The organism is Pseudomonas sp. C5pp, assembly GCF_000814065.1.
Taxonomy (GTDB): domain Bacteria; phylum Pseudomonadota; class Gammaproteobacteria; order Pseudomonadales; family Pseudomonadaceae; genus Aquipseudomonas; species Aquipseudomonas asiatica.
This window is the reverse complement of the sequence record NZ_JWLN01000015.1, coordinates 1-115,343: the sequence shown is the minus strand read 5'-3', so window position 1 is coordinate 115,343 and position 115,343 is coordinate 1. Positions and strand designations below refer to the sequence as shown.

Genomic DNA, 115,343 nt, shown 5'->3' with positions numbered 1-115,343 from the left:
CCAGGGTGCGTTCGAAGGTCTTGCCGCCCTTGCTGACCTGTTCGCTGAGGTCGCCCTTCATCAGGCCGAGCCAGTTGCGGTAGACGTTGACCTTGTCGTCGGCATCCACGGCGGCTACCGAGTCTTCGCAGTCGATGATGGTGGTGAGCGCGGCCTCCAGCAGGATGTCCTTGACCCCGGCCGGGTCCTGCCGGCCGATGGCGTTGGCTGGGTCGACCTGGATTTCGAAATGCAACTGGTGATGCTGCAACAGGATCGCTGTTGGCGTGTTCGGCTCACCTTGGTAGCCACGCAGTTGCGCGGGGTGCCTGAGGCCGACCTGGCGGCCATCGGCCAGGGTTACCTGCAGCGTGCCCCGGCTGATCGCGTAGGCCTTGGCGTCGTTGTGCGACGCACCGTCGAGAGGGGCCGCGGTGTCGAGGAACTGCCGGCCATAGGCGATCACCTTGGCGCCGCGTTGCGGGTTGTAGCCCTGGCCACGCTCGGCGCCCTCGGTTTCGGCGATGGCATCGGTGCCGTAAAGGGCATCGTACAGCGAGCCCCAGCGGGCGTTGGCGGCGTTGAGGGCGTAGCGGGCGTTGCTCAGTGGCACCACCAGTTGCGGGCCGGCCTGCACGGCGATCTCGCGGTCAACGTTGCGGGTGCTGACCTGCACGCTTGCCGGGGGCTCTACAAGGTAGCCGATGCCTTGCAGGAAATGCTGGTAGGCGGCCATGTCACGGATCGGGCCGGGGTGCTGGCGGTGCCAGTTGTCGAGTTCTGTCTGCAGGCGCTCGCGTTCGGCGAGCAGGGCGCGGTTTTGTGGTGCGAGGTCGTGGATCAAGGTGCTGAAGCCTTGCCAGAAGGTGCGGGCTTCGATGCCGGTGCCGGGGAGGACCTCATCTTCGATGAAGCGCTGCAGGGTGGGGGCGATCTGGAGTGGATGGTTTGGCATTGTCTGTTCGCTCGATGTTCAGTCTTCTGGGTAAATGTTGCTTTTGCCGGCCCTTTCGCGGGTGAACCCGCTCCCACAGGGCTTTCACAAGGCCTGAGGCCTGTGCAGCACCTGTGGGAGCGGGTTTACCCGCGAAGAGGCCGGCACAGGATTCAGAGGGCAGCCGCCCCGGCCTTGGCCACCTGGGCATCCTGCTCGGCCTTGACCCCGGACACGCCGATCGCCCCCACCACCTGGCCATCCACCCGCAGCGGTACGCCACCTTCCAGGCTGGTCAGCAGCGGCGCGGTAACGAAAGCGGTACGGCCACCATTGACCATTTCCTCGTAATCCCGCGTCTCCTTGCGCCCCAGCGCGGCAGTGCGGGCCTTTTCCATCGCGATGTAGGCGCTGGCCGGCGCGCAGCCGTCCAGGCGCTCCAGGGCCAGTGGGTGGCCGCCGTCGTCGACCACGGCAATGGTCACGTTCCATTGTTGTGCCTGGGCTTCCTGGCGGGCGGCGGTCAGCACTTTGGCGACTTCCGCCTGGCCGATAACGAACTTGCTATGCATGGTGGTTCTCCGGGTTCAAGGCTGCTTCGACGATTTCGATCCAGTGCCGCACCGGTGTGCGCCCGGCCCCGTCGAGGTGGGCCTGGCAGCCGATGTTGGCGGTGGCGATGACTTGCGGTTTGCCGCTTTCCAGGGCGTTGAGGCGGTTGTCGCGCAGTTGTAGCGACAGCTCGGGTTGGGTCAGCGAATAGGTGCCGGCCGAGCCGCAGCACAGGTGGCCGTCCGGTACCGGGGTCAAGGTGAAGCCAAGGCGTGTCAGCAATGCCTCCACCGCACCCCCCAGCTTCAGCGCGTGCTGCAGGGTGCATGGGCAATGGAAGGCCAGGCGCTGTTCGACGCACACGCCCAGTTGCTCGACCGGCTCCTCGCGCAGCACCTCCACCAGGTCGCGGGACAGGGCGCTGACCCGTGCGGCCTTGGCGGCGTAGCGCGGGTCCTTTTCCAGCAGGTGGCCGTAATCGCGCACGAACGCGCCGCAGCCGCTGGCGGTTTGCACGATGGCCTCGGCGCCGGCTTCGATGGCAGGCCACCAGGCATCGATATTGCGCCGCGCCCGTTGCAGGCCTTGTTCCTGGGCATTGAGGTGATAGTCCACCGCGCCACAGCAGCCGGCCTGCCGGATTGGCACCACGCTGATGCCCAGGCGGTCCAGCAGGCGTGCGGCGGCTGCGTTGGTGTTGGGCGACAGGGCCGGTTGCACGCAGCCTTCCAGCATCAGCACCCGCCGCGCATGGCGCGGTGCGGGGCGTTGGCCGGGGGCGGTGACCCGCGCCGGCAGCTTGCGCTTGAGCGTGGCCGGTAGCAGTGGGCGCAGGGCCTGGCCACTGCGGGTCAGGGCCTTGAACAGCGCCGGGCGTGGCACCACTGCACGCAGGCCCTGGCGCAGCAGGCGCTGGCCGAGCGGGCGTGGCACCTGCTGTTCGACCACGGCGCGGCCAATGTCCAGCAGGTCGTGGTACTTCACCCCGGAAGGGCAGGTGGTTTCACAGTTGCGGCAGGTCAGGCAGCGATCCAGGTGCAATTGGGTGCTGGCGGTGATCGGCGCGCCTTCGAGCATCTGCTTGATCAGGTAGATGCGCCCGCGTGGGCCGTCCAGTTCATCGCCCAGCAGCTGGTAAGTGGGGCACGTGGCGGTACAGAAGCCACAGTGCACGCAGGAGCGCAGGATGCTTTCGGCCTCGTCGGCGCGGGCCAGGCGTCGGGCGGTTTCGCTCAGGTTGGTTTGCATGGTCTGGCCTCACAGGTCCGGGTACAGGCGGCCAGGGTTGAACACACCCTGGGGGTCGAGTTGCTGCTTGAGCGCTCGGTGGTAGCGCATCAGCGCGGCGGGCAGCGGTGGGCTGCTGGCAGCGCCAGGGACATGGCAGGTGGCGTGGCCACCGACCTTGGCGACCTGCTCGCGGATGCGCTGCGCCGGTGCCGTGGACTTGAGCCAGCGCTGCGCGCCACCCCAGTCGATCAGCTGCTGGCCGGGCAAATCCAGCTCGCCGGTGGTGTTGGGCACGGACAAGCGCCACAGCGGCTCGGGGCCAGTAAAGAACGCCAGGCGCTGCTCGCGCAGGTCGCTCCAGAAGCTGCTGTCCAGTGCCTCGCCGCCCAGGCGCTGGCGTGCTGACTGCACCGAGCCTTCGCCGCCTTCCAGGCGCAGGTACAGCGCGTCACCGTCATGGCAGGCCGCACTGATCGGCAGCGGCTGCTGGCCCCATTCGGCCAGCTCCGCCAGCGCCTGGTGGCGGCCCATCGGCAGGCGCAGGCTGAGGCACTGGCGCGGGCGGGGCAGCACTTTCAGCGACACCTCGGTCAGCAGCCCGAGGCAGCCGAAGCTGCCCGCCATCAGCCGCGACACGTCGTAGCCGGCAACGTTCTTCATCACTTCGCCACCAAAGCGCAACAGCTTGCCGTGGCCGGTGATTACCCGCGTGCCCAGCACATAGTCGCGCACCGAACCAGCCCACGGCCGCCTGGGGCCCGACAGCCCGGCCGCGACCATGCCACCCAGGGTGGCGTCGGGGCCCAGGTGCGGTGGTTCGCAGGGCAGCATCTGGCCAGCCTCGTGCAGCGCTGCCTCGACCTCGCGCAGCGGCGTGCCGGCGCGGGCAGTCAGCACCAGCTCGGTCGGGTCGTAGCTGACGATGCCGCGGTGGCTGCGGGTGTCCAGCACCTCGCCGGCCACCGGGCAGCCGAGCATGGCCTTGCTGTTGCCACCCTGGATACGCAGCGGCGTGGCCTGGTTCAGCGCCTGGTTGACCTGCTCCAGCAGGGCCTGGCTGATGTCGCGGTCCATGCTCATCAGAAACGCTCCAGATCGGGAAAGGGCAGTTGCCCATGGTGCACGTGCATGGCGCCGAACTCGGCGCAGCGGTGCAGGGTGGGGATGTTCTTGCCGGGGTTGAGCAGGCCTTGCGGGTCGAAGGCAGCCTTGATCGCATGGAACAGGGTGATTTCGTCGCTGTTGAACTGTGCGCACATCTGGTTGATCTTCTCGCGCCCCACGCCGTGTTCGCCGGTGATGCTGCCGCCTACGGCCACGCACAGCTCGAGGATCTTGCCGCCGATGGCTTCGGCACGTTCCAGCTCGCCTGGCAGGTTGGCATCGAACAGGATCAGCGGGTGCATGTTGCCGTCGCCGGCATGGAACACGTTGGCCACGCGCAGGCCGTATTCGGCGGACAGGTCGCTGATGCCCTTGAGCACCCGTGGCAGTTCGCGGCGCGGGATGGTGCCGTCCATGCAGTAGTAGTCCGGGGAGATGCGCCCCACCGCCGGGAAGGCGTTCTTGCGCCCGGCCCAGAAGCGCACGCGCTCGGCCTCGTCGCAGGCCAGCCGCACATCACGCGCACCGGCCTGGGCCAGCACGGCGGCCACCCGTTCGCAGTCATCGTGCACATCGGCTTCGACGCCATCCAGTTCGCACAGCAGGATGGCCGCAGCGTCAACCGGGTAGCCGGCGTGGATGAAGTCCTCCGCTGCGCGGATCGCCAGGTTGTCCATCATCTCCAGGCCGCCGGGGATGATCCCGGCAGCGATGATCTCGGCCACTGCCCGGCCGGCGTCCTCGACGCTGTCGAAGCTGGCCAGCAGCACTCGCGCCACCTGGGGCTTGGGCAGCAGCTTGACGGTAACTTCGGTGACGATGCCGAGCATGCCTTCAGAGCCGGTGAACAGTGCCAGCAGGTCGAAACCGGGGCTGTCCAGGGCATCGCTGCCGAGGGTCAGGCGTTCGCCCTCGACCGTGAGGATTTCCACCTTGAGCAGGTTGTGCACGGTCAGGCCGTACTTCAGGCAGTGCACGCCACCGGCGTTCTCCGCGACATTGCCGCCGATGGAGCAGGCTATCTGCGAGGATGGGTCCGGCGCGTAGTACAGGCCGTGGGGCGCGGCAGCCTGGGAGATGGCCAGGTTGCGCACGCCGGGCTGCACACGGGCGAAGCGGCCTTGCGGGTTGACCTCGAGAATGCGGTTGAAACGCGCCATCACCAGCAGGATGCCTTTTGCCAGCGGCAGGGCGCCGCCCGACAGGCCGGTACCGGCGCCGCGTGCCACCACCGGCACACCACGCTGGTGGCAGAGCCTGAGCAGGGCCTGCACCTGCTCCAGGCGCTCGGGCAGCACCACCAGCAGCGGCACCGTGCGATAGGCCGAGAGGCCGTCGCATTCATAGGGCTTGAGGTCTTCCTCGCGGTGCAGGATCTCGAGGTCCGGCAGGGCAGCGCGCAGCGCTTGCAGCAGCGCCGCCCGGTCCACGTCAGGCAGCGCGCCATCGACGCGTTCGTCGTAAAGGATATTCATCGGCTCACTCGGCAACGGTTTTTGTTGTTGTTGGCAAAGCGCTCACCCTTGCAGCCTGCGCGTGGTAGCTGTCGGGGTCGAGTACAGGGTGAGCTGGTCCTACCAGTTTTTGCGGCGGGTACTGGTTATTGACGGCTTTGCCCGGCTAAATTGAGGCAAGTGGTCGAAGTGGTCATACCAGCAGGAGGGGCGCAGTGGGTAGTGAAGCCAAGGCCAAGGTCGCCGACCAGGTGGCCGAACGGGTCGAGCGGTTGATCGTCGACGGCGTGCTCAAGGTGGGCCAGGCCCTGCCGTCGGAGCGGCGCCTGGTGGACAAGCTGGGCTGCTCGCGCTCGGCGCTGCGTGAGGGCCTGCGCATCCTGCGCGGGCGCGGCATCATCGACACCGAGCAGGGGCGCGGCTCGTTCGTCGCCGACCTGACGGGCCATGCGGGTGCCACGCCGTTGATGCACCTGTTCGGCTCGCAGCCGCGTACGCTGTTCGACCTGCTGGAAGTGCGGGCGTTGCTGGAAGCCGAATCGGCGCGCCTGGCGGCACTGCGCGCCACCGAGGTCGACCGTTTGCTGATCCGCCGGCGCTATGAAGAGATGCTGGCTGCGCACGAAGCCCCCGAAGCGATCGATGCCCGTGAACATGCCCGCCGCGACCATGCCTTTCACCGGGCGATCAGCGAGGCTTCGCACAACCCGGTGCTGGTGCATACCTTGCAATCGCTCAGTGACCTGACCTTGAGCACGGTGTTCGCCTCGGTCAACAACCTGTATTGCCGGCCGGCGCAGAAGCGCCAGATCGACCGCCAGCATGCGCGGTTGTATCACGCGGTGATGGAGCAGTTGCCCGAGCAGGCGCAGCGCGCGGCGCGCGAGCATATCAACGGGATCCGCGACAGTTTGCGGGAGATCGAGCAGGAAGAGCAGCGGCTGGTAAGGGCTACCATGCGCATGGATGGCTGGGGTTGAGGTGTTGCCTGTGCCGGCCCTTTCGCGGGTAAACCCGCTCCTACAGGGGGCTGCACTGGGTTTCAAGTCGGTGCGATGCCTGTAGGAGCGGGTTTACCCGCGAAGAGGCCTGTGCAGGATTAGCTCCGTCAATGATCGGCTATGCGGTCATCCTGCGAGAGGAGGGCCCGGGCCAGCTCTTCATCATTGGCCTGCAGGCCTGGGTTGTCCTTGCGGGCCTGTTCCAGCGCCGACTCCACATAGGCGCCACGGATTGCACCACCGCTGGCGACGTAGGCCGAAAGCTCGTCACGCGCCGGGATGATCCGTTTGTCGTCCTTGAAGGTCGAGTAAAGCGAAGCGGAAACACCGGCCGAGGTTGCGACGTCGCCTGCGTCGACGTCAGCCAGGGCAGCACCGGCAGGCAGCAGGAGCAGCAGCGCAGGGGCGAGGAGTAGGTGGCGCATGGTGTGTTCTCCAGTAGCGTGAAGCCCAAGTAATTGAACCACTCAGTGATTAAGAAAGCGCAGGTGGGGAGGTAGTTCCCTTCGTATCGGAAACAGGCATTGACCCTGTCGAGCCAGGCGTGATCTGCTCGGGCTGCTGGCCCAATCATTCAATGGATGAAGGTTCTCCCCATGCCCGATTACAAGCTGCATTGCTTCGCCGAATCCGGTAACGCCTACAAGGCCGCCCTGATGCTTGAACTCACAGGCCAGGACTGGCAGCCGGTGTTCGTCGATTTCTTCAATGGCCAGACTCGCGAACAAGCCTGGCGCGACGACGTGAACGAACAGGGCGAGGTGCCGGTGCTGGAACACGCCGGCAAATCCTTTACCCAGTCTGCGCTGATCCTCGACTACCTCGCGGAGAAAACCGGGCAGTTCGGCCCCAGCGACGAAGACGAAAAGCGCGAGATCTGGCGCTGGATGCTGTTCGATAACCATAAGTTCACCAGTTACTACGCGGCGCTGCGTTTTCTTTTCTGCCTGAAGAAAACCGGTGAAACGGATGTGACCCGGTTCCTGCGCGAACGTGCCATGGCGGCCTACCGTATCGTCGACGCGCACCTGGCGAAGACACTGTTCATGGTCGGTGGCCGGCTGACGATCGCTGACCTGTCGCTGGCCGGGTATGTGTTCATGCCGGAGGACACTGGCATTGCGTTGGCGCAGTTCACCCACATCGAGGCATGGAAAGCGCGAATCCAGGCGTTGCCAGGGTGGAAGCACCCGTATGAACTGATGCCCCGCGCGGCATCCTGAGCAATCCGGCTCGCCAGGCCATGGTGCAGTGGGCCTTTGGCGAGCCAGCCATTCTGATGGCCGGTCGGTGACAAGCGCAGCGGCGTGGCTACGCTCAAAAATCAAGAAACATCCCGAAATATTTGGCCGGCAGGCCCTGAAGGATCTCGTTCAACCGCTGCAGATGGAAGGCCGCGCTGGTTAGCAAGTCGCCCCATGGGGGGCCGGAAATCACAGGGTGCGTCGTGCAACCCGGTGCTACTCCAAGCGGAGGCATCATGATGCTCAGGAAATGCTTGTTGGCTTTGGCTATCGGTACAGTGTTGTCGGCTTCGGCCGTGTTGGTGCCGGACTCCATTGACGGTACCTCCAGCGCGTATGCGAAGGATGGTGGTGGTGGTGGTGGTGGTGGTGGTGGTGGTGGTGGCGGCGGTGGCGGTCACGGTGGTGGTGGCGGAGGCAGCGGCGGTGGTGGTGGCCATGGCGGCGGAGGTGGTGGTAGCGGTGGCGGTGGTGGCCATGGCGGCGGAGGTGGTGGTAGCGGTGGCGGCGGTGGTCATGGCGGTGGAGGAGGTGGTAGCGGCGGTGGTGGCTCGGGTGGTGGCCACGGCGGCAGTGGCAGCGGGCATAGTGGCGATGGTGGTGGGCATGATGGCAGCGGGCGCAATGGTGCAGATGATGGTGCCGACCACGAGGCCAACCACGAAGCCAATCATGAGGCGAATCACGATGTGGGCGAGACCCACGGTGTAGGGCATGGCGCCGACGATGGGGCTGACCATGACGTTGGGGATGATCGCGGAGGCGATCGGAGCTAGCAATTTGGGTGTCTGTGTCGGCCTCTTCGCGGGCACGCCCGCTCCCACAGGTATCGCGCCGCTTTCAAGGTTGGCGCAGCACCTGTGGGAGCGGGCGTGCCCGCGAAGAGGCCCGAACAGGCCATAGAGCGGCTTCCAGCGATCTCAAGCATGCGGCACGCTGCGAGGCGCTACCCCACCTGCATACTGCGGCTTCAGATGTCCCTGCTCATCCAGCAGATAGGCATCCATCACCTCCCGCACAACCGGCCCTGCCACCCGCCCGCCGGCTTCGCCGTTCTCGATCATAACCGCCACCACCACACTCGGGTGATCAGCCGGGGCAAAGCCTACGAACAGGGCGTTGTCGCGGTGCCGCTCCAGGGTTTTGTTGCGGTTGTAGCGTTCGCCCTGCTTGATCGCTACCACCTGCGCGGTGCCGCTCTTGCCGGCAATCCGGTACTGCGCACCGGCTGCGGCAGCGCGGGCGATGCCGCGCGGGTCGTGCATGACCATCTGCATGCCCTGGCTGACCTGGTCCCAGGCATGCCTGTCGTGCAGCACGATATTGGGCATCGGGTTGGGATCTACCGGCGCATCGCCTCCTACGGTCATGGCCAGGTGCGGGCGGTGCCACACGCCCTTGCTCGCCAGCAGGCTGGTGGCCTGGGCCAGCTGCAGCGGGGTGACCTGCATGTAGCCCTGGCCGATGCCCAGGATCAGCGTCTCGCCCGGGAACCAGGCCTGGCGCCGGGTGGCGCGCTTCCACTCGGCCGACGGCATCAGCCCGGACGCTTCCTCGAACATGTCCAGCGACACCTTCTGGCCCAGGCCGAACTCGGCCATGTAGTCGTGCAGGCGGTCGATGCCCAGCTTGTGGGCCAGGTCGTAGAAGTAGGTGTCGTTGGACCGCATGATGGCGGTGTACATATCCACCCAGCCATCGCCACTGCGGTTCCAGTTGCGGTACTTGTGGTCGTAGTTGGGCAGCTCGTAGTAGCCCGGGTCGAACACCCGGCTGCCCGGGGTGATCACGCCGCTGTCGAGGCCGGCGATGGCCACTTCCGGCTTCACCGTCGAACCGGGGGCATACAAGCCGCGCAGCACGCGGTTGAACAGCGGGCGGTCGATGGAATCGCGCAGGGCGGCGTACTGCTTGAAGCTGATGCCCTTGACGAACAGGTTGGGGTCGAAGCTGGGGTTGCTGACCATCGCCAGCACCTCGCCATTGGCCGGGTCGAGCACAACCACCGAGCCGCGGCGGTCGCCCAGGGCCTTTTCCGCGGCCAGTTGCAGGTGGGCGTCCAGGGTCAGGACGATGTCCTGGCCCGGGGTCGGGGCCTTGTGGTTGAGCACACGCATCACCCGGCCCTGGGCGTTGGTCTCGACCTCCTCGTAGCCCACGTGGCCATGCAGCTGGCTTTCGTAGAAGTGCTCGATGCCGGTCTTGCCGACCGACTGGGTGCCCCGGTATTCGGTGCTGTCGAGGGTCTTGGCCTCTTTCTCGTTGATGCGCCCCACATAGCCCACCGAGTGGGCGAAATGCTCGGCCAGCGGGTACTCGCGGATGAACTGTGGTTCCACTTCCAGGCCTGGCAGGCGGAACTGGTTCACCGCCACCAGGGCGATCTGCTCCTCGCTCAGGCCGACCATCAGGGTCACTGGCTCGAATGGCTTGCGGCCACGGCGCAGGTCCTTGTCGAACTGCTTGCGGTCGTCATCGGTCAGGCTCAGCACCTGGGCCAGGGTATCGAGCACCTTGGCCGTGTCGCCGCCGGCCCGCTCGCGGGTCATGGTCAGGTCGAAGCTGGGCTTGTTGTCGGCCAGCACCACGCCGTTGCGGTCGTAGATCAGCCCGCGCTCGGGGGCGATGGGTAGCACGTGCACGCGGTTGTTTTCCGATACGGCGGTCTGCTGGTCGTGTTGTAGCACCTGCAGCACATAGAGCCGGCCCACCAGGACGGCGACCAGGCTGAAGACCAGGGCGGCGCAGGCCAGAAGCCGGCGGTTGACCAGGTGCTTTTCCTTTTCGTGGTCCTTGAGGGGTATGGGTTGCGGCATCGGTGTTCTGTCTGCTGGTGGTGTGGCTGGGTGAGATTTGAGCGCTGTGGGCACGCGCCTGTGGGAGCGGGCGTGCCCGCGAATGGGCCGCGCAGCGGCCCCGGGGGGCGGTGATGCTACGCAAGGTAGTCAGCCCCCTCAAGGTGAAGGCCTGCGGTTGCAGAAGCGAAGAGGGCTGCCACGCCCGCAATCAGGGCGCTCGCCAGCAAAATGAAGATTTGTTCATGGCGGCAGTGCGTTGGTGGGGGTGGCTGAAAGCCAGGCGTGATTGAACGGAGGTATTGGTCAAGCGCTAGAAAGCTTGTGCGTGCCTCTGCGGGAGAAACTGTCGGGCGCAATGTGGGAGATTGCCCAGCCCTTTTGGGCTGCGCTGTCGCGCAGAGAACAAATATCGCTCTTTGTAGGAGCAGCCTTGTGCTGCGAAGAGGCCGGTACTGACAAAGCCTATCCATTGTCTGTACCGGCCTCTTCGCAGCACAAGGCTGCTCCTACAGAACCTCGCTGAACCAATGAGTCATGTGTTGTTCTACGAGAGCGGGCGATCCCGCGAACACGGGCACAGCCCGTGCCATTATTTTGCAGCATCGAGTGATAAACCTCTATTCGTTCGTTTTCAAACCTTGAGGCGGTACTTGCTGTGAAATCGTTATGCTTCCACTTTCTTGGCGTAATGGTGGGCGCTGAAAAAGCGCAAAAAATAGTTCGTTTATGTACTCTTCTTTGTCATCTACGTCGTCTAAAGGTATTTCGTGCGGTATTAGATCTCGCCAGTAATTTTCGTAGCTCCGCGTAAAGATTACGTGCTCAAGGCAGTCTGAAATATTTTCTGCTGCAATTGGTCCGAATGTTTTCAATAGTGCGCTCATTAGGCGGAAGAGTCTGTATCTATCTTTCCTGTTGTTTATTTCGAATTTGCTAATCTCTTCGTCTGTCATCGAGATTAGCGGGTAATATAAGTGGTGAATATAATTTATGTTTGCAATTTTCATTGGAATTTTTAGGTGAGTGTTAGTGGTCGGTTATTTTTACGAGCTATGACGGCTATTGAGAGCTCTTCACGATTGCTGTCGCCCGTGAGGTAGTCTTAAATTAATATTTAGTATGGCGCTGTTGCTTCAGTGGAGTTCGCCTGGGCGACACCAGGTTTTATTGCATTCTGCTGATAAATATTTCTTTGAAAGCGTGCCGATTCTGTCAGTTTTGGTTTTTGATACAAGTTTAATCGAAGGGCGTCAAACCTCTTTTTTATTATTGCTGGAAAGAGTTTGGCTTGCTTTAGTCTGCGGACTTCTTTTCTGTCTCCATGATTGCGGGCGAAAAGTATCATGGATTCTAATGCGATGAAGATTATATTTTCTATTGCTATGGCATCGTGGCTAGATGCAGCGGCATCAATTCCAGCTTGCGTAATGGGGCTATTGGGAACGTTTTCTGCTCTAAAGGCTACATGGATTGGGAATTGAGTGGATTGGTTGTTGTAGGCTGAAACTGGAGAGCACACTAAATCACTGCTTGAAAGCAGGTCTATATAGCTTAGCCCGCCATTGATGTAAAAGCTGCAGTTATCGGAAGCTTTTTGCAAGTTGACTATTAAGTAAGCGTCGCCATGTCTCATGAAAAAGGTTTTGTCTTTCCCGCAAAGGCCAAACTTGGCGGCAACTCGCTGAAAGATTTTTTTTGTAGATTCTTTCTTCATGACTTGTTTATGACCTCTCGGATGGTTCGCACGCCAGTTTCGGAGTCCAATACGTCCAGAATTCCCTCAGTGCTTGAATGGCTCCTTGAACACCTTCGGTATCGACCTATGCAGCCATCATCCGTACTGCGCTCCAGCAGCGCTGGAGAAGGACCGGCATGTCGCTCCTTAGTTGGTGTCTTAGCTATTTTTAAATTTATTCTGATTAACCAAAACTATATCAACATGTTTTTTGTGCGAGAAGTTAGAGGATAGATTTTGAAGATGTATATGCTCAGCATCGTTTTCCTCCATTTCGTAAGCTGCGGTTATCAAAAATACACCCAAGGTACGAATCATGGCTGGTGTTGTAAGTAATGAAATCTCATCGAGCCTCAAAGTTTCATCGCTACCGACTTCGGTGCCCCATGCCCTCATGTTGTTGAGCTTGATCATAGATTGAATCCTTTTTCTCCAAGAATATCTGTTGCAGTTCCTGTAAGTGCTGTCAGGTTTTTACATGACTTGTGGATTTGAAAACCGCATAAGAAGTGCTGATGCTCGCGGGTGTGCGCTTTCTCTCTCCTTGCCACCGCGCTGGTCGCCATGGCTTTTCATCAGTCGGTCGATGGTGTCGTTTGCTTAAAATATTCAACATGGTTTTTAAAGAACAATATATGTCGGTACGGTTGTCGCTGGATAACTAATTAGTATTACTCGGTCGCATCGCCCTTGTTTTATGTTGCCCCCTGGTTTTCTTGCTCATCTACCCATTTATTTATATCGTTAGTTGCGTGATCTAAATCGGAGATCTTAATAATCAAGCATGGTTCTTTGGCTCCATCTCTTTTATTGTGAGTTATGGAGTAACTTTTGACGGCTTCATGGATTACTACTCTCAGAATATTCTGAGTGCTTGTGTTGCGGACAGAAAATATCGGGTTGGCCTCCATTAGTCGTGTCCCGTCAACGCATGTAGTGTTGTAGTAAGGTGTGCGGTATTTGGCTGGGTTGATTTTTTGGAGTAAAGGTGTTCATTGAGCGCTGAAGTGGAAAATGACTCCAGTTTTTGGTATGTGTCTGGGTTGCTAAGGTAATCTTTAAGCATAATTTCTCCGTGAAGGTACGGTCTAAAATTATTTCAATGTCTGCGCGCTCATGGTTATGGCGTAGTATTTCGTGATGAGAGCAATGAGTTGCAACTTGTGGTTGCTGTTAATTTCTAAGGTTGTTTAGCCCACTTGTCTAGGGAGGCTATAAGTTCCGGGAGGTTTGATATCCCGCCGAATACTATGGTCTCGAATCCATGTTCGGTATTTTTGTACGCTGTAGAAATCTCGCTTTCGTCCTCGTCTATGATGATGCGAATTATCTTTTTGCGTTTTGCATTTCTGGCTGAGAATATTGGGTTTGCATCGCCAAAAGGCTGTCCGTTGTTGTATGTGGTTCTGTAAAAAGGTGCGGTGTACTCTTCCTGGTTCTTGCGGGTGCTAATGATTTTCATAAATGCATCAATAAATAACTGCTCGAGCGCCATGTAGGTTTTCGGGTTGGTCAAGTAGTCGTCATGCATTAGTGGTTACTCCTCAAATGCACTTCCAGTAATGATCTCAATATCAACGCGCTCGCCTTTGGTGTCCTTTACCTTGAGCGATCTGCTCACTTGCGTACTGATTCCGCCGCATTTGCAAGTGTCGTTTATATAGCGTTCGGTCCTTTTCAAACGCTTTGGTCCGGTTATTTAAATCTCAAGCGCTCAGTCTTCCTCTTAGTTTGGATGGCATTTTTCTTTCCGTCTGCGACGTTTATGGTTGGTCTTGGTTACAAACGGCCGAATCCTCTAGCCTTGCGCCCTGCGCTTGTATACGTCCTTTGGTTTGCTAATTCGTATGGGTCTAGCTACTGTATGGGCTGTAAGCGTATGTAGATAAGTATTGACTGTACGCGTATCCTAACGAATCCCTCCCGCCAGCGGATCATGGTGCCGATCTCAGGCGTAACTCAGTCCGTCTAATCATGCTTTGTTTCAGGTGCCCTGCAGAAGATCAGATCACCATGATCGTTTTCAGCTATCATCCAGCTTAATTGTTTGTCAACTATGTAGTATTCGAAGTATCTGCAATTATCAAGTATTGAAGGTATATTTTTAAGTGGCAGGCTAAAGAGGAGCTTTTCTTTGTTGTCTTCGTCCGCTATCAGCCATACATCTTCCAGTGGGTTTGGGGGTAATTCGCATAAGTGAAGATGTCCGGTGTTGTCATCAAAATTTTGTATGTTGGGCTTTGATCGCAATGATGTCCACCAAGCGCGTGGGTTGCCTTTTATAAAGGTGGATTGAATTTTTGATAAGATTTCTTTTTTATGCGTGGGCTCTACGCGTAAAAGCTGTTGCTTGTCGAGTGCTTGAGAAATTTCTTCAACGAATGTTAAAAAATTCGAGTGCATTTTAACCTCACTTTTCATCGGGGCGATTCAGGCGCTCCAGATTTGAGTAGGTGGCAGACAAAGGTCCCGGACTCGAAAAATAGTGAGTGGCGTGGCTTTGCCTTCCAGATTCCGGCACTCGTCGTAGTGTTGTATGTCCCATGCCGGGCCGACTTGCCGGGTAAGTGAACTCTCGATTAATTTACGTTAGAACACACTGGGTGTTTAATCCGGGGATTACTATCTCGACTAGGTTTGTAGTCGAGGCTTCATGGTGCAAAAAACTATCGGACAAGCTTGCTATTATTTGAGTTGCTTCATCCCTGCTGCATAGCTTCGCAACCAAGCAAAAAAATGGGAAGGCTGTATAGCCTTCTAGTACTTCATGTGAGAATTCTTGGATTGCGTCTTCTACTCCATCGAATAGTTTCGGATCCTGCAATTTTGCAAGCCAGGCGCTTGTGTTGTTGCTAAATGAGTCCTCTATCAGCGAGCCAATGTTCTGATGGGAGGAAAATATGTTTTCAGAATGAAATTTTTGTACAGCATCGCAAAGAGTTATGCTGGGTTGTAGGACGTCAAGTGTGAGTAATCGATCAATGTGACTGTCGAAAGTTAAGCTAATTATTTTACGCTCTGCTGTGTTGTGGTCAAATAAGTCCCAAAGATATGAAATGTAGACTATTCCCGTGTTCGGCAAACCCTGCTTTCTAAGCGAAGTAAGTAAGCTGGATTTGGAGTTGGCTATTCTGGCGTTACTCATATCCCTCTCATAATAGCCAGCTTTGCTTTTGAGTATCTTGGATGCCTCATTCTGTGCGCACTTACAGATTATTTGTAAGACTGATTTGTTGGCTAAAGGGAAAATGCAGGTCGCAAAGCACTCTAGACTTAAGAATAGCAAAAATTTATCTATCATCTTGTTATCGTCCATCTGGCTTTTGGGGGATTGGTGCGGACGAAGCCTGCAGAACAGTCATGCTTATTTTTGCGTAACCTTTGCACTTTCCACGGTGGTAAGAATCTATATCACGATTGAGTCCGCGCTTCAGGTCCGTTGCCGCATCAATATGACCTTTATACATACCTTTTCCTTCTGCTGGCCCTGAATTGGCTGGAATGTCATAAGCGTCATCGTATAGGTTATATTCATCTTGCCTTAAGTGAGCGATTCGCTCAAGAAGCCCTCGCCCTCCATCGCTACTTTTTTGACCGATTGCTTTTCTATTGATTTTATCTAATAGCGCCTTGCACTCCGGACCGGTGAGGCATACGCATTTGCTTTTTTTCAAACCAAGGCGGTCAATCCAGCTTATTGGATTTGGTGCGTAGGTATATATATTTAGGCACCCGTTCAGTCCTATTGGATCTTTACCAATGAACCGTCCAACAGCTGGGTCATAGTATCGGTAACGGTTATAATGCAGCCCCGTCTCCACATCCCAATACTGCCCCTGAAAGCGTAGCGGATTACGAATCTCCGCCCACTTCGCCCCGTCACTCCGCTGCTCCTCCGCCAAACCCCAGGCCTTGTACCTCCCGCTCCAGGCAATCCCCCCATCCTCGCCGGTCAACTCCATCGGCGTCCCTAGCTGGTCGCACTGGTACCAAGCCATCGCATCAAACGCTTTCGGCATCGGCTTATGCAGCCACACCGGATCCTTGTCGATGTCATACGGGAACACATACACCGGCTGGCGCAACAACTCGACAACATGGTTGGACACTGCCTGCGCCACCGGCACAAAGGTCCCGGGCTCGAACACATAGTGAGTGGTGTGGCCTTTGCCTTCCCGGTCCCGGCACTCGAATGCCAGCGTGTCGCCTTCCCACACATACCAGGTGTACCCACAACCCAACTCTTCATCCCGCTGCCGCCGGGCATTCTGGTTCCACACCGGGCCGGCCTGCGGTCGGTCGCGGTACTTGGCGCGTGAGTGCTTGTACAACCGCCGCCCGAGCGCGTCGTAGGCAAAGGTGACAATCAGTCGGTCATCCTCGTACCGCCGCAGGCGGTTGTAGAGGTCCCAGTCAAAGTGGCCTTTCTTGCTGCCCGTGGTGCGCTCCGCCAGGTTGCCGCGTTCGTCATAGCGGTATTGCGTGCCGCAGTAGCTGCGCAGTACGTTGTCGTTGATCCGCCGGGGTGAGTGTGGGTTGGGGCCGGGCGGGGCTTGTGGGTCGAGCAGGTTGCTCGCCGGGTCGAAGGCGAAGAGCTCTTTCTTGTCGAAATCGCCCGCTTCCAGCAGGCGGCCGACCGGGTCGTAACGGTAATAGGTGTCACCACGGTTCAGGTCATCCACGCGGGTTAGCTGGCCGCTGAGGTCGTACTCGTAGTCGCGCACCGCGATGCGCCGGGTGGCGCCGCGTCGGGCCAGGGTCTGCTGCTGCAACTGGCCATTCGGGGTCCAGGTCTGGCGTTGAACCAGGCCGTTGCCTTGCTCGCGGCCAATTTCCCGATGCAGGTCGTCGCGCTGGTAGCTGAGCAGTTCGTGCTCGTCGAGCTTGAGGCTGAGCAAGTGGCCGCTGCCATAGGTGAGCCAACTGACCCGGTGGCCATCAGGGCGGGTGGTCGCGATGCGCAGGTTGAGGGCGTCGTACTCATGCTTGAAGACAGCGACCTTCGCTTCCTTCATGTACTTGAAGTGCTGGTGCTCGCGGGTGTTGTTGCCCGCCAGGTCGTAGAACCACTGCAGCTTGCAGGCCTCGTTCTCGGCAAGTAGCAGGTTGCCGTTGCCGTCGTAGGCGAAGGTTTCGCTTTCCCACTCCTTGCCACCGCGCTGGCCTGCATGGCTTTTCACCAGGCGGCCCATGGCGTCGTATTTGAAGCGGGTGATGCGGTCGCCATCGATGCGGCGGGTGGGCTGGTTGCTGCTTTGATCGTAGAGGTAATCGGTGACCTGCTTGTCGAAGCCGGTCTCCATGATCAATCGCCCGGCCGGGTCGTACTTGAAGCTGGCCTCGCTGTTGTTCTCGTTGCGCAGGCGCAGCAACTGGCCGAGCTTGTTCCAGTGGTAGGTGAGGGTGCTGTCGTCGGGGTTGTGGCGTTGGCGAATCAGGCCGGCCTCGTTGTAGGCCCAGGCGGTACGACGGTTCAACGCGTCGGTATAGCTGAGCAGGCGGCCTTCGGCATCGTGTTCGAAGCGGTCCTGGGTCTTGTCGGGGTATACCAGGCGGGTCAGTTGACCGGCCTGGTACTGATACTCGGTGGTTTCCCCCGCTGCGTTGATCGCCTTGCTCAGTTGCCCGAGCCCGTCGTACTTCCACAGCGTGGTCTTGCCCGAGCAATCGGTGTAGCTGGCCAGCTGGCCGTCGCGGGTGTAGCCGAGCTTCTTCTCGCCACCGTTGGCGTCGATGATGGAGATGGGCAGGTTATCGCTGTTGTAGGTGTACTGGGTCTTGTTCTCCAGCGGGTCGAGCGTTTCGATGATGTTGCCGCGCTGGTCGTAGTCGTACTTCCACAGGCCGCCCTCGGCGTCGCGGGTCTTGAAGCGCTGGTCGAGGTCGTCATAGGCGTGGTGCACCGCGGAGCCATCGGGGCGGGTGTGCTGCAGCAAGTTGCTGCGCTCGTCGTAGACATAGCGGTCGATACTGCCGTCGGTGTGCACATGCTGGATGACGTTCTTGGCATCGTCGCGGAACAGCCACTCTTCGTTGCTGTCCGGGTAGATGATGCGGTAGGTGTAGCCGAGGTAGTCGTAGTAGTGGCGGGTTTCCTGGCCAAGCGCATCTGTGACGGTGGTCAGGCGGATATGCTTGTTCCATTTCAGGCGCGTGTCGAAGCTGCCGTCATCCGCCCATTCGCGCACGGCTTTCGCGTCCGGGCCTTCGCCCTGCCATTCAAGGCTGGTACCCCGCCCGGTGCGGTCGGTGTAGCGCGTGACCAGGTGGTGCTGGTACTGGTAGGTCCACTGCGCCCCGTGTTCATCGCGTGCCGCGCGAAGGTCGCCCTGGTCGTCATGGTCGTAGCTGGCCAGCTGTCGGGTTTGCCGGCCGTCCCGCATCAGCCAGAGTGCCTTGATGCGCCCATGTTCATCGAGCTGGGTATGCACATGCTGGTGCTGGTCTTCATCCTGGTAGGTGACCAGGTCGGAGAGCACTGCCTTGCCGGCATGCTGGTGCTCGTAATGCAGCGCGATGCGCGCGCCGCCGCGCCGGATGATGCCGACCAGGCGGAAGTGATCGCCGACGCGCTGGTAGTGTTCCTGGCGCTGGTGGCCGTGTGCCAGGCTCAGGTGGTTTTCGTCGACCCGGATGAGTACCGTCTTCTCTACCGGGTCGTAATGCGGCTTGCCAACCTTGGGCAGGGCGTAGCTGTGGGTGCGGCCATCGTCGGCGTGGTACAGCACACCCTCGTCAACCACATCGAAGCGCATCGAGAATGGCGTGATCCAGCGGGCACCGAACTCGCTGTCATCGTAGGCGTCCAGGCTGGAACGGTAGGTGCGTGCCCAGGCGACAGGAAACACGCCTGGCAGGTTGAAGTCGACATGCACCAGGGTTTCGGTACCGCGTGCATAGCTGATGCTCTTGCTGGTGCCGGGGCAGGTGCCGTTCAGGTCGCAGCGTGGGTCGTTTTTAGGTCGGGCCTCGTTGCGGGTGGCTTCCACGCGGCTTTCGGTGCCCTTGTCCTTTGCCACACCCGAGCCGTGCGCCGGGGTATTGGCCGATACCCGGCGCGCGGGTTTGCGCTTGCGCAGGCCTGCGTTGAGCTGGGCGAGGAGCCAGGCAATGCTGTTTTGCGTGGCCGGGTTGGCCAGGGCGGTCAGCATCTGCCGGATCAGCTGGGCCAGGCCCCTGAGCACATTGGTGTGTGGCTGGACGAGCTTCAAGACCCAGCCAGTGTTGCCCGCTGCAGCTTTGTACCCCTCGGTCGCACCGTACTGAACCGCACCAGCGGTGGCGCTGATGACCGCTTCGGCCCGGGTCAGCAGGTCCCAGAGGGACGGTTCTTCGATGGGGGCGTAGATTGCCTTGGCGCTGTTGATGATCGCCTTGCGCTGCTGGGTAGTGTCGATCTCGCCCTTGGCGATGCGCTCGATGGCATCCGCCAGGCTGTTGAGTGTCTGGAAGCCGGTGTTGGCGGCATTGTTCAAGATGCCAGGCAGTTCGGTTTCGGCCCGCTCGACGAAGGTTTCGATTTCGCCCATCAGCGTGGCACTGAGGTGGCCGACCATGATGTTCATGACGGCTTGGGCAAAGTCACCTTTGTTTTTTTTCAGTTGCTGTCGGGCCAGGAACAGCACCGGGCGCAACGTCATCCGTGCGGCTGCCATGGTCGGCGGGACGGGTACTACGCCGATCAGGTTGATGCCCAGGCTTACCCAGTCCAGCGGGTCATTCGAGCCGGTCTTGACCAGATGGATGATGTCGCCCAAGGCGTCGAACAAGGCGACGATGTTGCCCACCACCGGCACTGCACCGGCCCAGGCCTTGACGGTGGCCAGGTCGATGGTGTTGCCGCTGAGTTCCAGCAGCCAGGCGTTTACCGTGGCTTCACCTTGGGCGATATCCTGAGCGACCAGGTTGTTCAACGGGACCAGTGCGATTTCGCGTTCTTCGATTTCTTTCTTTTCTTGTGGGGTCATCGTTTCAATTCCCTTCCCGGATGAGTGAGGTAGCCAAGGCACTGGCAGTGCCAAGCCGGGAAGGGGGAGGTGCCGAGGGGGCGATGGCGTCGAGCGGGGCCTTGAACGCTTGTGCCGCATGCTTCGCGAGGTTTTCGGTGCCTTGCAGGGCGGAAGGTAGCGTCAGCGCTGCAGCCGGGCCTGAAAAGTCCTTACTCAGGTTGCCGAAGTAGCTGCCGGCTACCCATGGGTCGGCTGGGTCTTTCTCGAAATCAACGGCAGTGGGGCCCGGGCTTACAGCTGCTACCGCCGCAAAGCCTTGTTCGTCCAGCGTGCCTTTGAGGACCTGGCCCAGCGCGTCCTCTACCTGGTACCCGGAGCCTTTCAAGGGGCGGTTGTTGGCATAGTTGCGGAAAAGGTCGAGGTTGCCTTTGTCGGTTTTGGGAGCGTCCGGGAACGTGGCCGTCTGGCTTTGTGCACTTTTGTAGAAGAAGCCGGTCGCGTGCGCGGTGTACTGGCCAGCGGTGGCATGCAGGATTCCCCCTGCGGTGTAGGTGGTACTGCTGCCGCCCCCCTGGATGACCAATTCCTCCTTGGCGCTGAGGGTGATGCGTTCGGCGGTGACGCTGACCTTGAGCTTGGCCAGCAGGTTGATGTTGTCCTTGAGCGCCTTCAGGTCGATGTCGCCGGTGGCCGCGACCAGTCGCCAGCCCATGCTCTGGACGAACTGGCGTACCCCTCGGCTGGCACTGATCAGCAGGCGCTTGCCGATGGCCAGGCTGGTGTGGCCACCCGTGCTCAGGCCCAGATGTTCGCCGCTGGCGATGTGGGTGGATTCCGGGGTGGTGGTCGCAATGCCGGTCGGGCTGGCGAGCACCAGCTGCGGGTCGGCCAGTTCCGGAAACCGGTTGGCTTCAGGGTTGCCGCCGTAGCCGCAGATGGCATCGTGCTGTGCCTTGAGCGCTTCACCGACCTCATCCTGATCGCCACCTTCCTGGGCCAGGTGGTCGCGGGCGACCCTGGCGAAGGTGGTGTGGTACTGCTGTGCGGTCTGCAGGCGTTCGGCGGTTTCGGCCAGGTCGGTGTGGTGCTGGACGGCGCGGGCGCGCAGTTCGGTGGTCAGCAGCAGGCCGCCGCCTGCGCGGATCACCCCGTGGGTATCGGTGCGCAGCTCGAAACCTTGCCCACGGGGCTGGCCACCGAAGTGACGCGGATGGGTCAGGTAACCCAGGTGCAGCGCGGTGTGGTCGTGGTCACTCATCAGCGCCGCGCTGATCTGCCCGGTGGTGTCGTCCAGGCGTAGTTCGTTGTGCCGCTTGCCGTGGTGCTCCTTGCTGCGGATCGGGCTCAACGCCTTGAACTCGGGCAGGCGATACGGCGGGCGGTTGACGATGTGGTAGCTACGCCCGGTGATCATCGGTTGGTCAGGGTCGCCGTCGAGGAAACTGACCACCACTTCCTGGCCAATGCGGGGTATGGCCATATGGCCCCAGGTGGCACCGGCCCAGGCCTGGGTCACCCGCACCCAGCACGAGCTCTTGTCGTCGTCCTGGCCCAGGCGGTCCCAGGGGAACTGCACGCGCACGCGGCCGTGCTCGTCGCAGTAGATTTCCTCGCCGGGCGGGCCGACCACCTTGGCCATCTGCGGGCCGTCGATCACGGGCTTGGGGCAAGCAGGTGCATGCCATTCGACCCGGGCTGGAATCAAGGTGGCGGTGAAGGTGTAGGACGTGCCGACTTCGGCTTCGGCAGCATCCTCTTCCAGCGCTGTGAACTGCTGCCCCTTGTGTGTGATCTGCATCGGCCGCCAGAGGATGTTCAGGTCCTCACGGGCATGGCCGGCCAGCTGGAAGGCGATGCCCGGCTGCAGGCGCGCGTCGTCGCCTTTGACCTGGGCCACCCGGGCATCGCCGAACAAGGCGTTGATACGGGTCTGGGTAAACGGCTTGCCGGCGTTGTCGTGCTTGTAGCGGCCGGGGTAGTCGTAGCGCTCGTACTCGTTGCCCTGGTTGCCCATGTCCCTGGGGTACAGGGTGTGTTCCAGGTTGTAGCGCGGGTGGGTGAAGGTGTAGTCGCGCTGGACCTGGATACTGGTGCGTACCTGTTCGCGATAGCGGAAGTCATGCAGGCAGGGCTGGCGCGCCGTGCCACCCCGGTTGGCCACGTACAACACCGGGTCGCCTTCCAGGCTGCCGAACTGGCTGATCTGGTCCGCCTGGATGACGCCATGGCTGCCTTGGCTGTGCTCGAAGATCGAGATCAGGCCTTCTTCTGCCGATAGCCGCCAGAAGAAATCCAGGTCCAGATCACCGGCCTGTACGCAGAACTCACGCGTCTGGTGCGGGTTGACCAGGTACTGGGTCAGCGCTCCCCATCGGCGCTCGCGGAACAGTTCCTCGAGCAACTGCGGCACGGGGCGGTGCTGGAAGATGCGCCAGTCCGACTGCAGGCCGGCGCGGGCCAGCTGCGGTTCGACAATGGCGCGGTAGCGGGTGCGGCGGTGGCCGGTCTTGCCCTGTTCGAAGCTGCTGATCAGGCCATGCACGTGACGCACCGGTTGCTCCTGCTGCCAGATGGTCAGCAGCGCGGGCTGGTCGAGCAGGGCGGCGAAGTCGGCATCGTCGGCGAAACTCACCAGTTCGACTTCCAGGCGATACAACTGGCTGACGCCTTCGGTCAGCTCGAATGACACGACATCAAACTGAATGGCTTCGTCGGCTGGGGTAGTGAAGGTAAAGCGCACATCATTCAGGTTGCTCATGTGTACTCCTGCGGTTCGTCCCATCGGGCAGGTTCATGAAACCGGACGCGTCCCATGACGCGAGGCATTAGTTGTGTTCACGACCGTAATGAGGAATCCGTTCCTGGTCGTGAAAGTTGCTTCCTAAAAATCTGTAGGAAGTTTCGCCAAATGCAGGATCTATCTTGTTTCGGACAACGTTTTACTTGCTGCGCCCATCGGCACAGTGACTGTTGCGTCATGTCAGTTCGAGGTTGTCGAGTTCATGGCTGCAGCATCGCCTGCAGTGATGCCAGTACTTGCTGGGTAATGCCGTCAAGTTTGCTGGCGAAGTAGAGATACAGGCCTGTGCAGAACACGCCCATCACGGCCCAGGGCGTCCACCAGGGCAGTTGGCGGTTCATGCGGTAATGCCGGGGCGCGACATTGGCCAGAGGGTCGGTCAGGGGTTGCGATTCGGCTTCGGGGCCATGCAGTTCAACGATCCGGTCATGGACCCGCTTGAGCCAGGCGGCCAGTTCCTCATCGCCATTGGTCTGGTTGGCGTACTTGCCGCGGTAGCCCAGTGCCAGGCACCAGAACAGGAACACAAACAGGTCGTAGCGCTTTTCGGGGGCTTCCAGCAAACGTTCGAGCACGCTGAAGAATTTCTCGCCGCCCCAGGTTTCCTGATGGATGGCGCTGAGCAAGGACTGGGCTTTCCAGGACGAGTCGCGCCCCCAGGAGGTGGTCATCACGGCTTCATCGACCACGCAACACAAGCAGTAGGAAAACACCACGCGGTCGCCTTCGTCACAGTGTTCAAGCTGGCGTACCTGCTCGACCATGCCGTGGATCATGTTCTTGACGTGGGCATGCAACTGCTCGACGTGGTCATAGTGTTCGGTGCCTTCCAGGCGAATGACCAGGCCGAACAGGGGAGAGGCGATGTCGAAGAGGGGGAATGTGGTGTTCGAGCGGGTGTCGAACCCCAGCGCGTCGACATGCGGGAACAGTTCGCTGAGTGGGGGAGCGGCGCGGGCGTCTACCCGGGTGTTCTCGAAGTCTTTCTCGGGTGCGTTGTTCATGCTCGGACCTCCTGGTCACATCACCGGCTGCCGCCCGGTCCGGGCAGGCCATAGCTGGCGGGTTGCGTTGGCGGTGTTGATGATCTGCAGTTGATGGAATGAGTTGCTGTTGGCGTACAACGTCATGAAATGGGACAGCACGTTGCCGAACAGCTGCACCTCACCCTCGCATTCGAAGCCGGCAGGGTCGATGTGCAGGGTGGTGCGCATGCCCCGAACCGGCACGCCCTTGACCAGCCAATCGCAGGGCTCGTTGTCCACTTGTCTGATGGCGTCGAGGCGCTGGGTGGTATTGCGCTCCTGCTGCAGGTCATGGGCGGCGACAAAGTCGTAAACCCGCAGTACCGCGGCAAGGGTTGCAGGAGAAGACAGCGACAGGTTGTTCAGCGCAAGGTTGGATAGCAGCGCCCAGTGGCGCTCACCTTGGCCACCGCTCTGCAGCATCGGCGGGTAGCTGCGGGTGGGGCGGGTGAGGTTGCGATAGGTGACGAACGAGGGGGTGTCCTGGGTGGTCACATCGACTTCGCCAACCCTGAGCTGCTGCGCAAGGGGCCCGTTGCTGCAGGTAAGGTCGATGTTCAGTTCTTCGTGCAGGCCAAGGTAGGGCGCAAGGTTGTGATGCACCAGGCGTATCCTGTGTTGCACCTTGTCATTGACGGGTTCCTGCTCGATGTCCAGCTTGTAGTAGCGGGCGGGCGTCGGCTCGGCCAACGGGAAGTCACGGTCCAGGGCTTCGAAGGGTTTGAAGTCCTGTACGTGATCGCTGGATTTCTGACGCTGGCTGCTGACACGATCAATGCTGAAAATCTCACCTTCCTTGCCGCCCCGGCGCTCCATTCGCACGGTTTCACACAGTGGCTGCCCATTCAACGGGATGGGCTCTGCCGTACAACTGAACAGGTTGATGGCAGGGATGCAGTTGAGCAGGATCGTTGTCTGGTCGATCTGTATGTCGGGCGGGAGGGGCGCGCTGAAACCGAACTCCAGCTGGATATGAGCGGCGGCCTCGTCAGGCCAGTAGCTGCCGAGCCCGTCAATGCGAAACCCATGAAAGCGCTCCGGGAAGCAGAAGAATTCGTGCAGGATGCGGTAGCCATCCATCTGCTCGCCGGGGCTGGGCAGCAGCGCTTCGTTTGCCTCGAAACCGACGAAGGCCACTGAGGGTGGTAGCGCAAAGCGGTGCTGGCCGATATGCAGATCAAGCTTGTCCAGGTGCTGCGCCAGCCACTGGTAGAGGGTGAGCGCATTGCGTTTACTGCCAGCCAGATGAAACCGCAGCTGGTCGCACTTCATCTGCCGCAGCGGCTGCTCGGACAAGGCGCCCAGGCCTATGCGCACTACCGGTGCTTCGGCACTGGGTTGCGTGGTGATGCTGCGAATTTCCAGCGGCGCGATAGCCAGGTCCGCGCAGGTGCGGAACTCGCAGCTTACGCCGTCAACGGCTCGGGAGAACACAGGGGTGCCCTTGGGCAGCACCTGGGTCTCGCTCAGCGCGTGGTCGACAGGCTGGAACTGCATCAGTGTCATGCTCGGCAGCGGACGCAGAAAATTGGGGTAGAGCAGCTGCAGCAACGGGTGGGTCAGCTCGGGCAGATGGTCTTCAATCTTCATGACCAGGCGAGCGGTCAGGAAGGCGAAGTGTTCCATCAGGTACTCGCTGGCCGGGTCCGAGGCAGTGCGACCAAGGACAGGCGCCAGACGCGGGTCGTCCTCGACAAAGTCGTCACCCAATTCCCGTAGGGTCTGCTGCTCCTGCATGAACCAGTCTTTGAACTTCATGTTTATCGCGTTGGACGCTCTATCTGGTGGCATGTGCCGGTGTTGATGAAAAGTGCACTTGGCTTATTTGTAGGAAAGTTCCCACAAGTTGATGGGTTGTTAACTTTCCTGAAGCAAGTGCTTTTTTATTTAATAATTCAGGAAAGTCACCGGCGTCTGCAAGAAAAGTGTTAGCTGGTGTTTCTTGCTTGATATCATTGAATAGTGTTTTTCAATGCTGTTACTGTTTTTGGCAGTGTGCACTGTGAGGTGCCTTAAATCATTCGGAAATGCAGTCGGTAAGGTTTGCCGCTATGAAAGTGAACAAGGACAGTCTGCTGCGCGGTGTATTGCTGGTGCAGCGTCAGGCAATGCCGGTAGTTGTTGGCGTGGTACTGCTCGGCGTTGCTGCCGCAGTGGTCTGGCTATGGTGGTTGGGGCCTGAATGGCGTTGGCGTGAGCAGCAACCGCTGGTTGACCTGCCGGTGCGGATTGCGGCAACCGTGCTGCTGGTGATGCTGCCATTGCTGGCATGGAGCGCGTGGGTGCATCGGCGCAACCGCTCGATCGTACGCGAACAGCAACGGCAGCGGCGCGAGGTGGAAGACCCGTGCCTGGTGTATCTGCAGACCCAGCAGCGCTCCCTCGACAGCAGCCTGGCCCGCTTGCGCGACAGCCAAGGTGGCCGCGGGCACCGTTACGATGTGCCGTGGTACCTCATCCTTGGTGAACAGAATGCGGGCAAGTCGAGCTTCGTCAGCCGTTCGGATCAGCGTTTTGCACTCGCCCGCACCGATGGCGCCACCCAGCGGGCCAGTACGGATCAGGACCTGGCTTTTGGCATCGACTGGTGGGTAGGTGACGACGCGGTGCTGATCGATCCGCCGGGCGAGTTCATCAGCCAGCCCGAGCGCCCGGCGTATGTGGTCAAGCCCATCAAGCCGCCGACAGCGGCTGAGGAGGGGGGCGATGACAACACGCTGCCAGCAGTGCAGGAGGCTGCACTGACGGCGAGAGCGCCGGCCGAGCCCTCAGGCCTGCCGGCGGGCGTCGAGCGACGCCTGTGGCGGCACATGATTGGCTGGCTTGCCCAGAACCGCAGCCGACGGCCACTCAATGGCGTGGTCTTGCTGGTGGATATGGTCAACCTGTTCGGGCGATCGGCGAAGGCGCGACGTGACCTGGCATTCATGCTGCGTGCGCGCCTGACGGAGCTGGGTGATGAATTGGGTACGCGCTTGCCGCTGTACGTGGTGATGAGCAAGTTCGACTTGCTGGACGGTTTCGAGGAACTGTTCGCCGCGCTCCCGGCCCGTGAGCGGGAAGAGGTGCAGGGCTTTACCTTCACGCTGGGTTCGGTAAAGGACTTCGATGCCTGGCTGCAGGAGTTGGAGGGAGCCTATCAGGGCTTCCTGGGGCGCCTTGGCAGGCATCTGATGAGCGCTACCGTGGAAGCGCCTGGCAGCACGGGCAAGAGCGCCTGCTCGCTGCTTCGGGAACTGAGCGGGGCGCAGGAGATGTTGTTGAATTTCCTTGGTGATGTACTGGTCAGTGACCGCTACAGCACCCCACCGCTGGTGCGTGGCCTGTACTTTTCCTCGGTCTACCAGCAAGGCGAAGTGCGCAACCTGCTCGCGGATGCTTCTGCCCGCGCCTTTGCCTTCGCTGCCCCGGCTTTGTCGACCAAGCCGCAAGGTACCTCCGTGGTGTATTTCGCGCAGCGGCTGTTGCAACGCGTGGTCTACCCCGAGGCCGGCCTGGCGGGCGACAACCGCAAGGTCGCCCGGCGCAAGGGCCGCCTGTTGAAGGGCGGCGCCGTGGCGGCGAGTGTGTGCGGGTTGGCCATGGCCGGTGGTTGGGCGTACTTCTACAGCGTCAACCGTGACAAGGCGGAGCAGGTGCTGGAGAAAAGCATTGCGTTCAGCAACACCAGCACGGACGCCAAGGATGATTTGACCGGGCGCAGCCTGCTGCTGCCGTTGAATGAGATCCGTGATGCGGTGAGCCTGTACGGCGATTATCGCTCTGGTTGGAGCGTGTTCACGGATATGGGGCTGTACCAGGGCAAAGCCATTGGCCCGCAAGTGGACCAGGCGTACCTGAATGCCCTGGCCCAGCGCTTTCTACCGGTGATTGCGGGCGGCGTGGCAGCGTCTGTCAAGCAAGCTGCCCCTGGTAGCGACGAGCAATTGGCGGCATTGCGCGTGTATCGCATGATCGAAGATCGCGGTAATCGTCGGGCAGAGATGGTCGAGCAATGGATGGCTCGCGAGTGGCAAAGGGCGTATCCGGGCCAGGGCCAGCTGCAGGCCGCGCTGATGCGCCACCTCAGGTACGCTTTGGCCTACGCAGATGTCGAACTGCCGGAGTACCGGAAAGTCGTTGCCCAAGCGCAGCAGCAGTTGCGCAAGCTGCCGCTGGCCGAGCGTGTCTACATTGGCTTGAGGCAGCAGGCTCGGGAGCAATTGCACGGTGAGCTGGATTTGCGCAACGAGATCGGCCCAGCGTTCGATATCGTCTACAGGCCACTGGCCGAGCGCGATCACCAGGCGGCCGTCGACGGCAATTTGTCCCTGCCACCTTTACTCACGGCGACGGGCTTTCGCGACTATTTCGACCAGCATAGCCAGAACGTGGCCGACCTCGCCCTGGTCGACCAGTGGGTGCTAGGGGAGCGGCGTAGCCTCTACTACTCCGACATGGACCGCCAGGCCCTGGCGGAGCGTCTGCGAGGCCTGTACAGCGCCGACTACATCGACAGTTGGCGGCGTGTGCTGAACCAGTTTTCGGTTGCCGAATTCAGCGATCTTGCGCATGCCTTGAGTGTTCTGGAACAAGTCAGCGGCCCGGCAGCGCCGATACGCCGGCTGCTGGAAACCGTGCGCAGCAATACGCTGATCTATCCGCAGGCCGCGGACAGCGAGAAGGAATCGAAAGCCGATCTGCAGGTTCGCATGCAGGCCATGGGCATCTATCGGTCTTTCGCGGGGCTTTCGGGGATGCTCGACGTGCGGGGTGACAAACCGTCCTACCATGACGAAACACTCCAGGCGATCAGCGCTGTACACGACTACGTGAAGGCGGTGCAGGACAACCCTGACCGGGGCAAGGCCGCCCTGGCGCTAGTGTTGAGCCGTTTTTCGAAAACGGCGCCCGACCCCATTCACAACCTTCAGCGCATTGCCACGGGCCTGCCGGAACCCCTCAATCGGCATGTTCGCCAGCTGGCGGAGCAGACTTCGCAGGTGCTGATGGTCATGGCGTTACGGGAGCTGGAGCAGCGTTGGGATGCTGAGGTTTACAGCGTCTACCAGGAACGACTGGCCTCACGCTACCCCATCGACCCGGCCGGGCCGGATGTATCGCTCAAGGATTTTGAAGCCTTCTTTGGCCCGCAAGGCCAGCTCAAGCGCTTCCAGGACCAGTACCTTGCGGTGTTTCTCGAAGACAACCTCGATGCGCTTTACTCCCGTGCGGATGAAGGTTACCTGGTCCGTCCCGAAGTCATGGCGCAGCTCAAGCAGGCTGAAGCCATACGCAATGCGTTTTTCGACAATCGCGGGGAGCTGAACGTGAGCTTTGGCCTCGAGCCTCTGGCGATCAGCGGTGGCTTGCGCGGCAGTGTCTTCGACCTGGATGGGCAGCTGCATGCGTTTGCGGACCGGGGCAAGGAGCCGATCGGCATGACCTGGCCGGGCCCTGCCGGGGAGAGTGGGCATAGCCGTGTCACCCTGGTGCAGGTTGCGGGTACCACAGTCAGCCTGGGCTATCACGGCCCCTGGTCGCTCTACCGCCTGCTCAGCCGCGGTGGGCTGAATGCCCGTACATCCACCAGTATCGATCTCGGTTTCATGATTGCCGGCGATACGGCGCGCTACAAGGTTCACACCACGGGCGCAAACAACCCCTTCACCCGCCAGCTCTTTGCAGGGTTCGCCCTGCCGCAGCGGTTGTTGCGAGACGGCACGGCCAGCGAAGTGGCCGGGCGATAGGGCCTGGCGCAGGCCACCCAAGAACCCCGATACCAGTGGCCTGGGTCGGGATTCGTTGTCTGTTTGTTCCGGTGCCTGGTCCGGCCTTCACAGGATGCTCATTTCTTATTTGGACGGATCATTTGTCACGACGGTATTCACTGTCTTGCCTGAGTTCAACGGTGTTGTTCTCGAAGTGAACGTGTACGGTATGGTTGTAACCGCGTGACTGGATGCGTACTGCATCTTTCCAGCGGCCCTTGGAGTTATCGCCCAGGCGAGCAACGACGGCGATGTAGCGGGTGCGCTCGTTGATTTCTTCGTGTTCGATGAACTTGAACTGGCCAGGGGTCAGACGGTAGTCATCGATGCTGATCAGCGTGGTGCCCAGCGCTTTATCCAGGTCTTCTTCGACTTGCTCATAAGTGGCATCCAGCAACAACGAATCGTCACGGAGCTGAAGTACCTTGAAAACGATGGATGACGGGGCTTGGTGTTGTGATTGCAGGTCGAGTTCCTCAGGCAAACCGGTTTGGGGCGTTGCGTAACTGGCCAATGCCGCAGGCGCCTTCGGCCCGACGATGGCTTGCTCGCCCTCGACAGAAGCGGGGTAGTTGCGGTGCAGCTGCTCCGCCAGTGAGCTCAGCTTGTCAGTCAGCTCGACAGGACTTGTGGCGCTGAGGTTGGCCGCCAGCTGTTCCGGGTGGCCATGCAGCGGTATTTGTTCGCCTGAATCTGTCGGTTCGAGGCTGACAGGCGCAGGCGCGTCTGCGGCGTAGAGGCTCAGCGCCAGGTGGCTGATTTCATTGTTGGGGCCACCGACTGGCAAAGACGGATCCATCGCCACCTGGTAGATCTTGCTGATCGAAGTACAGCCACTGATCGCCAGGCAGGCCAGTAGCAAACCTACAGGCTTGTTCATTGCACCTCCTTGCCGAATATTTCGACTATGGCCGGGTCAACCCGGGCTTGTGCGGCCCTGTCCAGATAGGCCAACGGATCAAGCTCATCCACAGGCCCAGGCATTGAGGTTTGGAAAAATCCGGCGATATCCGTAATCGGTACGCCAAGTATCTGCAGCGGGCACATCTGCTGATTAACCCCCAGCTCGCAGAGTGGGTCTCTGCCGGTATGCGGCTCCGGCTCTACCTCGTCCTCGCCCAGGTGTATGGCAATCTGATAGTCACCCATCTGCAGTCTGTCGTTGTGCCTGAGGCGGATAGGCGTACCCGAAAGCAACTGGGAGTCACTGCCATTCATGAAACTCTTGCCGCTGTGGTCAATGATGCAGAAATGGCCTTCATGCCAGCCGATTTCACAGTGCACCGGCAGGATGCGAACGCCCCGATCATGCAGGCGCCAAGCACCTTGACTGCCGATGGTACCGCCAGCCCGATCGAAGCGATGCCGCGGTTCGCTGCCGTGCAAGAGTTTTTCCGGGTTGAGGACGGTGAGCGTGATGCTGGGGGAGAGAACATTTGTACTCATGTGCGTACCGTGAGGCGAACAGGGGGAGGCGTGGGGTCATTGCGGTTGGCGATGAAGCTTGTCCAACCGAGGTGGGTGCCATGCTCGGCCCGTAGGCTGAAAGGTGGGGCTTGCTCGGCGCACATGCGTAACTCCAGGTCATAGGCCCCGACATCACGGAGCAGGAATTCCACCAGCCGCGCCAGCCTCTGGTAGTTGTCACCGCTGGGCAGGAATTCGCGGAACTGCTGCTGATCCAGGCCTGCGATCACAATGGTGAACTTGCTGCTGCGTGACTCGATGCTGTCGCCAACCAGGAAGTTGTTGCCGAGTTGGTAGTTTCTGGCCCCCAGGCAGTTGCGTTGGGAAGTGGGAATGGACACGGTGCGCTTTTCGAATTCGCGGATGGCAACCTGCTGGAGGTCGAAACAATGCGCGATCATGCCGGCTACCATGCCGGGCGAGCGGCTGCGGCTGGCGATCATTCCCACGAAACTGAGCAAGCGGCTCCAGGGTAGCGGCGTACCGCCGCGGAGTGCTGAGTCGTCAAGGCCGATCAGGGCGAAGACATAGCGGGAGAAACCGTCCTTAGCGCCCGGTTGGAAGCGTACGTAGTAGCGGTACTTGCGCCATCCTTGATGGAGCAGGGTATGAAGGCGATGGTTGAAGAAATTGAGGAAAGCCGGGCGTAAACCGATGCCGTGTGCGTTTTCGTAGGCGATCTCGTCAAGGTAGTAAGTGGGCAGTGGCGAGTCTGTGCCATGCAGGCCCAGAAAGCTGGCCTGGATGCGGTAGCGGTCGTCCTTCAAGCGATCGGCGCGCAACACATCGGCAACAGGGAAAGACAGACTGGGGGACACTTCCAGCCGTAATCGGCGTCTCGTCTCTCGAGCAAGTGGGCGTTGTTCCAGATCGTCGTCGTGTACTTGATACAGCAATTCCAGTAGCTGGAAATAGGCGTACTGGTGGGCGCTTTCCAAAGCGATATCGACCTGGCCAGCGGCGTGCGGAACTACTGGTTTTTCCATGGTTGAGTCTCTTGCCGTAACTAACGGGTGCGAAGTGAATGCTGATCGTAGTCGATGGTTTCTGATTCAGGTCATTGTTTTCTCGTCTGAAAGTGGATATCGACCAATAAAAAGAACTTTCTGTAGGAAGTGTCTTTTTTTATTGGCACGGGGCTGTTTATATTGACTTTTCGGTAAGGCTTTCAGGGTCGTGGAATTAATAAGTTCATCGAGAGTTGAAGCTGGATACCGCTTTTCGAATAGAGTCGGAAATTGCTTTATCGAGGAAAACGACGAGTGTTCGTTCACACCGCGATGAACCTGCTATTCCTAAGAAGACCCCTGAACCCACCAAGGCCCGTCGATGCTGGTCATCGAGCAATTGCACAAATCATTCCCCACCCCCCAGGGCCCGCTTCCCGTGTTGCAGGGTGTCGACCTGCGCCTGGCGCGCGGCAGCAGCCTGGCGCTGATGGGCGAGTCGGGTAGTGGAAAGAGTACCTTGCTGCACCTGGTAGCCGGCCTGGACCGTGCCGACAGTGGCCGCATCCTGATCGACGACACCCCGCTCGACAGCCGTTCCGAGGCGTCGCTGGCGTTGTGGCGGCGGGAGGGCATCGGCCTGGTGTTCCAGCAGTACAACCTGATCAGCAGCCTGGACGTGGGGGCCAATCTTGCGTTCCAGGCCCGGCTGGCCGGTCGGCATGATCCCGATTGGCTGGCCTACCTGGCGCAGCGCCTGGGTTTGGCGGATTTGCTGGCGCGTTACCCGGAGCAATTGTCTGGCGGCCAGCAACAGCGGGTCGCCATCGGCCGCGCCCTGGCCGGGCGCCCGGCCTGGTTGCTGGCCGACGAACCCACCGGCAGCCTCGATGAAACCAGCAGCGATGAGGTGTTGAGCCTGCTGTTGCAGCTGGTCGCCGAGGCTGGCAGTGGGGTGCTGATGGTGACCCACAGCCCGCGGCTGGCAGCGCGCCTTCAGCAGCGTTGTTACCTGCAGGCCGGCCGCGTGCGGCCCGAGCAGGGCGGATGAGACTTCTATCGCTGGCCCTGCTGGCGCTGCTCAGCCACTGGCGGCGCCATCGCGTGCAGTTTTTCAGCATCTTCACCGGCCTGTGGCTGGCCACGGCGCTGTGGACCGGCGTGCAGGCGCTGAACAGCCAGGCACGCAGCGACTATGCCCGGGCCAGCGCGGTGCTGGCCGGGCCGTTGCAGGCGCAACTGGTGCCGCGCCGTGGCGAGCGCTTCGACCAGGCACTGTACGTGCAGTTGCGCAGGCTGGGCTGGGCGGTGACGCCGGTACTGGAAGGGCGCTTGCGCTTTGCTGGTGAGCCGGCGCGCAGCGTGCGGTTGATCGGCATCGAGCCGTTGAGCCTGCCGCCGGCCAGCAGCATCGCCGGTGTACAGCTCGGAACGTTCGATCTGCAGGCCTTTGTCGGCCTGCCCGGGCAAGCCTGGGTCGGGCCAGACACCTTGCGCCAGCTGAATGCAGGCCCCGGGGCGTCAGTACGCGACAGCGAAGGGCAGCTGCTGCCGCCGTTGGTTCTACAGCCAGCGCTGGCCCCAGGGGTGATCGTGGTCGATATCGGCCACGCCCAGGCGTTGCTGCATGCACCCGGGCAGTTGTCGCGCTTGCTGGTGGCTGCCACGCCGGGGCCATTGCCGGCGGACATCGCGCCTTACCTTGAGCTGCAACCCCGGCAGGACGATGGCGGCTTGCAGCGGCTGACCGACAGTTTCCACCTCAACCTGACAGCTCTTGGCCTGCTGGCGTTTGTCGTCGGCCTGTTCATTGCCCATGCCGCAATCGGTTTGGCACTGGAACAGCGGCGCGGCCTGATTCGCAACCTGCGCGCCTGTGGCATCAGCCTGCAAACCCTGCTGTGCGCCTTGGTGCTGGAACTGGGGCTGTTCGCGGTGCTGGGCGGTCTGGCCGGCGTGGCCAGTGGTTACGGGCTGGCCGCGTGGTTGCTGCCCGATGTGGCCGCCAGCTTGCGCGGCCTGTATGGCGCCCAGGTCGCCGGGGCGCTGAGCCTGCCCGCAGGGTGGTGGCTGATGGGCGTGCTGGTGAGCGTGCTGGGGGCGCTGCTGGCGGGTTTGGGTAGTGTACTGCGTGCGGCGCGGTTGCCGTTGCTGGCGCTGGCGCAACCTCAGGCATGGCGGTTGGCCCAGGGCCCCTGGCTGCGGCGCCAGGCCCTGGTGGCTGGCCTGTTGCTTTTGCTGGCCCTGGGCTGTGGCGTGCTGGGCGACAGCCTGCCCAGCGCGTTCGGCCTGCTGGCAGGCTTGCTGCTGGCGGCGGCGCTGCTGCTGCCGGCCTTGCTCGATCGGGTGCTGGCCTGGCTGGCGCGCCATTGCCGGCGGCCTTTGTCGCAATGGTTCATCGCCGACAGCCGCCAGCAATTGCCGGCCCTGAGCCTGGCGTTGATGGCACTGTTGCTGGCGCTGGCGGCCAGTGTCGGGGTGGGCAGCATGACCGAGGGCTTTCGCAAGACCTTTGTCGGCTGGCTTGACCTGCGCCTGTCCGCCGACCTGTATGTCACCCCAAGGGACACCGCCCAGGGCTTGCAGATAGCCGAGTGGCTTGGGCAGCAACCTTCGGTGAGTGTGGTGTTGCCCGGCTGGCGTGTGGAAACACAGCTGCAGGGCTGGCCGGTGCAGCTCCAGGGCATCGTCGATCATCCCGTCTATCGCACTCGCTGGCCATTGCTGGCGCAGCAAAAGCAGGCCTGGCAACAACTGGCCGCCGGGCAGGCCGTGATGCTCAGTGAACAGTTGGCCAGGCGACTGAAGCTGCAGCTGGGTGATCGCCTGAGGCTGCCCGCAGACACTTCGCCAGCCCTGAGTGTTGTGGGCATCTATGCCGATTACGGCAACCCCAAAGGGCACATGCTGGTCAATGCCGGCTGGCTGCGCGGGCATTGGCCACAGGCAACCCTGACCGGGTTGAGTGTCGATCTGGTGGGCGATCAGGCGTCGGCGCTCGAGGCTGCATTGCAACAGCGCTTCGCCCTGGACGACAGCCGCGTGGTCGAGCAGGCGCGTCTCAAACGCTGGTCGACCGACGTGTTCAACCGCACCTTCGCCGCCACCGCCGCGCTCAACAGCCTTACCCTTGGCGTGGCAGGCGTGGCGCTGTTCATCAACCTGCTGACCTTGGGCCAGACCCGCCTGGGCCAGTTGGCGCCGCTGTGGGCACTGGGTGTGCGGCGCACGCATCTGGTGTGGCTGAGCCTCGGGCAGACACTGCTGCTGAGCAGCCTTACCGTGCTGCTGGCGATTCCGCTGGGCATCCTGCTGGCCTGGTGCCTGGTCGCGGTGGTGAACGTGCAGGCATTCGGCTGGCGTTTGCCGCTCTACGTGTTCCCTGCGCAACTGCTGCACCTGGCGGTGCTGGGCATGCTTACCAGCCTGTTGGCCAGCGCGTGGCCCTTGTGGCAGCTGGCGCGTCGCCAGCCACGCGAACTGTTGAGGCCGTTTGCCGATGAAGCGTAGCGCCTGGCTGTTGCTGTGTGGGTTGCTGGGCGGCTGTGATCAGCCCGCCGAGCAAAGCTATGCCGGGCTCGGGCAGCAGGCGGGTGAATTCAGCCAGGTACGGCGCGGCCATCGCCTGGAATTTCCGCGTGACCACGGGGCACATGATGGCTTTCGCATCGAATGGTGGTATGTCACCGCCAACCTCCAGGACTTCCAGGGGCGGGACTGGGGCGCGCAGTGGACGCTGTTTCGCTCGGCCCTGCGCCCAGGCCCCGAGACTGCCGGCTGGAACAGCCCGAACCTGTGGATGGGGCACGCGGCGCTGACCGGCCCCGGAGGGCATCGGTCTGGCGAAACCTTGGCGCGCGGGGGTATCGGCCAGGCCGGTGTGCAGGCCCAGCCGTTCCGGGCGTGGATCAATGACTGGTCGTTGCAGGGCAGCAGTGGCATCGAGCACCTGCAAATGGTCGCCGGTGGTGACGGCTTTCGCTATGACCTGCAACTGCACAGCGATCGGCCCTTGGTGCTGCACGGGGACCAGGGCTACAGCGAGAAGTCCGGCAAGGGGCAGGCTTCGTACTATTACAGTCAGCCGTTCTATCGGGTGAGTGGGGAAGTGCAGCGTGACGGCCAGTGCATTGCCGTCACCGGCCGGGCCTGGCTGGACCGGGAATGGAGCAGCCAGCCGCTGGCTGCCGGGCAGACGGGGTGGGACTGGTTTTCCCTGCACCTGGACAGTGGCGCCAGGCTGATGCTGTTCCAGGTGCGCGAAGTGCAGGGGGAGGCGTATCGCGCCGGGACCTGGGTTGGCCCGCAGGGTGAAGTGGTGGTGCTGCAGGGGGCGCAGATCCAGCTACAGGCGCTGGCCTGGGCTCGGCAGAAGAACGGCAAGCAGGTGCCGACGCGATGGCGGGTGCAGGTGCCGGGGCATGGCGTGGATGTGCAGGTCGAGGCTGTGGAATCGCAGGCCTGGATGGATACACGATTCCCGTATTGGGAGGGGCCAGTGCGCTTGACCGGGAGTGCGGGTGGCCGTGGGTATCTGGAGATGACCGGCTATTAGCAATCCTGGGGTTCCTGAGTTTTCCTGGGGCTGCTTTGCAGCCCTTTCGCGACACAAGGCCGCTCCTACAGGGAATCGCGCCAACTTTTAAAATTTGAGCGAGACAGTTGACCGCACAGGTACTGCACAAGGCTTGAGGTCGATGCAGTCGAGGTGGGAGCTGGCTTGCCGGCGATGGGCCGCAACGCGGCCCCTGGGTTTCAATCTTTGATCAACCCTCGCAACACCGCTCGCGCTTCTTCAGCGCGCAAGCACTCGATGAACAACCGGGCCTCCCGCGCCACTGTCGCCTCGAGCTCGGCCCGCTGGCCGTCCTTGAGCAGCCGCTTGCTGATGCGCAGCGCCGCCTGCGGGTAACCTAGCAGCTGCCGTGCCAGGCGCCGGGCAGCTGCAAGGCACTGTTCACCGTCTTCATGCAGTTCATTGGCCAGCCCCCAGGCCACCATCCGTTCGCCATCAAGCAACTCGTTTGCCAGCAGCAGGCGAGCCGCCCGGGCATGGCCAAGCAAACGGGGCAGCAGCAGGCTGGAACCAAACTCCGGGCACACGCCCAACGGCGCGAAAGGGATGCGCAGCTTGGTCGTTCGGCTGACCAGCACCTGGTCGCAATGCAACAGCAGGGTGGCACCGATGCCGATCGCCGCGCCACTGACCGCGGCGATCAGCGGTTTGTCCAGGCCCATCACCACCCGCATCAGGCGGAACACCGGGCTGTCCAGGTCGGCAGGCGGGTTGTCGAGGAAGTCGCGCAAGTCATTGCCGGCGGTAAAGCACTGCGGTCCACCGGTGATGATGATAGCTTCGACATCAGGGTCTTCACCTGCCGCCAGCAGCAGGTCGCCAAGCTTTTGGTACATGGCGGTGTTCAAGGCATTGAGCTTGTCGGGGCGGTTGAAGGACAGGGTCAGCAGGCCCTGGTCCAGGTCACGTGTGATCAGGTCGTTCATGGCAGCCGTTTTTGTTGTTGTGGGCAAGATTGGCAAGGGTTTATCACGCAGTCCGGCTTGTTGTACAGTCGTTCAGTCCAGCCCCTAGCCCGAGAGCCGCCGATGAACCAGGAAGCCCGCTACCACCGCATGCTGCCGGAATTGCGCAAAGCCAACCTGGTCGAGGCGACCCTGGTATGCCTCAAGCGCCATGGCTTTCAGGGGGCGTCGATCCGCAAGATTTCGGCAGAAGCCGGGGTTTCGGTCGGGTTGATCAGCCATCACTACGCCGGCAAGGATGAGCTGGTGGCCGAAGCCTACATGGCGGTCACCGGTCGGGTGATGGGCCTGCTGCGCGAGGCCATGGCCCAGGCCGCGCCCAATGCTCGCGAGCGGCTGTCGGCATTCTTCCGTGCCTCGTTCTGCGCCGAGCTGCTCGACCCGCAGTTGCTCGACGCCTGGCTGGCGTTCTGGGGTGCGGTGAAGACCGCCGATGCGATCAATCAGGTGCATGACCATTCCTATGGTGAGTACCGCAATGAGCTGAGCGGGCTGCTGGCCACGCTGGCCGGGGAGGAGGGCTGGCAGGGCTTCGATGCCGACCTGGCAGCCATCAGCCTGAGCGCCTTGCTCGATGGCCTGTGGCTGGAGTCGGGGCTCAACCCCGGTACCTTTACCCCCGAGCAGGGCGTGCTGATCTGCGAGGCCTGGGTCGATGGCCTGCAGGCCGGTGGCCGGCGTCGCTTCAGCCTGCCGGAGGGCTGTTGATCGCCTGTTCAGTAACGAGTAGGCTGCTGTCGCGAGTGTGTAGAACAAACCAATAAAAAAAAGAGACGACACGCAATGACGCCTCGGGTATTGATCGTCGATGACGATCCGCTTATTCGTGACTTGCTGCAGGCCTATCTGTCCCAGGAAGGCTATGACGTGCACTGCGCCGACACCGCGGAAAAGGCCGAAGCCCTGCTCGGCAGCCAGGATGTCGACCTGGTGCTGCTGGACATCCGCCTGCCCGGCAAGGACGGCCTCACCCTGACCCGTGAGCTGCGGGTACGTTCGGAGGTCGGCATCATCCTCATCACCGGCCGCAACGACGATATCGACCGTATCGTCGGCCTGGAATGCGGCGCCGACGACTACGTGATCAAGCCGCTCAACCCCCGCGAACTGGTATCCCGCGCCAAGAACCTGATCCGCCGCGTGCGCCATGCCCGCGAGGTGCACCCGACGCCGGCCTGCGCGCAATCGCTGAAGCAGTTCGCCGACTGGGCGCTGGACACCGACCGCCGGCGCCTGATCGACGCCCGAGGCGGGCAAACCCTGCTGACCCATGGCGAGTTCCAGTTGCTCAGCGTGTTCCTGCGCAACAGCGGCCACACCCTCAGCCGCGACCAGTTGATGGACCAGATCCGCAACCGCGAGTGGGTGCCCAACGACCGATCCATCGACGTGCTGGTCGGCCGCCTGCGGCGCAAGCTGCACGACGACCCGGCCGAGCCCCAGCTGATCATCACCATCCACGGCACCGGCTACCTGTTCACCGCCAGCGTGGCGGCATGACCCGCAGTGCCTGGGTGCTGGCCTTGGCATTGTTCGCCGTGCAAGCCAGTGCAAAGCAGCCGGTGCGCTATTGCGATTACCCGGTGTACCCGCCGATTTCCTGGAGTGATGGCCACCAGGTACGCGGCCTGGCCCCCACCGTGGTGCGAGAGCTGTTTGCGCGCATGGGCTACGAAGTGCAGACCGTGGTGCTGGGCAACTGGAAGCGCTGCCTGATGGACGCCGCCGCCGGGCGGGTGGATGTGGTGCTGGCCTACAACAGCGACCAGCGTGACCAACGCATGCGCTTTTCCACGGTGCCGGTGGTGCGCGAGGAAGTGGCGGTGTTCTACAACCGCCTGCGGCCGGTGCAGTTCCAGCGCCTGGAAGACCTGGCCAGTTACCGCGGCGGCCTGCTGTACGGCGAAAGCTACGGCGCCGACTTCGACCGCTTCGTCGCCCGCCACCAGAACATCGAACGGGTTTCGTCCAGCCAGCAGAACTTCGGCAAGCTGATCCGTGGGCGCATCGACTACGTGATCCAGGAGCGGCGCACCGGCCAGCTGTTCATCGAACACCTGCCCGGGGCGCAGGACATCCGCGTATTGCCCACGGCCCTGAGCGTGGACTACCTGCGCGTCGCGATATCACGGCAATCGCCCTTGAGCCAGCATATGGACGAAATAGACGCGCAGTTGCTGCGCATGAACCAGGCCGGCGAGATCGAGCGCTGGCTGGAGCAGAGCGAAGTGACCTACCGCGACATGGTCAACCTGCCGGCGGACTCCCGATGATCCGCCTGCGCACCGATGGCTTGCTGCGCCGCCTGCTGCTGTTCATCCTGCTGTTCAGCCTGTGCTTTACCGTGCTGGCCAGCTCGGTGCAGCTGTACTTCGAATACCGCCGCGAGATGCGCGATATCGAGGCGCGCATGGCGCTGATCCGCGCCGGTTACCTGGCCAGCCTGGAGCGCAGCCTGTGGGACCTGGACGAGGCACAGCTGGATACACAACTGCGCGGCCTGGTGGACTTTTCCGATGTCGCCCGGGTGCGTCTGGTCAGTGACGATTTCCAGATGCTGCGCGGCGTCGCCGAGCCCAAGGGGCCGCTGCGCATCGAACGCTTCGCCCTTGATTACCAGCCGCCCTCGGGGCCGGCCAGGCATCTGGGCGAGCTGGAAGTGAGCATCGACCTGGGCGCGGTGCACCGACGGCTGTATGCCACTGGCCTTGCCAGCCTGCTGTGGATGGGCGTGTTCCTGTGTGGCCTGGCGGTGGCGCTGTCGGGGCTGTTCTACCGCCTGGTCACCCGCCACCTGCAAGTGATGGCCGAGTTCGCCCGGCGTATTGGCGGCGGCCAATGGCAGGAACCGTTGCGCCTGGGGCGCCGGCCATCAACGCGCCCGGACGAGATCGACACCGTGGCCAATGCCCTGGATGACATGCGCCGCGCCATCCTCAGTGACATCGAACGCCGCGAGCGCGACCGCCTGGCGCTGCAGGACAAGCGCGACGAACTGCAGGCCATGGTCGAGCGGCGTACCGCCAGCCTGGCCCGGGCCAAGGACGAGGCCGAAGCCGCCAACCTGGCCAAGTCACGCTTCCTGGCGACCATGAGCCATGAGCTGCGTACCCCGCTCAACGGCATTCTCGGCATGGCCGAGCTGCTGCGCGGCGGCCGGCTGGAGGCGGCCGACCGCCAGCGCGTCGAGGCCTTGTACAAGGCCGGCGAGGGGTTGCTGGCGATTCTCAACGAGGTGCTGTATTTCGCCCGGCTCGAGGAGGGCGAGAGCCGCGCCGAGCTGGTCGGTTTTTCGCTACGCCAGTTGTGCCAGGAAGTGCTGGCGCTGCTCGAACCCATGGCCCGGGACAATGGCGACACCCTGCAACTGGATATCGACGAGCAATTGGCCGATTACCAGCACGGTGCCGAACAGTACCTGCGCCAGGTGCTCAGCAACCTGCTGGCCAATGCCATCAAGTTCACCGAACAGGGGCAAGTGCGGCTTGCGGTGCAGGTACTGGCCAGTGACCAGGGCTCGCAGCGCCTGCGGGTGTCGGTCAGCGACAATGGCATCGGCATCGAGCCGGCTGTGCAGGCCAGGGTCTTCGACCGCTTCGTCCAGGCCAGCGAGGCAGTGGCCCGGCGCTACGGCGGCACCGGCCTGGGCCTGGCGATCTGCAAGCACCTGGTGGAAAAACTGGGGGGCTGCATTGGCCTGGACAGCGTGCAGGGGCAGGGCAGTCGCTTCTGGTTCGAACTCGACATGGCCCGCGGGCAGCCAGTGCTGGCCAGTTCACCAGCCCCGTCGCCCATGGCCAGCCTGGACATCTTGGTGGTCGAAGACGTGGCACTGAACCGCGAGGTGGCCGGTGGGTTGCTGTTGCGCGATGGCCACCGGGTGAGCTTTGCAGAAGACGCCGTGCAAGCCTTGCAGGCCTGCGCACAGCGGCGCTTCGACCTGATCCTGCTCGACGTGCATCTGCCCGGCATGAGCGGGGTGGAGCTGTGCCGGCAACTGCGTGCCACGCCCGGGCCGAACCGCCATAGCCGGGTCCTGGCACTGACGGCTGGCGTGCAGCCGGGGCAAGTCCCAGGCTACCTGGATGCCGGCATGCAGGGAGTGCTGGCCAAGCCCCTGCGGCTGGACAACCTGCGCCAGGCGCTGGCCGAAGCGGCGCCTGCTGAAGTGGCTGGCGTCGACTCGACAATGGACTGGTCGTTGCTGGACACCCACCGCTCGCTGCTGGGTGAACAGAAGCTGCAAGGCCTGTTGAAGGTGCTGCGCCAGTCGCTGGAACATCACGCCACGGCGTTGGCCGAGGCGCTGCCGGCCCAGGACTTTACCGAAGTGCTGCACCTGGCCCACCGCCTGGCCGGCAGTTGCGATTCCCTGGGCTTTTGTGGGCTGGCTGCGCTGTTGCGTCGCCTTGAGGACGCTGCCCGGCAGCATGACGAACAGGCATTGAAAGCGCTCGACGCGCCGCTGGCCAACGAGCTTGCCCAGGCCCGCGCCACCCTGGAACAGTTGATCCAGAGCTGACGTACAAAAACCTTACGACTTTTTACATCTTCGATCCGTTCGTTCAACGGCACCTTACATCCGTTTCCAATAATCCAAGGCAACCGTGTTGCACGCGGTCCATGAGGCTTATTGGAGACAAGAATAATGACATGCCGTAGCGCTCAGCCCCTCCTTCCCAACACACCGTGCGGCACCCCCGCGTGGTCTGGCACCGGCCGCAAAGGCGAGGTGCGCCATGACTGACAACCGCGAAAAGATCCAGCTCACCCGCGCGCTGAAAAGCCGGCACATCTTCATGCTGTCGCTGGGCGGGGTGATCGGCACCGGGCTGTTCATGGGCTCGGGTGTGACCATCAACCAGGGTGGCCCGATAGGCGCGATCCTGGCCTACCTGGTCGCGGGTTTGCTGATGTACCTGGTGATGGTCTGCCTGGGCGAGCTGTCGGTGCAGATGCCGGTGTCCGGTTCGTTCCAGGCCCACGCCACCAAGTTCATCGGCCCGGCCACCGGCTTCATGATCGGCTGGGTGTACTGGATGAGCTGGGCCACCACCGTGGGCCTGGAGTTCACCGCCGCCGGCATGCTGATGACCCGCTGGTTCCCGGAGGTGCCGATCTGGTATTGGTCGGCGCTGTTCGTGGTCGTGCTGTTCGGCCTCAACGCCCTGGCCACCCGTGCCTTCGGCGAGGCGGAGTACTGGTTCTCGGGGATCAAGGTGGCGACCATCCTCGGCTTCATCATCATCGGCATGTTGGTGATCTTCGGCGCCATCCCGCTGAGCAGCGGGGCGCCAGCACCGATGCTGGACAACCTGGTGGGCGAGTCGCTGTTCCCCCATGGCCTGTCGGCGGTGTTCGCGGTGATGATGACCGTGGTCTATGCCTTCCAGGGCTGTGAAATCATGGGGGTGGCGGCCGGCGAGACCGAGCACCCGGAAAAGAGCATCCCGCGGGCCGTGCGCAACGTGGTGTTCCGCGTGCTGATCTTCTACGTGCTGGCGATTGCCGTGCTCTCGGCCATCGTGCCGTTCGAGCAGGCCGGGCTGATGGAAAGCCCGTTCGTGCAGGTGTTCGACATGGTGGGTATTCCCTTTGCCGCCGACCTGATGAACTTCGTCATCCTCACCGCCATCCTCTCGGTGGGCAACTCCGGGCTGTACGCCTCCACGCGCATCCTCTGGGCCATGTCCAAGAGCGGCATGGCGCCGAAAAGCCTGTCGCCGCTGAGCAAGCGTGGCGTGCCGTTGCGGGCGCTGAGCATCACCCTGTGCTTCGCGCTGATCTCGCTGATGACCAGTTTCATTGCCGCCGACACCCTGTTCATGGTGTTGATGGCGGTGAGTGGCATGTCCGGCACCGTGACCTGGATCGTCATCGCCCTGGCGCAATACCGCTTCCGCAAGGCCTACCTGCGAGATGGTGGGCAACTGCAGGACCTGAAGTACAAGGCGCCGCTGTACCCGCTGGTGCCGCTGCTGTGCATCACCCTGTGCAGCTCGCTGTTCGTGTTCCTGGCGCTGGATGAAACCCAGCGGCCGTCGTTGTACTGGGGCTTTGGCTTCATTGCCCTGTGCTACGCGGCGTACTTCTTCGTCAACCGCCGTCGGCAGGGGGCCTTCGAGCCGAGTGTGCCAGGGGTTTGATTCGGGTGTTGGGCTGAAGATTGCCGGGGCCGCTTTGCGGCCCATCGCGACACAAGGCCGCTCCTACAAGAGATCGCGCGAGGCCGGGCCGATGCGCGATTCCCCTGTAGGAGCGGCCTTGTGTCGCGATGGGGCGCAAAGCGCCCCCAGCAATCCGTCAGTTGTACAAAGTTGTAACAACCACCTCCTATCTGAACCTTGATACAACAAATAAAGCTAATAAAAACAACGATATATATCGTTTTCAAGCGTTGTTACAGCCCCATCCCCGCCCAATTGCCGCCTTGTTGAACACTCGTTTAGTATCTCCCTCATCAAGCCCTCTCAAACCATCACAACAACACCGAGGCCCCCCATGACCACCCCGTCGTCGTCACTGTTGAAGGTCGAAGCCGGCGTTGCCTGGATCACCCTCAACCGCCCCGAGCAGCGCAATGCGCTGGACATCCCCACCCTCAAGCAACTGCACGCCCTGCTGGAAACCTGCAACAGCGACCCGGCCGTGCGCGTGGTGGTGCTGACCGGCAGCGGGCGCAGCTTCTGCGCTGGTGCCGACCTGGCCGAATGGGCCGCGGCCGAGGCCCAGGGCACCCTGGAGAGCTACGGCTGGACCGAAACCGCCCACGCCCTGATGTTGCGCCTGCACAGCCTCGACAAGCCCACCATCGCTGCCATCAACGGCACCGCCGTGGGCGGTGGCATGGACCTCAGCCTGTGCTGCGACCTGCGCATCGCCGCAGCCTCGGCGCGCTTCAAGGCCGGCTACACCAGCATGGGCTACAGCCCCGATGCCGGTGCCAGCTGGCACCTGCCACGGCTGATCGGCAGCGAGCAGGCCAAGCGCCTGTTGTTCCTCGATGAACTGTGGGGTGCCGAACGTGCCCTGGCGGCCGGGCTGGTCAGCGAAGTCTGTGCCGACGAGCAACTGCCCGCCGTGGCCGCCGAGCTGGCCGGGCGCCTGGCCAACGGCCCCACCTTCGCCTACGCGCAGACCAAGCGGCTGATCCGCGATGGCGCCCGGCGCACCCTGGCCGAGCAGCTGGAGGCCGAGCGCCAGGCCGGCCTGCTGTGCGGCCGCAGCCAGGACGGTGCCGAGGCACTGCAAGCCTCGGTGGAGCGCCGCGCACCCCGTTTTACCGGCCAGTAACCCGATAACCGACCCTCACCAGGACCTTCGCAGATGAATTTCCAACTGACCCAAGAACAAGAAATGTTGGTGGAAGCGGTACGCAGTTTTGTCGCCAAGGAGCTGCTGCCCCATGAGGAGGCAGTGGACCGCGCCGATGCCGTGTCGCCCGAGCTGGCTGCGCAGATCCGCGGCAAGGCCATCGCCGCCGGGTTCTATGCCTTCAACATGCCCGAGGAGGTCGGCGGCGGTGGCCTGGACTATCTGTCCCAGGCGCTTATCGAGCGCGAACTGTCCAAGGTGTCCTGGGCCCTGCACGTGTTCGTCGCGCGGCCATCGAAAATCCTCATGGCCTGCAAGGACGAGCAGATCAACGACTACCTTTTGCCCTGCGTGCAGGGCGAGAAGATCGACTGCTTCGCCCTCACCGAGCCGGGCGCCGGCTCCGATGCCAACGCCATCAAGACCCGTGCCGTGCGCCAGGGTGACGACTTCGTCATCAACGGCAGCAAGCACTTCATCAGCCATGCCGGCCACGCCGATTTCGCCATCGTCTTCGCCGTCACCGACACCTACGAGCACAACGGGCGCAAGCGAAATGCGGTAACGGCCTTGCTGGTCGACCGTGGCACGCCGGGCATGACCATTCGCCGTGGTCCCAAGTGCGTGAGCAACCGTGGCTACCACACCTACGAGCTGTTCTTCGACGACTGCCGGGTGCCGGCCAGCAAGGTGCTGGGCGAGGTCGGCAAGGGCTGGGAGGTGGCCAACGCCTGGCTCACCGCCGGCCGGGTGATGGTCGCCGCCAACTGCGTGGGCCAGGCCCAGCGTGCCCTCGACCTGTCGCTGCAATGGGCCGCCGACCGCAAGCAGTTCGGCCAGGCCATTGGCAGCTACCAGGGCGTGTCGTTCAAGCTCGCCGACATGGCCACGCAGATTCGCGCTGCGGAAATGCTCACCCTGCACACCGCCTGGAAGATGGACCAGGGCAGCATGACCGACGGCGAGGCCGGCATGGCCAAGCTGTTCGCCAGCGAGGTGCTGGGCAAGGTTGCCGACGAAGCCGTACAGATCTTCGGTGGCATGGGCCTGATGGATGAAGGGCCGGTCGAGCGCATCTGGCGCAACGCACGCATCGAGCGCATCTGGGAAGGCACCTCGGAAATCCAGCGGCACATCATCGCCCGCGAACTGCTGCGCCCGCTGCTGCGCTGAGCGCCAGGAGAACACCCATGTCGCATTCGATTCGTGACAACCTCAAGCGCCTGCTGGCACCCCGGCACCTGGCCTTCGTCGGCGGGCGCAGCATGGCCCGGGCGCTGAAGCGCTGCGCCGAAGGTGGCTTTGGTGGCGAGCTGTGGCTGGTCAACCCGCAGCATGACAGCCTCGAAGGCATTCCCTGTGTGGCACGGGTGGCCGACTTGCCCCATGCCCCGGACGCGGTGTTCATCGCCACCAACCGCGAACTGACCCTGCAGTGCGTTGCCGAGCTGGCCGCACGCGGCGCCGGTGGCGCCATCTGCTATGCCTCGGGTTTTGCCGAAAGCGGCGAAGAGGGCCGCCAGCTGCAGCAGCGCCTGCTTTCCGCCGCCGGCAACATGGCCTTGCTCGGCCCCAACTGCTACGGCCTGCTCGACTACCTGCACGGCGCTGCCCTGTGGCCGGTGGCCCATGGCGGCCAGCAGGTGGAGAAGGGCGTGGCGATCCTCACCCAGAGTGGCAACTTCGCCTACAACCTGTCGATGAGCGACCGCTCGCTGCCGGTGGCCTACATGGCCTCGGTCGGCAACCAGGCACAACTGGGCGTGGCCGAGCTGATGGACGTGCTGCTCGACGACCCACGGGTAACCGCCATCGGCCTGCACCTGGAAGGCCTGAAGAACGTGCCGGGCTTCGCCCGTGCTGCCTGCAAGGCATTGCAGCAGGGCACGCCGATCATTGCGCTGAAGACTGGCGTGTCGCAGATCGGCGCCGAACTGGCGCTCAGTCACACCAGCTCGCTGTCCGGCTCCGATGCCTTGTACGACAGCCTGTTCCAGCGCCTGGGCGTGATCCGCGTCAGTGGCCCGGTGAGCTTCGTTGAAACCCTCAAGGCCGCCGCCTGTGGGCGCCTGCCGGTGAATGGCGAGCTGATCGCCCTGGCCTGCTCGGGTGGCGATGCCGGCTTGATCGCCGACTATGCCGAGCGCAACCAGCTGGTCCTGCCGAAGCTCGCACAAGGGCAGGTGGCGCAGTTGGCCGAGGTGCTGCCGGCCTATGCCAACCTGGTCAACCCGCTGGACTTCACCACGGCCATCTGGGGTGATGCAGCGGCCCTGCAACGCATGCTCGACAGCACTCTGAGCGGCGCAGCCGACGCGGCCATGCTGGTGCTGGACTACCCGGCGGAGTTCACTGGCGAACGCAAGGAATGCGACCTGCTGCTGGCGCTGTACTGCGATGCGCTGGAACGCCACGGCAAGATCGGCTTCGTCACCTCGGCATTCCCGGAGCTGTTGCCCGCCTGCGCGCGCCAGCGTTTGCACGCGCGTGGCATCGCCGCCCTGCAGGGCGTGGAGGATGGCCTGGCAGCCTGGGGGCGCATCGTCGCCTACCAGCGCAACCGCCAGCGGCTATTGGAACAGGGTGAGGCCACGCGGGTACCGCTGTGCCCGCAGTCCATCGCGGGCGAGGGCCAGCTGCTGGACGAATGGCAATCCAAGCAAGCCCTGCGTGCCTTCGGCCTGCCGGTACCGGCAGGGGTGCTGAGCACACCCGAGCGCGCTGTGGCAGATGCCGCCCGCGTCGGCTATCCGCTGGTATTGAAGGCGGTCAGCGCGCAACTGCCGCACAAGACCGAAGCCGGTGCGGTGGCGCTGAACCTGCGCGATGCCGCCGCCCTCGAGGTTGCGCTGGTGCAGATGCGCCAGCGCATCGCCGCCTACGCCCCGCAGGTAGCGTTCGACCAGGTATTGCTCGAACCGATGGCCGAGCCGCCGCTGGCCGAACTGATCGTCGGCATCAAGCGCGAGCATGACTTCGCCCTGGCCCTGGTGATCGGTGCCGGTGGCGTGCTGGTCGAGCTGCTCAAGGACAGCGTCAGTCTGTTGCTGCCAACCACCGACGATGCCATCCGCAGCGCGCTGCTCGGCCTGCGCAGTGCCAGCCTGCTGCAAGGCTTCCGTGGCCGCCCGGCCGCCGACCTCGACGCAGTGGTTGCGGCTATCCGCGCGGTGGCCGACTACGCCTGCGAAAACGCCGGGCAACTGCTGGAGCTGGATGTGAACCCATTGATGGTCGGTGCCCACGGCACGACTGCGGTCGACGCGCTGATCCGCCTCGGCCAGGCGCAAGGAGAACGACATGAATAAGCACACCCCGACCGCCGGCCAGGCGTTGGTGCGCCTGTTGGCCAACTACGGCGTGGAGACGGTTTTCGGCATCCCCGGCGTGCACACCCTGGAGCTGTACCGCGGCCTGCCGGGCAGCGGCATCCGCCATGTGCTGACCCGCCACGAGCAGGGCGCCGGCTTCATGGCCGACGGCTATGCACGGGTAAGCGGCAAACCGGGGGTGTGCTTCGTCATCACCGGCCCGGGCGTGACCAATGCCGCCACCGCCATCGGCCAGGCCTACGCCGACTCCATCCCGATGCTGGTGATTTCCAGCGTCAACCACACTGCCAGCCTGGGCAAGGGCTGGGGCTGCCTGCACGAAACCCAGGACCAGCGCGCCATGACCGCGCCGATTACAGCGTTCTCCGCCGTGGCCCTGCACGGCGACGACCTGCCCGAGCTGATCGCCCGCGCATGGGCCGTGTTCGACAGCGAACGGCCGCGCCCGGTGCACATCTCGGTGCCGCTGGACGTGCTTGCCGCGCCGGTCAACCGTGACTGGAGCGATGAGGTAGTGCGCCGCCCCGGGCGCGGCCAGCCTTGCCGCGACATCCTCGACCAGGCCGCCATGAAACTGGCCGCCGCCAAGCGGCCGATGATCATTGCCGGTGGTGGGGCATTGCACGCGGCCGAGCAGCTGCGCCAGCTGAGCACTCGGCTGGCAGCGCCATTGTTCACCAGCGTGGCCGGCAAGGGCCTGCTGCCAGCGGACGCGCCACTGAATGCCGGCGCCAGCCTGTGCGTCGAGCCCGGCTGGCAGCTGATAAGCCAGGCCGACGTGGTGCTGGCAGTGGGTACCGAAATGGCCGACACCGATTTCTGGCGCGAGCGCCTGCCGATCAGCGGCGAGCTGCTGCGCGTGGACATCGACCCGCGCAAGTTCAACGACTTCTACCCCTGTGCCATAGCTCTGCACGGTGATGCCCGGCAAACCCTGGCCGGCCTGCTCGAGCACCTGCCAGCGCTGGACCGTGACCCGGCCCAGGCCAGCGAAGCCGTGGCCAACCTGCGCCAGGCCATTCGCAGCGGGCATGCGCCACTGCAGGCGGTGCACCAGGCGATTCTCGACCGCATTGCCGCCGTGCTGCCCGACGATGCCTTCGTCAGCAGCGACATGACCCAGTTGGCCTACACCGGCAACTACGCCTTCGCCAGCCGGGCGCCGCGCAGCTGGCTGCACCCCACCGGCTACGGCACCCTCGGCTATGGCCTGCCGGCCGGCATCGGCGGCATGTTCGCCAGCGACCATCGCCCAGGCCTGGTGCTGGTGGGCGACGGCGGCTTCCTCTACACCGCCCAGGAGCTGGCCACGGCAGTCGAAGAACTGGACCGGCCACTGGTCGTGCTGTTATGGAACAATGACGCCCTCGGCCAGATCCGCGACGACATGCTCGGCCTGGACATCGAGCCGGTCGGCGTACTGCCACGCAACCCGGACTTCGTCGGCCTGGCCCGCGCCTTCGGTTGCGCGGTGCGCCAGCCGCGTGACCTGGACGCGTTGCAGGCCGATCTGGCCAGCGGTTTCGCCACCCCCGGCGTCACCTTTATCGAACTCAAACACACCTGCGTCTGCTAAGCGGCAGACACCACGAACAACAAGAGAAATCACCATGCAATTTAGCCGTACCCTCCTGGCTGCATCCCTCGCTCTGCTGATCACTGGCCAGGCCCCGCTGTACGCCGCACCGCCCCTGTCGATGGACAACGGCACCGCCGCCCTGACCGCGCAGAACAGCAACGCCTGGGTCGAAATCAGTGCCGGCGCACTGCAACACAACATCCGTACCTTGCAGGCCGAGCTGGGCGGCAAGTCCAAGCTGTGCGCCGTGCTCAAGGCCGACGCCTATGGCCACGGTATCGGCCTGGTGATGCCATCGATCATCGCCCAGGGCGTGCCCTGCGTGGCGGTGGCCAGCAACGAGGAGGCACGCGTGGTCCGCGCCAGCGGCTTCACCGGGCAACTGGTGCGGGTACGCCTGGCCAGCCTCGGCGAAGTGGAAGATGCCTTGCAGTACGACATGGAAGAGCTGGTTGGCAGCGCCGAGTTCGCCCGCCAGCTCGATGCCATCGCCGAACGCCACGGCAAGACCCTGCGCATTCACATGGCGCTCAATTCCAGCGGCATGAGCCGCAACGGCGTGGAAATGACCACCTGGTCCGGCCGGGGTGAAGCGCTGCAGATCACTGACCAGAAGCACCTCCAGCTGGTCGCGCTGATGACTCACTTCGCCGTGGAAGACAAGGACGATGTGCGCAAAGGCCTGGCAGCGTTCAACGAACAGACCGACTGGCTGATCAAGCACGCGAAACTTGATCGCAGCAAGCTCACCCTGCATGCCGCCAACTCCTTCGCTACGCTGGAAGTGCCGGAAGCGCACCTGGACATGGTGCGTACCGGTGGCGCGCTGTTCGGCGACACCGTGCCGACGCGCACCGAATACCAACGTGTCATGCAGTTCAAGTCGCACGTGGCGGCGGTGCACAGCTACCCGGCAGGCAACACCGTTGGCTACGACCGCACCTTCACCCTGGCGCGTGATTCGCGCCTGGCCAACATCACCGTGGGTTACTCCGATGGCTACCGCCGGGTGTTCACCAACAAGGGCCATGTGCTGATCAACGGCCACCGAGTGCCAGTGGTGGGCAAGGTGTCGATGAACACCTTGATGGTCGATGTCACCGACTTCCCCGATGTGAAGGGGGGCAACGAAGTGGTGCTGTTCGGCAAACAGGCCGGGGGGGAGATCACCCAGGCCGAGATAGAAGAAATCAACGGCGCGTTGCTCGCCGACCTCTACACCGTATGGGGCAGTTCCAACCCGAAGATTCTCGTCGACTGAACTGCCAATGAAGGGAGATTGCCATGCGCTACGCCAAGCTCACTCAACACATCGCCGGCGACGGGGCTGCGGCCTGGGACATCCACTATCGCGCCCTGGCGCTGCAGGCCGAGGGTAGGGATATCCTGCTGCTTTCGGTGGGTGACCCGGACTTCGACACCCCCGCGCCGATCGTCGAGGCGGCCATCGACAGCCTGCGTTCGGGCCACACCCATTACGCCGATGTGCGCGGCAAGCTGGCGCTGCGCCAGGCCATCGCCAACCGCCACCGCCAGCGCAGCGGCCAGGCCGTCGACGCCGACCAGGTGACGGTGCTGGCGGGGGCCCAGTGCGCGCTGTACTGCGTGGCCCAGTGCGTGCTCGACCCGGGTGACGAGGTAATTGTCGCCGAGCCCATGTACGTGACCTACGAGGCAGTGTTCGGGGCTTGTGGCGCCAAGGTGGTACCGGTGCCGGTCAAGCCGGAGAACGGCTTTCGCGTGTGCCCGCGTGACGTGGCCGCGCGCATCACCCCGCGCACCCGCGCCCTGGCCCTGAACAGCCCGCACAACCCTTCGGGGGCGAGCCTGCCGCGCGCCACCTGGGAGGCGCTGGCCGAGCTGTGCATCGCCCACGATCTGTGGTTGATCTCTGACGAGGTGTACAGCGAGCTGTTGTACGACGGCGAGCATGTCAGCCCTGGCAGCCTGCCGGGCATGGCCGAGCGCACCGCCACCCTCAACAGCCTGTCGAAGTCGCATGCCATGACCGGTTGGCGGGTGGGCTGGGTGGTCGGTTCGACCGAACTTGCTACCCATCTGGAAAACCTCGCCCTGTGCATGCTGTACGGTTCGCCGGACTTCATCCAGGACGCCGCCGTGGTGGCACTGGAGCAGCAACTGCCGGAACTGGATGTTATGCGCGAAGCCTATCGCCAGCGTCGCGACCTGGTGTGCGAGCAGTTGGCCGACTGCCCGGGCATCAAGGTGCTCAAGCCCGATGGTGGCATGTTCGTGATGGTCGATATCCGCGAGACCGGCGTATCTGCCCAGACCTTTGCCGACTACCTGTTGGACAGCCAGGGCGTGTCAGTGCTTGCCGGCGAAGCGTTCGGTCCCAGCGCTGCCGGGCATATCCGCCTGGGCCTGGTGCTGGGCAATGCGGCGCTGATCGATGCCTGCCGACGCATCGCCTACTGTGCCGACGAACTGAAACGGGACTACGGCCATGCGTGAGTATGCGCGGCTGTACATCGACGGCGCCTGGCAGGTACCGAGCGGGCAGGGCATGGCCGAGGTGATCGACCCGGCCACCGAACAGGCCATCGGTCGGGTGCCGCTGGGCGCCGAGGCCGATGTCGAACTGGCGGTCATGGCCGCGCGGCGGGCCTTCGATGGCTGGTCGCGCACGCCGTCCAGCGTACGTGGCGGGTTCATAAGGGCGCTGGCCGCACAGCTGAAGAGCCGTGCGGCGGAAATGGCCTCGGTCATCACCGACGAGTTGGGCATGCCGGTGCAGTGGTGCCAGGCGGTACAGGTGGAGGGCCCGATTGCCGGGCTGGAGCAGTACGCCGAACTGGCCGGGCTGATGGATGAGGTGCGCGAAGTCGGCAACTCGCTGGTGTACCGCGAAGCCGTTGGCGTGTGCGCGTTCATCAACCCGTGGAACTACCCGCTGCACCAGATGATCGGCAAGCTGGCGCCGGCCCTGGCCGCCGGCTGCACGGTGGTGGTCAAGCCCAGCCAGGAAACACCGCTGCATGCGTTCCTGCTGGCCGAGATGATCGAGGCCATCGGCCTGCCGGCCGGGGTGTTCAACCTGGTCAGCGGGCCGGGGGCCAAGGTTGGCGAGGCCTTGGCCCGGCACCCGCAGGTGGACATGGTGTCGTTCACCGGCTCCACCGGCGCCGGGGTGCGCGTGGCCCAGGCGGCCGCGCCGACGGTGAAGCGGGTGTGCCTGGAGCTGGGCGGCAAGTCGCCGCTGCTGATCACCGCCGACGCCGACCTGCACGCGGCGGTGCGCCATGGCGTGCAGGACGTGATGATCAACTCGGGGCAGACCTGCACGGCCCTGACCCGCATGCTGCTGCCGGCCAGCCGCTACGCCGAGGCGCTGGAGATTGCCGAGGCCGAGACCCGGGCGCTGGTCATGGGCGACCCGCGTGACCCGGCCAGCTTCCTCGGGCCGATGTGTTCGGCAGGCCAGCGGCGCACCGTGCTCGACTACATTCGCCTGGGCCAGGAAGAGGGCGCGCGCCTGCTGTGCGGCGGTGATACGCCAGCCGGCTTCGAGCGCGGGTTCTACGTGGCGCCGACCTTGTTCGCCGATGTCGACAACCGCATGCGCATCGCCCAGGAGGAAATCTTCGGCCCGGTGCTGTGCCTGATCCCCTATGCCGACGAGGCCCAGGCGCTGGCCCTGGCCAACGATTCGCCGTTCGGCCTGTCCAGCGCGGTGTGGGCCGGCAGCCGCGAGCACGGCCTGGCCCTGGCGCGGCAGATACGCGCCGGGCAGTGCTTCATCAACGGTGGCGGGTTCAACTACCAGGCACCGTTCGGTGGCTACAAGCAGTCGGGCAACGGGCGTGAGTGGGGTGAGGAGGGCCTGGCGGAGTTCGTCGAGGTGAAAGCGGTGCAGTGCTGAGCCACAGCTGGAAGACAACCTGTTTTGTGTGAGGAGAATGTTTGTGAATGTACTGATCGTCCACGCTCACCCCGAGCCGCAATCGTTCACCGCTGCCCTGCGTGACCAGGCCGTGGAAACCTTCCGCGCCCAGGGCCACCAGGTGCAGGTCAGCGACCTGTACGCCATGGGCTGGAACCCGGTGGCCAGTGCTGATGATTTCACCCAGCGCGAGAACCCCGAGTACCTGGTGTATGCCCTGGAGCAGCGCCAAGGGGTCAAGCGTGGCGCCATTGCCGCGGATATCCGGCAGGAGCTGGACAAGCTGCTGTGGGCCGACTTGCTGGTGCTGAACTTCCCGATCTTCTGGTTCTCGGCGCCGGCCATGCTCAAGGGCTGGATCGACCGCGTGCTGGTGTCGGGGGTGTGCTATGGCGGCAAGCGCTTCTACGACCAGGGCGGTTTGGCGGGCAAGAAAGCGCTGGTGACCGTGACCCTGGGCGGGCGCGAGCACATGTTTGGCGACGGGGCGATTCATGGGCCGCTGGAGGACATGCTGCGGCCGATCTTGCGCGGCACACTGGCCTACGTGGGTTTCGAGGTGCTGCCGCCGTTCGTGGCCTGGCATGTGCCGTACATCAGTGACGAGGCGCGGCAGGCGTTCTTGCAGCAGTACCGGCAGCGCCTGGAGCAGCTCTCGGACGACCAGCCACTGGTGTTCCCGCGCCTGGAGCAGTTTGATGAGGCGCTTTACCCGCTGGCGTGATTGACTGTTCTGGCCCAATCGCCGGCAAGCCAGCTCTCATAGAACAACACATGACTCATTGGTTCGGCGAGGTTCTGTAGGAGCAGCCTTGTGCTGCGAAGAGGCCGGTACTGACAAAGCCTATCTGTTGCTTGCTACCGGCCTCTTCGCAGCACAAGGCTGCTCCTACAAAGGACGCGTCAGACGAGCGACATTGGTTCTCTGCGCGACAGCGCAGCCCAAAGGGCTGGGCAATCTCCCACAGGGAAATCACAGGGCTTCCGGACTGTGGAGGACCTGTGGGAGCTGGCTTGCCGGCGATTGGGCCTGTGGCCTTCATACAAAACTCACCGGCAAAAAAAGCGACCACCCACACATTCGGGGTATGTCCCCCTTCGGCAAATCCCTCGATAGTGCCCCCATCGGCTCGATCCCGAGCACTCACACGATGGAGTTGCCATGCGCAAGGTACTGAAGGTGATTGGCGGTCTGCTGCTGGCGTCTGGCGCCAGCCTGGTCCAGGCAGAAGAGGTGGACAGCGGTAACACGTTGCGGTTGTACAACTGGACCGACTATATCGGCGAAACCACCCTGGCCGATTTCGAGAAGGCCACCGGCATCAAGGTCATCTACGACACCTTCGACGGCTACGAAACGGTGCAGACCAAACTGCTCACCGGCCGCTCCGGCTACGACCTGGTCATGCTCAACGCGTCCCTGGTTCCCCCGCTGATCAACGCCGGGGTGTTCCAGGCGCTGGACAAGCGGCAACTGCCCAGTTGGCACAACCTCGACCAGCAGGTGGTGAACAACCTGCAAGGCTACGACCCCGGCCTGAAATACTCGGCGCCCTACACTTGGGGCAGCTCGGGGGTAACCTACAACGTCGACAAGATCACCGCGCGCATGCCCGATGCCCCCATCGGCTCGCTGGCCATGCTGTTCGACCCCAGGATCGTCTCGCGCTTCGCCGACTGTGGCGTCACCCTGATGGACGCGCCGACCGAAGTCATCCCGCTGGCCCTGCAATACCTGGGCAAGGACCCACGCAGCGCATCACCGGCCGACCTCAAGGCGGCCGAACAACTGCTGTTGGGCATTCGCCCCTACATTCGCAAGTTCGATTCGGTCAACTACCTCACCAGCCTGCCCAACGGCGATGTCTGCCTGGCCCTGACCTGGTCCGGCGACTACGCCACCGCCCAGGCCCGCGCGGTGGAAGCGAAGAAGGACATCAAGCTGTCGTTCTTCATCCCCCAGGAAGGCTCGCTGATCTGGTTCGACAACCTGTACATCCCCAAGGATGCGCCGCACGCGGCCAACGCCCACCGCTTCATCGAGTTCCTGCTGCAGCCGCAGACCATGGCCAAGGTCACCGACTACATCCACTACGCCAACAGCAACGCCGCCGCCACGGCGCTGGTGCGCGACGAGATCCGCCAGGACCCGGCCATCTACCCCGACGCGCAAACCCGCGAGCGCCTGTTCGCGCAGAAAACCCAGAGCCCGAAGGACATGCGCGCCATCACCCGGGTCTGGAGCACGGTCAAGACCGGTTTCTGAACACTGCCCAACGATCACTGCCAAGGAGCTGCCCATGGCCACCCCAAGCAAAGCATTCGCCATTGCCCACGATCCGCTGGTGGAAGCCGACAAGGCCCACTACATGCACGGCTACCACGTGTTCGACGAGCACCGCGAGCAGGGCGCGCTGAACATCGTTGCCGGCGAGGGCGCCTACATCCGCGATACCCATGGCAACCGCTTCCTCGATGCCGTCGGCGGCATGTGGTGCACCAACATTGGCCTGGGCCGCGAGGAAATGGCCCTGGCCATCGCCGACCAGGTACGCCAGCTGGCCTATTCCAACCCGTTCTCCGACATGGCCAACGATGTGGCCATCGAGCTGTGCCAGAAGCTTGCGCAGCTGGCGCCGGGTGACCTGAACCATGTGTTCCTCACCACCGGCGGCTCGACCGCGGTCGACACTGCCTACCGGCTGATCCAGTACTACCAGAACTGCCGTGGCAAGCCGCACAAGAAGCACATCATCGCCCGCTACAACGCCTACCACGGCTCCACCACGCTGACCATGTCGATTGGCAACAAGGCCGCTGACCGGGTGCCGGAGTTCGATTATCACCACGACCTGATCCACCACGTGTCCAACCCCAACCCGTATCGCGCCCCGCACGACATGGACGAGGCCGAGTTCCTCGACTTCCTGGTGGCCGAGTTCGAGGACAAGATCCTTTCGCTGGGGGCCGACAACGTGGCGGCGTTCTTCGCCGAGCCGATCATGGGCTCGGGCGGGGTGATCATTCCGCCCACGGGCTACTTCCAGCGCATGTGGCAGCTGTGCCAGACCTACGACATCCTGTTCGTCGCCGACGAAGTGGTGACCTCGTTCGGGCGCCTGGGCACCTTCTTCGCCAGCGAGGAACTGTTCGGCGTAACCCCCGACATCATCACTACCGCCAAGGGCCTGACCTCGGCCTACCTGCCGCTGGGGGCGTGCATCTTCTCCGAGCGCATCTGGCAGGTGATCGCCGAGCCGGGCAAGGGCCGCTGCTTCACCCACGGCTTCACCTACAGTGGCCACCCGGTGTGCTGCACCGCGGCGCTGAAGAACATCGAGATCATCGAACGCGAGCATTTGCTGGAGCACGTCAAGGACGTTGGCGGCTATCTGGAGCAGCGCCTGCAAAGCCTGCGCGAGCTGCCGCTGGTGGGGGATGTGCGCTGCATGAAGCTGATGGCCTGTGTCGAGTTCGTTGCCGACAAGGCCAGCAAGGCCTTGTTCGCCGACGAGGTGAACATCGGCGAACGCATCCACAGCAAGGCCCAGGCCAAAGGGCTGCTGGTGCGGCCGATCATGCACCTGAACGTGATGTCGCCGCCGTTGATCATTACCCATGCGCAAGTGGACGAGATCGTCGAAGCCCTGCGCCAGTGCATCATCGAAACCGCGCACGAACTCACGGCGCTTGGCCTGTACCAGGGCCGATGAACCTGGCGCAAAGGGCTGTGCGCGGGCGTGCCTGGCAGGCTAGACTGCCGGGCATGACCCAGGCCTCTCCCGACACTCCGCTTACCCTTTCACTGGGCGCGCTGCAGCAATGGCATGCGGCGCTGCAGCGCGCACTGGCCCACAGCGAAACGCCCGAGGCGCTGGCGCATGTGGCAGCCGCCATCGGCCAGCTGGTGCAGGTGGAATCGATGATGATCAGCCTCGAGTGCCAGGGGCGGGCACCGCAATTGCTGTACCAGCAAGGCATCCCCGACCTGCACCGCACCGCCGTGCTGGAGCGCTACTTCACTGCCGGCTACCTGCTCGACCCGTTCTGCCTGGCCGTGCAGAGCGGCCTGGCCGAGGGCTTCTACCACCTGCAGGACATCGCCCCGGACAACTTCTTCGACAGCGACTACTACAAGGCCTACTACCTGGGTACCGGTTGCAGTGAAGACAGCTACTACATCGTCGACCTCAGCGCTGGCCGCAAGTTGTCGCTGAGCCTGTTCCAGGGCTGCAGCGGCACACGGCTGAGTACGGGGCAGATCGACCTGCTGCGTGCGCTGGAGCCGATGGTACGCGAGCTGCTGGGGCGCTACGCCCGGCACCATCTGGAGCCCGGCCCCGCTTCGGCGGAGCGTGGCAGCCTGCAGGCGGCGTTCGACAGTTTCGGCTGCCAGGTGCTGACCGACCGTGAGCGGGAGGTGGCGCACATGATCTTGCGTGGGCATTCGGTGAAGTCCACCGCGCTGGAGCTGGGCATCTCGCCGGAAACCGTGCGCATGCACCGCAAGAACCTGTACCTGAAGCTGGAGATCAACTCGCAGTCGGAGTTGTTTGCGCGGTTTATCGACTGGCTGCGCGGTGATCGCCTGGCGGTCTAGCAGCAAAGGAGCAACTGCCTTGCTCACTATTTGAAAGCTGGCGCGATCCCTGTGGGAGCGGGTTCACCCGCGAAGCAGACACCGCGGTGGATGGCACGGGCTTCGCCCGTGTTCGCGGGTGAACCCGCTCCCACAGGTATAGCGCTGCCTCCCAATACCTCTCAGCCCCTGCCTTTAGCCAGATAGGCCGCAAACTCCGCCTCCGGCACCATGCTGCCACCGGTCCCCCAGACCAAATGCGTGGCCCTTTGCATGCGCCCGGCCGACAGGCCCATGCGCGCCAGGTACTCAGGCGCTTCAAGCACCCTGACCATGCCCGGCATCCCCGCCAGCGCCGAAGGCTCCAGCCGCGCATTCTCCTGGTCATGGGCCAGCACCAATAGCCGGTACAGCGCCTCATCGCTGACCGTGTAATAACCATCGAGCAAACGCTGCATCGCCTTGCCGACAAAGCCGGAAGGGCGGCCCACCGCCAGGCCGTCGGCGGCGGTCAGGTTGTCGATGCCGAAATCCTGCACGCTGGTGGCGTCATGCAAACCGCTGTACACCCCCAGGAACATGCAGGGCGAGTGGGTGGGCTCGGCGAAGATGCAGTGCGCATGGTCGCCCCAGATCAGCTTCAGGCCGAACGCCACGCCACCGGGGCCACCGCCGACCCCGCAGGGCAGGTAGACGAACAAGGGGTGCTCGGCATCTACCTTGATGCCCGCGGCTTCGAACTGGGCGGCCAGCCGCTCGGCCGCCACGGCATAGCCGAGGAACAGGTGTGGCGAGTTCTCGTCGTCGACGAAGTAGCAGCCCGGGTCCGTCGCCGCCTGCTGGCGCCCTTGCTCCACCGCCACGCTGTAGTCGCTTTCGTACTCGACCACCTTCACGCCATGGGCGCGCAGCTTGTCCTTCTTCCACTGGCGGGCATCGGCCGACATGTGCACGGTGGCCTGGAAGCCAAGCCTGGCGCTCATGATGCCGATCGACAGGCCGAGGTTGCCGGTCGAGCCGACCGCAACCTTGTACTGGCTGAAGAATTGCCGGGCCTGGTCGCTGGCCAGTTCCCGGTAATCGCTGTCGAGGCTGATCAGGCCGGCTGCCAGGGCAAGGTCTTCGGCATGCTTGAGCACTTCATGAATACCGCCGCGGGCCTTGATCGAGCCAGAGATCGGCAGCTCGCTGTCGGCCTTGAGCCAAAGTGAACCGCTGGCAGGCAGGCCCGCTGCCTGCAGCAAGGTGGCATGCAGTTTGGGCAGCGGGCGCAGTGGCGACTCGATGATGCCGCCGGTGGCGGCGGTATCCGGGAACACGCTGGCCAGGTAGGGGGCAAAGCGTGCCAGGCGGGCACTAGCAGCACTGACATCGGCGGCGCTCAAACCGACGTCGGCCAGGGCCTGGGCGGCCGAGGCAATGTGCGGGTTGAACCAACGGGTTTCGCGCAGGGCCACCAGGTCTTCGATCAGGGGGTGGGAGCTGCACCATGCTTGCAGTGTCTTGCCGTGAATCATGCTGGGTATTCCTGTTGGTTGGTGATGGCCGGTGTGTGACACAAAAGTGCGCCTACAGACAGACGCGGACCCTGTGGGAGCGGGTTTACCCGCGAAGAATTCAACTCGGTGCATGGCACGGGCTTCGCCCGTGTTCGCGGGTGAACCCGCTCCCACAGGGGCCAGGTGTTTAGCCAGACCGTTGATTCCAGGAGCGCGCCCTCATTCGGCCTGTTGTGCAATCAATGTCAGGCAGCGCTGCACGATCGGGCTCACATCGCCCTTGCGTCGGCTGAGGATGATCGGGCTGACGGCGCCGCTGTCGAGCAGGCTTACATACTCGATATCGGTGCGGTGCTGCTGTTGCACCGACGCCGGCACCAGGGTCACGCCCACGCCGACGGCCACCAGACCGATGGCGGTCTGCAGTTCGTTGGCCCATTGGCTGACGCGGATGCTCATGCCGTGGTGGGCGAACAGTGCCAGCACATGGTCGGCATAGCTGGGCCGCGGGTTGGCCGGGTAGAGGATGAACGCCTCGCCAGCCAGCTGGGCAAGTGTAAGCGGGCTGCTCGCCAGCGGGTGATCCTTGGGCAATACCGCCACCAGCGGGTCCTCGCACAGCACTTGTTGGTGAATCGCCGGGTCATCGATGCGAATGCGCCCGAAGGCGATGTCGATGCGCCCGCTTTTCAGCGCCTCCACCTGCTGCAGCGTGGTCATCTCGTTGAGGCCCAGTTCCAGCTCGCTGTCCTGGCGCAGCTCGCGGATCAGCTCCGGCAGCACCTTGTACAGGGTCGACGGGGCGAAGCCGATCCCCAGCCACTGGCGCTGGCCCTGGCCAATGCGACGGGTGTTGTCGCTGATGTTCTGCAACTGCTGCAGCACGGTGCAGCTCTGTTCGTAGAAGAAGCGACCCGCCTCTGTCAGCCGCAGCGGGCGCTCGCGCACTACCAGCAAGGTACCGAGCTGGTCCTCGAGTTGGCTGATCTGCCGGCTCAGCGGCGGCTGGGCAATGTGCAGCAGCTCGGCGGCGCGAGTGAAGTTCAGGGTTTCGGCCAGGACCTTGAAGTAACGCAAGTGGCGCAGCTCCATCAGACCTCCAGGGTATGGTGGGAGATTCATTCGATATTGGACGGCTATCAGGGTCTCGCGCAATCCTTGAACAAGCAAGTAAATGCACCACTCGGGCCTGCGGCTGGCAGCCCGAAACAACGGGACCTGGCAACAATGACAAGCGTGCTGATTGAACGTATCGAGGCAATTATCGTCGACCTGCCGACCATTCGCCCGCACAAGCTGGCGATGCACACCATGCAGCAGCAGACCCTTGTGGTATTGCGTGTTCGCTGCAGTGATGGCGTGGAAGGCATCGGCGAGGCCACCACCATCGGCGGCCTGGCCTATGGCTACGAAAGCCCGGAGGGCATCAAGGCCAACATCGATGCGCACCTGGCGCCAGCGCTGGTTGGCTTGCCGGCTGACAACATCAACGCCGCCATGCTCAAGCTGGACAAGCTGGCCAAGGGCAATACCTTTGCCAAGTCGGGTATCGAAAGCGCCTTGCTCGATGCCCAGGGTAAACGCCTGGGCCTGCCTGTCAGCGAACTGCTGGGTGGCCGCGTGCGCGACAGCCTGGAAGTGGCCTGGACCTTGGCCAGCGGCGATACCGCCCGCGACATCGCCGAAGCCCAGCACATGCTGGAGATTCGTCGGCATCGGGTGTTCAAGCTGAAGATCGGCGCCAACCCGTTGGCCCAGGACCTCAAGCACGTGGTGGCGATCAAGCGCGAGCTGGGCGACAGCGCCAGCGTGCGGGTCGACGTCAACCAGTACTGGGACGAATCCCAGGCCATCCGTGCCTGCCAGGTGCTTGGCGACAACGGCATCGACCTGATCGAGCAACCGATTTCGCGTATCAACCGCAGCGGCCAGGTACGCCTGAACCAGCGCAGTCCGGCACCGATCATGGCCGACGAGTCGATCGAAAGCGTCGAGGACGCCTTCAGCCTGGCTGCCGACGGCGCGGCCAGCATCTTCGCCCTGAAAATAGCCAAGAACGGCGGCCCGCGCGCCGTACTGCGTACCGCGCAAATCGCCGAGGCTGCCGGCATCGCCTTGTATGGCGGGACCATGCTCGAAGGCTCGATCGGCACCCTGGCTTCGGCTCATGCCTTCCTGACCCTGCGCCAGCTCACCTGGGGCACCGAGCTGTTCGGGCCGCTGCTGCTGACCGAAGAAATCGTCAACGAGCCGCCACAATACCGCGACTTCCAGCTGCACATTCCACGCACCCCAGGCCTGGGCCTGACCCTGGACGAACAGCGCCTGGCGCGCTTCGCCCGCCGCTGAGTCACGCTGGCTGAAAGAACACACAACCCCTGTGGGAGCGGCTTTAGCCGCGAAGCAGGCGACGCGGTGGATGGCACGGGCTTCGCCCGTGTTCGCGGGTAAACCCGCTCCCACAGTGTTGGCGCCAAATCAGAGAAAGGAGATACCAGCATGCTGTTCCACGTGAAGATGACCGTGAAACTTCCGGTCGACATGGACCCGGCCAAGGCCGCCCGACTCAAGGCCGACGAAAAGGAACTGGCCCAGCGCCTGCAGCGCGAAGGCACCTGGCGCCACCTGTGGCGCATTGCCGGACACTACGCCAACTACAGCGTGTTCGATGTACCCAGCGTCGAGGCGCTGCACGACACCCTGATGCAGCTGCCGCTGTTCCCGTACATGGACATCGAGGTAAACGGCCTGTGCCGGCACCCCTCGTCGATTCACAGCAACGACCGCTGAGTCGCACCTGTCTACCTGACAAGAACAAGATGAGGCAAGCACGATGACCGTGAAAATATCCCACACTGCCGATGTTCAGGCGTTCTTCAAGGAAGTGGCCGGCCTGGGCCATGCCGAAGGCAACCCACGCTTCAAGCAGATCATCCTGCGTGTGCTGCAGGACACTGCACGCCTGGTCGAGGACCTGGAAATCACCGAAGACGAGTTCTGGCATGCCGTCGACTACCTCAACCGCCTGGGTGGCCGTAACGAAGCCGGCCTGCTGGCGGCGGGCCTGGGCATCGAGCACTTCCTCGACCTGTTGCAGGACGCCAAGGACGCCGAGGCCGGCCTGACTGGCGGCACCCCGCGCACCATCGAAGGCCCGCTGTATGTGGCAGGCGCGCCGCTGGCGCACGGTGAAACGCGCATGGATGACGGCAGCGACCCGGGCGTGGTGATGTTCCTCCAGGGCCAGGTGTTCGATGCCGAAGGCAAGCCGTTGGCCGGCGCCACCGTTGACCTGTGGCACGCCAACACCCAGGGCACCTATTCGTACTTCGACACTACCCAGTCCGAGTACAACCTGCGCCGGCGCATCATCACCGATGCCGAAGGGCGCTACCGCGCACGCTCCATCGTGCCGTCGGGGTACGGTTGCGACCCGCAGGGGCCAACCCAGGAATGCCTGGACTTGCTCGGTCGCCACGGCCAGCGCCCGGCGCATGTGCACTTCTTCATCTCTGCGCCCGGGCACCGGCACCTGACCACGCAGATAAACCTGGCCGGCGACAAGTACTTGTGGGATGACTTTGCCTATGCCACCCGTGACGGGCTGGTCGGCGAGCTGCGCTTTGTCGAGGATGCTGCGGCAGCGCGTGCTCGCGGCGTAGAGGGTGAGCGCTTTGCCGAGCTGGCGTTCGACTTCCATCTGCAGGCGGCCAAGGCGCCAGACGCCGAGGCGCGCAGCCACCGCCCGCGCGCGTTGCAGGGGGCCTGAGTGATGTTATCGCTCCGGTTGTAGAGGTCGTTGTGGGAGCGGGTTTACCCGCGAAGAATGCGACACGGTGTATGGCACCGGCTGTGCCGGTGTTCGCGGGTGAACCCGCTCCCACAGGGGCCTGCTAAATCAATGAGTGATGTGTTTGTGTTGGTTTTTGCCTGGGCCTTTCCGTGCGGGGAGGGCCTGGGCTTTTTGCTGCCAGGGGCGGTTGATCTAGAATCCGCCTTTTTACCCGAGCCCCTCACCATGCTGCCCATCGAACTGTTGGCAACCACTGCCGACCAGGCCCCGCTGATTCGCAACCTCTATCAGTTCTACGCCTACGAGTCCTCGGACTGGGAGCAGGAAGACGTCGAAGTGGACGGCCGCTTCTATATCCATGACGAGCACCTGCAACGTTACTGGGGGGCCGATGGCTGGGGCGCGTACCTGGTGCTGGCAGACGGTTTCATCGCCGGTTTCGTGCTGGTCGAACGCAGCGAGCTGCCGGGCATCGACGCGTTCGAACTGGCTGACCTGTTCATCCTGAAAAAGTACCGCCGACAGGGCATCGGCCGGGCGGTGGCATTGCAACTGCTGGGCGGCGAGGGCGACTGGTTGATGCGCTGTTACGCACAGGACATGCCTGCCGTGGCTTTCTGCAATGCCGTGCTGGCCGAGCTGTCGCGCCCGGCGCGGCCCATAGCCCTGGATGACGAACCGGGCTTGCTCAATTTCCTGGTCACGGGCGCCCGCCATTGAGGGGGTTGCAAGCCTTCGTTCGCTAATTGAAGGGATCGTGGCTTTTTGTGAGCTACTTCACAAAGTTGTCGTCGAAGGCATAATGCCACCAATCCTTTTCATGCCTTTCGAAGGCCCAGGTAAAAGTCATGTCGCTAGTCGCAAGCCCCGACATCATGTACCGGCTGTTGATCCAGAGTGTGGTGGACTATGCCTTCTACCTGCTCACCCCCGAAGGTATCGTCGCCAACTGGAACCCCGGCGCCCAGCGCGCCAAGGGCTACCTGGCCGAGGAAATCGTCGGCAAGCACTACTCGTTGTTCTACACCGATGCCGAGCGCGCCGCCGGGCTGCCGGCGCTGAACCTTGAGCAGGCCCGCAGCACCGGGCGGTTCGAAGAGATCGGTTCGCGCCTGCGCAAGGACGGCACGGTCTTCCATGCCCATGTGGTGATCGACGCGGTGTACGACGATGCCGGGCAACTGGTGGGTTTTGCCAAGGTCACCCGCGACATTTCCGAGCGTCACCGGCAAGAGCTGGAACTGCTGCAGGCCAAGGAGCTGGCCGAACAGTACAGCCAGGAAATGGCCAAGCTGTCGCAGTTCCTCGATTCGGTGATTGCCAACATCCCCGCCAGCGTCATTGTCCAGGACCTGGAGAGCCAGCGCATCCTGCTGGCCAACCAGCAGGCCGAACGCCTGTTCGGCGGGCCGCAGCGCAGCATGATCGGGCAGTTGCCCGGCGAGTGCCTGGCACCGGGCGTTGCCGGTTACCTGGAACAGCAACTGGCCCGTGGCGCCCGCAGCACCAAGGGGCATGCTGCCGAAACCCGGGTCGACACGGCCTGTGGCCCACGCACCCTGCGCAGCCGCACCTTGCTTAGCCAGAACCGTGAAGGCCAGGCCGACTATGTGTTGTTCGTTGCCGAAGATGCCACCGAAGAGCTGGCCGCCCACGCGCAGATCCACCACATGGCGCACCACGATGCGTTGACCGGGCTGCCCAACCGCACCCTGTTCAACGAACGCTTGCGCCAGGCCCTGGTGCGTGACAGCGAGCACGCCAAGCTGACCGCCGCACTGTGCCTGGACCTGGACAACTTCAAGAACATCAACGATTCGCTGGGCCACGCCTTTGGCGACAAGCTGCTGCGCGCGCTGGGCAAGCGCCTGCGCCGCGAGCTGCGCGAGCACGACACCCTGGCCCGCCTGGGCGGCGACGAGTTTGCCGTGGTGCTGACCGGCCTGGAAGGCCGGGAGGCCGCATGCAACACTGCGCAGCGCCTGATCAACGCGATCTGCCCACCGTTCCAGATCGAGGGTCACCAGTTCACGGTGGGGGTGAGCATCGGCATTGCCATTGCGCCGGAAGACAGCGACCAGGCCGAGCAACTGCTGGGCTACGCCGACATGGCGCTGTACGAGGCCAAGCGCAACGGTCGCAACCGCTACGAGTGCTTCAGCGTCGAACTGGACGTCGCCGCCCGCCAGCGCCGCCTGGTGGAAACCGACCTGCGCACTGCGCTGCACCTGGGCCAGTTGCAGCTGCACTACCAGCCGGTGGTCGACCAGCAGACCAGCAGCGTTACCGGCTACGAGGCGTTGCTGCGCTGGGAGCACCCGACCCGTGGCATGGTCATGCCCATGGACTTCATCCCCATCGCCGAGGAAACCGGGCTGATCCACGAACTGGGCACCCGGGCGCTGAACCTGGCCTGCCAGGAGGCGGCCAGCTGGGACAGCGAGCAGACGGTGTCGGTCAACCTGTCGGCGGTGCAGTTCAAGAATGCCAACCTGGTGCACACCGTGGCCCTGGCGCTGGCCGACTCCGGCCTGCCGCCACAGCGGTTGGAACTGGAGGTCACCGAGTCGGTGCTGCTGGGCAACAGCGAGGAAAACGTGCGTACCCTGCGTGCACTGAAGGACCTGGGCGTGTCCATTTCGCTGGACGATTTCGGCACCGGGTACTCCTCGCTGGGTTACCTGCGTTCGTTCCCGTTCGACCGGATCAAGATCGACAAGTCGTTCGTGCATGACATGTGCGACAGCCGCGAGGCGATGTCGATCATTCGCGCCATTACCGACCTGTCCAACAGCCTGATGATCAAGACCACGGCCGAGGGGGTGGAGTCGGAGGAGCAGATGCGCCGGTTGGTGGCGGAGGGTTGCTCGCACTTCCAGGGTTACCTGTATGGGCGACCGGCACCGGCGAACGAGCGGTTGAAGCAGGTCGTGACGCCGGCATAGTGCCCTTGCGCGGGCCTGCAGAATCACCGCAGCCGATCGGCCCGGCGCAGTACCTGTGGGAGCGGGTTCACCCGCGAAGCAGGCGACACGGTGGCTGGCACCGGCTGCGCCGGTGTTCGCGGGTGAACCCGCTCCCACATGGGCCGTGCAAGCTTTCAAGGCTTGATCAAGGCTTAGCTGTTCCAGTCCGGCGCAAACGCCGGGCTCACCACCCGCTGGTCCTTCGGCAACCCGGCGATCGCCGCGCGGTCCTCGTCATCCAGTTGCACGTTCGACGCCGCCAGGTTGGCCAGCTGGTTCTCGCGGCTGCTGGCCTTGGGGATCACCGCCACGCCGTCCTGGTCCAGCAACCACTTCAGCGCCACCTGGCTGGGCAGTACGCCATGCTTGCGGGCGATCGCCTGGATCACCGGCTGCGCCGCCGCCTGCCCACGGGCCAGCGGGGTGTAGGCGGTGAGCAGCAAGTCGTGGCGGCGGGCATAGTCCAGCAGCGGTTGCTGGCCGAGCAGCACGTGATATTCCACCTGGATCGCCGACAATGGCGCGCCCAGGGTTTCCACCACCTGGCGCAGCAGCCCCAGCGGGAAGTTGGCCACGCCGATGCTGCGCGCCTTGCCCTCGTCACGCAGGGCCACCAGGGTTTCGATGCTGCGGGCCAGGTCCCAGTCCTGGCTGGGCCAGTGGATGTGGAACAGGTCGACCTGCTCGGTACCCAGGGCGCGAAGGCTGTCCTCCAGCGACTGGCGCATGGCCTTGGGCGTCAGGCGATCCCACCATACCTTGGTGGTCAGGTGAATCTGCTCGCGCGGTACATCGCTTTCGCGCAGTGCCTGGCCGACGGCGGCTTCGTTGTCATAGGCAGTGGCAGTGTCTATGTGACGGTAACCCAATTCAAGCGCCTGGCGCACGGCCTGGGTGCACTCGCTGCCGATCATTGGCCAGGTGCCCAGGCCGATCGCGGGCAGGGCCAGGCCGTTACGGGTGGTGAGCCTTTGCATGTAAATTCCTTGTAGGGTGTGCAGGGTTCGCATTCGATGGTCGGCGATCAGCACGGCACGGGCCATGCGCGTGGGGCGGAAAGTGGTCGATCAGCGAACAGAAATTGCAGTCGGCCTTGGCTGGCGGCGATTGAACTTCCTTATTCTTCGGCATCTCTTCTAAAATTCGAGCTGTTGCATCCGCCAGGCTATGCCTGCGCGGCCTTCCCTGGGCGCCGCATCCAGCCGCGCCGTCATCGAGAGTGCCATGAGTTCCAGCACACCGCTGTCCGGAGTCAACCAACCCCTGCGCGGCATCGCCCTGGTGGTGGTGGCGACGTTCCTGTTCGCCAGTCACGATGCCCTGTCCAAGTTCCTGGGCGGTCTGTACCCGATCATCATGGTGGTGTGGGCGCGGTATGTGGTGCACACGCTGCTGATGGCCGGCATCTTCCTGCCCAAGGCCGGCCTCAACGTGCTGCGCACTCGCCGCCCTCTGTTGCAGACGTTACGCGCCCTGAGCCTGCTGAGTACCAGCCTGCTGTTCACCACAGGCCTGCAGTACCTGCCACTGGCCGAGGCCACGGCGGTCAACTTCCTTGCCCCGGTGCTGGTCACCGCGCTGTCGGCGCCACTGCTGAAGGAGCGGGTGACGGTGGGGCAGTGGGTGGCGGTGGTGATGGGTTTCATCGGCGTGCTGGTGGTGGTGCACCCGGGCGGGGCGATGTTCACTCCGGCCATCCTGTATCCGTTTGGTTCGGCGCTGGGCTTCTGCTTCTATCAGTTGCTGACGCGCATCCTGGCCGCGCATGACAGCCCGACCACCAGCAACTTTTATGCGGGGTTGTGCAACACGCTGGCGATGAGTGCGCTGGTGCCGTTCTTCTGGGAGATGCCGCGTTGGGACCATGCGCTGCTGATGCTGGCGCTGGGGGGCTTTGGCATGACGGCGCACCTGCTGCTGACCCAGGCCTTCCGCCATGCGGCACCTGCCTTGCTGGCGCCATTCAGCTATTGCCAGATCGTGTTCGCCGGGTTGCTTGGGTTGGTTGTCTACAGCCAGGTGCCGGACACCCTGAGCCTGGTGGGCATCTCGGTGATCTGCCTCAGCGGGCTGGGGGCGGCGTGGATGCAGCGGGGTAAGTGACAACCTGTAGTGGCCTCTTCGCGGGTAAACCCGCTCCCACAGGTACAGCGCAGTCCGCGGACAGGGCGCTGTATCTGTGGGAGCGGGTTCACCCGCGAAGGGGCCCTCAAACGCGACCCTTCAACAACGCCTGCAATGAATCGTCAAAGTCGCGCAAGGCATCCGCCTGCACCGCCCGCTCATCCTCGACCACCCGCGCCACATCGCCCAGGCTTTTGCTGGCCCGCCCCTCAGCGCGGCCGATATAGGTCAACTGGTCATCGAAAAAGCGCGCTACCACCCGGCTTTCGATCTCCGCACTGGCCAAACGGCTCTCGGTGTCCAGCAGCACGATCACGTCCGGGTGGTCGCCCAGCAGTGTGTCCAGGTCGTCATAGAAAGTCACTTCGGCAAACTGCTGCGCCAGTGACCGCGCCAGCCAGTCATACGCCTGGCTTTCGCTGCCCAAGGTCGCAACAGGGACACGTTGGCCATGGGCCGGTGCGCCTGCCTGGGTGCGATGGCTGCCGAGGTATTCGAGGGTCGCTTCGGCATCACGCCCCAGCAGTACCGCCACCCGTTGGCCAGGGGCCAGGGCGACACTGGAAATGGCCGTGGCCGAATAGAAGTGCCCGTAAGGCTGCGTGTCGGTAGCTGCCGGGCTGGCACAACCGCCAAGGGCGGCCAGCAAGGCGAGCAGGGCAGCGATCATGCCGGTTTTCATAGGACGCCTCATCAATCGGTGAATGCCGCCATCTTCCGCCCGGGCTGGCCGCAGCGGAACTTGATGGCATTCATGGTGGCTATCGATGAGGTCGATGCATCACTGCGTGGCCATGAACTGCAGGATGCGCTCGCGCAGCCAGCGCTCGGCCGGGTCATTGTCCTGGGCACCGCTCCAGACCATCGACAGTTCGGCCTCGGTGATGTCGAACGGCGCCGGATCGGCGCGCAGGCTGCCGTCGTCGGCCAGGGCGCAGGCGGCATAGTCCGGCACCGTGGCGATCAGCTCGGTGTTGCGCAGCAGGGCGCGCAGGCTGCCGAACTGCGGTACCGCCAGCACCACCTTGCGGCAGCGGCCGATGCGCGCTAGGTCGAGGTCGATATTGCCGCTCATGTCACCGGAGAACGACACCATCACATGCGGGCGGGCGCAGTATTCGTCGAGGGTCAGCGGGCCCGGGCGGTCATCGGCGCGCAGCACCCGCACGCCGATGTTGCGCAGCTTGCGGCGCTTGGCGGTGGCCGGCAGGTCCGTGGTGTAGCTCACGCCCACCGAAATTTCGCCGCTGGCCAGCAGCCCCGGCATCAGCAGGAAGTTGGCTCGGCGCACCACCACACTGATATTCGGGGCCTCTTCGCGCAGCGCCTGCAGCAGGGCCGGGAACAGGCCGAATTCGGCATCGTCCGACAGGCCCAGGCGGAACACGTTGCAGCTGTTGACCGGGTCGAACTCGCGGGCGCGGCTGATGGCGGCGGAAATCACATCCATGGCCGGCCCCAACTCGGCGAAGATCTGCATGGCCCGTGGCGTGGGCTCCATGGCTCGGCCGTTGCGGATCAGCAGCGGGTCGTCGAACAGCTCACGCAGGCGGGCGAGGGCGGCGCTGACGGTGGACTGGGTGATAAACAGCTTTTCGCCGACCCGGGTCAGGTTGCGTTCGATCATCAGGGCTTCGAACAGTACCAGCAGGTTCATGTCGACGCGGCGCAGGTCGTTGCGATTCATGAGGGTACGGGTTCCGGGTTGGAAGGGTTGGCGTTGTATTGGAGCATGCGGACAGCTTGGTTGCCTTGTATGGATGTGCCGGCCTGTTCGCTGGCACGAACCTGACAGAGCCAAGCTATCACCCCTCAATAGGCACTCTATTAGAACTCTGCCCAAGCTCGGCTAGTCTTTCCCCTGGCCCCGCGAATTCTGCCAGCGGGCGGCATGTCAGCACCTGTGTGCAAGACCACGCCAACCCCGTCATGACAGCTTCGCAAGCCCCGTGTAGACCTGATGAGGGGTAGCACGAGCCCACGCGCTCGGCTGAAAGAACACCTGGCATAGACCGGAAATCTGGATAACCGACCCAAAGGTACCCGCAGATGTCGAACGAATCGAAATGCCCGTTCCATCAAACCGCAGGTGGCGGCACCACCAACCGTGACTGGTGGCCTGACCAGCTCAACCTGAGAATTCTTCATCAACATTCCTCCAAATCCGACCCGATGGACCCGGATTTCGATTATGCCAAGGCGTTCAAGAGCCTCGACTTCCAGGCGCTGAAGAAAGACCTGACCGCCTTGATGACCGACTCCCAGGACTGGTGGCCCGCCGACTTCGGCCATTATGGCCCGTTGTTCATCCGCATGGCCTGGCACAGCGCCGGTACCTACCGCATCGGCGATGGCCGGGGTGGTGCGGGTTCTGGCCAGCAGCGCTTCGCCCCGCTCAACAGTTGGCCGGACAACGTCAGCCTGGACAAGGCCCGGCGGCTACTGTGGCCGATCAAGCAGAAGTACGGCAACAAGATTTCCTGGGCCGACCTGATCGTGCTCACCGGCAACGTCGCCCTCGAATCCATGGGTTTCAAGACCTTCGGCTTCTCTGGCGGGCGTGCCGATGTGTGGGAGCCGGACGAAGATGTGTACTGGGGCTCGGAAAAGGTCTGGCTGGGCGGTGACACCCGCTACGGCAAGGCCCAGCCGCCCGGCAAGGGCGACCTGGTGGCGGAGCCGGCCAAGCGCCCCGAGGAGCAGGGCCGTACCCTGGAGGGCGAGCGCAACCTGGAAAACCCGCTGGCCGCCGTGCAGATGGGCCTGATCTACGTGAACCCGGAAGGCCCGGAAGGCAACCCCGACCCGGTAGCCTCGGGCAAGGACATCCGTGACACCTTCGGCCGCATGGCCATGAACGATGAAGAAACCGTGGCGTTGATCGCCGGTGGCCACGCCTTTGGCAAGACCCACGGTGCCGGCCCTGCCGACAACGTCGGCCCCGAGCCGGAAGCAGCAGGCCTGGAGCTGCAGGGTTTGGGCTGGGCCAACAAGTTCGGCAGCGGCAAGGGTGGCGATACCATCACCAGCGGCCTGGAAGTGACCTGGACTTCCACCCCCACCCGATGGAGCAACGAATACCTCAACAACCTGTTCAACTTCGACTGGGAACTGACCAAGAGCCCGGCTGGTGCCCACCAGTGGCGGCCGAAGGAGGGCAAGGGGGCAGGCACCGTGCCGGATGCCCATGACCCGGCCAAGCGCCACGCGCCTTCCATGCTCACCTCCGACCTGGCGCTGCGTTTCGACCCGATCTACGAGCCGATCGCCCGCCGCTTCAAGGATAACCCTGACCAGCTGGCGGACGCCTTCGCCCGCGCCTGGTACAAGCTGATCCACCGCGACATGGGCCCATTGGCGCGCTATCTGGGCCCGGAAATGCCCAACGAAGAGCTGCTGTGGCAAGACCCGCTGCCAAAAGTGGATCACCCGCTGGTAGGCGAGCAGGACATTGCCGCGCTCAAGGCCAAGGTGCTGGCGGCGGGCCTGAGTGTTGGCGAGCTGGTGGCCACTGCCTGGGCAGCGGCGTCGACCTTCCGCGGTTCGGACAAGCGTGGCGGGGCCAATGGTGGCCGCCTGCGCCTGGCGCCGCAGAAGGATTGGGCGGCGAACCAGGGCACAGGCAAGGTGCTGGCGGCGCTGGAGAAAATCCAGGCCGAGTTCAATGCCGGTGGCAAGAAAATCTCCCTGGCCGACCTGATCGTTCTGGCCGGTGGCGCCGCAGTGGAAAAGGCTGCCAAGGACGCCGGGCACAACGTCAGCGTGGCGTTCCGCCCTGGGCGTGTCGATGCCTCCCAGGCGCAGACCGACGTCGAGTCGTTCGCCGTGCTGGAACCGCTGGCTGATGGCTTCCGCAACTTCACCAAGGCCCGCTACAGCGTCAAGGCCGAGAAACTGCTGCTGGACAAGGCCCAATTGCTGACCCTGACCGCGCCGGAACTGACCGTGCTGATCGGCGGCCTGCGCGTGCTCGGCGCCAACCATGGCGGCAGCCAACAGGGCGTGTTCACCGACAAGGTCGGTACCCTGAGCAACGACTTCTTCCGCAACTTGCTGGACATGGGCGTTGAGTGGAAGCCGACCTCGGCGGATAACGAAACCTTCGAAGGGCGCGATCGCAAGACCGGCCAGGTGAAGTGGACCGGTAGCCGGGTTGACCTGGTGTTCGGCTCCCATGCCCAGTTGCGGGCATTGAGCGAGGTGTACGGCAGCAGTGATGGCCGGGACAAGTTCGTGCGGGACTTTGTCGCGGCCTGGGAGAAGGTCATGGAGCTGGATCGCTTTGACCTGAAATAGCTTCGTCAGAATTGGGGGCGCTTTGCGCCCCTATCGCGACACAAGGCCGCTCCCACAGGTTCGGCGCCGCATGTGGATTCGGCGCTGGCTTGTAGGAGCGGCCTTGTGTCGCGACAGGGCTGCAAAGCAGCCCCATGCTATCCGGGGGCTGGACCATTTCAAACTTCCTGTGCAAGCTGATGCACGACAGTGATTGCACACAGAAGGTGATCGTTCTTGAACCCCGAATCCATGCTGGCGGCATTGCCAGGCTACGCCATGTCGGCCGAGTCGATCCAGGTGCTGCCCGATGCCAAGGCCTACCGCGCCTGCCTGCTCGAGCGCATCCGCGCCGCAACCCGGCGTATCGTCATCGTTGCGCTGTACCTGCAGGAAGATGAGGCTGGCCAGGAAGTGCTGGATGCCTTGTACCAGGCCAAGGCCGCGCGGCCCGGGCTGGAAATCACCATCGTGGTCGACTGGTTCCGTGCCCGCCGCGGCCTGTTGGGCGCCGGGCGCCAGCCGGGTAACGCCGCCTGGTACCAGGCCCAGCGCCAGCACCATGGGCTGGATATCGTCATCCATGGCGTACCTGTGCAGACCCGCGAGCTGTTTGGCGTGTTGCACCTGAAGGGCAGCATCATCGACGACTGCGTGATCTACACCGGCGCCAGCCTTAACAACGTGTACCTGCACCGTTTCGACCGTTACCGCCTGGACCGCTACCACCTGTTCCAGTCACCAGAGCTGGCCGACGCCATGGTCGGGTTGGTGCGTCGCCTGCTGCACCACACCGCCACTCCGCGCCTCGACCTGCCGGCGCCACCCTCCACCCGCAGCCTGCGCGGCGACATCCGGCGCTTGCGCGCGCGGCTGCGGCGCATGGCCTATGAGGCTCCGGCCAGCGGGGCGGGGCAGGGCCTGCGGGTTATCCCGCTGTTGGGTGTGGGCCGTGGCAACCCGCTGAACCGTGCAGTGTGCGCCTTGCTGGCGGCGGCACGCACGCAGGTCATCATCAGCACGCCGTATTTCAACCCACCCCGGGTGCTGATGCGCGAACTCGACCATGCCCTGGCGCGTGGCGTGCGGGTGGAACTGATCGTTGGTGATCGCACGGCCAACGACTTCTATATCGCCCCCGGCGAGCCGTTCAGTGCCAGCGGCGCGTTGCCCTACCTGTACGAAGACAACCTGCGCGCCTTCACTCGACGTCGCCACGCTGCGATTGCCAGCGGCCAGCTGCAGGTGCGGATCTGGAACGACCCCGGGCATACCTTTCATGCCAAGGGCGTGTGGGTCGACCAACGCTATTCGTTGCTGACCGGTAACAACCTGAATCCGCGCGGCTTCAATCTGGACCTGGAGAACGGCCTGCTGATCGATGACCCGCAAGGGCAATGGCTGGGGCCACGGGAAGCAGAGCTGGCCGAGCTGCGCCGGCATGCGCCGAAGATCGGCTCGGCAGAGGAGTTGGGGGCCAAGGCCGAGCACCCCAAGGATGTGCGCAGGTTCCTGCGGCGGCTGCGCTATAGCCGGCTGGAGCCGCTGATCAAGCGGGTGCTCTGAGGGATTTACGCGTTTTTGTGGGAGTGGCCTTGTGTCGCGAAAGGGCCGCAAAGCGGCCCCAGACGTTGGTGTTGCTACCAAAATTGCCGGGGCTGCTCTGCAGCCCTTTCGCGACGCAAGGCCGCTCTCATAGAACTGCACATAACTCATTGAATTAGCAGGGACCCTGTGGGAGCGGCTTTAGCCGCGAACACCGGCGCAGCCGGTGCCATGCACCGCGTTGGATTCTTCGCGGCTAAAGCCGCTCCCACAGGGTATGAGGATCGCTTGCGAATTCAGTTATCTGTGCGACAGCGCAGCCCAAAGGGCTGGGCAATCTTCCACAGTGACCGCAGTCAGGCTGCTGCACCTTTGGCCTCAGCCACCTTTGTTTCCTGTTTGCCCCGCGGCTTGAGCCGCGACACCGCAAACAGCACCACCGCCAACCCGACGACCTGATACAGCGAAATCTCCTCGCTCAGGATCGCCCACGATGCCAGCACCGTCAGCACCGGCCCCAGGTTGCCCACTGCCGCAGTATGGGTCGGCCCCAGGCGCTGTATCGCCAGCGCCACCCAGTAGATCGGCAGCACCGTGGAAAACACCGCCATCAACCCGGCATTGGCCCACACTGCGCCCGGCAACTGCCACAACTGCCCGACCGGTGCCACCACCAGGTAATGCGCCAGCACCATCAGCGAGGACGCAGTACCGCACAGCCCGGCCAGGCGCATCGAGCCCATGCGCTTGAGCATCATTCCGGTGCCGGAGTAATACAGCGCGTAGGTCACTGCACTGGCGAACACCCACAGCGAGCCCAGCACTACCTGCTGGCCAGCCCCGGCCACACTGACATCGTGGACAAAGGCAATGCCCAGCCCCAGGTAGCACAGGCCCATGGCCGACAAGGTGCGCAGGCTTGGCCGCTCACGCAGGGCGATGGCCTGGAACACCAGCACCAGGGTCGGGTAGGTGAACAGAATCAGCCGCTCCAGCCCGGCGCTGATGTACTGCAGGCCATAGAAGTCGAACAGGCTGGCCAGGTAGTAGCCCAGCAGCCCGAGCAACGCGACACGCAGCCCATCGCCCAGGTTGAGCGGTGCGCTGCCCTGACCACGGCTGGCCCATACCAGCCAGGCGAACATCGGCAGCGACAGCCCCATGCGCAATGCCAGCAGGCTGATGGCGTCCACCGGCCCTGCGGCATAGGCGAGCTTGACGAAGATGGCCTTGAAGCTGAAACCCAGGGCCGCCAGCACGGCGTAAAGGGCGCCGCTTTGCAGTTGGCGCTGGATCAGGCTGCGTAATGCGTTCATGGGGTACCCGCGGCGGAAGAAAGACAGGGTTATTCTGAACTGAAGGCAGCCCCACTAGCAGCGCTTTATCGAGGAATTGGCGATGAACCTGGCCATGCTGCCCGAACAGCCGCCGTGCGCGCCGAGCAGGAGCTGCCGGTGCGTCGGGTGGCCCTGGCGGAAAGCTGGGCCACCCTGGAGCTACGTTTGTGTTTCCGCGACTGGGAGCGCCTGAGCTCACATGGGCGGCAACTGGTGAGCTTTTTGTCCGGGCAACGGCTTACTGCGCCGGGGCCAGGCGAATACCACTCACCTGCACCTGATCACCGGGCTTGAAGCGGGCATTGGGCGAGCGATAACGCTGGGTACTGCCGTCGTCATGGCGTACCACGTAGGCCGCGTCGCTGTGCCCGCTGCCTTGTTGCACGGCGGCGCCGCCAAATGCACCCAGGGCTGCACCGGCGATGGCGCCGAACGGGCCACCGAGCGCGGCGCCGACCATCAGGCCGCTGACGCCGCCGGCGCCATAGCCCACCGTGTTGTCGGGGCTTTCCGAGAGCACCTCGTCGGCACAGGCGGGCAGGGCGATGGACAGGGACATCGCCAGAGGGAGGAGGATATTTTTCATGATGGTTATTTCCGCAAGGCAGGTAGTGGCGAAAGAGAATGGTTCAGCTTTCGTGCCAGCTGGGCAGCCCTTGCAGATGGGCGTGTTGCGCTGGTGTGTTGTCATAACGACAGCGGTTTTTGTGGTGCAAATGACAGGCTGATGTCAATATGACATTCACTCGCACGGGTATCGGCCAGGGCTGGGCTATCATTTGCAGGCTGGTGGTGTAAGGCTCCTCTGAAAAGTCATCACGAGCGCATACAATCGGGCCTTTTCCTCGTCAACCAGATAGGCCAAACCGTTCATGGCGCTTGATCCACCCACGATGCTCACTATCTCGATCGCTCTGGCTGCCGCGGCTGCGTTGTACCTGGCGATCGAGTGGCGCAGCGTACGCGAGCCGTCGCTGCTGTTCTGGAGCGCAGGCTTTGCCACCATCACGATTGGTTCCACCCTGGCCTTGCTGCGTGGCATCGGTTTGTTGCTGATCGGTATCTGGTTCGCCAACGGCTTGCTGGTGGTGGCGCACTGGTTCTTCCTGGTGGGGGTGTTGCGCTTCACCCAGGTGCGGCTGTCGCGTATCTGGTTATCGGTCGTGCTGGTGTGGTTTGCCTTGCTGCTGTTGCCTGTTGGGCCGCAGTGGTCGAAGGTGATGCTGATGGTCAACTCGTTGCTGGTGGCGCTGTTGACGCTCAAGGCCAGCTGGCTGTTGCGGCCGCATGGCAAGTCGCTGAGTGTTGGCGCGGTGCAGTTGCGCTATGTGTTGCTGGTTCATGGGTTGTTCTATGTGGCCAAGGCGATCATTGCGATCACACCGGGTACGTTGATTGACCTGGCCACCTTCGGCGGGCTGATCATTCAGGTTTCGTTGGTCGAAGGTGCGATGGCGATCATGCTGATTGCCTTGTCGATGACCGGCACCGTGCGTTACCGGCGCGAAGAGCGGATTGCCCGCCTGGCAGCCCGTGACCCGTTGACGGCGCTGTACAACCGACGCGCACTGGAGGTGCGGGCGGGGCCTTTCTTCAAGGCAGTGGATCCGGCGCAGCCCGGGGCCTTGCTACTGATCGACATCGACAACTTCAAGCTGGTCAACGACCTGCACGGGCATGTTGCAGGGGACCGCTTGCTGATTGCCCTGAGCGAGATGATTCGTACGGTGCTGCCCGAGCGCTCACTGGCGGCGCGGCTGGGCGGTGATGAGTTCGTCATTCTGCTGTGTGATGCGAGCAGCGAGCGGGTCATGGAGCTGGGTGGACTGCTGCGCGAGCAGTTCCAGCAGTATGCCAGCAAGACGGTACCTACGCCGCAGCCAGTCACCTTGAGCATCGGCGCCAACCTGTTCGACCAACCGCCGACGAGCCTTGCGGCCTTGATCGAGCAGGGGGATGTCGCCTTGTACCAGTCCAAGCGCGGTGGGCGCGACAGCATCCGCTTCGTCGAACGACCGATGGCCGACCTCAGTTAGTAGCAGTTTTGCCTTTGCTTTTGCTTCTAAGCGCCTGAACTATCGCGCGCTTAGAAGCAAATGCCGAAGCAACAACAAGAATGGCGAATCAGGTCACCACCTGGTAGCACGGTACATACGCCGCGCCGCCAGGCAACTTCATCCGATGCTGGTCGACGAACGCCTGCAACAGCCGGCCCAGTGGGTCCAGCACGGCGCTGTCGCCACGGATCTGATACGGCCCGTGTTCCTCGATCAGGCGGATGCCCTTGTCCTTCACGTTGCCGGCGACGATGCCGGAAAACGCCCGGCGCAAGTTGGCAGCCAGTTCGTGGGCCGGCAGCTCGCGCCGCAGGTCGAGGTCGGCCATGGCCTGGTGAGTCGGGTCGAACGGCCGCTGGAAGCTCTCCTCGATCTTCAGCAGCCAGTTGAAGTGGAAGGCATCGTTGCGCTCGCGGCGGAACTGCTTGACCGCCTTGAGCCCTTCGACCATGTGTCGGGCAACTTCCGCCGGGTCATCGATGATGATCTCGTACAAGCGATGTGCCGCCTCACCCAGGGTAGCGCCGACGAACGCGTGCAACTGTTGCAGGTACGGCTCGGCACTGCGCGGGCCGGTGAGTACCACCGGGAACGGCAGGTTCTGGTTGTCCGGGTGCATGAGAATGCCCAGCAGGTAGAGGAACTCCTCGGCCGTGCCGGCACCGCCCGGGAAGATGATGATGCCGTGGCCGACACGGACGAAGGCTTCCAGGCGCTTCTCGATGTCCGGCAGGATCACCAGTTCGTTGACGATCGGGTTGGGCGCTTCGGCGGCGATGATGCCCGGTTCGGTCAGGCCCAGGTAGCGGCTGCCGTGCATGCGCTGCTTGGCGTGGGCAATGGTGGCGCCCTTCATCGGGCCCTTCATCACACCCGGGCCGCAGCCGGTGCACACATCCAGCTTGCGCAGGCCCAGCTCGTGGCCGACCTTCTTGGTGTACTGGTATTCCTCGCTGCTGATCGAATGGCCACCCCAGCACACCACCATCTTCGGCTCCACGCCCGGGCGCAGGGTGCGAGCGTTGCGCAGCAGGTGGAAGACATAGTCGGTGATGCCCTGGGAGCTTTCCAGGTCGATGCGCTGGCTGGCCAGCTCGCTTTCGGTGTAGACGATGTCGCGCAGGGCGCTGAACAGCATTTCACGGGTGCTGGCTATCATTTCGCCATCAACGAAAGCATCGGCCGGGGCATTCAGCAGCTCCAGGCGCACGCCGCGGTCCTGTTGATGAATACGCACCTCGAAGTCCTGATAGGCCTCGAGGATGGTCTTGGCATTGTCGACATGGGCGCCGGTGTTGAGGATGGCCAGGGCGCACTGGCGGAACAGGGTGTAAAGGCTACCGGTACCGACTTCACTCAGTTGCTGCACTTCACGTTGTGACAGCGTCTCCAGGCTGCCTTTGGGGCTGACGGATGCATTGATGACATTGCGTTGAGGCATCTAAGTCTTTCCTGTGCGGGTAAAACATCCTTCTTTGACAACACCATACCGAGAAATTTGGACGGCAACGAGGGGGGGCAACAAAAACCTCATCAGACCGAGCCGTCTGCTTCGCGGGTAAACCCGCTCCCACAGGTACGGCGCAGGTTCTGAAAGCAGCGCGATACCTGTGGGAGCGGGTTTACCCGCGAAGCAGGCGACTCGATCTCAATTCATCCCAACAGCTTCTGCACACCCAGGGTAATAGCCACACCACCAAACACTAGCCAGAGGTTGAGAATCGCCCCGGTGGCCAGCGCCCGCGGCCCGGCCTGACGAATCTGGCTGAAGCGTGTCTCCATCCCCAGCGCGGTCATGGCCATGGTCAGGGCAAAGGTATCCAGGCTGTTGACCGCCTGCGTCACGCTGCCCGGCAACACCTGCAGCGAGTTCACCAGTACCAGCGCGAGGAAGCCGAAGGCGAACCAGGGCATGGCGATGCGCCCGTTGCCCTGTGCCTGGCCCGGCTGGCGCGCGCGGCTGATCCAGAGGCCCACCACCAGCAGCACCGGTACCAGCAGCATCACCCGGGTCATCTTGACGATGGTGGCGATATGCGTGGCCTCTGGGCTGACGTTGCTGGCCGCACCGACCACCTGGGCCACCTCGTGAATGGTGCCACCCAGGAACAGCCCGGCGCCCATGGTATCCAGGTGCAGCCAGCCGGCGTTGATCGCCAATGGGTAGAGGAACATCGACAGGGTGCCGAACAGCACCACGCTACCAACCGCCATGGCGCTTTTATGCGGTGCGCTGCGCAGGGCCGACTCGAAGGCCAGAACCGCAGCGGCGCCGCAGATGGCGCTGCCTGCGGCAGTCAGCAAGGCGGTATCGCGGTCCAGCTTGAACAGCTTCATGCCACACCACAGGCCGATCAGCAGGGTGCTGGACACCACCAGCAACGACACGATGAGCCCGGACCAGCCGACTTCGGCAATTTCCTGCAGGCTCACCCGCAGGCCGAAGAAGGCCACGGCAATGCGCAGCAGGCCGCGGGCGGAAAAGTTGATACCCGCCGCCCAGCTGGCGGGAACGCCGTCACGCAGTGCATTGCCGTAAAGCGCACCGGCGACGATACCGACGATCAGCGGGCTGATACCCAGGTTGGCGATGGCGGGCAGGGCGGCCAACTGCGTGACCGCAAGCGCGAACAGCGCGACGAACAGGATGCCATTGAGCCGCCCTCGGGTAGAGAGGGTAGGTGCAAAGGCGGGGTTGGACGGAGCCGTGGCCATGTGAGTCCTCCGGAAAGGTGTTTCGACATGGCTTACGTTAATCTGGTTATAAGCTTATAAAAAATCGTAATTTGGGATGGCAAATATCCGTTTAGCTGATATTTTTCATTCATGACCCCGGAACAACTGATAACTTTCGCTACCGTCGCCGAGCACGGCAACATCAGCCATGCGGCCCAAGCCCTGCATTTGTCGCAGCCGGCGGTGTCTGGCCAGCTCAAACTGCTGCAGGAGGCATTTGGCGAGCCGCTGTATCAGCGGGCCGGCCGTGGTGTGCGGCTGACAGCGGCTGGCGAGCAACTGCTGGCCCACGCCGAGCGCCTGCGTGAAACCTTCCGTCAGGCCCAGGCACTACGCGAGGCCATGCGCGGGCTGGAGCGCGGTACCTTGCGCATCGGCGCCAGTACCACGCCGGCCAGCTATCTGCTGCCTTACCTGATTGCCGATTTCCATGCCCGCTACCCGGAGGTGCTGGTGAGCACTTCCAACGGCAATACGGCAGAAATCGTCGCTGCGCTGGACAGCGTCGATATCGCCCTGATCGAAGGGCCGCCTGGGCAGGAACTGCCATTGGGCACGGCGGTGACGGCGTGGCGGGAAGACGAGATCGTGGCCATCGTGCCACGTGGTCATCCGCTGGCCGGCAATGACCGGCAGACGCTGGCGTCGCTGGGGGCTTACCCGTTGGTATTACGCGAGAGCGGCTCGGGTGTGCGACAGATCGTCGAGCGGGCATTTGCCCGCAGCGGCGTGGCGATGCGCGTGGCGCTGGAAATTGCCGGCGTGGAAGGGGTGAAGGAGGCTGTGCGAGCCGGGATGGGGATTGGCTTTGTGTCGGCGATGTCGATCCGACATGAGGACGGGGCGTTGCAGCGGTTGCAGGTTATGCCGCAGGCGTTGGTGCGGCGGTTTTCCATTCTGGTGCCGCATGCAGCCACCCCGTCGCGGGCTGCGGCGCGGTTTCTGGAGTTGTGTGTTGGTCTGCCAGAGGTGGGGTGATTGTGCTGGCCTTTTCGCGGGCTTGCCCGCTCCCACAGGTTTCTCACGTTTCTTGAATGCGGTGCGGTACCCCGCCGTTCGGCTCTCAAAGCGTGTTTATCCGTAACGGAAATCCGTACGATTCGAAAAGATCCCAAACGTCCTCGCGATCGAAGAGCCGCCACCCCCGTGCCGTGAACTGCATCAGGTCATCCTCGCTGGGAAAGGAGTAATAGGCCCCGGCAGATCGATCTTGAGACGTTCCTGTCATAGGCTCATCGCGCTCCAGGCGCCTGATTGCGTTCAGGATGAGACGCGCGCCTGGTTGATAAAGTGAAAGGATGTGCCACAGCAAGGAGCGCTCCTTTTCGACTGCCACCCTGGCAGTCTCAATGATGCGACCAACATCAATGCCGGGACTGTCGATCCAATGGAGCGTACAGCCGATCTCCGGGTCCCCGTTCAGCAGCGCCCGGAAGGTCGCCAGAACACCTCGATACTGAGGCAAGAGGCCAGAGTGAAGATTGAGGACACCACGTGACGGAATTGCCAGCGCTTCATTCTTCAGGATCTGACCAAAGCGGATTGAGATGAACAGATCTGCTCCCGCGTCCTGCAGCATTTGCAGGCCCGCAGGATCACTCAAGCTGGGCAATACCCGTACAGGAACCCCAAAGCGTTGCTGCAGTTCTGCAAAACCGAATCGATGCCCGCTGCTGATCTGGTCGCTCGATCCGATTAATCCAGGGGCCAAGGCATTGAAGAAGTCCTGCTCGATCAATGCCAGTTGTCCGAGCATGCGTGGCACGTTCCTGCCCGATCCCACTCTCTCCGAGAGGAATATTCCCACTGTGCTCTCGTGAATCTCGGGCAACAGGAAATTGAGAGTGAGGTTGCTCTCAACGTCCCGGTTCACCAGAAAAGCGATTCGCAACTTTAGACCTCCGGCAGACCTGCCTTTAAATCAGTTTCGGTATTCAGACCGAGCATAGTTGCATTTTCGTCATTCAAGTTGACTCTGCCGTTTGCTCCCGGGCTCATGCCCGGGAGCGGCTATCAGGCGTCTGCTCAGTGGTGAGCGGCCAGCGCTTCCAATTCACGGATGACATCCCAGGGTTTGAGCACCAGCACATCACTTTCCATGGCATCAAGTACTAATTCGGCAGTGTTACCTAGCAGTACGCCACTCAGGCCTCTGCGCGCCACGCTGCCGAGAACCGTGAGGGCGGCGCCTAGCTGATGGGCGACATGCGGAATCAGCTGGTCGGCAGGGCCTTCCGCAAGGTGCAGGTGTTGGTCGTCGATATCGAACTCGTCCTGATAGCCCTGGCACTGCTCATGGTAGAAGGTCAGGATGCTTTCCTTGAGCTGGAATATGGGGTCGGCTGCCGACAGCATCGGATAAGGGTAGGCGCTCATCATGTGCAGGCTGGCATGACTGAGGTGGGCGAGGTCGTGGCCGTGGCTGAGGATGCCAACCTGCAGCACACGATGCTTGAGGTCGTCGCTGCCAGCGTCAATGGCCGTAAGGATGGGGCGCTCTGTCCAAGGATTGGCATGCTTGACCATCAGCACCGGGCTCGGGCACTGGCGCAGCAAGTGCCAGTCTTCAGGAGTGAGTAGCGCCTTTTTTAGTGCGCTGTCCGCTCGATGCTGCTTGATCACCAGGTCGCAACCTTCAGCCTGCTGTACGGCGAACACCGTCTTGCAGGGATTGTCGTGCCAAGCCTGCTGAGCACTGACATCGTATCCCTCCTGCACCAGTTGCTCCTGCATCAGCTTCAGATACGACGAATGCCCATTTGGCTTGGCACAGAGCAGTAGATGCAAGTGGGCGTGGGTAAGGTCGGCAATCTGCTTGGCCTTGGTCAGGGCCAGGTCATCATGCTGGTGTTGGGCCAACACCACCAGGGCGTTACGGGTGGTATGCATGGCGCCTCCCTGTACATTGAGTACGTTTTGGGGATGGCGCGGACGCTTCTCTAGTTGTCCCTGCGATAGGCATACGCGTCGATTATCGCGACTACATTCGGTTCACCGGATTCGGGAGCCGAATCTGCCTCTGCCAAGCATTGTCTCGCGTCGTGGTCGGGCATAACGCTAGGGCGCTGAACACGCCACGACTGGCAAGGTCATGAATGGACGGTATGGCCGGTAGGAACGCCCGATGCTTTGGGGTCGCCACCTTGCTCGGCCCGCCAATGGGGGATCGCCGACCGGTCATATGACCAGTGATTTTGACGCGTACAGAACGATTGGGCAATGCAATCCGTCGCCCGTGTTATTCCAAATGGAAGTAGTGCCATATACGGTAGATATCGAGCCAAGTACAGCAAGCCCTGAGCTTTTGTGATGTGCAACCAGCTCTGATTAATCGCAGTACAAAGGGTGAGAAGTGGAAACGTTTAATTACAACATGCGTGTGCGCTTCCACTCGAAGAAGGGTGCCACCTTCAGCAATTGAAAACATGTTTGAGGTACGCCACGAAATTTTCATCCCGGCACTGTGTCTTGCCCGGGCTGTCGGAAATCTTGGCCACTGGTGCCCCATTGCAGGCCGTCATCTTGATCACGATATTCATCGGCTCCACGCCCGGGATATCGCAGGTCAGCCTGGTACCAATGCCAAAGCTCACATTGATGCGCTCATGCAACGCCCGGTACAACCCCAGCGCCTTGGCAAGGTCCAGCCCGTCGGAAAAAATCAGGGTCTTGCTCTTCGGGTCGATCCCCAGCCGCTCATAGTGGGCAATGGCCTTTTCCGCCCAGGCCAGCGGATCGCCCGAATCGTGCCGCAGGCCATCGAACAGCTTGGCGAAGTACAGGTCGAAGTCGCGCAGGAACGCGTCCATGGTAATGCAGTCGGTCAGGGCGATGCCCAGCAGCCCTCGATACTCCCGCACCCAGCATTCCAGTGCGGCAGCCTGGCTGTCGACCAGGCGCGGGCCGAGTTGCTGGTGAGCCATGAACCACTCGTGGGCCATGGTGCCGATCGGCTTGAGCTGGTATTCGCGGGCCAGGTGCACGTTGCTGGTACCGACAAAGCGACCCGGGAAGTCACGCTTCAGAATGTGCACCACCTCTTCCTGCACCCGGTAGGAGAACCGCCGCCGGGTGCCGAAGTCGGCCAGTTGGAAACCGGCCAGTTCTTCGGCGCTGGCCTCGGCCTTCAGCCAGTCGAGGTTCTGATACAGGCGCTCGCGGACCTGCTCGATCACCACCTCGCGATAACGGTAGCGGTTGCGCACCTCGCTGATGATCGCCAGCAGCGGGATCTCGTAGAGAATCACGTGCAACCACGGCCCGCGCACGCGAATCGCCAGTTGCCCGGCATCATCCAGCCCCACCTGCACATAGCGCAGGTTGAAGCGGAACAGGCTGAGAAAACGGATGAAATCCGGTTTGATGAACGGGATTTTCTCCAGGTAGGCGAGCTGGTCATGCGTGACGCTGACATCGGCCAGTTGCTCGACCTGATACCGGATTTCCGCCAGGTAAGGTGCGAGGTTCTCGCCGTTACGGCAGCGAAACTCCCATTCCACCTCGGCATTGGGGTAGTTGTGCAGCACCGCCTGCATCATGGTGATCTTGTAGAAATCGGTGTCCAGCAGGTTCTGGATGATGCGTGGGCCGAAAACGCTGTCGCTCATGGGCGGTCTTCCTTGATCAGAGAGAGCTGGTAGTCGAGCGCGGCTTCGTCGCCGCAGAGGATCACGCCCTCGGCGGCCAGGGCGCCACATGCTTCGATGGCGCCTGCCTGGGTGAGGGCGCGGCAGGCCGGCAGGTACAACAGCACCTGGAAGCCGGCCTGGCGCAATTGGCGCGCAGTGGTCCTGACGCAATAGTCCAGGGCCAGGCCACCGACGATCACCGCGCCCACCTGCTGCACCTTGAGGTACTCGATCACCCCGGTGGAGCGGCGTTCGGCCAGGTCGTGGTAGCAGGCGCCGTAGGGGTGCAGGTCGGGCTCGACGCCTTTCCATACGAAATAGTCATAGTCGATGGGGGCCGGCAGGCCGGGCAGCAACTCGAAGCCGGGTGTGCCGGGCACGCAGTGGCTGACCCAGGTCAGGTCGGCGTTGGCCAGCTGCAGGGGCTGCAGCATGTGCGCGGGGTCGGCGACTACCCAGGCGGCGTTGGCCGGGTGGGCGTCCTTGCTGCCCAGGCGCAGGTCGGCGCGTAACGCCATGGTATTAAGATCTACCGCGATTTCATCGCCTTCAGGAACCGGCAGTTCTTGTGGCACGTTGTTGGTGAAGCCGTTCTGGGCGTCGACATCGAAACTGGCGATCTTCATGGCGGTTCTCCTTGCTGACATGGCTATATAATTCATCTGGTGTATTAAGTATGTCAAGTGCCATCTTGTTAGGGATTTGGTGTTGCCTTACTTATACACCCTGGTGGATTATGAAGGCCTTGAACAAGGAGTCCCCCGGTGAATGCAGTCGAAGTCCTGGCCAGCGTCGATATCGTCGCCCTGCGCATGGCCCCCGAAGCTCAGCATCTGCAGGTGCTGTTGCACCGTCGTGAGCGTGAACCGCATGCCGGCCAGTGGGCCTTGCCCGGGGTGATCGTCAATGGCCGCACCCCCGACACCAGCCTGGAAGCTGCTGCCGAGCGTGCACTGCGCGAGAAAACCCAGGTTGTACCGTGCTACATGGAACAGGTAGGCACCGAGGGCAATGCCTTTCGCGACCCGCGTGGATGGTCACTCAGTACCTATTACCTGGCTTTGCTCGAACCCGGGCAGGCCGTCGAGGGCGAGCAACTGGCGTTTTTCGACTTGGACAGCGTATTGGCGCGCAAGGTGCTGTTGCCCTTTGATCACAACCTGTTGGTGGAGCGCGCCCGTGAGCGGCTGGCGGCGAAGACGGTGTACAGCAGCCTGCCGCTGTACCTGCTGGCGGAGAAGTTCACTGTGCTGGATGCGCTAGGCGCGATGCAGGCTTGCCTGGGGCAGGCGGTGAACAACACCTCGCTGCGCAAACGCCTGGAGCGCTTGCGCGAGCTGGGGTGGGTGAGGGACACCGGGGAGAAGAACCAGCCCAGGCTGGGCCGGCCGCAGCAGTTGTATCAGTACACGCCACAGGGGGAGCGGGCGTTCATGTTCGATCGCAGTCTGCTGCCTGAGGGCGCTTAGTCGCCTGCATCAGTGTGCGCAGCGGTTGGCATCCTGTTCTCCGCGGGTGCCTGGCGCGCCGCGTCACTCGTCGCCGTAGTTCATGATCGACAACAGGCGGATGGGTACCTGCACCAGCTGCTCGGGGCCGTGCGGGGTCTCGCCGTCGAAGGTCAGGCTGTCGCCGGCCTGCATGTGATAGAGCTGGTTGCCGTGGCGGTACACCAGTTCACCCTCCAGCAAGTGGAGGAACTCGGTGCCGGGGTGGGCGAAGGTCGGGAACTCTTCGCTGGCGTCGTCCATGCTCACCATGTACGCCTCGAAGTTCTTCTTCGGCCCCCTGGCGTGATTGAGCAAATGGTAGGTGTGGCCTTTCTCGGTACCGCGGCGCACCACCTCCAGCCCTTCACCGGCTTTCACCAACAAGGCATTGCCGTCGGGCTGGTCATATTGGCTGAACAGCTTGGCCATCGGCATGCCCAGCACGTCGCACAGGCGGCTGAGGGTGTCGAGGCTGGTGGATACCTGGGCGTTCTCGATCTTGCTCAGCATGCCTTGGCTGATGCCGGCGATGCGCGCCACGTCGGCTAGCTTGAGGGACTGGGCCTGGCGCTGGCGCTTGATCTGCAGGCCCAGGTACTGCTCCAGGCGAAGGCGCGGTTCGGTTTCGGTTGGCATCGAATGTCCTGCACGGTTTCAGTTCAAGAATAAAGTTTTCGCACTGGGAAAGTGCGAAATGCAGCTACGGTGGCTGCATCTTTCCTCGGGTGAAAACAAGTTTCCCATAAATGGAGCATGGAAATCTGCTTGGGTTTTGGGTTGCCGGTGCGGGCCTCTTCGCGGGTGAACCCGCTCCCACAGGCCCGCGAAGAGACCCGAACAGGCACACAAGGTTGCACCCTGAACAAAGTTGGCAAGCGCATTGCATTCCTGTGAGGAAAGTAAATTTCTCATGCGGAATCATTGCCCCTTGCCCAGGAGTGTTCAACCCATGTTGCCAGCAGAAACCCAGCGCACCCTCGATCAGCACGGCATCAAGTACGTGCTGGCACAGTTCGTCGATATCCATGGCTCGGCGAAGACCAAATCGGTGCCGGTCTCGGGCCTGAAGATGGTGGCCGAGGAGGGCGCCGGCTTTGCCGGGTTCGCCATCTGCGGCATGGGCATGGAGCCGCACGGCCCCGACTTCATGGCCCGCGGCGACCTTTCTACCTTGATCCCGGTACCGTGGCAGCCTGGCTACGGCCGGGTGGTGTGCGTAGGCCACGTGAACGGCCAACCCTGGCCCTACGACAGCCGTTATGTGTTGCAGCAGCAGGTGCAGCGCCTGGCCGACAAGGGCTGGACCCTGAACACCGGCCTGGAACCCGAATTCAGCCTGTTCCGCCGCGACGAGGAAGGCAAGCTGCAACTGGTGGATGCCTCCGACAACCTCGACAAGCCGTGCTACGACTACAAGGGCCTGTCGCGTTCGCGGCTGTTCCTCGAGCGCCTGACCGAGGCGTTGCAGCCGGTGGGCTTCGACATCTACCAGATCGACCACGAGGACGCCAACGGCCAGTTCGAGATCAACTACACCTACAGCGACGCCATGGAGTCGGCCGACCGCTTCACCTTCTTCCGCATGGCCGCCGGCGAGATCGCCAACGACCTGGGCATGATCTGTTCGTTCATGCCCAAGCCCGACCCCAAGCGCGCCGGCAATGGCATGCACTTCCACCTGTCGCTGGCCAGCAGCACCAACAAGAACCTGTTCCATGACCCGTCCGACAGCAGCGGCATGGGCCTGTCGAAGCTGGCCTACCACTTTGCCGCAGGCCTGCTGGCCCATGGCCCGGCGCTGTGCGCCTTCGCCGCGCCCACGGTCAACTCGTACAAGCGCCTGGTGGTCGGCCGCTCGCTTTCCGGCGCCACCTGGGCCCCGGCGTTTGTCGCCTACGGCGCCAACAACCGCTCGGCGATGGTGCGCATCCCCTATGGCCGCCTGGAGTTCCGCCTGCCGGACGCTGGCTGCAACCCGTACCTGGTCACCGCCGCGATCATTGCCGCCGGCCTCGATGGCATCGACCGCCAACTGGAGCCGGGCGAGATGTGCAACGAGAACCTCTACAACCTGAGCCTGGAAGAGATTGCCGCACGTGGCATCAAGACCTTGCCGCAGTCGTTGAAGGAAGCCGCCGACGCCCTGGAGGCCGACCCGCTGTTCCGCGAAGTGCTGGGCGCCGAGATCGTCGGCGAGTTCATCAAGCTCAAGCGCATGGAGTGGGTGGAGTACTGCCGCCACGTCTCCGACTGGGAAATCCAGCGTTACACCGAATTCTTCTGAGCGCCCCCAATCCCTTGGGCAGCCAGCACGAAAGCGGTCGCCCACTGCCTAGTAAGGAGCATCACCATGTGTGGAATCGTAGGTCTGTACCTGAAAAAGCCCGAGCTGGAAGCCCAGCTTGGCAAGCTCTTCGAACCCATGCTCGAAGCCATGACCGACCGTGGCCCGGACAGCGCCGGCTTTGCCATCTACGGCGACGAAGTGGCCGATGGCTGGGTCAAGCTGACCCTGCAGGCCACTGACGTCAACTACCCCTGGGCGGCCCTGATGGGCCAGCTGGAAGGGCGCCTGGGCTGCTCGCTGGACTGGTTCCAGAACGCCAGCGCCGCCGTGCTCAAGGTGCACACCCGCGAGACGTCGGCCCGCCAGGCCCTGAGCGAACTGGCCCCTGAAGTGCGCATCATGAGCGCCGGGCAGAGCATCGAGATCCTCAAGGGCATGGGCCTGCCGGCGGAAATCTCCAGCCGCTTCGGCCTGGCCGGCATGAAAGGCAGCCACATCATCGGCCATACCCGCATGGCCACCGAGAGCGCCGTGACCATGGAGGGCAGCCACCCGTTCTCCACCGGCGCCGACCTGTGCCTGGTGCACAACGGCTCGCTATCCAACCACTTCCGCCTGCGCCAGGAGCTCAAGCGCGAAGGCATCAGCTTCGAGACCGACAACGACACCGAAGTGGCCGCCGGCTACCTGACCTGGCGCCTGCAGCAGGGCGACAGCCTGGCCCAGGCCCTGGATGGCGCCCTGGAAGACCTGGACGGCTTCTTCACCTTTGCCATCGGCACCCGCAATGGCTTTGCCGTGATCCGCGACCCGATCGCCTGCAAGCCCGCCGTGCTGGCCGAGACCGACGACTACGTGGCCATGGCCTCGGAGTACCAGGCACTGGCCAGCCTGCCGGGCATCGAGAACGCCAAGGTCTGGGAACCGGCCCCGGCCACCCTGTACGTCTGGGAACGCGAAAGCGCCTGACCTGCCACCGAACCACTGGAGAACCACATGAATACGATCGACCTTTCCAGCACCTCGGTGCGTGTCCTCAACCAGTCCCTGCACGGTGAGGTGCTGGACCACGAATGGCGGGTGACCCACCCCGACGGCAAGCACAACCTGGCCGTGGGCATCAACGCCGCCGTGGCCGTGGATATCGAAGGCCACGCCGGCTACTACTGCGCCGGCATGAACCAGCAGGCCAGCGTCACCGTGCATGGCAACGTCGGTGTCGGCGTGGCCGAGAACATGATGTCCGGCACGGTGCGGGTCAAGGGCAGCGCCTCCCAGGCCGCCGGCGCCACAGCCCATGGCGGGCTGCTGGTGATCGAGGGTGATGCCGGCGCGCGCTGCGGTATTTCCATGAAGGGCGTGGATATCGTCGTCGGCGGCAGCATCGGCCACATGAGCTGCTTCATGGGCCAGGCCGGGCGTTTGGTGGTGTGTGGCGATGCCGGCGATGCGCTGGGCGATTCGCTGTACGAGGTGCGCATCTACGTAAAGGGTTCGGTGCAGTCACTGGGTTCGGACTGCATCGAGAAAGAGATGCGCGTCGAGCACCTGCAAGAGCTGCAGGAGCTGCTGAACAAGGCGGGCCTGGACCACAAGGCTGCCGATTTCAAACGCTACGGCTCGGCTCGCCAGCTGTACAACTTCAAAGTCGACAACGCCAGCGCGTACTGATCCAGGAGCATTCCCATGAGCGAGCAATTCCCCCCGGTACTGCGTGAGTCGGCCACCTTCGACCGCCTGACCATCCAGGAAATCCAGCGTGCCGCCGAAACCGGCATCTACGACATCCGCGGCGGCGGCACCAAGCGCCGCGTGCCGCACTTCGACGACCTGCTGCTGCTCGGTGCCAGCGTGTCGCGCTACCCGCTGGAAGGCTACCGCGAGAAGTGCGGCACCGATGTGCTGCTGGGCACCCGCTTCGCCAAGAAGCCGATCCACCTGAAAATTCCGGTGACTATCGCCGGCATGAGCTTTGGCGCGCTGTCGGCCAACGCCAAAGAGGCCTTGGGCCGTGGTGCGACCATCGCCGGCACCAGCACCACCACTGGCGACGGCGGCATGACCCCGGAGGAACGCGGCCAGTCGCAGCACCTGGTGTACCAGTACCTGCCGTCGCGCTACGGCATGAACCCCGACGACCTGCGCAAGGCCGATGCCATCGAGATCGTCCTCGGCCAGGGTGCCAAGCCGGGCGGTGGCGGCATGCTGCTCGGCATGAAGGTGACCGAGCGGGTGGCGGGCATGCGCACCTTGCCGATCGGCGTCGACCAGCGTAGCGCCTGTCGCCACCCGGACTGGACCGGGCCGGATGACCTGGCGATCAAGATTGCCGAGATCCGCGAGATCACCGACTGGGAAAAACCCATCTACGTGAAGATCGGCGCCAGCCGCCCGTACTACGACGTGAAGCTGGCGGTGAAGGCCGGTGCCGATGTGATCGTGCTCGACGGCATGCAGGGCGGTACCGCCGCGACTCAGGAAGTGTTCATCGAGCACGTCGGCATCCCGATCCTGCCGGCCATTCCGCAGGCAGTGCAGGCGCTGCAGGAAATGGGCATGCACCGCAAGGTGCAGCTGATCGTTTCCGGGGGTATTCGCAATGGCGCCGACGTGGCCAAGGCCATGGCCCTCGGGGCTGATGCGGTGGCCATTGGCACTGCGGCGCTGATCGCGCTGGGTGACAACCACCCGCGGCTGGATGCCGAACTGAAGAAGATCGGCTCGGCGGCCGGTTTCTATGACGACTGGCAGAACGGCCGCGACCCGGCCGGCATTACCACCCAGGACCCGGAGCTGGCCAGGCGCCTGAACCCGGAGGAGGCCGGGCGCCGGCTGGCCAACTACTTGCGGGTGCTTGTGCTGGAGGCGCAGACCATGGCGCGGGCGTGTGGCAAGTCGCACTTGCACAACCTCGACCCGGAGGACCTGGTGGCGTTGACCGTGGAAGCTGCGGCGATGGCACGGGTGCCGTTGGCGGGGACCGCCTGGGTGCCGGGGCAGGCGCAGTATTGAGTTGAGCGTCGGGGGCTGCAAGGCAGCCCCAGGGCACCCCCACCATTCACACAGGAGTGACTCCATGAAGCACCTCACCCTCGCTGTAATGTTGTTAGCCCTGACCACCCGGGCCCACGCCGCCGACCCCACCCTGGACACCGGCAACACCGCCTGGATGATCTGCGCCGCGATGTTCGTGCTGATGATGTGCATCCCGGGCCTGGCACTGTTCTACGGTGGCATGGTGCGGGCCAAGAACTTCCTCTCGGTATTCACCCAGCTGTTCGCCGTTGCCGGGGTGATCGGCATTCTCTGGGTGCTGTTCGGCTACAGCCTGGTAGTGGACACCGCCGGCATGGTCGAGGGCCAGCTGACCCTCAACAGCTTCATTGGCGGGCTGGGCAAGGCGCTGATGCTGGACATCGGCCATGACAGCTTGGTCGGCACCATCCCCGAAGGCGTGTTCGCAGTGTTCCAGCTGACCTTCGCCATCATTACCCCGGCGCTGATTGCCGGTGGTTTTGCCGAGCGCATGAAGTTCAGTGCTTCGTTGCTGTTCATGGCCGCCTGGTTCGTGCTGGTGTACGCGCCGATCGCGCATATGGTCTGGGGCGGGCCGGGGGCGTTGATGGTCAACTGGGGTGTGCTGGACTTTGCCGGCGGTACCGCCGTGCATATCAACTCCGGCGTGGCAGCGCTGGCTGCGGCGTTGATGCTGGGCAAGCGCAAGGGCTACCCGCAGGTGGCCATGCCGCCGCACAACCTCGGTTTCACCCTGGTGGGCGCCGGGTTGCTGTGGGTGGGCTGGTTCGGCTTCAACGTCGGCTCGGGGCTCGCGGCCAACCAGGCGGCAGGGGTGGTGATGCTGGCGACCATGGTGGCGGCCTGTGCGGGGATTGTCGGCTGGTTGCTGACCGAGAAGGTGGCGCATGGTCGGCCGACGGCCTTGGGTGCGGCTTCAGGGGCTTTGGCAGGGTTGGTCGGCATTACCCCGGCCTGTGCATTCGTCGGGCCGTTGGGCGCGCTGGTGATCGGGTTGTTGACCGGGGCCATCTGCTTCTTTGCCGTGACCCGGTTGAAGCAGGCGCTGGGCTACGACGACAGCCTGGATGTGTTCGGCCTGCATGGCGTGGGCGGAATGGTCGGCGCGATCCTTACCGGGGTCTTTGCCGCGCCTGCGTTGGGCGGCTATGTGGAGGGTGCATCACCGGTCGGGCAGGCATTGGTGCAGTTGAAGGGGGTGGCGTTCACCTTCGTGTATTGCTTTGTGGTGAGTTGGGCGATTCTGGGGGCGATCAAGCTGACCATCGGGCTGCGGGCTAGCCGGGAAGAGGAAGAACAGGGGCTGGACCTGGCGGAGCACAATGAGCGGGCCTACAACCTCTGATTGATGTGTTGCCTGTAACGGCCTATTCGCGGGTAAACCCGCTCCCACAGGGAACGCACAGATCCTGAGACGTGCGCTATCCCTGTAGGAGCGGGTTCACCCGCGAAGAGGCCGGCACTGGCTGAATCAGTGCCCCAGGGCCACCTTGGCACTCATCTGCCGGCGACGGTAGGCGCTGTCACGGCTGGCCAGCCACCAGTACAGCGGCGAAGTAACCGCCAGCCCCACCAGCCACGACAGGTCCGCTCCGTTGATATGCTCGGAAATCGGCCCGACATACAGTGGCGTGTTCATGAACGGGATCTGCACCACAATGCCCACGGCATAGGCAATCAGCGCCTGCGGGTTGTAGCGCCCGTAGATGCCGCCATCGACCTGGAAGATCGACTGGATATCGTAGTCACCCTTGTGGATGGCATAGAAGTCGATCAGGTTGATTGCTGTCCACGGCACCAGCACCACCAGCAGCACCAACACCATGTCGACGAAGTGGCCGATGAAGTCCGCCGAGGCGAACACCGCCACCACGCAGCAGGCCGTCAGTACTACCAGCGACAGCACGGCGCGGCTCTTGGCGGTGGGGATCCAGCGATGGGCGAAGGTTTGCACCAGGGTGATGATCGACAGCACTGCGCCATACAGGTTGAGTGCGTTGTGGCTGATCACGCTGAGCAGGAACAGCACCAGCATGATCGGGCCGAGGGTACCGGTGGCCAGCTTGACTGCATCCATGGTGTCCATGCCGGCCGGGATCGCCAGCACCGCCACGGCGCCGAAGATGAACGACAGGCTCGAACCCAGGGCCGAGCCCAGGTAGGTAGTCCAGAACGTCGAGCTGACCTTCACGTCCGCCGGCAGGTAGCGCGAGTAGTCCGACACGTAGGGTGCAAAGGCGATCTGCCACAGCGCCGCCAGTGACACGGTGGCCAGCCAGCCGGCCAGGTTGAAGCCGCCGCGGGTGAGGAAGTCGTCGCTTTGCACGTGGCTGAAGATGTAGCCGAAGCCGACCACGATGCCGATACCCAGCACCCAGGTGCCGATGCGGTTGAGCACGTGGATGAAGCGGTAGCCGATGATGCCGATGATGCCCGAGCCCAGCGCACCGATGACGATGCCCACCGGTACCGGCACGGCATCGACCACGCCGTGCAGCGACTTGCCGGCGAGGACGATGTTGGAGGCGAAGAAGCCGATGTACATGACCCCGGCGATCACCACCACCAGCAGCGCGCCGAGCGAGCCGAACTGGGCGCGGCTCTGGATCATCTGCGGGATGCCCATCTGCGGGCCCTGGGCCGAGTGCAGCGCCATCAGTACGCCACCGACCAGGTGGCCGACCAGGATGGCGACGATGCCCCACACCAGGTTCAGGTGGAACAGTTGCACGCCCAGCGCGCCTGTGACGATGGGCAGCGGCGCGATGTTGCCGCCGAACCACAGTGTGAACAGATCCCTTACCTTTCCATGGCGGTCTTGCGGGGGCACGTAGCCGATCGTGTGTTTTTCTATGAGGGGTGCCGAATTGGCTGCACTGGTCATGACTGACTCCAAGGCAAGGTAGGGCATCGGGAGCTGCCCGGGGGCGTGCCGGCGAAGGGCGACGCGTTCTTGTTGGAGCGATGATGCGGGGCGCGGGGATAACGAGAAATTAGTAAATATGTGCCCATAAACCTTAAAAAACCTAAGGCTGACAAAAGGTTAAGCGGAGGACGGTAGCAAGGAGGGTGCCAGGGTGCGGGAGGGCTTGGGCTAGAGGGGTTTGGGCAATATGGAGGTAAGAAGCGGTGTGCTTTTCTGGGGCGCCGTGCGCGTTTGCAGGGCAGATAAAAATGTCGCCCCTGTCGGCCCTTTCGCGGGTGAACCCGCTCCCACAGGTAATGCGCATGACTTGAAATCAATGCGGTCAAGGTGGGAGCGGGTTTACCCGCGAAAGGGCCGGCACAGGCAACAACGCTACATCGGCAACAACCGATCCTGAATCACCTCTTTCATCACCAGCGTCGAACTCAACCGCTTCACATTGGGAATGCTGGTCAGCTGCTCGTCATACAGCTTCTGGAACGCCGGCAAATCCTTGGCCACCACATGCAGCAGATAATCCGGGTCGCCAAACAGCCGCTGCGCCTCGACGATCTGCGGGATTTCGGCCAGCGCCGCTTCAAAGTCCGCTACCGGCTGGCGAGTGACTTCGCGCAAGGTCACGAATACCAGCGCGGCAAAGTTCAGCCCCAGGGCGCTCGGCGCCAGGCGGGCGTGATAGCCAAGAATCGCCCCGGACTCCTCCAGCGCCTTCAAGCGCCGATGGCAGGGCGACAGGCTGAGCCCCACACGGTCGGCCAGTTCGGTCACCGATAGCCGACCATCTTTTTGCAGTTCGGCAAGGATTTTTCGATCAGTCCTGTCCATTGAGAAGGATCTTCCAGTAATTGAGGGCTGTTGGGGAATATACGAAAGAAAATCCCTCGGCGGAATCCGTAATCTTTCGTCATCCCAAAGCAGTGGAAAAAGGAAGATTCAAGTGGCTCTCAGTGTTCTGACGGCGTTCTGGGCCGTGTCGATGCTGTTCGTGATTACCCCGGGCGCGGACTGGGCCTACGCCATTTCGGCGGGCATGCGGGGGCGCTGGGTGATGCCTGCGGTGGCGGGGATGTTGTCGGGGCATTTCCTCGCGACCCTGGTGGTGGCGGCAGGGGTCGGCAGCCTGCTGGCCGGCCACCCGCTGGCGCTGACCTTGCTGACCCTGGCGGGGTGCAGCTACCTGCTGTGGCTGGGTGGCAACCTGCTGCTGAGCCCCGCCTTGCCGGCGGCCGGGCAGGATGGTGCGGGGGAGTCGGGGTCCCGCTGGGCATTGAAAGGGTTTTGCGTCAGTGGCCTGAACCCGAAGGTGTTCCTGCTGTTCCTGGCCCTGTTGCCGCAGTTCACCGACCCGCAGTCGAGCTGGCCGGTACCGTTGCAGATCTTGCTGCTGGGCCTGGTGCACCTGTGCAGCTCGTTGGTGATCTACTCGCTGGTCGGTTATGGCGCCAAAGCCGTGTTGAGCACCCGGCCTGGGGCGGCGAAACTGGTTGGCCGGGTGTCGGGGGTGGCGATGATTACGGTGGCCCTGGGCTTGATAGCCGGCCAGATCAGCTGACTCACTTGCCAGCGTTCCTATAGGTTGCCGCGTTAACTTGCTGGCCGAAGGGCGGCGTTGACCGCTAGGCCTCAGGCGGCGGCTCCTGGGGCAGGTACAAGGTGAAGGTGGTGCCCTGGCCCGGCACACTCTTCACCTGTACATCGCCCCCGGACTGCCTGGCAAAACCGAACACCTGCGACAGCCCGAGCCCGGTGCCTTCACCCGGTGCCTTGGTAGTGAAGAACGGGTCGAAGATACGCTCCAGCAGTTCGGTGGCAATGCCGACACCGCTGTCGCTCACCGAAATCGCCGCGAACGGGCCCGGCTGTGGCGCCTGGCCGCGCAGGGCGGGCAGTGACTGGTCAGCCTGCAGGCGCAGCTGCAAGGTGCCTTCGCCGGCCATGGCGTCGCGGCCGTTGAGCATCAGGTTGATTACCGCGGTTTCCAGTTGATTGAGGTCGGCGCGGATATGGCAAGGCGCCTGTGGCAACTGCAGCTCGACCTGGATCCGCGCACCGGTGGCAGTGTCGAGCATGTCGGCCATGGCCTCCAGCCGTGGCCCGGCCTCGAACACTTGCGGGCTCAAGGCCTGGCGGCGGGCGAAGGCCAGTAACTGGCCGGTCAGCTTGGTACCGCGGTCGACAGTGTCGGACATGGTCTTGAGATAGCGTTCGCGACGCTGTGCATCGAGGTTGGGGCGCTGCAGAAAATGCAGCGACGAGCGAATGATGGTCAGCAGGTTGTTGAAGTCATGAGCCACGCCACCGGTAAGTTGGCCAATGGCTTCGAGCTTCTGGGTCTGGCGCAGCACGGCTTCTGTGTGCAGCAACTGGCTGGTGCGTTCATCCACGCGCTGTTCGAGGGTGGCATTCAGCGCCTCCAGTGCCGCCATGGCTTCGCGGACCTCGGCGTGGGCCTGTACCCGCTGGATATGCGCCCAGCAGCGCTCGGTGACTTCACTGATCAGCGTCTGTTCATAGTGGGTCCACTCCCGTGGCACCTTGTCGTGGATGGCCATCAGCGCGGTCAGTCGGCCGCCTTTGATCAGGGGCATGCAAATGGTCGCGGTAATGCCGATGGCCTGGAAGGTGGCAGCTTCCTCCGGGGACAGCTCGCTAAGGTTGTCCTGGATGACCAACGGCAGGCCATTGCGCAGGCGGCCGAGCGCCAGCTTGCCAAAATCCTGCAACCGATAGCGGCCCAACAGATGCGGCGAGCCCGGCGCCACGGCGTCACCGCAGATGGTGAAACCGTCTTCGTCGGGCTCCATCACCGCATAGGCGCAACTCGACAGTTGCAGGTGCTCGACCAGCATGCGCGTGGTAGTGGCAAGGATCTGGTCCGGGTCGGTGGCGTCTGCCACGGCGCGGCCCAGGTCGTCGAGGAAGTTCAGGCGCTGGTTGGCGAGCACGCTGGCGGTGGTTTCGGTGACTGTATCGAGCATGCCCAGCACCTTGCCGTCGTAGTCGCGGATGGGGCTGTAGCAGAAGGTGAAATAGGCCCGCTCGGGGCCGCCGTTGCGGTCGATGACGAGCGGGAAGTCTTCGATGTACACCGCCTCGCCGGCCAGGGCGCGGTTGGCCATGTGGCCGATGTCGGCCCAGGCCTCCTGCCACACGGCGCGGAAGGGGATGCCCAATGCCGAGGGCTTCTGCCCGAGAATCTGTGAGAAAGCGTCGTTGTGCAGGGTGAGCAGGTCAGGGCCCCAGAGCACGGCTTGCGGAAAGCGCGAGGCCAGGCACAGGGCCAGGCTGGTTTTCAGCGGGTCGGGCCAATGCTCCAGCGGGCCCAGCGGGGTGGCGGCCCAGTCGTGGTTGCGGATGCGCTCGGCCATCAGACCGCCGCCGTCTAGCCATTTTGCCATGTGCACTGCTGGTCCTTTTGCGTAAGGCCTTAAGGGTGCATCCAGAATAGACGTTTGGCGAGAATTTTTGGTGGCTTGCCGGCGATAGGGCCGGTACAAGCTAGCGAATGAAGTGCACCTTGCCAGTGTCGTCATTGCCCATGTAGATGCCATAAACCCCGGCCTGCCGCTCGAGGATATAGCGCTCGAGAATCTGCCGGATTGCCGGATAGTAGATTTCATCCCACGGGATCTCGTCGGGCTCAAAGAACCTGTAGGCCAGCGTTTCCGCCCCGTACTGCCCGGTTTCCTCGGTGGCGATGGCGCGGAAGATGATGTAGACCTCGCTTAACTTCGGGACGCTGAAGATCGAGTACGGCGAGACGATTTCGGCGCGTACGCCGCTTTCCTCCCAGACCTCGCGCAGGGCCGCCTGCTCGGTGGTTTCGCCGGCCTCCATGAACCCGGCCGGCAAGGTCCAGGTGCCGGGGCGCGGCGGGATGGCGCGCTGGCACAGCAGGTACTTGCCATCACGCTCGATGATGCAGCCGGCGATGATCTTCGGGTTGATGTAGTGGATGTAGCCGCAGCCGGTGCAGTGCAGGCGTTCGTGGGTGTCGCCTGTGGGAACGCCCCGGGCCAGTTCCGTGGTGCAGTGCGGGCAGTAGCGCGGGGCGTTGGGCATGATCGGTGGCCTGTGGGTTGCTTATATGCGGGGATCCTTCAAGGCCAGGGGCTCGACCATCTCGCGCACCTTGACGTTGTCATCCTGCTTCTGGCGCAGGTAGTCCAGGGCCACCTTGGCGGCGGCGCGGACGTGGTCGACCGAGGCCTGGTGGGCAACCAGCGGGTCGCCGCTCTTGATCGCCTCGACGATCTTTTCCATTTCGCGGTTGCTGGCACCGCGGCGGTTCTCCTGCGACACCGAGGTGGCGCGCAGGTAGCTGATGCGCGCCTGCAACTGGCGCAGCTGCTGGGCGGCCACCTGGTTGCCGGAGCCTTCCAGCAGCACATCGTAGAAACCTTGTACCGAGTCCAGCACCTGTTGCAGTTCGCCTTCCTCGAGGGCTTCGCGGTTGACCTCCAGCGCGCGTTCCAGGGCGCGGATGTCCTTGGCCTTTGCGTTCAGGGTGAACAGCTGCACGATCAGGCCTTCGAGCACGCAGCGCAGCTCGTAGATATCGCGGGCGTCTTCCAGGGTGATGATGGCCACGCGCGGGCCCTTGGCGTCGGCGAATTCCACCAGGCCTTCGGATTCCAGGTGGCGCAGGGCTTCACGCACCGAGGTGCGGCTGACGCCGAGGCGGTCGCAGAGGTCGCGCTCGACCAGGCGATCGCCTGGCAGCAGGTGGAAGTTCATGATCGCGGCGCGCAGCTTGTCGAGCACGATTTCGCGCAGGGTAACGGGGTTGCGATTGACCTTGAAGCTGTCGTCGAGTGGCTGGCGTTTCATCAAGTGCGCTCTTAAAGAGGCTGCCCGGCCGCAACCGCAACAGCACCACGAACCTTGGGTGCTCCTTGCGTGGGTTCGAACAGCCCGGTGTTAACGGGTTGACTCCGCATCGGCTTCAGCGAACGCTTCGCGGGCCAGGCGGAAACTGTCCACCGCCGCGGGCACGCCGCAATAAATGCCGACCTGGAGCAGGATCTCGCGAATCTGTTCACGGCTCAGGCCATTACGCAAGGCGCCGCGAATGTGCAGCTTGAGCTCGTGGGGCCGGTTGAGCGCGGAAATCATGGCCAAGTTTATCATGCTGCGCTCTTTGAGCGACAAGCCTTCGCGGCCCCAGACGTGGCCCCAGCAGTATTCGGTGACCAGCTCCTGCAACGGCTTGGTGAAGTCGTCGGCGTTCTGGATCGAGCGGTTGACGTAGTCCTCGCCCAGTACCTGGGTGCGGATCTGCAGGCCTTTTTCGTACTTTTCATTGCTCATGTGCAGTACTCCGGATTTAAACAGGGTCATTTGCGTTGGCTTCTTCGCGGGTGAACCCGCTCCCACAGGTACTGCACAGGTTTCAGCATCTGTGCGATCCCTGTGGGAGCGGGTTTACCCGCGAAGAAGCCAACGCCGAGCTCAAGGTCCATCAGCCCAGGGGCGGCAGGGCGCCCAGCTTGCCCTTGTGGTAGACCATCGGGGTCACCGGCTCGGCCGGCAGCACCAGGTTCTTCACCGCACCGACGATGATCGCGTGGTCACCGCCGTCGTACTCGCGCCACAGCTCGCATTCGATGATCGCCGTGGCCTTGGCCAGCAGCGGGTTGCCCAGCTCGCTCAGGTGCCAGTCGATGCCTTTGGCCTTGTCCTTGCCCTTGCCGGCGAAGGCATAGGCCTCGGCGGTCTGGTCGGCGGACAGCAGGTGAATCGCGAACTGCTTGCTGTCACGCAGGATGGGGTAGGTGTCGGAGGCGTAGTTGGGGCAGAACAGCACCAGCGCCGGGTCGATCGACAGCGCGCTGAACGCGCTGGCGGTGATGCCGACGATGCCACCGTCGGCGTCCAGGGTGGTGACCACGGTGACGCCGGACGGGAACGAGCCCATCACGTCTTTGTAGATGCCTGGTTCGATCATCTCGTGCTACCTCTTAGCGCATCACAAACGGGTCGGGCATCGGCGCCGTGGACAGGTTGATCCACACGGTCTTCAGCTCGGTATAGGCCAGCACCGAATCGATGCCGCTCTCACGGCCGTAGCCGCTGTTCTTGAACCCGCCGATCGGCGCCATGGCCGACACGGCACGGTAGGTGTTGACCCAGATGATCCCCGAACGCACGTCGCGGGCCAGGCGGTGGGCACGGCCCAGGTCGCGGGTCCAGATGCCGGCGGCCAGGCCGAACTGCGAGTCGTTGGCGATGGCCAGGGCCTCTTCCTCGGTCTTGAAGCGGATTACCGCGGCAACCGGGCCGAACACCTCTTCCTGCATGATGGTCATCGAGTTGCTGTCGCACTCGAACAGGGTCGGCTCGTAGAACCAGCCGTCACCCTCGACCTCGGCACGCTTGCCGCCCATGTGCAGCTTGGCGCCTTCGGCCTTGGCAGCGGCCACCAGGCCTTCGACCACGGCCAACTGTTGCGCGGTGGCCATGGGGCCCATTTCGCTGGCATCGTCCTGCGGGTTGCCGATGCGGATGCGCTTGGCGCGGGCGATCAGGCGTTCGACGAACTCGTCGAAGATCTCGTCCTGCACCAGCAGGCGCGAGCCGGCCACGCAGCTTTGCCCGGAGGCGGCATAAATGCCTGCCACGGCGCCGTTGATGGCGCTGTCCAGGTCGGCATCGGCGAAGATGATGTTCGGCGACTTGCCGCCCAGCTCCAGCGACAGCTTGGCGAAGTTCTCGGCGCTGCTGCGCACCACGTGGCGGGCGGTGGCGGCGCCGCCGGTGAAGGCGATCTTGCGCACCAGCGGGTGGCGGGTCAGCGCCGCGCCGGTGCTGGGGCCGTAGCCGGTGACCACGTTGACCACACCAGCCGGGAAGCCGGCCTCGAGGGCCAGGCGGGCCAGCTCAAGGATGGTCGCCGAGGCGTGCTCGGACGGCTTGAGCACGATGGTGTTGCCGGCGGCCAGGGCCGGGGCCAGCTTGATGGCGGTGAGGTACAGCGGGCTGTTCCACGGGATGATCCCGGCCACCACGCCGATCGGCTCGTGCACGGTGTAGGCGAACAGGTCGGGCTTGTCCAGTGGCAGGGTGCCGCCTTCAAGCTTGTCGGCAAGGCCTGCGGTGTAGTGGAAGAACTCTGGCAGGTAGCCGACCTGGCCGCGGGTTTCGCGGATCAGCTTGCCGTTGTCACGGCTTTCCAGCTGGGCCAGGTGTTCCTTGTTTTCGGCAATCAGGTCACCCAGGCGACGCAGCAGCTTGCCGCGCGCGGTGGCGGTGATACTGCGCCACTCCTTGCTGTCGAAGGCACGCTGGGCGGCCTGCACGGCCAGCTCCACATCGGCCTCGTCGGCGTCGGGCAGTTGCGCCCAGGCCTGGGCGGTGGCCGGGTTGAGGCTGTCGAAGGTCTTGCCGCTCTGGGCATCGCGCCATTGGCCGTCGATGCACATCTGGAAACGAACGAGGGTCATGCAACAATCCCCTTGGCGGATTCGGTGAGGGTGCGGGCTTGCGCGAGGAAGTCCAGCAGCATCTTGTTGACTTCACGCGGTGCTTCCACCGGCATCATATGCCGTTGCTCGGCGAGGACCACGCTGTGTGCGCCAGGAATGCTGGCAGCAAGCTGGCGGGTCATGGCCGGGGTGGAGCCCGAGTCGAGTTCGCCGGTGGCGATCAGCGTCGGCACCTGGATGCTGGCCAGGTCGGCGGCGCGGTACATGTCCTGGGTGGCGAACAGCGAATAAGTGGTGTGGTAGCCCTGCGGGTCGTTGCTCGCCAGCACCTGGCGAATGGCGGCGACCTGCGCCGGGTTGGCAGCCTTGTATTCACGGCTGAACCAGCGGTCGAGCGCGGCGTCGACGTTGGCGTCGGGGCCAAGCTGCGCAGCCTGGGCGGCGCGGGCGATAACGCCGGCACTCTGCTCGGGGGTGCGGTTGAACACGCTGTTGAGCACTACCAGTGCAGCCAGGCGCTGTGGGTATTCGAGGGCGAACGCCCGGGCGACCAGGCCGCCCATGGAAAAGCCGATCACGGTGGCTTGCGCGATCTGCAGGTGGTCGAGCAGTTCGGCGAGTTGCGCGGCATAACCTTCCAGGCCGATGTCGGCGGCTGGCAGCGCGCTCTGGCCGTGGCCGAGCATGTCGTAGGCGATGACGCGGTAGTCGTTGGCCAGGCCAACGAACTGACCGCCCCACATTTCCTTGTTCAGGCCCACGCCGTGGATCAGTACCACGGGTTGGCCCTGGCCGACGGACAGGTAGCTGGTGCCGGCGGGTGTGCGTTCAGCGACAGGCTGAATCATGGAGGGCGCTCCTTGAAGGTCGGGCGCGGCGGGTAAGCACGCCACGCCCCGGCCCGTCTTGGTTGTTGTTATTGAGCGTTGGCTTTTTCGGCAGCCAGTTCTTCCAGGTCGATGTAGCGGTTGCCGATGCGCGGGTGCAGGCGGCCACCGTCGGAGGCGCCCAGGACCACGACGATTTCATCGGCGCGCGGGGCATCTTCGATCTGCATTTCCAGGGTGATGTAGTGCGAGCGCAGGCCTTCGTCGTCCTTCTGCATCATCGGGATCTGGATCGAGGTGCCCGGGCCGCCGCGCTTGTTGGTGAAGCTCAGGTAGCTCTTGGCCTGTACCGCTTCACGGTAGTGGTTGCCGAAGCGCAGGGTGTGGATCACCGCCGAGGCGTGTTCGATTTCGCCGTCGGCACCGACGACTGCGGCCTTGCCGTAGGCTTCGATCTTGTCGGCGCCGCCGATGGCTGCAGTCAGGCGCTCGACCATCAGGGCACCCAGGTCCGAGCAGTTGGCACGGATTTCCGGCTTCAGATCTTCAACGAAACCGCGACCGGCCCATGGGTTCTTGATCACGACGGCCAGGCCGACCATGGTCACCGGCTTGTCGGTGGCCTTACCGCCTTCGATGCGGGTCTCTTCGGAGTAGGTGACGATCTTGCGGATTTCGAAACTCATGGGTGGCTCCTGGTGAGGGTTATCAGCTCTTGTTGTCTGATGGTATACCATAATACTTGTTGTGCAAGAGGTGGCTGGAAATTTCTCTTGCGAGGGGACGAAAGGCGCTGTGTATCGGGGTTTTTGTGGCGTTCTGTACCGGCCTCTTCGCGGGTAAACCCGCTCCCACAGGTATGGCGCAGACCATGAACCCTGTGGGGTACCTGTGGGAGCGGGTTCACCCGCGAAGAGGCCGGTACAGGCAACGGATCAATCCCCCAAAAAAAGCCCGCTCACGCGGGCCGCAGGGCCCACGGGAGCGGGCGCGTCCCGCAATGTTTCAGGTAATGGGAAATCAGGCGAACGCCGGCACCACTTCCTTGATGAACAGCTCCAGCGACTTTTTCTTCTCGGCGTGGGGCAGGCTGTTGTCGCACCAGAAGCTGAACTCGTCGACGCCGAGTTCCTGGTAGTACTTGATACGCGCGATGATCTCTTCCGGCGTGCCGATCATGGTGTTCTTGCGGATGTTCTCCAGATCGAACGCCGGCACTTCGGCGAACTTCGATTCCGGGCTCGGCTCGAGGAAGCCGTTGACCGGGGTGGTCTTGTTGCCGAACCAGGCATCGAAGGTGCGGTAGAAGCGCGAGATGGCCTGGGCGCCGACTTTCCAGCCTTCCGGCTCGGCCGGGCTGTGCACGTGGGTGTGGCGCAGCACCATCAGTTGCGGGCGCGGCACGCCCGGGTTGTTGTCCAGGGCGGCCTGGAACTTGTTCTTCAGGTCCAGCACTTCCTCGTCACCCTTCATCAGTGGGGTGACCATGACGTTGCAACCATTGGCCACGGCGAAGTTGTGCGAGTCGGGGTCGCGGGCGGCGATCCACATCGGCGGTACGGCGTTGTAGGGCTTCGGCACGCTGGTGGAGGTAGGGAACTTGTACACTTCGCCGTCATGGGCGTAGTCGCCTTCCCACAGCTTGCGCACCACCGGTACCATTTCGCGCAGGGCCTTGCCGCCGTCGGTGGCCGGCATGCCACCTGCCATGCGGTCGAATTCGAACTGGTAGGCGCCACGGGCCAGGCCCACCTCCATGCGGCCCTTGCTGATCACGTCGAGCAGGGCGCATTCGCCCGCCACGCGGATCGGGTTCCAGAACGGCGCGATGATGGTGCCGGCGCCCAGGCGGATCTTGTCGGTGCGCGCAGCCAGGTAGGCCAGCAGCGGCATCGGGCTTGGCGAAATGGTGTATTCCATGGCGTGGTGTTCGCCGATCCACACGGTGCTGAAACCGCCGTTCTCGGCCATCAGGGTCAGTTCGGTCAGGTCTTCGAACAGCTGGCGGTGGCTGACCTGTTCATCCCAACGTTCCATGTGCACGAACAACGAAAATTTCATGGGGCTTTCCTCAACGCTTGAAAGGGGCTGGCGCCTGGCAGGGTTGGCACCAGCGGTCTCGATTCAGAATAGGCTTCAGGCAAAGGCCGGCAGGCTGGCCATCTTGCCGCGGCAGTACACCATCGGCCGTGGCGCCTCTTCAGGGACGATCAGGTTGTGCACCTTGCCGACCATGATGGCGTGGTCGCCACCCTCGTATTCGCGCCACAGTTCGCATTCGATGACTGCGGTGGCACCGGCCAGGATCGGGTTGCCCAGTTCGCTCAGGGACCACTCGATACCGCTGGCCTTGTCCTTGCCCTTCTTGGCGAACGCATAGGCCTCGGCCTGCTGTTCACCGGACAACAGATGAATGGCGAAGCGCTTCTGCCTGATCAGCACGGGGTAGGAGTCGGAGGTGTAGTTGGGGCAGAACAGCACCAGCGGCGGGTCCATCGACAGGGAGGAGAAGGCGCTGGCGGTCAGACCGACGACCGAGCCATCGTCGTCCAGGGTGGTGATGACGGTAACGCCGGACGGGAAGGAGCCCAGGACATGCTTGTAGACGGTTGCGTCGATCATCTGGTGTACCTCTATAGGGCTGCGGTGGTCCGCGGTTTTTATCGTTGATGTGTCTGATGGTATACCGTAATACCTATTTTGCAAGCGGAATTTTCAAGCGAGGGTGTTGCGCGATGAACGGCTCAAGCCCGCGTATACCGTGGGCTTGAGCGGTGAGGTGGTTTGCCGCAGGGGTTACGCGAGCGGATCAGTGGGCGTTTTTTCCTACGGATCAGTGTTGTCAAAAGTTTGGAATACCATAATATGGTCCGCAGCTGAGAGGCCGCCTAGATGCGGTTTCCTTACAAAGATAAAAACGACCTTTCGAGCTGAAATCCTATGTCCCAACCGTCGTCGCAACACCAGTTTGTCGAGAATCACACGGTCGATTACGTTCCACCTGCCGAGCGCCACGGGAAGGCGCGCGACCTGTTCACCCTCTGGTTCAGTACCAACATCGCGCCACTGCCCATCGTCACCGGCGCCATGGTGGTCCAGGTATTCCACCTGAACCTGTTATGGGGGCTGATCGCCATCGTGCTGGGCCATCTGGTCGGGGGCGTGGTCATTGCCCTTGCCTCTGCGCAGGGACCGCAGCTGGGCATTCCGCAAATGGTGCAGAGCCGTGGCCAGTTCGGCCGCTACGGCGCCTTGCTGATCGTGTTCTTCACCGCGCTGATCTATGTCGGCTTCTTCATTTCCAACATCGTCCTGGCGGGCAAGACCATCCACGGCATCACCCCGAGCGTGCCGATGCCCGGCGCGATCGTGATCGGTGCGCTGAGTGCCACCGCCATTGGCGTGATCGGCTACCGTTTCATTCACATCCTCAACCGCATCGGTACCTGGGTGATGGGTTCGGCGCTGCTGGCCGGCTTCATCATGATGTTCGCCCAGGAACTGCCGGCCGACTTCTTCAGCCGTGGCGCGTTCAACCTGTCGGGCTTCATCGCCACCGTGTCGCTGGGCACCATCTGGCAGATCAGCTTCTCGCCGTATACCTCCGACTATTCGCGCTACCTGCCGCGTGAAGTGGGCATTGCCAAGCCGTTCTGGGCCACCTACTTCGGCGCTACCCTGGGCACCATCCTGTGCTTCAGCTTTGGTGCGGTGGCGGTGCTTTGCGTGCCGGAAGGCACCGATGCAATGGATGCGGTCAAGCAGGCCACCGGCTGGCTGGGCCCGATTCTGATGGTGCTGTTCCTGCTCAACATCATCAGCCACAACGCCCTCAACCTGTACGGCGCGGTGCTGTCGATCGTCACCGCGATCCAGACCTTCGTCGCCGAGTGGACGCCGAGCATCAAGGTGCGGGTGGTGCTGGCTTCGGTGATTCTGGTGGGCTGCGGCCTGGTAGCGCTGAATGCCTCGGCGGACTTCATCGGCCAGTTCATCGGCCTGATCCTGGCACTGCTGCTGGTGCTGGTGCCGTGGGCGTCGATCAACCTGATCGATTTCTACCTGATCAAGAAGGGCCAGTACGACATCGCCTCGATCTTCAGTGCTGACGGCGGCATCTATGGCCGCTTCAACCACCACGCGATCATTGCCTATGCCTGCGGCATCCTGGTGCAGTTGCCGTTTGCCAACACGTCGCTGTATGTGGGGCCGTATTCCAATATCGTCGAAGGGGCTGATCTGTCGTGGCTGTTCGGCTTGCTGGTGACGGTGCCGCTGTATTACTGCCTGGCGACCCGGGGCAAGGCTGCCGAGAAGGCGGGGCGGGTTGTGAGTGTGAATGACTGATAGATTGGCGTTGCTGTAACAGGGGCTGCGTTGCGAATGGGCCGCAACGCGGCCCCAGTTTTTTCAGCTCGCACCTCGCTGCAGTCAGACGATCGCGATCAGCGGGTCGGCAGCGGCCAGTGCCAGGGCGCGATCAGCCGCTGGCGGGTAGATCCACACCGAGTTGATCTGGCGCTTGAGGTCTTTGCCTTCCTGGCCGTGCAGCTTCAGTTCGCGCTCCCAACCCTCGCTGAACGTCGCGCCCCATTCGCCCAGGTCCAGGCAGGTGACGTACTTGGGCTGGCGGTACACCACCGGCTGCAGACCGAGCAGGTCGGCCGCGGCGTTGTTGCCGGAGTGGCGGCCCATGGGGATGGCGTGCTGGCAGGTCATCAGGGCGTGGTTGCCCAGCTCGTCCACAACGGCCCAGGCAGTATCGCCCGTCGCGTACACATGGTCCTGGCCGAGCACCTTCAGGTGGCCGTCCACTTTCAGCCGGCCGAAGTTGTCACGCTCGCCGGCAACCTGTGCGGTCAACGGGCTGGCCTTCACGCCAACGGTCCAGATCACGGTGTTGCTGGCGATATGGTCGCCGTTGTCCAGGGTAACGCCACCGGCATCGACAGCCACCACCGAGGCCCCGGCCTTCCACTCGACCCCGGCCTGTTCGCAGGCGGCGATGATCGACGGCGTGATACCGGCGCCCAGCGCCGCACCAACTTGCGCACCGCGGTCGACCACCACCACCCGCACCGCTGCACTGGCACCGAGGATGGCACGCAGGCGGGCAGGCATTTCCGTGGCGGTTTCAATACCCGTGAAGCCACCGCCACAGACCACCACAGTGTTGCGTGCAGGCGAAGCTGGCAGGGTGGCCAGACCGACCAGGTGCTGTTCCAGGCGCATGGCCGATTCCATCTGGTCGACATCGAATGCATGTTCGGCCAGGCCAGGCACTGCCGGGCGTGCGACCTGGCTGCCGGCGGCAAGGATCAGGCGTTCGTAGGCGATCTGTTGCCGGTGCCCCTGGGCGTCGGTGTAGCTGACGCTGCGCCCTTCGGTATCGATGCTGTCGGCATTGCCCGGGATGAAATGAATGCCCACTGCTTCGAACAGCTCGCCCAGCGGGGCCTTCATGCCGTGCACGTCGGCCTCGTAGAAGCGCGGGCGGATGCGCAGTTCAGGCTGTGGAGCGAGGACGCTGACGTTGATGTCGGCGCGCTGGGCCTGATCGAGCAGGCGCGCAGCGCTCAGGGCGCTCCATACACCGGCAAAGCCGGCACCGATGATGAGGATGTTCGATTTCATGAAGGTGCTCCGCAAGGTTCGAAAGGGGCTTCGAGGGCGGGTTGTGTGCCTCTCGAATAACTACGACTGTATTGATCGTAGTTAGTGCGTGCAAGTCTTTTTTCCCACAGGCCGACACTCCGCATGACCATTTCACGGCTCGAATAGCTGTATTTACTGGGCTTAAGGGATAAACAAGGCCGATAGACGGCAGCTTTGCGCTTTGCGGTGCGGATGCTATAGGCGTATTATTTGCGACAAGATTGGTCGGAGATAGATATGTCGCTCTACAGTGCTGGCGTCGAATACGGTATCCATTGCCTGCTGTTCCTGGTGGATGAGCGGGGCGACTCGCGCGAGTCCAGCGTGCGCGACCTGGCGGAGTTGCAGGGTGTACCCCAGGAGTACCTGGCCAAGGTATTCACCAAGCTGGCCCGTGCCGGTCTGGTGGCCGCCACCGAGGGCGTGCGTGGCGGCTTCCGGCTGGCGCGGCCGTCGGATGAAATCACCGTGCTGGATATCGTCAATGCCATCGACGGGCCGAAGAAGATCTTCGACTGCCGCGAAGTTCGCGAGCGTTGCAGCCTGTTCGAGGGTTCGCCGCCGGGTTGGGCGACCGAGGGCACCTGCGCGATCCACGCGGTGATGCTGGGTGCGCAGAAGCGCATGGAAGAGGCCCTGGCGCAGCAGACCATCCTTGATCTGGCGCGGCGGTTCGGGCGCAAGGCGCCGGCCGAGTTCGGGCAGAAGGTCAATGCCTGGATGGGTGAGCGGCGGGAGGGCAAAGGGGCAGGGGATATTCCGGTCAGTCAGGTCTGAATCTGCTGCCTGTACCGGCCTCTTCGCGGGTAAACCCGCTCCCACAGGTACACCACAAGTTCCAGAGATTGTGACATCCCTGTGGGAGCGGGTTTACCCGCGAAGAGGCCAGTGCAGGCTAACGCCCCTCATGCTGCCGCCGATACGCCCCCGGCTGCAGCCCCACCGCCTTGGCAAACGCCCGGGTAAACGCCGCCACTGACTGATACCCCACCTGTGCCCCCACCTGCTCCACGGTATGCCCCGCCCGCAGCAACTGGCTTGCAAGGCGCATGCGCAGCGCCAGCAGTACTTGCCCCGGCGACTGTCCGGCCAGTTCATTGAAACGCTTGAAAAACGCCGACCGCGACAACCCGGTACAGGCGGCCATGCTTTCCAGCGTCCACGCTTGCCCCGGTTGCTCGATCAACTGCTCCAGCAAACCGGCAAACGCCGGTTGCCGGGCGAGGGCGACCAGCCCGCCCAGCGATTGTCCGGCATGCACCTGCTGGCGTAGCACATACAGGAACAGCAAGTGCGTCAGCCGCTCCAGCAACGTCTGCGACGGCCCGGCGGCGCGCCGGCACTCCTCCAGGATCAGCTCGAACAACGCCCGCGCCGCATGCCCGGCCGGTTCATCGGCGCGCAGCAATATCCAGTCGGCCAGGCCGTCGACGATCAGCGCCGACAACCCCGGCCTGAAGTGGAAGAAACCACATACCAGGCCCACACCATCGACCGCATCGGCGTCCATGGGCTGCATCTGCTGGCGTGGCTGGGCGCAGGCACTGGCAGGGTCCCGGTCACTGGCCAGGCGATAGCCGAGGTCGCGCAGCAGGAACACCGCATCGCCCGCCTCCAGGCGCAGTGCCTCGGGCTGGCCATCGATGTGCAGCCAGCAATGCCCTTGCACCACCAGGTGGAAGCTGGCCCGGCCCATGCCTTCGGTGCTGGCGTGCCAGCCGCCGCAGTAGCGGCCCACATGGAACAGGCTGGCATCGAGCTCCAGGCCCTCTAATAACCAATCGACAAGGTGGCTGGACGAAATCATCTAATGCAAAGACTCAAGAGCAAGGAAAGGCGACTGATGAATATGGAGGGTAGTTCTTATAACCAACAGACTGTAGTGACACTCATCAAAGGAGACCACTCCATGTCCTCGCGCATTACTTTACACACGCTGCAGAGCGCCCCGGAAGCGGCCCGTCCGTTCCTCGAGAACGCCCAGAAGAATTCCGGCTTCATCCCCAACCTGCTGGGCGTACTGGCCAATGCCCCGGCTGCGCTGGAAACCTACGTAACCGTTTCGGCACTCAACGGCAAAGCCGAACTGAGCCTGGCCGAGCGTGAAGTGGTGCAGCTGATTGCCGCCACCCAGCATGGCTGCGACTTCTGCGTGGCCGGCCACACGGCCGTGGCCCTGAACAAGGCCAAGCTGCCGCAGGAAGTGGTCGATGCCCTGCGTGCCCGTGGCGAGCTGCCCGATGCCCGGTATGAAACCCTGGCCGCGTTCGCCCGCGAAGTAATCGCCACCCGCGGCAATGTCAGCGAGGCCACTTACCAGGCCTTCCGCGCAGCCGGTTTCAGCGAAGGCAACGCCCTGGAGGTGATTCTGGGCGTGAGCCTCGCAACCCTGTGCAACTTTGCTAATGTGTTCGCCCAGACGCCGCTCAATGACGAGCTCGGCAAGTATCGCTGGCAACCTTCTGCATGATCCGCGCGTGACACCGGTCGTACCGCGATCGTTGTAGGAGCGGCCTTGTGCCGCGAATGGGCCGCCAGGCGGCCCCGGCGTTTTCAAAGGAGCAAGACCATGCAAGATTGTGCATTTCGACACTGGCTGGATGCCAATGCCGAGGCCATTGACCGGGGCCAGTGCGAGCCGCAACTGGTGCTGGCGCAAATCGCCGAGTCGCAGCTGCTGCGCGTCGGTGTCGACCCCGCCCAGGGCGGCACGGGCGGGCAGGTGACCGACGCGGTCGAGGCCATCGCCGCAATCGCCAGCCGCTCGCTGGCAGCGGCGTTCGTCTGCTGGGGCCAGCGCGCCTTCATCGAATACCTGTTGCATAGCCCCAACCAGACACTGCGCGAGCACCTGTTGCCGCGCCTGCTGACTGGCGAACTGGCCGGTGCCACCGGGCTGTCCAACGCCATGAAGTTCCTGTCCGGCATCGAAGCGCTGCAGGTGCGCGGGTGCCCGCAAGCCGATGGCTGGCAGCTGGAAGGGCGCCTGCACTGGGTGACCAACCTGCGCAAGAGTGGCTTCGTGGTGGCTGCGGCTATCGAAGACGAAGCCGGTGGCGCACCCTTCGTGCTGGCCATTCCGTCCGACGCACAGGGCCTGGAGCGTTCCGACGACCTGCAGCTGATGGGCCTGCAGTCGAGCAACACCGCGGCACTGGCCTTCCACCAGGTGCAATTGCAGCGTGGCTGGTTGCTGCACGAAAATGCCCGTGAATTCCTGCCCCGGGTACGCCCGGCGTTCCTGGCGCTGCAGTGCGGCATGGCCATTGGCCTGGCGCGGCGGGCGCTGGCGGAAGTGCAGGCACACCTGCATGGCCGGGCCTCGTTCCTCGACGAAGCACGCCAGGTGCTCGGCGAGCGCCTGGAAAACACCGTGAGCGAGCTCAAGCAGGGCCTGCTCGATGGCCGCTTCCAGCAGCAGCCGGCGGCCTTGTTCAAGCTGCGCATCACCTTGGCCGAAAGCGCTGCCGACGCCGTGCAACTGGAGTTGCAGGCCAGTGGTGGCAAGGCCTACCTCAGCGAGTATGGCGAAGGCTTTGCCCGCCGCTGGCGCGAGTCGGCCTTCGTGCCGATCGTCACTCCCAGCCTGGTGCAACTGCGCGCCGAACTGCAACGCCAGGCGGGCGCGGCATGAGCCCAGTGTTGCTCGAAGCCCGCGACATCAGCCTGGGCTACCCGTGCGAGGGTGGCTGGCAGGCGGTGCTGGCGCAGTTCGACCTTCAGCTGGCCCCCGGCGAAGTGGTGACCATCCTCGGCCCCAGCGGGGTCGGCAAGTCCAGCTTGCTGCGGGTACTGGCCGGCCTGCAGCAGCCCCGCGGTGGCAGCGTGACCCTGCACGGCCAGCCGCTGCAGGGCCCGCACCCACGCCTGGCGGTGGCCTTCCAGGACCCGAGCCTGTTGCCCTGGTTGAGCCTGGAGAAGAACGTTGCCTTCGGCCTGGACTTCGCCCGCCAGCCAAAACTTGCCGCCGCCGAACGGCGCGCACGCATCGACCATGCGATTGCCGCCGTGGGCTTGGCCCATGCCCGTGGCCAGTACCCGGCGCAGTTGTCCGGCGGCATGGCCCAGCGCACCGCGCTGGCCCGCTGCCTGGCCCGCCAGCCCGAAGTGCTGTTGCTCGACGAGCCGTTCGGCGCGCTGGATGAAGTGACCCGGGCCGACATGCAGCAACTGCTGCTGCAACTGATCGCCACCCACAACACGGCGGCGGTGCTGATCACCCACGATATCGACGAAGCCCTGCTGCTGTCCGACCGGGTCCTGCTACTGGGCAACCACCCAGCGCACACCCTCGGCCAGTGGCACATCGACCTGCCGCAACCACGGACGCAGCGGGTCGAGGAACTGGGCGCTTTGCGCATCGAAATCCTCAAAACCCTTCGGCGGGCAAGCCGCACAGTCGAACCTACCCCAACCCCATTGCCCTCGGAGGCTGTCCATGTGCATGGATGACTGCTGTTCCTCTTCTTCGCGTCGCGATTTCCTCAAGCTCGGTGCCATGCTCACGGCCGCCGGAGCACTGCCGTTGCTGTCGAGCCTGCAGGCCCGTGCCGCTGCCGAGCCGGACGCGCCGGTGCGTATCGGCTACCTGCCGATCACCGACGCCACGCCGCTGCTGGTGGCACACAACAACGGCCTGTTCGAGGCCGAAGGCATCAAGGCCGAGCGCCCGGTGCTGCTGCGCAGCTGGGCGCAGGTGATCGAGGCGTTCATCTCCGGCCAGGTCAACGTCATCCACCTGCTGTCGCCGATGACCGTGTGGGCCCGCTACGCCAGCAAGGTGCCGGCCAAGGTGGTGGCCTGGAACCACGTGGGCGGTTCAGGCCTTACCGTGGCCCCGGACATCAGCGACATGAAACAGCTGGGCGGCAAGACCGTGGCCATCCCGTTCTGGTACTCGATCCACAACGTGGTGCTGCAACAGATGCTCGACGACAACGGCCTGACCCCAGTGTCGAAGCCGGCCAATGCGCCACTGGCCGGCAACGAAGTCAACCTGCTGGTGCTGCCGCCGTCCGACATGCCGCCTGCACTGGCCAGCAAGCGCATCGCTGGCTATATCGTCGCCGAGCCCTTCAACGCCCTGGCCGAGAACCTCAAGGTTGGCCGCGTGCAGCGCTTCACCGGCGATGTGTGGCGCAACCACGCCTGCTGCGTGGTGTTCATGCACGAGCACGACCTGAACAACCGCCCGGAGTGGTCGCAGAAGGTGGTCAACGCCATCGTCAAGGCCCAGCACTGGACCCGTGACCACCGCGCCGAGGCCGCCGCATTGTTGTCCAAGGCCGGCCCCAACAAGTACACGCCGCATGAACCAGCGGTGCTCGGCAAAGTGCTGGCCCCGGCCGCCGAGGACCGTGCCGGTTACATTGCCAGTGGTGCCATTCGCCACCAGCAGTGGGACGAAAAGCGCATCGATTTCCAGCCTTACCCGTTCCCCAGCTACACCGAAGAACTGGTCAAGCGCCTGAAAACCACCCTGATCGAGGGCGACAGCGCGTTCCTGGCCGGCCTTGACCCTGCACAGACCGCCCGCGACCTGGTCGACGACCGCTTCGTGCGCAACGCCATCGCCAGTGTTGGCGGGCCGTCGGTGTTCGGCATCGCCGATAACTTCGAGCGTAGCGAGGAGTTCGCGGTCTGATGCGCACGCATGTCGTTCATGCCGCCCTGGGGCTGGCAGGGTTGCTGGGTCTGTTGCTGTTGTGGTGGGCCGGTGTCGCGCTGTTCGGCCAGGCCGATGGCCTGTCGGCGCGCTTTTCGCCGGCAGCGACCCTGGCCAGCCTGGTCGAGTTGCTGGGGCAGGGCGAGGTGTACGGGCATATCTGGGTCAGCCTCAAACGTATCCTGGTCGGGCTGCTGCTGGCGCTGCTGATCGGCGTGCCGCTGGGCTTGCTGGTGGGCAGCTACCGGCACCTGGAGGCGGCGACCACGCCGGCGTTCCAGTTCCTGCGCATGATCTCGCCGCTGTCGTGGATGCCGGTGGTGGTAATGCTGATGGGCGTGGGGGACCAGCCTGTCTACTTCCTGCTGGCGTTTGCCGCGTTGTGGCCGATCTTGTTGAACACGGCGGCCGGGGTAAGGCAGCTGGACCCGCGCTGGTTGCAGTTGAGCCGCAGTTTGAGTGCCACGCGCCGGGAGACCTTGTGCAAGGTGATCGTGCCCGGGGTGATCGGCCATGTGCTGACCGGTGTGCGCCTGGCCATCGGTATCCTGTGGATCGTGCTGGTGCCGTGCGAAATGCTCGGGGTCAGTGCGGGGCTGGGGTACTTCATTCTCGATACCCGCGACCGGCTGGCGTATTCCGAGCTGATGGCGATGGTACTGCTGATCGGGGTGCTGGGGTTTGTGCTGGATGCCCTGGCGCGTGGGCTGCATCGGCGCTGGGTGCATGGCTGACAGGCCAGTGTGGCTTCTTCGCGGCTAAACCCGCTCCCATAGAACTTCACATAACTCATTGAATTAGCAGGGACCCTGTGGGAGCGGCTTTAGCCGCGAACACCGGCGCAGCCGGTGCCAT

The 115,343-nt window shown here is 63.3% G+C and carries 96 protein-coding genes (1 of these 96 running past the window's edge); 48 read left to right on the top strand and 48 right to left on the bottom strand.

What is annotated here, in order from left to right; genetic code table 11:
- From RR51_RS14540 to glcD, 5 genes are all read right to left on the bottom strand, one after another.
- On the bottom strand, nt 1–934 hold the start of the coding sequence (locus RR51_RS14540; RefSeq protein WP_039613918.1) for a malate synthase G. It extends 1,238 nt beyond the left edge of the window; 934 of the gene's 2,172 nt are visible here — the first part of the coding sequence; it begins with the start codon at nt 932–934; the stop codon falls past the left edge of the window.
- Nucleotides 935–1,086: 152 nt separating this feature from the next.
- Nucleotides 1,087–1,485, bottom strand: a complete 399-nt coding sequence (locus RR51_RS14535; protein WP_024087335.1) for a heme-binding protein — start codon at nt 1,483–1,485, stop codon at nt 1,087–1,089.
- Nucleotides 1,478–2,713, bottom strand: a complete 1,236-nt coding sequence (gene glcF, locus RR51_RS14530; RefSeq protein ID WP_039613917.1) for a glycolate oxidase subunit GlcF — start codon at nt 2,711–2,713, stop codon at nt 1,478–1,480. Before glcF ends, RR51_RS14535 begins: the two co-directional genes overlap by 8 nt.
- Nucleotides 2,714–2,722: 9 nt before the next feature.
- Nucleotides 2,723–3,775, bottom strand: a complete 1,053-nt coding sequence (gene glcE, locus RR51_RS14525; protein WP_039613916.1) for a glycolate oxidase subunit GlcE — start codon at nt 3,773–3,775, stop codon at nt 2,723–2,725.
- A complete protein-coding gene (glcD, locus tag RR51_RS14520; protein ID WP_039613915.1) occupies nt 3,775–5,274 on the bottom strand; it encodes a glycolate oxidase subunit GlcD in 1,500 nt (499 codons plus the stop codon). Before glcD ends, glcE begins: the two co-directional genes overlap by 1 nt.
- Before the next feature lie 194 nt (nt 5,275–5,468).
- On the opposite strand from glcD, the gene glcC reads away from it, so the two are divergent.
- On the top strand, nt 5,469–6,233 hold the full coding sequence (glcC, locus tag RR51_RS14515) for a transcriptional regulator GlcC (RefSeq protein ID WP_039613914.1): 765 nt from the start codon (nt 5,469–5,471) through the stop codon (nt 6,231–6,233).
- 128 nt (nt 6,234–6,361) lie between these two features.
- Here the strand turns inward: glcC and RR51_RS14510 are convergent, their stop codons facing one another.
- Nucleotides 6,362–6,679: a DUF2388 domain-containing protein gene (locus RR51_RS14510; protein ID WP_003260922.1), complete on the bottom strand. Its 318-nt coding sequence runs from the start codon at nt 6,677–6,679 to the stop codon at nt 6,362–6,364.
- A gap of 171 nt (nt 6,680–6,850) precedes the next feature.
- On the opposite strand from RR51_RS14510, the gene RR51_RS14505 reads away from it, so the two are divergent.
- Nucleotides 6,851–7,477 carry a glutathione S-transferase family protein gene (locus tag RR51_RS14505; RefSeq protein WP_039613913.1) on the top strand — a complete coding sequence of 209 codons (627 nt, stop codon included), beginning with the start codon at nt 6,851–6,853 and terminating at the stop codon, nt 7,475–7,477.
- Nucleotides 7,478–7,571: 94 nt separating this feature from the next.
- Here the strand turns inward: RR51_RS14505 and RR51_RS31220 are convergent, their stop codons facing one another.
- A complete protein-coding gene (locus tag RR51_RS31220; protein WP_052261066.1) occupies nt 7,572–7,814 on the bottom strand; it encodes a hypothetical protein in 243 nt (80 codons plus the stop codon).
- 20 nt (nt 7,815–7,834) lie between these two features.
- On the opposite strand from RR51_RS31220, the gene RR51_RS31770 reads away from it, so the two are divergent.
- Nucleotides 7,835–8,209: a hypothetical protein gene (locus tag RR51_RS31770; RefSeq protein ID WP_442961516.1), complete on the top strand. Its 375-nt coding sequence runs from the start codon at nt 7,835–7,837 to the stop codon at nt 8,207–8,209.
- A 209-nt stretch (nt 8,210–8,418) separates the two neighbouring features.
- Here RR51_RS31770 and mrdA read toward each other — a convergent pair whose 3' ends face one another.
- The 9 genes from mrdA to tssF all read right to left on the bottom strand — a co-directional run bounded on the left by mrdA (nt 8,419) and on the right by tssF (nt 25,563).
- Nucleotides 8,419–10,314, bottom strand: a complete 1,896-nt coding sequence (gene mrdA / locus RR51_RS14495) for a penicillin-binding protein 2 (RefSeq protein ID WP_039613911.1) — start codon at nt 10,312–10,314, stop codon at nt 8,419–8,421.
- A gap of 1,096 nt (nt 10,315–11,410) precedes the next feature.
- A complete protein-coding gene (locus tag RR51_RS30440; RefSeq protein ID WP_152619892.1) occupies nt 11,411–12,010 on the bottom strand; it encodes a DUF4304 domain-containing protein in 600 nt (199 codons plus the stop codon).
- Nucleotides 12,011–12,190: 180 nt separating this feature from the next.
- The gene (locus RR51_RS14490) at nt 12,191–12,445 is read right to left on the bottom strand and encodes a hypothetical protein (protein ID WP_039613910.1); all 255 of its coding nucleotides are present in this window, start codon (nt 12,443–12,445) and stop codon (nt 12,191–12,193) included.
- A 766-nt stretch (nt 12,446–13,211) separates the two neighbouring features.
- Nucleotides 13,212–13,562 (bottom strand): hypothetical protein, encoded by a 351-nt coding sequence (locus tag RR51_RS14485; RefSeq protein WP_052261063.1) that lies wholly within the window; start codon nt 13,560–13,562, stop codon nt 13,212–13,214.
- Between the two features lie 437 nt (nt 13,563–13,999).
- Entirely contained in the window at nt 14,000–14,452 is a 453-nt protein-coding gene (locus tag RR51_RS30435) for a DUF6756 family protein (protein ID WP_152619891.1), read from the bottom strand.
- Nucleotides 14,453–15,336: 884 nt separating this feature from the next.
- Entirely contained in the window at nt 15,337–19,998 is a 4,662-nt protein-coding gene (locus RR51_RS14480; protein WP_177328656.1) for an RHS repeat-associated core domain-containing protein, read from the bottom strand.
- 4 nt (nt 19,999–20,002) lie between these two features.
- On the bottom strand, nt 20,003–22,738 hold the full coding sequence (locus tag RR51_RS14475) for a type VI secretion system Vgr family protein (protein ID WP_052261062.1): 2,736 nt from the start codon (nt 22,736–22,738) through the stop codon (nt 20,003–20,005).
- Between the two features lie 242 nt (nt 22,739–22,980).
- Nucleotides 22,981–23,784 (bottom strand): type IVB secretion system protein IcmH/DotU, encoded by an 804-nt coding sequence (gene icmH, locus RR51_RS14470; RefSeq protein WP_052261061.1) that lies wholly within the window; start codon nt 23,782–23,784, stop codon nt 22,981–22,983.
- Between the two features lie 15 nt (nt 23,785–23,799).
- Complete coding sequence (gene tssF, locus RR51_RS14465) at nt 23,800–25,563, bottom strand: type VI secretion system baseplate subunit TssF (protein WP_039613909.1); 1,764 nt, start codon at nt 25,561–25,563, stop codon at nt 23,800–23,802.
- A 293-nt stretch (nt 25,564–25,856) separates the two neighbouring features.
- Here tssF and tssM point away from each other — a divergent pair, with 293 nt between their 5' ends.
- On the top strand, nt 25,857–29,534 hold the full coding sequence (tssM, locus tag RR51_RS14460; RefSeq protein ID WP_052261060.1) for a type VI secretion system membrane subunit TssM: 3,678 nt from the start codon (nt 25,857–25,859) through the stop codon (nt 29,532–29,534).
- A gap of 118 nt (nt 29,535–29,652) precedes the next feature.
- Here the strand turns inward: tssM and tssJ are convergent, their stop codons facing one another.
- Genes tssJ through tssG form a run of 3 tightly spaced genes read right to left on the bottom strand, consistent with a single transcriptional unit; the run spans nt 29,653 to nt 32,008 of the window.
- Entirely contained in the window at nt 29,653–30,435 is a 783-nt protein-coding gene (tssJ, locus tag RR51_RS14455; RefSeq protein WP_039613908.1) for a type VI secretion system lipoprotein TssJ, read from the bottom strand.
- Entirely contained in the window at nt 30,432–31,001 is a 570-nt protein-coding gene (locus RR51_RS14450) for an FHA domain-containing protein (RefSeq protein ID WP_039613907.1), read from the bottom strand. The genes tssJ and RR51_RS14450 overlap by 4 nt, the downstream gene beginning before the upstream one ends.
- Nucleotides 30,998–32,008 carry a type VI secretion system baseplate subunit TssG gene (gene tssG / locus RR51_RS14445; protein WP_039613906.1) on the bottom strand — a complete coding sequence of 337 codons (1,011 nt, stop codon included), beginning with the start codon at nt 32,006–32,008 and terminating at the stop codon, nt 30,998–31,000. The genes RR51_RS14450 and tssG overlap by 4 nt, the downstream gene beginning before the upstream one ends.
- 343 nt (nt 32,009–32,351) lie before the next feature.
- Here tssG and RR51_RS14440 point away from each other — a divergent pair, with 343 nt between their 5' ends.
- Genes RR51_RS14440 through RR51_RS14430 form a run of 3 tightly spaced genes read left to right on the top strand, consistent with a single transcriptional unit; the run spans nt 32,352 to nt 36,524 of the window.
- Entirely contained in the window at nt 32,352–33,020 is a 669-nt protein-coding gene (locus tag RR51_RS14440) for an ABC transporter ATP-binding protein (protein WP_039613905.1), read from the top strand.
- Nucleotides 33,017–35,479, top strand: coding sequence for an ABC transporter permease (locus tag RR51_RS14435; RefSeq protein ID WP_039613904.1), 2,463 nt, complete (start codon nt 33,017–33,019; stop codon nt 35,477–35,479). Before RR51_RS14440 ends, RR51_RS14435 begins: the two co-directional genes overlap by 4 nt.
- Nucleotides 35,469–36,524 (top strand): lipocalin-like domain-containing protein, encoded by a 1,056-nt coding sequence (locus RR51_RS14430; protein WP_039613903.1) that lies wholly within the window; start codon nt 35,469–35,471, stop codon nt 36,522–36,524. Before RR51_RS14435 ends, RR51_RS14430 begins: the two co-directional genes overlap by 11 nt.
- Before the next feature lie 200 nt (nt 36,525–36,724).
- Here the strand turns inward: RR51_RS14430 and RR51_RS14425 are convergent, their stop codons facing one another.
- A complete protein-coding gene (locus RR51_RS14425; RefSeq protein ID WP_039613902.1) occupies nt 36,725–37,471 on the bottom strand; it encodes an enoyl-CoA hydratase in 747 nt (248 codons plus the stop codon).
- Nucleotides 37,472–37,573: 102 nt separating this feature from the next.
- On the opposite strand from RR51_RS14425, the gene RR51_RS14420 reads away from it, so the two are divergent.
- From RR51_RS14420 to RR51_RS14345, 16 genes are all read left to right on the top strand, one after another.
- Entirely contained in the window at nt 37,574–38,218 is a 645-nt protein-coding gene (locus tag RR51_RS14420; protein WP_015270774.1) for a TetR family transcriptional regulator C-terminal domain-containing protein, read from the top strand.
- A gap of 75 nt (nt 38,219–38,293) precedes the next feature.
- A complete protein-coding gene (locus RR51_RS14415) occupies nt 38,294–39,010 on the top strand; it encodes a response regulator (RefSeq protein ID WP_015270773.1) in 717 nt (238 codons plus the stop codon).
- Nucleotides 39,007–39,783, top strand: coding sequence for a substrate-binding periplasmic protein (locus RR51_RS14410; protein WP_039613901.1), 777 nt, complete (start codon nt 39,007–39,009; stop codon nt 39,781–39,783). Before RR51_RS14415 ends, RR51_RS14410 begins: the two co-directional genes overlap by 4 nt.
- Entirely contained in the window at nt 39,780–42,032 is a 2,253-nt protein-coding gene (locus RR51_RS14405; RefSeq protein WP_039613900.1) for a hybrid sensor histidine kinase/response regulator, read from the top strand. The genes RR51_RS14410 and RR51_RS14405 overlap by 4 nt, the downstream gene beginning before the upstream one ends.
- Before the next feature lie 217 nt (nt 42,033–42,249).
- Nucleotides 42,250–43,656, top strand: coding sequence for an amino acid permease (locus RR51_RS14400; protein WP_039613899.1), 1,407 nt, complete (start codon nt 42,250–42,252; stop codon nt 43,654–43,656).
- A 355-nt stretch (nt 43,657–44,011) separates the two neighbouring features.
- On the top strand, nt 44,012–44,803 hold the full coding sequence (locus RR51_RS14395) for an enoyl-CoA hydratase/isomerase family protein (RefSeq protein WP_039613898.1): 792 nt from the start codon (nt 44,012–44,014) through the stop codon (nt 44,801–44,803).
- A 33-nt stretch (nt 44,804–44,836) separates the two neighbouring features.
- Complete coding sequence (locus RR51_RS14390; RefSeq protein WP_039613897.1) at nt 44,837–45,997, top strand: acyl-CoA dehydrogenase family protein; 1,161 nt, start codon at nt 44,837–44,839, stop codon at nt 45,995–45,997.
- A 17-nt stretch (nt 45,998–46,014) separates the two neighbouring features.
- A complete protein-coding gene (locus RR51_RS14385) occupies nt 46,015–48,132 on the top strand; it encodes an acetate--CoA ligase family protein (protein WP_039613896.1) in 2,118 nt (705 codons plus the stop codon).
- The gene (locus tag RR51_RS14380; protein ID WP_039613895.1) at nt 48,125–49,732 is read left to right on the top strand and encodes a 5-guanidino-2-oxopentanoate decarboxylase; all 1,608 of its coding nucleotides are present in this window, start codon (nt 48,125–48,127) and stop codon (nt 49,730–49,732) included. Before RR51_RS14385 ends, RR51_RS14380 begins: the two co-directional genes overlap by 8 nt.
- Before the next feature lie 34 nt (nt 49,733–49,766).
- Nucleotides 49,767–50,996: an alanine racemase gene (gene alr / locus RR51_RS14375; protein WP_039613894.1), complete on the top strand. Its 1,230-nt coding sequence runs from the start codon at nt 49,767–49,769 to the stop codon at nt 50,994–50,996.
- A 23-nt stretch (nt 50,997–51,019) separates the two neighbouring features.
- On the top strand, nt 51,020–52,210 hold the full coding sequence (locus RR51_RS14370; RefSeq protein ID WP_013973075.1) for a pyridoxal phosphate-dependent aminotransferase: 1,191 nt from the start codon (nt 51,020–51,022) through the stop codon (nt 52,208–52,210).
- A complete protein-coding gene (locus RR51_RS14365) occupies nt 52,203–53,618 on the top strand; it encodes an aldehyde dehydrogenase family protein (RefSeq protein WP_039613893.1) in 1,416 nt (471 codons plus the stop codon). The genes RR51_RS14370 and RR51_RS14365 overlap by 8 nt, the downstream gene beginning before the upstream one ends.
- Nucleotides 53,619–53,661: 43 nt before the next feature.
- Nucleotides 53,662–54,363 (top strand): NAD(P)H-dependent oxidoreductase, encoded by a 702-nt coding sequence (locus RR51_RS14360; protein WP_039613933.1) that lies wholly within the window; start codon nt 53,662–53,664, stop codon nt 54,361–54,363.
- A gap of 438 nt (nt 54,364–54,801) precedes the next feature.
- The gene (locus RR51_RS14355) at nt 54,802–55,905 is read left to right on the top strand and encodes a polyamine ABC transporter substrate-binding protein (protein WP_039613892.1); all 1,104 of its coding nucleotides are present in this window, start codon (nt 54,802–54,804) and stop codon (nt 55,903–55,905) included.
- Nucleotides 55,906–55,939: 34 nt separating this feature from the next.
- On the top strand, nt 55,940–57,352 hold the full coding sequence (locus tag RR51_RS14350; RefSeq protein ID WP_039613891.1) for an aminotransferase: 1,413 nt from the start codon (nt 55,940–55,942) through the stop codon (nt 57,350–57,352).
- Entirely contained in the window at nt 57,349–58,239 is an 891-nt protein-coding gene (locus tag RR51_RS14345; protein ID WP_039613890.1) for a helix-turn-helix domain-containing protein, read from the top strand. Before RR51_RS14350 ends, RR51_RS14345 begins: the two co-directional genes overlap by 4 nt.
- Nucleotides 58,240–58,400: 161 nt before the next feature.
- Here RR51_RS14345 and RR51_RS14340 read toward each other — a convergent pair whose 3' ends face one another.
- On the bottom strand, nt 58,401–59,735 hold the full coding sequence (locus tag RR51_RS14340) for a D-serine ammonia-lyase (RefSeq protein WP_039613889.1): 1,335 nt from the start codon (nt 59,733–59,735) through the stop codon (nt 58,401–58,403).
- 201 nt (nt 59,736–59,936) lie between these two features.
- A complete protein-coding gene (gene catR, locus RR51_RS14335) occupies nt 59,937–60,809 on the bottom strand; it encodes an HTH-type transcriptional regulator CatR (RefSeq protein ID WP_039613888.1) in 873 nt (290 codons plus the stop codon).
- A 135-nt stretch (nt 60,810–60,944) separates the two neighbouring features.
- Here catR and RR51_RS14330 point away from each other — a divergent pair, with 135 nt between their 5' ends.
- From RR51_RS14330 to RR51_RS14310, 5 genes are all read left to right on the top strand, one after another.
- Nucleotides 60,945–62,066 (top strand): muconate cycloisomerase family protein, encoded by a 1,122-nt coding sequence (locus RR51_RS14330; RefSeq protein WP_039613887.1) that lies wholly within the window; start codon nt 60,945–60,947, stop codon nt 62,064–62,066.
- A gap of 150 nt (nt 62,067–62,216) precedes the next feature.
- On the top strand, nt 62,217–62,507 hold the full coding sequence (gene catC / locus RR51_RS14325; RefSeq protein ID WP_039613886.1) for a muconolactone Delta-isomerase: 291 nt from the start codon (nt 62,217–62,219) through the stop codon (nt 62,505–62,507).
- A gap of 43 nt (nt 62,508–62,550) precedes the next feature.
- Nucleotides 62,551–63,486, top strand: a complete 936-nt coding sequence (catA, locus tag RR51_RS14320; protein WP_013973065.1) for a catechol 1,2-dioxygenase — start codon at nt 62,551–62,553, stop codon at nt 63,484–63,486.
- Nucleotides 63,487–63,735: 249 nt separating this feature from the next.
- The gene (locus RR51_RS14315) at nt 63,736–64,230 is read left to right on the top strand and encodes a GNAT family N-acetyltransferase (RefSeq protein WP_039613885.1); all 495 of its coding nucleotides are present in this window, start codon (nt 63,736–63,738) and stop codon (nt 64,228–64,230) included.
- A 128-nt stretch (nt 64,231–64,358) separates the two neighbouring features.
- Nucleotides 64,359–66,455: a putative bifunctional diguanylate cyclase/phosphodiesterase gene (locus tag RR51_RS14310; RefSeq protein ID WP_039613884.1), complete on the top strand. Its 2,097-nt coding sequence runs from the start codon at nt 64,359–64,361 to the stop codon at nt 66,453–66,455.
- A 173-nt stretch (nt 66,456–66,628) separates the two neighbouring features.
- On the opposite strand, the gene RR51_RS14305 is transcribed toward RR51_RS14310, so the two are convergent.
- Nucleotides 66,629–67,453: an aldo/keto reductase gene (locus tag RR51_RS14305; RefSeq protein WP_039613883.1), complete on the bottom strand. Its 825-nt coding sequence runs from the start codon at nt 67,451–67,453 to the stop codon at nt 66,629–66,631.
- 247 nt (nt 67,454–67,700) lie between these two features.
- Between RR51_RS14305 and RR51_RS14300 the strand changes: the two genes are divergently transcribed.
- Nucleotides 67,701–68,579, top strand: a complete 879-nt coding sequence (locus RR51_RS14300) for a DMT family transporter (RefSeq protein WP_015270753.1) — start codon at nt 67,701–67,703, stop codon at nt 68,577–68,579.
- Nucleotides 68,580–68,685: 106 nt separating this feature from the next.
- Here the strand turns inward: RR51_RS14300 and RR51_RS14295 are convergent, their stop codons facing one another.
- Entirely contained in the window at nt 68,686–69,282 is a 597-nt protein-coding gene (locus tag RR51_RS14295; protein WP_039613882.1) for a hypothetical protein, read from the bottom strand.
- Between the two features lie 99 nt (nt 69,283–69,381).
- Nucleotides 69,382–70,287 (bottom strand): LysR family transcriptional regulator, encoded by a 906-nt coding sequence (locus RR51_RS14290; RefSeq protein WP_013973059.1) that lies wholly within the window; start codon nt 70,285–70,287, stop codon nt 69,382–69,384.
- Between the two features lie 362 nt (nt 70,288–70,649).
- On the opposite strand from RR51_RS14290, the gene katG reads away from it, so the two are divergent.
- Both katG and pssA read left to right on the top strand, forming a co-directional pair.
- On the top strand, nt 70,650–72,896 hold the full coding sequence (katG, locus tag RR51_RS14285) for a catalase/peroxidase HPI (protein ID WP_015270751.1): 2,247 nt from the start codon (nt 70,650–70,652) through the stop codon (nt 72,894–72,896).
- 216 nt (nt 72,897–73,112) lie between these two features.
- Nucleotides 73,113–74,441, top strand: a complete 1,329-nt coding sequence (gene pssA, locus RR51_RS14280; protein WP_015270750.1) for a CDP-diacylglycerol--serine O-phosphatidyltransferase — start codon at nt 73,113–73,115, stop codon at nt 74,439–74,441.
- A 335-nt stretch (nt 74,442–74,776) separates the two neighbouring features.
- On the opposite strand, the gene RR51_RS14275 is transcribed toward pssA, so the two are convergent.
- The gene (locus RR51_RS14275) at nt 74,777–75,736 is read right to left on the bottom strand and encodes a DMT family transporter (protein WP_039613880.1); all 960 of its coding nucleotides are present in this window, start codon (nt 75,734–75,736) and stop codon (nt 74,777–74,779) included.
- A 259-nt stretch (nt 75,737–75,995) separates the two neighbouring features.
- On the bottom strand, nt 75,996–76,343 hold the full coding sequence (locus tag RR51_RS14270) for a hypothetical protein (RefSeq protein ID WP_039613879.1): 348 nt from the start codon (nt 76,341–76,343) through the stop codon (nt 75,996–75,998).
- Here RR51_RS14270 and RR51_RS31045 point away from each other — a divergent pair.
- Entirely contained in the window at nt 76,342–76,485 is a 144-nt protein-coding gene (locus RR51_RS31045; RefSeq protein WP_155951618.1) for a hypothetical protein, read from the top strand. The genes RR51_RS14270 and RR51_RS31045 overlap by 2 nt on opposite strands.
- A 165-nt stretch (nt 76,486–76,650) precedes the next feature.
- Nucleotides 76,651–77,793 (top strand): GGDEF domain-containing protein, encoded by a 1,143-nt coding sequence (locus RR51_RS14265; RefSeq protein WP_039613878.1) that lies wholly within the window; start codon nt 76,651–76,653, stop codon nt 77,791–77,793.
- A gap of 88 nt (nt 77,794–77,881) precedes the next feature.
- Here RR51_RS14265 and ppnN read toward each other — a convergent pair whose 3' ends face one another.
- Together ppnN and RR51_RS14255 are read right to left on the bottom strand one after the other, a co-directional pair.
- Complete coding sequence (gene ppnN, locus RR51_RS14260) at nt 77,882–79,255, bottom strand: nucleotide 5'-monophosphate nucleosidase PpnN (protein WP_025338773.1); 1,374 nt, start codon at nt 79,253–79,255, stop codon at nt 77,882–77,884.
- 212 nt (nt 79,256–79,467) lie between these two features.
- Nucleotides 79,468–80,529 carry a YeiH family protein gene (locus RR51_RS14255; RefSeq protein WP_039613877.1) on the bottom strand — a complete coding sequence of 354 codons (1,062 nt, stop codon included), beginning with the start codon at nt 80,527–80,529 and terminating at the stop codon, nt 79,468–79,470.
- Between the two features lie 111 nt (nt 80,530–80,640).
- On the opposite strand from RR51_RS14255, the gene RR51_RS14250 reads away from it, so the two are divergent.
- On the top strand, nt 80,641–81,528 hold the full coding sequence (locus RR51_RS14250; RefSeq protein WP_039613876.1) for a LysR family transcriptional regulator: 888 nt from the start codon (nt 80,641–80,643) through the stop codon (nt 81,526–81,528).
- An 85-nt stretch (nt 81,529–81,613) separates the two neighbouring features.
- On the opposite strand, the gene RR51_RS14245 is transcribed toward RR51_RS14250, so the two are convergent.
- The 4 genes from RR51_RS14245 to RR51_RS14230 all read right to left on the bottom strand — a co-directional run bounded on the left by RR51_RS14245 (nt 81,614) and on the right by RR51_RS14230 (nt 85,804).
- Entirely contained in the window at nt 81,614–82,306 is a 693-nt protein-coding gene (locus tag RR51_RS14245) for a formyl transferase (protein ID WP_236693268.1), read from the bottom strand.
- A gap of 269 nt (nt 82,307–82,575) precedes the next feature.
- Nucleotides 82,576–83,439: a universal stress protein gene (locus tag RR51_RS14240; protein WP_039613874.1), complete on the bottom strand. Its 864-nt coding sequence runs from the start codon at nt 83,437–83,439 to the stop codon at nt 82,576–82,578.
- A 521-nt stretch (nt 83,440–83,960) separates the two neighbouring features.
- A complete protein-coding gene (gene pncB, locus RR51_RS14235) occupies nt 83,961–85,157 on the bottom strand; it encodes a nicotinate phosphoribosyltransferase (protein WP_039613873.1) in 1,197 nt (398 codons plus the stop codon).
- Nucleotides 85,154–85,804 (bottom strand): isochorismatase family protein, encoded by a 651-nt coding sequence (locus tag RR51_RS14230; RefSeq protein WP_013973045.1) that lies wholly within the window; start codon nt 85,802–85,804, stop codon nt 85,154–85,156. Before RR51_RS14230 ends, pncB begins: the two co-directional genes overlap by 4 nt.
- 138 nt (nt 85,805–85,942) lie before the next feature.
- Between RR51_RS14230 and RR51_RS14225 the strand changes: the two genes are divergently transcribed.
- A complete protein-coding gene (locus tag RR51_RS14225) occupies nt 85,943–86,647 on the top strand; it encodes an NUDIX hydrolase (protein WP_013973044.1) in 705 nt (234 codons plus the stop codon).
- A 63-nt stretch (nt 86,648–86,710) separates the two neighbouring features.
- On the opposite strand, the gene RR51_RS14220 is transcribed toward RR51_RS14225, so the two are convergent.
- The gene (locus RR51_RS14220; protein WP_039613872.1) at nt 86,711–87,304 is read right to left on the bottom strand and encodes a helix-turn-helix domain-containing protein; all 594 of its coding nucleotides are present in this window, start codon (nt 87,302–87,304) and stop codon (nt 86,711–86,713) included.
- Nucleotides 87,305–87,617: 313 nt separating this feature from the next.
- Here RR51_RS14220 and glnT point away from each other — a divergent pair, with 313 nt between their 5' ends.
- The 5 genes from glnT (at nt 87,618) to RR51_RS14195 (ending at nt 93,336) form a co-directional block, all read left to right on the top strand.
- Nucleotides 87,618–88,952 (top strand): type III glutamate--ammonia ligase, encoded by a 1,335-nt coding sequence (gene glnT, locus RR51_RS14215; protein WP_039613871.1) that lies wholly within the window; start codon nt 87,618–87,620, stop codon nt 88,950–88,952.
- A gap of 66 nt (nt 88,953–89,018) precedes the next feature.
- A complete protein-coding gene (locus RR51_RS14210; protein WP_039613870.1) occupies nt 89,019–89,924 on the top strand; it encodes a class II glutamine amidotransferase in 906 nt (301 codons plus the stop codon).
- 27 nt (nt 89,925–89,951) lie between these two features.
- On the top strand, nt 89,952–90,626 hold the full coding sequence (locus RR51_RS14205; RefSeq protein WP_039613869.1) for a protein glxC: 675 nt from the start codon (nt 89,952–89,954) through the stop codon (nt 90,624–90,626).
- 15 nt (nt 90,627–90,641) lie between these two features.
- Nucleotides 90,642–91,967 (top strand): FMN-binding glutamate synthase family protein, encoded by a 1,326-nt coding sequence (locus RR51_RS14200; RefSeq protein ID WP_013973039.1) that lies wholly within the window; start codon nt 90,642–90,644, stop codon nt 91,965–91,967.
- A gap of 64 nt (nt 91,968–92,031) precedes the next feature.
- Nucleotides 92,032–93,336 carry an ammonium transporter gene (locus tag RR51_RS14195; protein ID WP_039613868.1) on the top strand — a complete coding sequence of 435 codons (1,305 nt, stop codon included), beginning with the start codon at nt 92,032–92,034 and terminating at the stop codon, nt 93,334–93,336.
- Nucleotides 93,337–93,462: 126 nt separating this feature from the next.
- Here RR51_RS14195 and RR51_RS14190 read toward each other — a convergent pair whose 3' ends face one another.
- Both RR51_RS14190 and RR51_RS14185 read right to left on the bottom strand, forming a co-directional pair.
- On the bottom strand, nt 93,463–94,875 hold the full coding sequence (locus RR51_RS14190) for a purine-cytosine permease family protein (protein ID WP_039613867.1): 1,413 nt from the start codon (nt 94,873–94,875) through the stop codon (nt 93,463–93,465).
- 414 nt (nt 94,876–95,289) lie between these two features.
- Entirely contained in the window at nt 95,290–95,742 is a 453-nt protein-coding gene (locus RR51_RS14185; RefSeq protein WP_015270735.1) for an Lrp/AsnC family transcriptional regulator, read from the bottom strand.
- A 112-nt stretch (nt 95,743–95,854) separates the two neighbouring features.
- Between RR51_RS14185 and RR51_RS14180 the strand changes: the two genes are divergently transcribed.
- Nucleotides 95,855–96,469, top strand: coding sequence for a LysE family translocator (locus RR51_RS14180; RefSeq protein WP_015270734.1), 615 nt, complete (start codon nt 95,855–95,857; stop codon nt 96,467–96,469).
- A gap of 64 nt (nt 96,470–96,533) precedes the next feature.
- Here the strand turns inward: RR51_RS14180 and RR51_RS14175 are convergent, their stop codons facing one another.
- From RR51_RS14175 to RR51_RS14130, 10 genes are all read right to left on the bottom strand, one after another.
- Nucleotides 96,534–98,315 carry an ATP-binding protein gene (locus RR51_RS14175; protein WP_039613866.1) on the bottom strand — a complete coding sequence of 594 codons (1,782 nt, stop codon included), beginning with the start codon at nt 98,313–98,315 and terminating at the stop codon, nt 96,534–96,536.
- Between the two features lie 100 nt (nt 98,316–98,415).
- On the bottom strand, nt 98,416–98,979 hold the full coding sequence (locus RR51_RS14170; protein ID WP_039613865.1) for an NUDIX hydrolase: 564 nt from the start codon (nt 98,977–98,979) through the stop codon (nt 98,416–98,418).
- Nucleotides 98,980–99,000: 21 nt separating this feature from the next.
- Entirely contained in the window at nt 99,001–99,747 is a 747-nt protein-coding gene (locus tag RR51_RS14165) for a GntR family transcriptional regulator (RefSeq protein WP_013973031.1), read from the bottom strand.
- 90 nt (nt 99,748–99,837) lie between these two features.
- Nucleotides 99,838–100,227: a carboxymuconolactone decarboxylase family protein gene (locus RR51_RS14160; protein WP_008100863.1), complete on the bottom strand. Its 390-nt coding sequence runs from the start codon at nt 100,225–100,227 to the stop codon at nt 99,838–99,840.
- A 151-nt stretch (nt 100,228–100,378) separates the two neighbouring features.
- On the bottom strand, nt 100,379–100,864 hold the full coding sequence (locus RR51_RS14155) for a flavin reductase family protein (RefSeq protein WP_003258675.1): 486 nt from the start codon (nt 100,862–100,864) through the stop codon (nt 100,379–100,381).
- A 13-nt stretch (nt 100,865–100,877) separates the two neighbouring features.
- On the bottom strand, nt 100,878–102,359 hold the full coding sequence (locus RR51_RS14150) for an aldehyde dehydrogenase (RefSeq protein WP_015270730.1): 1,482 nt from the start codon (nt 102,357–102,359) through the stop codon (nt 100,878–100,880).
- Nucleotides 102,356–103,189 (bottom strand): alpha/beta fold hydrolase, encoded by an 834-nt coding sequence (locus RR51_RS14145; RefSeq protein WP_013973028.1) that lies wholly within the window; start codon nt 103,187–103,189, stop codon nt 102,356–102,358. Before RR51_RS14145 ends, RR51_RS14150 begins: the two co-directional genes overlap by 4 nt.
- A 68-nt stretch (nt 103,190–103,257) precedes the next feature.
- Entirely contained in the window at nt 103,258–103,854 is a 597-nt protein-coding gene (locus tag RR51_RS14140) for an amino acid synthesis family protein (protein ID WP_003258678.1), read from the bottom strand.
- 334 nt (nt 103,855–104,188) lie between these two features.
- Nucleotides 104,189–105,229, bottom strand: coding sequence for an LLM class flavin-dependent oxidoreductase (locus RR51_RS14135; RefSeq protein ID WP_039613864.1), 1,041 nt, complete (start codon nt 105,227–105,229; stop codon nt 104,189–104,191).
- Between the two features lie 75 nt (nt 105,230–105,304).
- Nucleotides 105,305–105,790, bottom strand: a complete 486-nt coding sequence (locus RR51_RS14130; protein ID WP_003259250.1) for a flavin reductase family protein — start codon at nt 105,788–105,790, stop codon at nt 105,305–105,307.
- A 318-nt stretch (nt 105,791–106,108) separates the two neighbouring features.
- Between RR51_RS14130 and RR51_RS14125 the strand changes: the two genes are divergently transcribed.
- Entirely contained in the window at nt 106,109–107,515 is a 1,407-nt protein-coding gene (locus RR51_RS14125) for a purine-cytosine permease family protein (protein WP_039613863.1), read from the top strand.
- Nucleotides 107,516–107,599: 84 nt separating this feature from the next.
- Here the strand turns inward: RR51_RS14125 and RR51_RS14120 are convergent, their stop codons facing one another.
- Complete coding sequence (locus RR51_RS14120; protein ID WP_039613862.1) at nt 107,600–108,802, bottom strand: NAD(P)/FAD-dependent oxidoreductase; 1,203 nt, start codon at nt 108,800–108,802, stop codon at nt 107,600–107,602.
- 258 nt (nt 108,803–109,060) lie between these two features.
- Here RR51_RS14120 and RR51_RS14115 point away from each other — a divergent pair, with 258 nt between their 5' ends.
- Nucleotides 109,061–109,600, top strand: a complete 540-nt coding sequence (locus RR51_RS14115) for an RrF2 family transcriptional regulator (RefSeq protein ID WP_003259245.1) — start codon at nt 109,061–109,063, stop codon at nt 109,598–109,600.
- A gap of 118 nt (nt 109,601–109,718) precedes the next feature.
- Here RR51_RS14115 and RR51_RS14110 read toward each other — a convergent pair whose 3' ends face one another.
- Entirely contained in the window at nt 109,719–110,630 is a 912-nt protein-coding gene (locus RR51_RS14110; protein WP_039613861.1) for an AraC family transcriptional regulator, read from the bottom strand.
- Between the two features lie 102 nt (nt 110,631–110,732).
- Between RR51_RS14110 and RR51_RS14105 the strand changes: the two genes are divergently transcribed.
- The 5 genes from RR51_RS14105 (at nt 110,733) to RR51_RS14085 (ending at nt 115,222) form a co-directional block, all read left to right on the top strand.
- Nucleotides 110,733–111,293 carry a carboxymuconolactone decarboxylase family protein gene (locus RR51_RS14105; RefSeq protein ID WP_003259243.1) on the top strand — a complete coding sequence of 187 codons (561 nt, stop codon included), beginning with the start codon at nt 110,733–110,735 and terminating at the stop codon, nt 111,291–111,293.
- Nucleotides 111,294–111,392: 99 nt separating this feature from the next.
- A complete protein-coding gene (locus RR51_RS14100; RefSeq protein ID WP_039613860.1) occupies nt 111,393–112,457 on the top strand; it encodes an acyl-CoA dehydrogenase family protein in 1,065 nt (354 codons plus the stop codon).
- Nucleotides 112,454–113,275, top strand: a complete 822-nt coding sequence (locus RR51_RS14095) for an ABC transporter ATP-binding protein (protein WP_039613859.1) — start codon at nt 112,454–112,456, stop codon at nt 113,273–113,275. The genes RR51_RS14100 and RR51_RS14095 overlap by 4 nt, the downstream gene beginning before the upstream one ends.
- Nucleotides 113,262–114,467, top strand: coding sequence for an ABC transporter substrate-binding protein (locus RR51_RS14090; protein ID WP_039613858.1), 1,206 nt, complete (start codon nt 113,262–113,264; stop codon nt 114,465–114,467). The genes RR51_RS14095 and RR51_RS14090 overlap by 14 nt, the downstream gene beginning before the upstream one ends.
- A complete protein-coding gene (locus tag RR51_RS14085) occupies nt 114,467–115,222 on the top strand; it encodes an ABC transporter permease (protein ID WP_039613857.1) in 756 nt (251 codons plus the stop codon). Before RR51_RS14090 ends, RR51_RS14085 begins: the two co-directional genes overlap by 1 nt.
- Nucleotides 115,223–115,343: the final 121 nt, after the last annotated feature.

Bases quoted from the DNA above. Each gene is read 5' to 3' on its own strand.
- RR51_RS14505 (WP_039613913.1), top strand. From the start codon at position 6,851: ATGCCCGATTACAAGCTGCATTGCTTCGCCGAATCCGGTAACGCCTAC.
- RR51_RS14395 (WP_039613898.1), top strand. From the start codon at position 44,012: ATGACCACCCCGTCGTCGTCACTGTTGAAGGTCGAAGCCGGCGTTGCC.
- RR51_RS30440 (WP_152619892.1), bottom strand. From the start codon at position 12,010: ATGAAGAAAGAATCTACAAAAAAAATCTTTCAGCGAGTTGCCGCCAAG.
- glnT (WP_039613871.1), top strand. From the start codon at position 87,618: ATGTTGCCAGCAGAAACCCAGCGCACCCTCGATCAGCACGGCATCAAG.
- RR51_RS30435 (WP_152619891.1), bottom strand. From the start codon at position 14,452: ATGAAAAGTGAGGTTAAAATGCACTCGAATTTTTTAACATTCGTTGAA.
- RR51_RS14415 (WP_015270773.1), top strand. From the start codon at position 38,294: ATGACGCCTCGGGTATTGATCGTCGATGACGATCCGCTTATTCGTGAC.
- RR51_RS14315 (WP_039613885.1), top strand. From the start codon at position 63,736: ATGCTGCCCATCGAACTGTTGGCAACCACTGCCGACCAGGCCCCGCTG.
- RR51_RS14400 (WP_039613899.1), top strand. From the start codon at position 42,250: ATGACTGACAACCGCGAAAAGATCCAGCTCACCCGCGCGCTGAAAAGC.
- pncB (WP_039613873.1), bottom strand. From the start codon at position 85,157: ATGAGCGACAGCGTTTTCGGCCCACGCATCATCCAGAACCTGCTGGAC.
- RR51_RS14340 (WP_039613889.1), bottom strand. From the start codon at position 59,735: ATGATTCACGGCAAGACACTGCAAGCATGGTGCAGCTCCCACCCCCTG.
- glcE (WP_039613916.1), bottom strand. From the start codon at position 3,775: ATGAGCATGGACCGCGACATCAGCCAGGCCCTGCTGGAGCAGGTCAAC.
- RR51_RS14230 (WP_013973045.1), bottom strand. From the start codon at position 85,804: ATGAAGATCGCCAGTTTCGATGTCGACGCCCAGAACGGCTTCACCAAC.
- RR51_RS14440 (WP_039613905.1), top strand. From the start codon at position 32,352: ATGCTGGTCATCGAGCAATTGCACAAATCATTCCCCACCCCCCAGGGC.
- catA (WP_013973065.1), top strand. From the start codon at position 62,551: ATGACCGTGAAAATATCCCACACTGCCGATGTTCAGGCGTTCTTCAAG.
- RR51_RS14185 (WP_015270735.1), bottom strand. From the start codon at position 95,742: ATGGACAGGACTGATCGAAAAATCCTTGCCGAACTGCAAAAAGATGGT.
- RR51_RS14085 (WP_039613857.1), top strand. From the start codon at position 114,467: ATGCGCACGCATGTCGTTCATGCCGCCCTGGGGCTGGCAGGGTTGCTG.
- RR51_RS14405 (WP_039613900.1), top strand. From the start codon at position 39,780: ATGATCCGCCTGCGCACCGATGGCTTGCTGCGCCGCCTGCTGCTGTTC.
- glcD (WP_039613915.1), bottom strand. From the start codon at position 5,274: ATGAATATCCTTTACGACGAACGCGTCGATGGCGCGCTGCCTGACGTG.
- RR51_RS14355 (WP_039613892.1), top strand. From the start codon at position 54,802: ATGCGCAAGGTACTGAAGGTGATTGGCGGTCTGCTGCTGGCGTCTGGC.
- RR51_RS31045 (WP_155951618.1), top strand. From the start codon at position 76,342: ATGATGGTTATTTCCGCAAGGCAGGTAGTGGCGAAAGAGAATGGTTCA.
- RR51_RS14425 (WP_039613902.1), bottom strand. From the start codon at position 37,471: ATGAACGACCTGATCACACGTGACCTGGACCAGGGCCTGCTGACCCTG.
- RR51_RS14490 (WP_039613910.1), bottom strand. From the start codon at position 12,445: ATGATCAAGCTCAACAACATGAGGGCATGGGGCACCGAAGTCGGTAGC.
- RR51_RS14140 (WP_003258678.1), bottom strand. From the start codon at position 103,854: ATGAGTTTCGAAATCCGCAAGATCGTCACCTACTCCGAAGAGACCCGC.
- RR51_RS14165 (WP_013973031.1), bottom strand. From the start codon at position 99,747: ATGAAACGCCAGCCACTCGACGACAGCTTCAAGGTCAATCGCAACCCC.
- RR51_RS14255 (WP_039613877.1), bottom strand. From the start codon at position 80,529: ATGGCCACGGCTCCGTCCAACCCCGCCTTTGCACCTACCCTCTCTACC.
- RR51_RS14435 (WP_039613904.1), top strand. From the start codon at position 33,017: ATGAGACTTCTATCGCTGGCCCTGCTGGCGCTGCTCAGCCACTGGCGG.
- RR51_RS14095 (WP_039613859.1), top strand. From the start codon at position 112,454: ATGAGCCCAGTGTTGCTCGAAGCCCGCGACATCAGCCTGGGCTACCCG.
- RR51_RS14450 (WP_039613907.1), bottom strand. From the start codon at position 31,001: ATGAGTACAAATGTTCTCTCCCCCAGCATCACGCTCACCGTCCTCAAC.
- RR51_RS14250 (WP_039613876.1), top strand. From the start codon at position 80,641: ATGACCCCGGAACAACTGATAACTTTCGCTACCGTCGCCGAGCACGGC.
- RR51_RS14145 (WP_013973028.1), bottom strand. From the start codon at position 103,189: ATGATTCAGCCTGTCGCTGAACGCACACCCGCCGGCACCAGCTACCTG.
- RR51_RS14240 (WP_039613874.1), bottom strand. From the start codon at position 83,439: ATGCATACCACCCGTAACGCCCTGGTGGTGTTGGCCCAACACCAGCAT.
- RR51_RS14300 (WP_015270753.1), top strand. From the start codon at position 67,701: ATGAGTTCCAGCACACCGCTGTCCGGAGTCAACCAACCCCTGCGCGGC.
- RR51_RS14155 (WP_003258675.1), bottom strand. From the start codon at position 100,864: ATGATCGAACCAGGCATCTACAAAGACGTGATGGGCTCGTTCCCGTCC.
- RR51_RS14210 (WP_039613870.1), top strand. From the start codon at position 89,019: ATGTGTGGAATCGTAGGTCTGTACCTGAAAAAGCCCGAGCTGGAAGCC.
- RR51_RS14135 (WP_039613864.1), bottom strand. From the start codon at position 105,229: ATGAAATTTTCGTTGTTCGTGCACATGGAACGTTGGGATGAACAGGTC.
- glcF (WP_039613917.1), bottom strand. From the start codon at position 2,713: ATGCAAACCAACCTGAGCGAAACCGCCCGACGCCTGGCCCGCGCCGAC.
- RR51_RS14090 (WP_039613858.1), top strand. From the start codon at position 113,262: ATGTGCATGGATGACTGCTGTTCCTCTTCTTCGCGTCGCGATTTCCTC.
- RR51_RS14125 (WP_039613863.1), top strand. From the start codon at position 106,109: ATGTCCCAACCGTCGTCGCAACACCAGTTTGTCGAGAATCACACGGTC.
- RR51_RS14430 (WP_039613903.1), top strand. From the start codon at position 35,469: ATGAAGCGTAGCGCCTGGCTGTTGCTGTGTGGGTTGCTGGGCGGCTGT.
- RR51_RS14535 (WP_024087335.1), bottom strand. From the start codon at position 1,485: ATGCATAGCAAGTTCGTTATCGGCCAGGCGGAAGTCGCCAAAGTGCTG.
- RR51_RS14380 (WP_039613895.1), top strand. From the start codon at position 48,125: ATGAATAAGCACACCCCGACCGCCGGCCAGGCGTTGGTGCGCCTGTTG.
- katG (WP_015270751.1), top strand. From the start codon at position 70,650: ATGTCGAACGAATCGAAATGCCCGTTCCATCAAACCGCAGGTGGCGGC.
- tssM (WP_052261060.1), top strand. From the start codon at position 25,857: ATGAAAGTGAACAAGGACAGTCTGCTGCGCGGTGTATTGCTGGTGCAG.
- catR (WP_039613888.1), bottom strand. From the start codon at position 60,809: ATGGAGCTGCGCCACTTGCGTTACTTCAAGGTCCTGGCCGAAACCCTG.
- RR51_RS14390 (WP_039613897.1), top strand. From the start codon at position 44,837: ATGAATTTCCAACTGACCCAAGAACAAGAAATGTTGGTGGAAGCGGTA.
- RR51_RS14385 (WP_039613896.1), top strand. From the start codon at position 46,015: ATGTCGCATTCGATTCGTGACAACCTCAAGCGCCTGCTGGCACCCCGG.
- RR51_RS31770 (WP_442961516.1), top strand. From the start codon at position 7,835: ATGCGAAGGATGGTGGTGGTGGTGGTGGTGGTGGTGGTGGTGGTGGTG.
- RR51_RS14370 (WP_013973075.1), top strand. From the start codon at position 51,020: ATGCGCTACGCCAAGCTCACTCAACACATCGCCGGCGACGGGGCTGCG.
- RR51_RS14310 (WP_039613884.1), top strand. From the start codon at position 64,359: ATGTCGCTAGTCGCAAGCCCCGACATCATGTACCGGCTGTTGATCCAG.
- tssJ (WP_039613908.1), bottom strand. From the start codon at position 30,435: ATGAACAAGCCTGTAGGTTTGCTACTGGCCTGCCTGGCGATCAGTGGC.
- RR51_RS14475 (WP_052261062.1), bottom strand. From the start codon at position 22,738: ATGAGCAACCTGAATGATGTGCGCTTTACCTTCACTACCCCAGCCGAC.
- RR51_RS14100 (WP_039613860.1), top strand. From the start codon at position 111,393: ATGCAAGATTGTGCATTTCGACACTGGCTGGATGCCAATGCCGAGGCC.
- RR51_RS14160 (WP_008100863.1), bottom strand. From the start codon at position 100,227: ATGAGCAATGAAAAGTACGAAAAAGGCCTGCAGATCCGCACCCAGGTA.
- RR51_RS14115 (WP_003259245.1), top strand. From the start codon at position 109,061: ATGTCGCTCTACAGTGCTGGCGTCGAATACGGTATCCATTGCCTGCTG.
- tssG (WP_039613906.1), bottom strand. From the start codon at position 32,008: ATGGAAAAACCAGTAGTTCCGCACGCCGCTGGCCAGGTCGATATCGCT.
- RR51_RS14245 (WP_236693268.1), bottom strand. From the start codon at position 82,306: ATGCTCGGACAACTGGCATTGATCGAGCAGGACTTCTTCAATGCCTTG.
- RR51_RS14220 (WP_039613872.1), bottom strand. From the start codon at position 87,304: ATGCCAACCGAAACCGAACCGCGCCTTCGCCTGGAGCAGTACCTGGGC.
- RR51_RS14170 (WP_039613865.1), bottom strand. From the start codon at position 98,979: ATGCCCAACGCCCCGCGCTACTGCCCGCACTGCACCACGGAACTGGCC.
- RR51_RS14175 (WP_039613866.1), bottom strand. From the start codon at position 98,315: ATGGCAAAATGGCTAGACGGCGGCGGTCTGATGGCCGAGCGCATCCGC.
- RR51_RS14105 (WP_003259243.1), top strand. From the start codon at position 110,733: ATGTCCTCGCGCATTACTTTACACACGCTGCAGAGCGCCCCGGAAGCG.
- mrdA (WP_039613911.1), bottom strand. From the start codon at position 10,314: ATGCCGCAACCCATACCCCTCAAGGACCACGAAAAGGAAAAGCACCTG.
- RR51_RS14350 (WP_039613891.1), top strand. From the start codon at position 55,940: ATGGCCACCCCAAGCAAAGCATTCGCCATTGCCCACGATCCGCTGGTG.
- RR51_RS14130 (WP_003259250.1), bottom strand. From the start codon at position 105,790: ATGATCGACGCAACCGTCTACAAGCATGTCCTGGGCTCCTTCCCGTCC.
- RR51_RS14205 (WP_039613869.1), top strand. From the start codon at position 89,952: ATGAATACGATCGACCTTTCCAGCACCTCGGTGCGTGTCCTCAACCAG.
- catC (WP_039613886.1), top strand. From the start codon at position 62,217: ATGCTGTTCCACGTGAAGATGACCGTGAAACTTCCGGTCGACATGGAC.
- RR51_RS31220 (WP_052261066.1), bottom strand. From the start codon at position 7,814: ATGGAGTCCGGCACCAACACGGCCGAAGCCGACAACACTGTACCGATA.
- RR51_RS14330 (WP_039613887.1), top strand. From the start codon at position 60,945: ATGACAAGCGTGCTGATTGAACGTATCGAGGCAATTATCGTCGACCTG.
- RR51_RS14295 (WP_039613882.1), bottom strand. From the start codon at position 69,282: ATGAAAACCGGCATGATCGCTGCCCTGCTCGCCTTGCTGGCCGCCCTT.
- RR51_RS14420 (WP_015270774.1), top strand. From the start codon at position 37,574: ATGAACCAGGAAGCCCGCTACCACCGCATGCTGCCGGAATTGCGCAAA.
- alr (WP_039613894.1), top strand. From the start codon at position 49,767: ATGCAATTTAGCCGTACCCTCCTGGCTGCATCCCTCGCTCTGCTGATC.
- RR51_RS14265 (WP_039613878.1), top strand. From the start codon at position 76,651: ATGCTCACTATCTCGATCGCTCTGGCTGCCGCGGCTGCGTTGTACCTG.
- tssF (WP_039613909.1), bottom strand. From the start codon at position 25,563: ATGAAGTTCAAAGACTGGTTCATGCAGGAGCAGCAGACCCTACGGGAA.
- RR51_RS14150 (WP_015270730.1), bottom strand. From the start codon at position 102,359: ATGACCCTCGTTCGTTTCCAGATGTGCATCGACGGCCAATGGCGCGAT.
- RR51_RS14485 (WP_052261063.1), bottom strand. From the start codon at position 13,562: ATGCATGACGACTACTTGACCAACCCGAAAACCTACATGGCGCTCGAG.
- RR51_RS14480 (WP_177328656.1), bottom strand. From the start codon at position 19,998: ATGACCCCACAAGAAAAGAAAGAAATCGAAGAACGCGAAATCGCACTG.
- RR51_RS14510 (WP_003260922.1), bottom strand. From the start codon at position 6,679: ATGCGCCACCTACTCCTCGCCCCTGCGCTGCTGCTCCTGCTGCCTGCC.
- RR51_RS14345 (WP_039613890.1), top strand. From the start codon at position 57,349: ATGAACCTGGCGCAAAGGGCTGTGCGCGGGCGTGCCTGGCAGGCTAGA.
- RR51_RS14290 (WP_013973059.1), bottom strand. From the start codon at position 70,287: ATGAATCGCAACGACCTGCGCCGCGTCGACATGAACCTGCTGGTACTG.
- RR51_RS14365 (WP_039613893.1), top strand. From the start codon at position 52,203: ATGCGTGAGTATGCGCGGCTGTACATCGACGGCGCCTGGCAGGTACCG.
- RR51_RS14270 (WP_039613879.1), bottom strand. From the start codon at position 76,343: ATGAAAAATATCCTCCTCCCTCTGGCGATGTCCCTGTCCATCGCCCTG.
- RR51_RS14190 (WP_039613867.1), bottom strand. From the start codon at position 94,875: ATGACCAGTGCAGCCAATTCGGCACCCCTCATAGAAAAACACACGATC.
- icmH (WP_052261061.1), bottom strand. From the start codon at position 23,784: ATGAACAACGCACCCGAGAAAGACTTCGAGAACACCCGGGTAGACGCC.
- RR51_RS14275 (WP_039613880.1), bottom strand. From the start codon at position 75,736: ATGAACGCATTACGCAGCCTGATCCAGCGCCAACTGCAAAGCGGCGCC.
- RR51_RS14195 (WP_039613868.1), top strand. From the start codon at position 92,032: ATGAAGCACCTCACCCTCGCTGTAATGTTGTTAGCCCTGACCACCCGG.
- RR51_RS14120 (WP_039613862.1), bottom strand. From the start codon at position 108,802: ATGAAATCGAACATCCTCATCATCGGTGCCGGCTTTGCCGGTGTATGG.
- RR51_RS14200 (WP_013973039.1), top strand. From the start codon at position 90,642: ATGAGCGAGCAATTCCCCCCGGTACTGCGTGAGTCGGCCACCTTCGAC.
- RR51_RS14110 (WP_039613861.1), bottom strand. From the start codon at position 110,630: ATGATTTCGTCCAGCCACCTTGTCGATTGGTTATTAGAGGGCCTGGAG.
- RR51_RS14305 (WP_039613883.1), bottom strand. From the start codon at position 67,453: ATGCAAAGGCTCACCACCCGTAACGGCCTGGCCCTGCCCGCGATCGGC.
- ppnN (WP_025338773.1), bottom strand. From the start codon at position 79,255: ATGCCTCAACGCAATGTCATCAATGCATCCGTCAGCCCCAAAGGCAGC.
- RR51_RS14410 (WP_039613901.1), top strand. From the start codon at position 39,007: ATGACCCGCAGTGCCTGGGTGCTGGCCTTGGCATTGTTCGCCGTGCAA.